At 71.1% G+C, this 113218-nt stretch carries 108 protein-coding genes, 1 tRNA gene and 1 riboswitch (2 of these 110 cut by a window edge); of the genes, 40 read left to right on the forward strand and 69 right to left on the reverse strand.

Going from position 1 to position 113218, the window contains the following annotated elements:
• Nucleotides 1-32, reverse strand: the 5' end (the start) of a protein-coding gene (locus tag K1X13_RS00575; protein ID WP_221023117.1) for a zinc-dependent alcohol dehydrogenase family protein. It extends 985 nt beyond the left edge of the window; only the first 32 of its 1017 coding nucleotides appear in the window; it begins with the start codon at nt 30-32; its stop codon lies beyond the left edge, outside the window.
• Between the two features lie 64 nt (nt 33-96).
• Between K1X13_RS00575 and K1X13_RS00580 the strand changes: the two genes are divergently transcribed.
• Both K1X13_RS00580 and K1X13_RS00585 read left to right on the forward strand, forming a co-directional pair.
• Entirely contained in the window at nt 97-582 is a 486-nt protein-coding gene (locus K1X13_RS00580; protein WP_221023118.1) for an HIT family protein, read from the forward strand.
• Between the two features lie 36 nt (nt 583-618).
• A complete protein-coding gene (locus tag K1X13_RS00585) occupies nt 619-2145 on the forward strand; it encodes a UDP-N-acetylglucosamine 1-carboxyvinyltransferase (RefSeq protein WP_221023119.1) in 1527 nt (508 codons plus the stop codon).
• An 83-nt stretch (nt 2146-2228) separates the two neighbouring features.
• Here K1X13_RS00585 and K1X13_RS00590 read toward each other — a convergent pair whose 3' ends face one another.
• Both K1X13_RS00590 and K1X13_RS00595 read right to left on the reverse strand, forming a co-directional pair.
• Nucleotides 2229-2582, reverse strand: a complete 354-nt coding sequence (locus tag K1X13_RS00590) for a hypothetical protein (protein WP_221023120.1) — start codon at nt 2580-2582, stop codon at nt 2229-2231.
• A gap of 93 nt (nt 2583-2675) precedes the next feature.
• Nucleotides 2676-2927 carry a TFIIB-type zinc ribbon-containing protein gene (locus tag K1X13_RS00595; RefSeq protein WP_225914592.1) on the reverse strand — a complete coding sequence of 84 codons (252 nt, stop codon included), beginning with the start codon at nt 2925-2927 and terminating at the stop codon, nt 2676-2678.
• A gap of 163 nt (nt 2928-3090) precedes the next feature.
• On the opposite strand from K1X13_RS00595, the gene K1X13_RS00600 reads away from it, so the two are divergent.
• The 3 genes from K1X13_RS00600 (at nt 3091) to K1X13_RS00610 (ending at nt 5958) form a co-directional block, all read left to right on the forward strand.
• Nucleotides 3091-3906 (forward strand): glycerophosphodiester phosphodiesterase family protein, encoded by an 816-nt coding sequence (locus K1X13_RS00600; RefSeq protein ID WP_308249310.1) that lies wholly within the window; start codon nt 3091-3093, stop codon nt 3904-3906.
• A 34-nt stretch (nt 3907-3940) separates the two neighbouring features.
• Nucleotides 3941-5329, forward strand: coding sequence for an MFS transporter (locus tag K1X13_RS00605; protein WP_221023123.1), 1389 nt, complete (start codon nt 3941-3943; stop codon nt 5327-5329).
• 242 nt (nt 5330-5571) lie between these two features.
• Nucleotides 5572-5958, forward strand: a complete 387-nt coding sequence (locus K1X13_RS00610) for an RNA polymerase-binding protein RbpA (RefSeq protein WP_221023124.1) — start codon at nt 5572-5574, stop codon at nt 5956-5958.
• A 27-nt stretch (nt 5959-5985) separates the two neighbouring features.
• Here the strand turns inward: K1X13_RS00610 and K1X13_RS00615 are convergent, their stop codons facing one another.
• From K1X13_RS00615 to kdd, 8 genes are all read right to left on the reverse strand, one after another.
• A complete protein-coding gene (locus K1X13_RS00615) occupies nt 5986-6498 on the reverse strand; it encodes an FxsA family protein (RefSeq protein ID WP_221023125.1) in 513 nt (170 codons plus the stop codon).
• Between the two features lie 5 nt (nt 6499-6503).
• The gene (locus tag K1X13_RS00620) at nt 6504-7283 is read right to left on the reverse strand and encodes a polyprenol monophosphomannose synthase (RefSeq protein WP_221023126.1); all 780 of its coding nucleotides are present in this window, start codon (nt 7281-7283) and stop codon (nt 6504-6506) included.
• On the reverse strand, nt 7280-8848 hold the full coding sequence (gene lnt / locus K1X13_RS00625) for an apolipoprotein N-acyltransferase (protein WP_221023127.1): 1569 nt from the start codon (nt 8846-8848) through the stop codon (nt 7280-7282). The genes K1X13_RS00620 and lnt overlap by 4 nt, the downstream gene beginning before the upstream one ends.
• A 401-nt stretch (nt 8849-9249) precedes the next feature.
• Nucleotides 9250-9681, reverse strand: a complete 432-nt coding sequence (gene kal, locus K1X13_RS00630; protein WP_221023128.1) for a 3-aminobutyryl-CoA ammonia lyase — start codon at nt 9679-9681, stop codon at nt 9250-9252.
• 1 nt (nt 9682) lies between these two features.
• Nucleotides 9683-10480 (reverse strand): lysine 5,6-aminomutase subunit beta, encoded by a 798-nt coding sequence (gene kamE, locus K1X13_RS19520; protein ID WP_308249311.1) that lies wholly within the window; start codon nt 10478-10480, stop codon nt 9683-9685.
• Complete coding sequence (kamD, locus tag K1X13_RS00640) at nt 10477-12054, reverse strand: lysine 5,6-aminomutase subunit alpha (RefSeq protein WP_221023129.1); 1578 nt, start codon at nt 12052-12054, stop codon at nt 10477-10479. The genes kamE and kamD overlap by 4 nt, the downstream gene beginning before the upstream one ends.
• Nucleotides 12051-13664, reverse strand: a complete 1614-nt coding sequence (locus K1X13_RS00645) for an amidohydrolase (protein ID WP_308249312.1) — start codon at nt 13662-13664, stop codon at nt 12051-12053. Before K1X13_RS00645 ends, kamD begins: the two co-directional genes overlap by 4 nt.
• Nucleotides 13665-13710: 46 nt before the next feature.
• Entirely contained in the window at nt 13711-14787 is a 1077-nt protein-coding gene (gene kdd / locus K1X13_RS00650) for an L-erythro-3,5-diaminohexanoate dehydrogenase (protein WP_221023130.1), read from the reverse strand.
• A gap of 137 nt (nt 14788-14924) precedes the next feature.
• On the opposite strand from kdd, the gene K1X13_RS00655 reads away from it, so the two are divergent.
• Nucleotides 14925-16385: a KamA family radical SAM protein gene (locus K1X13_RS00655; protein WP_221023131.1), complete on the forward strand. Its 1461-nt coding sequence runs from the start codon at nt 14925-14927 to the stop codon at nt 16383-16385.
• A 156-nt stretch (nt 16386-16541) separates the two neighbouring features.
• Here K1X13_RS00655 and K1X13_RS00660 read toward each other — a convergent pair whose 3' ends face one another.
• The gene (locus K1X13_RS00660) at nt 16542-17474 is read right to left on the reverse strand and encodes a 5'-3' exonuclease (protein ID WP_221023132.1); all 933 of its coding nucleotides are present in this window, start codon (nt 17472-17474) and stop codon (nt 16542-16544) included.
• Nucleotides 17475-17596: 122 nt separating this feature from the next.
• Between K1X13_RS00660 and K1X13_RS19525 the strand changes: the two genes are divergently transcribed.
• Nucleotides 17597-18034, forward strand: a complete 438-nt coding sequence (locus K1X13_RS19525) for an Lrp/AsnC family transcriptional regulator (RefSeq protein WP_221023133.1) — start codon at nt 17597-17599, stop codon at nt 18032-18034.
• Nucleotides 18035-18068: 34 nt separating this feature from the next.
• Here K1X13_RS19525 and K1X13_RS00670 read toward each other — a convergent pair whose 3' ends face one another.
• The 13 genes from K1X13_RS00670 to dop form a co-directional block, all read right to left on the reverse strand.
• Nucleotides 18069-20897: a DEAD/DEAH box helicase gene (locus K1X13_RS00670; protein WP_221023134.1), complete on the reverse strand. Its 2829-nt coding sequence runs from the start codon at nt 20895-20897 to the stop codon at nt 18069-18071.
• Nucleotides 20894-21772, reverse strand: coding sequence for a diacylglycerol/lipid kinase family protein (locus K1X13_RS00675; protein WP_221023135.1), 879 nt, complete (start codon nt 21770-21772; stop codon nt 20894-20896). The genes K1X13_RS00670 and K1X13_RS00675 overlap by 4 nt, the downstream gene beginning before the upstream one ends.
• Before the next feature lie 74 nt (nt 21773-21846).
• Nucleotides 21847-22242, reverse strand: coding sequence for a hypothetical protein (locus K1X13_RS00680; protein ID WP_221023136.1), 396 nt, complete (start codon nt 22240-22242; stop codon nt 21847-21849).
• Nucleotides 22243-23145, reverse strand: coding sequence for a twin-arginine translocase subunit TatC (gene tatC, locus K1X13_RS00685; protein ID WP_221023137.1), 903 nt, complete (start codon nt 23143-23145; stop codon nt 22243-22245).
• A 38-nt stretch (nt 23146-23183) separates the two neighbouring features.
• Nucleotides 23184-23480 (reverse strand): Sec-independent protein translocase subunit TatA, encoded by a 297-nt coding sequence (gene tatA, locus K1X13_RS00690; RefSeq protein WP_225914478.1) that lies wholly within the window; start codon nt 23478-23480, stop codon nt 23184-23186.
• Nucleotides 23481-23528: 48 nt separating this feature from the next.
• The gene (locus K1X13_RS00695) at nt 23529-24500 is read right to left on the reverse strand and encodes a helix-turn-helix transcriptional regulator (protein ID WP_221023138.1); all 972 of its coding nucleotides are present in this window, start codon (nt 24498-24500) and stop codon (nt 23529-23531) included.
• Nucleotides 24497-25504: a helix-turn-helix transcriptional regulator gene (locus K1X13_RS00700; protein ID WP_221023139.1), complete on the reverse strand. Its 1008-nt coding sequence runs from the start codon at nt 25502-25504 to the stop codon at nt 24497-24499. The genes K1X13_RS00695 and K1X13_RS00700 overlap by 4 nt, the downstream gene beginning before the upstream one ends.
• Before the next feature lie 36 nt (nt 25505-25540).
• Nucleotides 25541-26503, reverse strand: a complete 963-nt coding sequence (locus tag K1X13_RS00705; RefSeq protein WP_221023140.1) for an FKBP-type peptidyl-prolyl cis-trans isomerase — start codon at nt 26501-26503, stop codon at nt 25541-25543.
• A gap of 98 nt (nt 26504-26601) precedes the next feature.
• On the reverse strand, nt 26602-27963 hold the full coding sequence (gene pafA, locus K1X13_RS00710; RefSeq protein WP_221023141.1) for a Pup--protein ligase: 1362 nt from the start codon (nt 27961-27963) through the stop codon (nt 26602-26604).
• A gap of 63 nt (nt 27964-28026) precedes the next feature.
• The gene (gene prcA / locus K1X13_RS00715; RefSeq protein WP_225914479.1) at nt 28027-28944 is read right to left on the reverse strand and encodes a proteasome subunit alpha; all 918 of its coding nucleotides are present in this window, start codon (nt 28942-28944) and stop codon (nt 28027-28029) included.
• 14 nt (nt 28945-28958) lie between these two features.
• Entirely contained in the window at nt 28959-29789 is an 831-nt protein-coding gene (gene prcB / locus K1X13_RS00720) for a proteasome subunit beta (RefSeq protein ID WP_221023142.1), read from the reverse strand.
• Between the two features lie 6 nt (nt 29790-29795).
• Nucleotides 29796-30005: a ubiquitin-like protein Pup gene (locus K1X13_RS00725; RefSeq protein ID WP_221023143.1), complete on the reverse strand. Its 210-nt coding sequence runs from the start codon at nt 30003-30005 to the stop codon at nt 29796-29798.
• A gap of 83 nt (nt 30006-30088) precedes the next feature.
• The gene (gene dop, locus K1X13_RS00730; protein ID WP_221023144.1) at nt 30089-31597 is read right to left on the reverse strand and encodes a depupylase/deamidase Dop; all 1509 of its coding nucleotides are present in this window, start codon (nt 31595-31597) and stop codon (nt 30089-30091) included.
• A gap of 38 nt (nt 31598-31635) precedes the next feature.
• Between dop and K1X13_RS00735 the strand changes: the two genes are divergently transcribed.
• The 4 genes from K1X13_RS00735 (at nt 31636) to K1X13_RS00750 (ending at nt 33414) form a co-directional block, all read left to right on the forward strand.
• On the forward strand, nt 31636-32184 hold the full coding sequence (locus K1X13_RS00735) for an NUDIX hydrolase (RefSeq protein ID WP_221023145.1): 549 nt from the start codon (nt 31636-31638) through the stop codon (nt 32182-32184).
• Nucleotides 32181-32663, forward strand: a complete 483-nt coding sequence (locus K1X13_RS00740; protein ID WP_221023146.1) for an aminoacyl-tRNA deacylase — start codon at nt 32181-32183, stop codon at nt 32661-32663. Before K1X13_RS00735 ends, K1X13_RS00740 begins: the two co-directional genes overlap by 4 nt.
• Nucleotides 32664-32873: 210 nt before the next feature.
• Complete coding sequence (locus tag K1X13_RS00745; RefSeq protein ID WP_221023147.1) at nt 32874-33227, forward strand: ANTAR domain-containing protein; 354 nt, start codon at nt 32874-32876, stop codon at nt 33225-33227.
• Nucleotides 33220-33414 carry a hypothetical protein gene (locus tag K1X13_RS00750; RefSeq protein ID WP_221023148.1) on the forward strand — a complete coding sequence of 65 codons (195 nt, stop codon included), beginning with the start codon at nt 33220-33222 and terminating at the stop codon, nt 33412-33414. Before K1X13_RS00745 ends, K1X13_RS00750 begins: the two co-directional genes overlap by 8 nt.
• Before the next feature lie 235 nt (nt 33415-33649).
• On the opposite strand, the gene arc is transcribed toward K1X13_RS00750, so the two are convergent.
• The 3 genes from arc to K1X13_RS00765 all read right to left on the reverse strand — a co-directional run bounded on the left by arc (nt 33650) and on the right by K1X13_RS00765 (nt 37684).
• Nucleotides 33650-35401 carry a proteasome ATPase gene (arc, locus tag K1X13_RS00755; RefSeq protein ID WP_308249313.1) on the reverse strand — a complete coding sequence of 584 codons (1752 nt, stop codon included), beginning with the start codon at nt 35399-35401 and terminating at the stop codon, nt 33650-33652.
• 115 nt (nt 35402-35516) lie between these two features.
• Nucleotides 35517-36512, reverse strand: a complete 996-nt coding sequence (locus tag K1X13_RS00760) for a tRNA (adenine-N1)-methyltransferase (RefSeq protein WP_221023150.1) — start codon at nt 36510-36512, stop codon at nt 35517-35519.
• A 20-nt stretch (nt 36513-36532) separates the two neighbouring features.
• Complete coding sequence (locus tag K1X13_RS00765; protein WP_308249314.1) at nt 36533-37684, reverse strand: M50 family metallopeptidase; 1152 nt, start codon at nt 37682-37684, stop codon at nt 36533-36535.
• A gap of 84 nt (nt 37685-37768) precedes the next feature.
• Between K1X13_RS00765 and K1X13_RS00770 the strand changes: the two genes are divergently transcribed.
• Complete coding sequence (locus K1X13_RS00770; RefSeq protein WP_221023151.1) at nt 37769-38665, forward strand: RecB family exonuclease; 897 nt, start codon at nt 37769-37771, stop codon at nt 38663-38665.
• 40 nt (nt 38666-38705) lie between these two features.
• Here the strand turns inward: K1X13_RS00770 and K1X13_RS00775 are convergent, their stop codons facing one another.
• The 7 genes from K1X13_RS00775 to metH form a co-directional block, all read right to left on the reverse strand.
• The gene (locus K1X13_RS00775; RefSeq protein ID WP_225914480.1) at nt 38706-40043 is read right to left on the reverse strand and encodes an ABC transporter ATP-binding protein; all 1338 of its coding nucleotides are present in this window, start codon (nt 40041-40043) and stop codon (nt 38706-38708) included.
• Nucleotides 40027-41103 (reverse strand): ABC transporter ATP-binding protein, encoded by a 1077-nt coding sequence (locus K1X13_RS00780; protein ID WP_221023152.1) that lies wholly within the window; start codon nt 41101-41103, stop codon nt 40027-40029. The genes K1X13_RS00775 and K1X13_RS00780 overlap by 17 nt, the downstream gene beginning before the upstream one ends.
• Nucleotides 41100-42047, reverse strand: a complete 948-nt coding sequence (locus K1X13_RS00785; RefSeq protein ID WP_221023153.1) for an ABC transporter permease — start codon at nt 42045-42047, stop codon at nt 41100-41102. The genes K1X13_RS00780 and K1X13_RS00785 overlap by 4 nt, the downstream gene beginning before the upstream one ends.
• Complete coding sequence (locus K1X13_RS00790; protein WP_221023154.1) at nt 42047-43072, reverse strand: ABC transporter permease; 1026 nt, start codon at nt 43070-43072, stop codon at nt 42047-42049. Before K1X13_RS00790 ends, K1X13_RS00785 begins: the two co-directional genes overlap by 1 nt.
• Nucleotides 43073-43138: 66 nt before the next feature.
• Nucleotides 43139-44740, reverse strand: a complete 1602-nt coding sequence (locus K1X13_RS00795; RefSeq protein ID WP_221023155.1) for an ABC transporter substrate-binding protein — start codon at nt 44738-44740, stop codon at nt 43139-43141.
• 124 nt (nt 44741-44864) lie between these two features.
• A complete protein-coding gene (locus tag K1X13_RS00800; protein ID WP_308249315.1) occupies nt 44865-45530 on the reverse strand; it encodes an HAD family hydrolase in 666 nt (221 codons plus the stop codon).
• A gap of 1 nt (nt 45531) precedes the next feature.
• A complete protein-coding gene (metH, locus tag K1X13_RS00805; protein ID WP_308249316.1) occupies nt 45532-49281 on the reverse strand; it encodes a methionine synthase in 3750 nt (1249 codons plus the stop codon).
• Between the two features lie 168 nt (nt 49282-49449).
• On the opposite strand from metH, the gene K1X13_RS00810 reads away from it, so the two are divergent.
• Complete coding sequence (locus K1X13_RS00810; RefSeq protein WP_221023157.1) at nt 49450-50301, forward strand: PAC2 family protein; 852 nt, start codon at nt 49450-49452, stop codon at nt 50299-50301.
• A 61-nt stretch (nt 50302-50362) separates the two neighbouring features.
• On the opposite strand, the gene mshC is transcribed toward K1X13_RS00810, so the two are convergent.
• The 4 genes from mshC to K1X13_RS00830 are packed head-to-tail and all read right to left on the reverse strand — an operon-like array spanning nt 50363 to nt 53769.
• Entirely contained in the window at nt 50363-51586 is a 1224-nt protein-coding gene (gene mshC, locus K1X13_RS00815) for a cysteine--1-D-myo-inosityl 2-amino-2-deoxy-alpha-D-glucopyranoside ligase (RefSeq protein ID WP_221023158.1), read from the reverse strand.
• A gap of 23 nt (nt 51587-51609) precedes the next feature.
• Entirely contained in the window at nt 51610-52410 is an 801-nt protein-coding gene (locus K1X13_RS00820) for an SCO1664 family protein (RefSeq protein ID WP_308249317.1), read from the reverse strand.
• Nucleotides 52411-52433: 23 nt separating this feature from the next.
• On the reverse strand, nt 52434-53012 hold the full coding sequence (locus K1X13_RS00825; RefSeq protein WP_221023159.1) for a DUF3090 domain-containing protein: 579 nt from the start codon (nt 53010-53012) through the stop codon (nt 52434-52436).
• A 10-nt stretch (nt 53013-53022) separates the two neighbouring features.
• Nucleotides 53023-53769, reverse strand: a complete 747-nt coding sequence (locus K1X13_RS00830; protein WP_221023160.1) for a histidine phosphatase family protein — start codon at nt 53767-53769, stop codon at nt 53023-53025.
• 32 nt (nt 53770-53801) lie between these two features.
• On the opposite strand from K1X13_RS00830, the gene corA reads away from it, so the two are divergent.
• Nucleotides 53802-54782, forward strand: a complete 981-nt coding sequence (gene corA, locus K1X13_RS00835) for a magnesium/cobalt transporter CorA (protein ID WP_221023161.1) — start codon at nt 53802-53804, stop codon at nt 54780-54782.
• A gap of 42 nt (nt 54783-54824) precedes the next feature.
• On the opposite strand, the gene K1X13_RS00840 is transcribed toward corA, so the two are convergent.
• On the reverse strand, nt 54825-55676 hold the full coding sequence (locus tag K1X13_RS00840; protein ID WP_221023162.1) for an undecaprenyl-diphosphate phosphatase: 852 nt from the start codon (nt 55674-55676) through the stop codon (nt 54825-54827).
• Between the two features lie 177 nt (nt 55677-55853).
• On the opposite strand from K1X13_RS00840, the gene K1X13_RS00845 reads away from it, so the two are divergent.
• Together K1X13_RS00845 and K1X13_RS00850 are read left to right on the forward strand one after the other, a co-directional pair.
• Nucleotides 55854-56807, forward strand: a complete 954-nt coding sequence (locus K1X13_RS00845; RefSeq protein WP_221023163.1) for an aldo/keto reductase — start codon at nt 55854-55856, stop codon at nt 56805-56807.
• A 42-nt stretch (nt 56808-56849) separates the two neighbouring features.
• Nucleotides 56850-57098 (forward strand): DUF5703 family protein, encoded by a 249-nt coding sequence (locus K1X13_RS00850; RefSeq protein ID WP_221023164.1) that lies wholly within the window; start codon nt 56850-56852, stop codon nt 57096-57098.
• Between the two features lie 25 nt (nt 57099-57123).
• Here K1X13_RS00850 and K1X13_RS00855 read toward each other — a convergent pair whose 3' ends face one another.
• On the reverse strand, nt 57124-58443 hold the full coding sequence (locus K1X13_RS00855) for a M20/M25/M40 family metallo-hydrolase (protein ID WP_221023165.1): 1320 nt from the start codon (nt 58441-58443) through the stop codon (nt 57124-57126).
• 110 nt (nt 58444-58553) lie between these two features.
• Here K1X13_RS00855 and K1X13_RS00860 point away from each other — a divergent pair.
• A tRNA-Leu gene (locus K1X13_RS00860) sits at nt 58554-58642 on the forward strand.
• A gap of 139 nt (nt 58643-58781) precedes the next feature.
• Here K1X13_RS00860 and K1X13_RS00865 read toward each other — a convergent pair.
• Complete coding sequence (locus K1X13_RS00865; protein ID WP_221023166.1) at nt 58782-59768, reverse strand: sulfotransferase family protein; 987 nt, start codon at nt 59766-59768, stop codon at nt 58782-58784.
• Nucleotides 59765-61591, reverse strand: a complete 1827-nt coding sequence (locus K1X13_RS00870) for an ABC transporter ATP-binding protein (RefSeq protein ID WP_221023167.1) — start codon at nt 61589-61591, stop codon at nt 59765-59767. Before K1X13_RS00870 ends, K1X13_RS00865 begins: the two co-directional genes overlap by 4 nt.
• Nucleotides 61592-61902: 311 nt before the next feature.
• Here K1X13_RS00870 and K1X13_RS00875 point away from each other — a divergent pair, with 311 nt between their 5' ends.
• Together K1X13_RS00875 and K1X13_RS00880 are read left to right on the forward strand one after the other, a co-directional pair.
• Entirely contained in the window at nt 61903-62538 is a 636-nt protein-coding gene (locus tag K1X13_RS00875; protein ID WP_221023168.1) for a dihydrofolate reductase family protein, read from the forward strand.
• 163 nt (nt 62539-62701) lie between these two features.
• A complete protein-coding gene (locus K1X13_RS00880) occupies nt 62702-63184 on the forward strand; it encodes an NUDIX hydrolase (protein ID WP_221023169.1) in 483 nt (160 codons plus the stop codon).
• 114 nt (nt 63185-63298) lie between these two features.
• On the opposite strand, the gene mraY is transcribed toward K1X13_RS00880, so the two are convergent.
• Complete coding sequence (mraY, locus tag K1X13_RS00885) at nt 63299-64387, reverse strand: phospho-N-acetylmuramoyl-pentapeptide-transferase (protein WP_221023170.1); 1089 nt, start codon at nt 64385-64387, stop codon at nt 63299-63301.
• Nucleotides 64388-64689: 302 nt separating this feature from the next.
• Between mraY and K1X13_RS19785 the strand changes: the two genes are divergently transcribed.
• The 9 genes from K1X13_RS19785 (at nt 64690) to K1X13_RS00930 (ending at nt 71763) form a co-directional block, all read left to right on the forward strand.
• Nucleotides 64690-65178 (forward strand): GNAT family N-acetyltransferase, encoded by a 489-nt coding sequence (locus tag K1X13_RS19785; protein ID WP_225914482.1) that lies wholly within the window; start codon nt 64690-64692, stop codon nt 65176-65178.
• A gap of 374 nt (nt 65179-65552) precedes the next feature.
• Nucleotides 65553-66074 carry a hypothetical protein gene (locus K1X13_RS00895; protein WP_221023172.1) on the forward strand — a complete coding sequence of 174 codons (522 nt, stop codon included), beginning with the start codon at nt 65553-65555 and terminating at the stop codon, nt 66072-66074.
• 122 nt (nt 66075-66196) lie between these two features.
• On the forward strand, nt 66197-66769 hold the full coding sequence (locus K1X13_RS00900; protein ID WP_225914483.1) for a GNAT family N-acetyltransferase: 573 nt from the start codon (nt 66197-66199) through the stop codon (nt 66767-66769).
• 72 nt (nt 66770-66841) lie between these two features.
• Nucleotides 66842-67579 (forward strand): phosphotransferase, encoded by a 738-nt coding sequence (locus tag K1X13_RS00905; RefSeq protein ID WP_308249318.1) that lies wholly within the window; start codon nt 66842-66844, stop codon nt 67577-67579.
• Nucleotides 67580-67783: 204 nt separating this feature from the next.
• Nucleotides 67784-68446, forward strand: a complete 663-nt coding sequence (locus K1X13_RS00910; protein ID WP_221023174.1) for a Type 1 glutamine amidotransferase-like domain-containing protein — start codon at nt 67784-67786, stop codon at nt 68444-68446.
• A 103-nt stretch (nt 68447-68549) separates the two neighbouring features.
• Nucleotides 68550-68936, forward strand: a complete 387-nt coding sequence (locus tag K1X13_RS00915) for a YciI family protein (protein ID WP_221023175.1) — start codon at nt 68550-68552, stop codon at nt 68934-68936.
• Nucleotides 68937-69087: 151 nt separating this feature from the next.
• Nucleotides 69088-69984, forward strand: coding sequence for an RNA polymerase sigma factor (locus K1X13_RS00920; protein ID WP_308249319.1), 897 nt, complete (start codon nt 69088-69090; stop codon nt 69982-69984).
• 157 nt (nt 69985-70141) lie between these two features.
• Nucleotides 70142-70603, forward strand: coding sequence for a MerR family transcriptional regulator (locus K1X13_RS00925; protein ID WP_221023176.1), 462 nt, complete (start codon nt 70142-70144; stop codon nt 70601-70603).
• Nucleotides 70604-70722: 119 nt separating this feature from the next.
• On the forward strand, nt 70723-71763 hold the full coding sequence (locus K1X13_RS00930) for an NAD(P)-dependent alcohol dehydrogenase (RefSeq protein WP_221023177.1): 1041 nt from the start codon (nt 70723-70725) through the stop codon (nt 71761-71763).
• 87 nt (nt 71764-71850) lie between these two features.
• Here K1X13_RS00930 and K1X13_RS00935 read toward each other — a convergent pair whose 3' ends face one another.
• From K1X13_RS00935 to K1X13_RS00955, 5 genes are all read right to left on the reverse strand, one after another.
• Nucleotides 71851-72657: an isocitrate lyase/PEP mutase family protein gene (locus K1X13_RS00935; RefSeq protein WP_225914484.1), complete on the reverse strand. Its 807-nt coding sequence runs from the start codon at nt 72655-72657 to the stop codon at nt 71851-71853.
• Between the two features lie 89 nt (nt 72658-72746).
• A complete protein-coding gene (locus K1X13_RS00940; protein ID WP_221023178.1) occupies nt 72747-73670 on the reverse strand; it encodes an RNA polymerase sigma-70 factor in 924 nt (307 codons plus the stop codon).
• Nucleotides 73667-74587 carry an NAD-dependent epimerase/dehydratase family protein gene (locus K1X13_RS00945; protein WP_221023179.1) on the reverse strand — a complete coding sequence of 307 codons (921 nt, stop codon included), beginning with the start codon at nt 74585-74587 and terminating at the stop codon, nt 73667-73669. The genes K1X13_RS00940 and K1X13_RS00945 overlap by 4 nt, the downstream gene beginning before the upstream one ends.
• A 79-nt stretch (nt 74588-74666) precedes the next feature.
• The gene (locus K1X13_RS00950) at nt 74667-75107 is read right to left on the reverse strand and encodes a DUF8059 family membrane protein (RefSeq protein ID WP_221023180.1); all 441 of its coding nucleotides are present in this window, start codon (nt 75105-75107) and stop codon (nt 74667-74669) included.
• Nucleotides 75108-75316: 209 nt separating this feature from the next.
• Nucleotides 75317-75796: a C40 family peptidase gene (locus K1X13_RS00955; RefSeq protein WP_221023181.1), complete on the reverse strand. Its 480-nt coding sequence runs from the start codon at nt 75794-75796 to the stop codon at nt 75317-75319.
• 3 nt (nt 75797-75799) lie between these two features.
• A riboswitch (cyclic di-AMP (ydaO/yuaA leader) is annotated at nt 75800-75988 on the reverse strand.
• 390 nt (nt 75989-76378) lie between these two features.
• Between K1X13_RS00955 and K1X13_RS00960 the strand changes: the two genes are divergently transcribed.
• The 4 genes from K1X13_RS00960 to K1X13_RS00975 all read left to right on the forward strand — a co-directional run bounded on the left by K1X13_RS00960 (nt 76379) and on the right by K1X13_RS00975 (nt 80281).
• Nucleotides 76379-77455 (forward strand): alkene reductase, encoded by a 1077-nt coding sequence (locus K1X13_RS00960; RefSeq protein ID WP_308249320.1) that lies wholly within the window; start codon nt 76379-76381, stop codon nt 77453-77455.
• A gap of 239 nt (nt 77456-77694) precedes the next feature.
• Entirely contained in the window at nt 77695-78603 is a 909-nt protein-coding gene (locus K1X13_RS00965; protein WP_221023182.1) for an ABC transporter substrate-binding protein, read from the forward strand.
• Nucleotides 78600-79517 (forward strand): amino acid ABC transporter permease, encoded by a 918-nt coding sequence (locus K1X13_RS00970; RefSeq protein WP_308249321.1) that lies wholly within the window; start codon nt 78600-78602, stop codon nt 79515-79517. Before K1X13_RS00965 ends, K1X13_RS00970 begins: the two co-directional genes overlap by 4 nt.
• Entirely contained in the window at nt 79514-80281 is a 768-nt protein-coding gene (locus tag K1X13_RS00975) for an amino acid ABC transporter ATP-binding protein (RefSeq protein ID WP_308249322.1), read from the forward strand. Before K1X13_RS00970 ends, K1X13_RS00975 begins: the two co-directional genes overlap by 4 nt.
• Before the next feature lie 16 nt (nt 80282-80297).
• On the opposite strand, the gene K1X13_RS00980 is transcribed toward K1X13_RS00975, so the two are convergent.
• A complete protein-coding gene (locus K1X13_RS00980) occupies nt 80298-81428 on the reverse strand; it encodes a cysteine--tRNA ligase (protein ID WP_221023183.1) in 1131 nt (376 codons plus the stop codon).
• Nucleotides 81429-81541: 113 nt separating this feature from the next.
• Complete coding sequence (locus tag K1X13_RS00985; RefSeq protein WP_221023184.1) at nt 81542-87043, reverse strand: ATP-binding protein; 5502 nt, start codon at nt 87041-87043, stop codon at nt 81542-81544.
• Between the two features lie 216 nt (nt 87044-87259).
• Here K1X13_RS00985 and gad point away from each other — a divergent pair, with 216 nt between their 5' ends.
• Together gad and K1X13_RS00995 are read left to right on the forward strand one after the other, a co-directional pair.
• Nucleotides 87260-88648 (forward strand): glutamate decarboxylase, encoded by a 1389-nt coding sequence (gene gad, locus K1X13_RS00990; RefSeq protein WP_221023185.1) that lies wholly within the window; start codon nt 87260-87262, stop codon nt 88646-88648.
• A gap of 11 nt (nt 88649-88659) precedes the next feature.
• On the forward strand, nt 88660-89112 hold the full coding sequence (locus tag K1X13_RS00995; RefSeq protein ID WP_221023186.1) for a potassium channel family protein: 453 nt from the start codon (nt 88660-88662) through the stop codon (nt 89110-89112).
• Between the two features lie 23 nt (nt 89113-89135).
• Here the strand turns inward: K1X13_RS00995 and K1X13_RS01000 are convergent, their stop codons facing one another.
• Nucleotides 89136-90365: a GAF domain-containing protein gene (locus tag K1X13_RS01000; RefSeq protein ID WP_221023187.1), complete on the reverse strand. Its 1230-nt coding sequence runs from the start codon at nt 90363-90365 to the stop codon at nt 89136-89138.
• 103 nt (nt 90366-90468) lie between these two features.
• Here K1X13_RS01000 and K1X13_RS01005 point away from each other — a divergent pair, with 103 nt between their 5' ends.
• The gene (locus K1X13_RS01005; protein ID WP_221023188.1) at nt 90469-92301 is read left to right on the forward strand and encodes a flavin-containing monooxygenase; all 1833 of its coding nucleotides are present in this window, start codon (nt 90469-90471) and stop codon (nt 92299-92301) included.
• Between the two features lie 47 nt (nt 92302-92348).
• Nucleotides 92349-92600: a hypothetical protein gene (locus K1X13_RS01010; RefSeq protein ID WP_221023189.1), complete on the forward strand. Its 252-nt coding sequence runs from the start codon at nt 92349-92351 to the stop codon at nt 92598-92600.
• A 4-nt stretch (nt 92601-92604) separates the two neighbouring features.
• Here the strand turns inward: K1X13_RS01010 and K1X13_RS01015 are convergent, their stop codons facing one another.
• From K1X13_RS01015 to K1X13_RS01055, 9 genes are all read right to left on the reverse strand, one after another.
• Complete coding sequence (locus tag K1X13_RS01015; RefSeq protein ID WP_221023190.1) at nt 92605-94206, reverse strand: ABC transporter permease; 1602 nt, start codon at nt 94204-94206, stop codon at nt 92605-92607.
• Nucleotides 94207-94242: 36 nt separating this feature from the next.
• Nucleotides 94243-94461: a PLD nuclease N-terminal domain-containing protein gene (locus K1X13_RS01020; RefSeq protein WP_221023191.1), complete on the reverse strand. Its 219-nt coding sequence runs from the start codon at nt 94459-94461 to the stop codon at nt 94243-94245.
• A gap of 126 nt (nt 94462-94587) precedes the next feature.
• Nucleotides 94588-96105 (reverse strand): cobyric acid synthase, encoded by a 1518-nt coding sequence (locus K1X13_RS01025; protein ID WP_221023192.1) that lies wholly within the window; start codon nt 96103-96105, stop codon nt 94588-94590.
• A gap of 60 nt (nt 96106-96165) precedes the next feature.
• Nucleotides 96166-96753: a class I SAM-dependent methyltransferase gene (locus K1X13_RS01030; protein ID WP_221023193.1), complete on the reverse strand. Its 588-nt coding sequence runs from the start codon at nt 96751-96753 to the stop codon at nt 96166-96168.
• Entirely contained in the window at nt 96750-98063 is a 1314-nt protein-coding gene (locus K1X13_RS01035; RefSeq protein ID WP_221023194.1) for a radical SAM protein, read from the reverse strand. The genes K1X13_RS01030 and K1X13_RS01035 overlap by 4 nt, the downstream gene beginning before the upstream one ends.
• A 155-nt stretch (nt 98064-98218) precedes the next feature.
• Nucleotides 98219-98704, reverse strand: a complete 486-nt coding sequence (locus K1X13_RS01040; RefSeq protein ID WP_221023195.1) for a GAF domain-containing protein — start codon at nt 98702-98704, stop codon at nt 98219-98221.
• 82 nt (nt 98705-98786) lie between these two features.
• A complete protein-coding gene (locus K1X13_RS01045; protein ID WP_221023196.1) occupies nt 98787-100115 on the reverse strand; it encodes a choice-of-anchor B family protein in 1329 nt (442 codons plus the stop codon).
• Nucleotides 100116-100267: 152 nt separating this feature from the next.
• Nucleotides 100268-100828, reverse strand: a complete 561-nt coding sequence (locus K1X13_RS01050) for an HdeD family acid-resistance protein (protein ID WP_221023197.1) — start codon at nt 100826-100828, stop codon at nt 100268-100270.
• Between the two features lie 127 nt (nt 100829-100955).
• On the reverse strand, nt 100956-103622 hold the full coding sequence (locus tag K1X13_RS01055; protein ID WP_221023198.1) for a winged helix-turn-helix domain-containing protein: 2667 nt from the start codon (nt 103620-103622) through the stop codon (nt 100956-100958).
• A gap of 366 nt (nt 103623-103988) precedes the next feature.
• Here K1X13_RS01055 and K1X13_RS01060 point away from each other — a divergent pair, with 366 nt between their 5' ends.
• From K1X13_RS01060 to K1X13_RS01075, 4 genes are read left to right on the forward strand one after another with little or no spacing between them, the layout of a single operon-like run.
• Complete coding sequence (locus K1X13_RS01060; RefSeq protein ID WP_221023199.1) at nt 103989-104252, forward strand: DUF8691 family protein; 264 nt, start codon at nt 103989-103991, stop codon at nt 104250-104252.
• On the forward strand, nt 104245-104595 hold the full coding sequence (locus tag K1X13_RS01065) for a hypothetical protein (protein WP_221023200.1): 351 nt from the start codon (nt 104245-104247) through the stop codon (nt 104593-104595). The genes K1X13_RS01060 and K1X13_RS01065 overlap by 8 nt, the downstream gene beginning before the upstream one ends.
• Nucleotides 104592-105047 carry a DUF6325 family protein gene (locus K1X13_RS01070; protein WP_221023201.1) on the forward strand — a complete coding sequence of 152 codons (456 nt, stop codon included), beginning with the start codon at nt 104592-104594 and terminating at the stop codon, nt 105045-105047. Before K1X13_RS01065 ends, K1X13_RS01070 begins: the two co-directional genes overlap by 4 nt.
• A gap of 10 nt (nt 105048-105057) precedes the next feature.
• Nucleotides 105058-105360, forward strand: coding sequence for an SHOCT domain-containing protein (locus K1X13_RS01075; protein ID WP_221023202.1), 303 nt, complete (start codon nt 105058-105060; stop codon nt 105358-105360).
• A 53-nt stretch (nt 105361-105413) separates the two neighbouring features.
• Here the strand turns inward: K1X13_RS01075 and K1X13_RS19530 are convergent, their stop codons facing one another.
• The 8 genes from K1X13_RS19530 to K1X13_RS01115 all read right to left on the reverse strand — a co-directional run.
• Entirely contained in the window at nt 105414-106229 is an 816-nt protein-coding gene (locus K1X13_RS19530) for a YrhK family protein (protein WP_221023203.1), read from the reverse strand.
• Between the two features lie 64 nt (nt 106230-106293).
• Nucleotides 106294-108234 (reverse strand): glycoside hydrolase family 15 protein, encoded by a 1941-nt coding sequence (locus K1X13_RS01085; protein WP_221023204.1) that lies wholly within the window; start codon nt 108232-108234, stop codon nt 106294-106296.
• Nucleotides 108227-109756 carry a hypothetical protein gene (locus K1X13_RS01090; RefSeq protein ID WP_221023205.1) on the reverse strand — a complete coding sequence of 510 codons (1530 nt, stop codon included), beginning with the start codon at nt 109754-109756 and terminating at the stop codon, nt 108227-108229. The genes K1X13_RS01085 and K1X13_RS01090 overlap by 8 nt, the downstream gene beginning before the upstream one ends.
• Nucleotides 109757-109782: 26 nt before the next feature.
• A complete protein-coding gene (locus K1X13_RS01095; protein ID WP_221023206.1) occupies nt 109783-110310 on the reverse strand; it encodes a DUF7144 family membrane protein in 528 nt (175 codons plus the stop codon).
• Nucleotides 110311-110445: 135 nt separating this feature from the next.
• On the reverse strand, nt 110446-110943 hold the full coding sequence (locus K1X13_RS01100; RefSeq protein WP_221023207.1) for an RDD family protein: 498 nt from the start codon (nt 110941-110943) through the stop codon (nt 110446-110448).
• The gene (locus K1X13_RS01105; protein ID WP_221023208.1) at nt 110940-111887 is read right to left on the reverse strand and encodes a hypothetical protein; all 948 of its coding nucleotides are present in this window, start codon (nt 111885-111887) and stop codon (nt 110940-110942) included. The genes K1X13_RS01100 and K1X13_RS01105 overlap by 4 nt, the downstream gene beginning before the upstream one ends.
• A 35-nt stretch (nt 111888-111922) precedes the next feature.
• A complete protein-coding gene (locus K1X13_RS01110; RefSeq protein ID WP_221023209.1) occupies nt 111923-112867 on the reverse strand; it encodes a YhjD/YihY/BrkB family envelope integrity protein in 945 nt (314 codons plus the stop codon).
• Nucleotides 112868-112917: 50 nt separating this feature from the next.
• A protein-coding gene (locus K1X13_RS01115) for an SHOCT domain-containing protein (RefSeq protein ID WP_221023210.1) crosses the window boundary here: on the reverse strand, nt 112918-113218 show its 3' portion. The gene runs 77 nt beyond the window's last position; 301 of the gene's 378 nt are visible here — the last part of the coding sequence; its start codon lies beyond the right edge, outside the window; it ends in the stop codon at nt 112918-112920.

The following is a 113218-nucleotide window of genomic DNA, read 5'->3' on the forward strand; positions in this document are numbered from 1 at the left end:
TCACGGGTGCCGTGGATCGTGGTTACTCGCATGGTTCTCAATCGTGCCATGGGCCTGGTGAGCCCCCGGTACGGCGACCGGGCAGACTGTGCGCCCATGAGCGAGGACTGGAAGCGCGACCGCGTCGGCGCCGCCTTGCGTGACGAGAACCCCACCGTGCTCGCCCGGCTCGACGCCGGGTTCGCGGTGATCGGCGACGTGCAGTTCCTCCCCGGCTACTGCGTCTTCATCACCGACACCCCGGGGGTCGACCGGCTCACCGACCTGCCCCGCGAGCGCCGCCACGCCTTCCTGGCCGGCGCCGAGCTGCTCGCCGAGGCGGTGCAGAACGTCTGCGCGCGGCGCGACCCGGAGTTCCGCCGGATCAACCTGGAGATCCAGGGCAACTACGATGCGTTCCTGCACGCCCACGTCTGGCCGCGCTACGAGTGGGAGGGCCCCGACCACACCTGGCGGCCGGTGGCGCTGCACCCGATCGAGCGCTGGCGCGACCCGCTCCCCCGGACCGTGCTGGGTCCCCAGCACGACGACCTGCGCGCGGAGCTCACCTCCGAGATCGCGACACTCCGGACAACGGGGTGATTTGACGTATCTCATATTTGAGATACGTTTGCGCGCATGACTGAGGACTACCTGAGCCGGATCGGCAACCTGATCCGTGACGCCCGTAAGCACCGCGGTTGGACCCAGCAGCAGCTCGCCGACGTCCTGTCCACGAGCCAGAGCGCGGTGAACCGCATCGAGAAGGGGCACCAGAACCTCAGCCTCGAGATGCTCGCCCGCATCGGCGAGGCCCTCGACTCCGAGATCGTCTCCCTCGGCGCCGGGCCGACGCACCTGCGCGTGCAGGGCCCCACGGTGCTCTCCGGCAGCATCGAGGTCAAGTCGTCGAAGAACGCCGGCGTCGCGCTGCTCTGCGCCTCGCTGCTCAACCGCGGCCGCACCACGCTGCGTCGGGTCGCCCGCATCGAGGAGGTCAACCGGCTGCTCGAGGTGCTCACCAGCATCGGCGTGCAGGCCCGCTGGCTCAACTCCGACAACGACCTCGAACTGGTCCCGCCGGCCGAGCTCGACCTGTCCCGGATCGATGCCGAGGCGGCCCGTCGTACCCGGTCGATCATCATGTTCCTCGGCCCGCTGATGCACCGTGAGGACGTCTTCGACCTGCCGTACGCCGGCGGCTGCGACCTCGGCACCCGCACCGTCGAGCCGCACATGGCTGCGCTGCGCCCCTTCGGCCTGGACGTGAAGGCCACCGAGGGCAGCTACCACGCCACCGTGAACCGGGCGATCACGCCGATCCGGCCGATCGTGCTGACCGAGCGCGGCGACACCGTCACCGAGAACGCGCTGCTCGCCGCGGCCCGGCACGACGGCGTGACCGTGATCCGCAACGCCAGTCCCAACTACATGGTCCAGGACCTGTGCTTCTTCCTGGAGAAGCTCGGGGTCAAGATCGACGGTGTCGGCACCACCACGCTGACCGTGTACGGCGTCCGCGAGATCGACGTCGACGTCGACTACGCACCCTCGGAGGACCCGATCGAGGCCATGTCGCTGCTCGCCGCGGCGATCGTCACGGAGTCGGAGATCACCATCTGCCGGGTGCCGATCGAGTTCCTCGAGATCGAGCTGGCCCTGCTCGAGGAGATGGGCTTCACCTACCACCGCAGCGACGAGTACGTCGCGGCCAACGGGCACACCCGGCTCGTGGACATCACCACCAAGGTGTCCACGCTGCACTCCCCCATCGACAAGATCCACCCGATGCCGTTCCCCGGCCTCAACATCGACAACCTGCCGTTCTTCGCGGTGATCGCGGCGGTCGCCGAGGGGCAGACCCTGCTGCACGACTGGGTCTACGAGAACCGCGCGATCTACCTGACCGAGCTGACCAAGCTCGGCGCGCAGGTGAAGCTGCTGGACCCGCACCGGGTGATGATCGAGGGTCCCACCCGCTGGCGCGGCGCGGAGATCGTCTGCCCGCCGGCGCTGCGGCCGGCCGTGGTCATCCTGCTCGCGATGCTGGCGTCGAAGGGTACGTCGGTGCTCCGCTCGGTCTACGTGATCAACCGCGGCTACGAGGACCTTGCCACGCGGCTCAACTCGCTCGGCGCCCGGATCGAGACCTTCCGCGACATCTGACCGGGTGTCACTGTTCGTCCGGCTGAAGCAGTCCCGCCGCTCCGTGGATCTGCCGAGGTCGACGCGGATCGTGAGAGCTGACGTCAGGACGCCGTTGGGTCGAAACTGCCCGACTCAAAGGCGCTGACCAGTTCGGCGATCCGTGCACTGGGCCTGACGCCGGACGCGAGCTTCTCCTCGTGGACCACGCTCGTGGGCATCACCCTGTCGTCGTCGACGAAGCGCACGACTCCGACCTTCCACGACTTCTGAAAGCGCCACAGCAGGCGACCGGCGAGTCCGCAGAGAAGCCAGATCGCGACACCGAAAAGACTGCCGTCACCGAAGCCGATGCCCCCATCGAGGGGCTCACTTCGCTTGACTCCCCTCACGTAGTAGACCCATCCATCACGCGCGATACGCACGTCGTGGTCCTTCGCCGTGAAAGGAAGGCTCACGTCACGTCGTTTCATCACAGGCCTTCGAACGACTCCGGCGGGTAGCGCCCTTGCGCGAGCGACCTCGGGCCGGACCCGCGCGGGTGAGCCGCTCTAGTCGAACAGGGTCTCGATGTACGAGCGCGCCTTCGGCCTGCTCGGCGGCGGCGCGGTCATGTCCGCGGTGATCCGCGGCAGCGGCTCGGTCAGCGGGCCGGTGTGCCTGTGCCAGTCGTTCTCCGCCTCCACGAGGTCGGCGAGGTCGGCCCGGTCCAGGAAGACCCCGCTGCACGACGGGCAGCGGTTCACCGTCACGGCGCCGAGCGTCCGGCTGGTCATGCTCGATCCACACTTGGGGCAGGTCATCTCGTCCACGTCGCCGACGCTACTCCCCTGCCCCGTCGGTCGGACGGCGCCACGCAGCTGAGTACGAACACGGATGCCCCCGTCGTACCGGCTGCCCCACGCTGAGGGCATGTCGGGCGCGCAAATCACCCCTCCGGGGCCACCGTCGGTGGATACTCGCGGTGTGACGCGTCCCCGCACCGGGTTCCCCTTCCTGGACTCGGTCCTCGACCAGCCGGGCTCGGTCCTCGCGTTCGCCCACCGTGGCGGCGCCTACCACCCCGACCTCGAGGGGCTCGAGAACACGCTGACCGCCTTCCGGCACGCGGTCGACCTCGGCTACGCGTACCTCGAGACCGACGTCCACGTCACCCGTGACGGCACCCTGCTGGCCTTCCACGACGCCGCCCTGGACCGGGTGACCGCGCACACCGGCAAGGTCGCGGAGCTCTCCTACGCCGAGGTGGCGGAGGCCGTGGTCGGCGAGCGCGAGAAGGTCCCGACGATGGACTCGCTGCTCGAGGAGTTCCCCGGCGTCCGGTTCAACATCGACCTGAAGTCCGACGCGGCCGTCCCGGCGCTGGCCGAGCTGGTCCGCCGGCACGGCGCCTACGACCGGGTCTGCGTCGGGTCGTTCTCCGACCGCCGGACGACCCGGTTCCGCAGGCTCGTCGGCGACCGGGTCGCCACGGCTGCCGGCCCGGTGGACGTCGGCCTGTTCCGCTTCGTCCCCGCCCCCCGGGTCGTCGACGCGCTGACCCGCGGGCGCGGCGCGGCGCTCCAGGTGCCGCACCGCCGCGGCCGGGTGACCGTCGTCACCGAGGCACTCGTCGCCCGCGCCCACGCGCTGGGACGGCACGTGCACGTCTGGGTGGTCGACGAGCCGGACCACATGCACGAGCTCCTCGACCTCGGGATCGACGGCCTGATGACCGACCGCACCGACCTGCTCCGCGACGTCCTGGTCGCCCGCGGGCAGTGGAGCGGAGCCACCCGATGAACCCGACACCGACCCCGTGGAGCGGAGCCCCCCGATGACGATCGACAACCCCACGGGCCCCGTGGGCATCGCCGACCTCAGCCCGCTGAGCCGGCGCAAGGAGCAGCGGGCCTGGTACTGGTACGACTGGGCGAACTCCGCCTATGTCACCACCACCGCGGCGGTGCTGTTCTCGCCGTACCTGACGTCGGTGGCGGAGGTCGCCGCCTGTGGCGAGGCCGGCACCCCGGAGAACCCGTGCACGACGCACCTGTCGGTGCTCGGGCTCGGGATCTCCCCCGGCTCGCTGGTCTTCTACATCGTCACGGTCGCGACGATCCTGTCCGCGCTGGTGCTGCCCGTCGTCGGCGCCGCCGCCGACCGTTCCGCGCGCAAGAAGAACATGATGGGCGGCTTTGCCTGGGCCGGCAGCCTGAGCGCGGGGCTGATGTTCTTCGTCGCCGGGTCCAACTGGCAGCTCGGCGCCGTGCTGCTGCTGGTCGCCACTCTGTGCCTGGGTGCCTCGCTCGTGGTCTACGACGCGATCCTGTGCGAGATCGCCACGCCCGACGAGCGCGACCGGGTGTCGTCCCGCGGCTGGGCGCTGGGCTACCTCGGCGGCGGCCTGCTGCTCGCGCTCAACTTCGGCCTGCTCACCGTGATGGCGGACGACACGGGCCTCGCGGTCCGGATCTGCCTGCTCTCCGCGGGCCTGTGGTGGGCGGCGTTCACGCTGATCCCGTTCCTCGGGGTGCGCAACCGCGAACCGCGCAACGTCGTACCCGAGCCCGGGTCGCTGGTGCGGCAGAGCTTCGGCCAGCTCTGGCAGACCCTGCGCGACCTGCGCAGCTACCCGGTCACGCTCACGTTCCTGGTCGCCTACCTGTTCTACAACGACGGCATCCAGACCGTGATCTTCGCCTCGTCGGTGTACGGCGAGAAGCAGCTCGGCTTCGAGAAGGCCACCGTGCTGCAGGCCTTCCTCGTGGTGCAGTTCGTCGGCATCCTCGGGGCGCTGCTGTTCGGCAAGGTGGCCGAACGGGTCGGCAGCCGGAAGGTCATCCTGGGGGGCCTGCTGGTCTGGATGCTGGTCGTCGTCGCCGCCTACTTCACCCCCGAGCGGACCTTCGTGCTGTTCCTCGTGCTCGCGGTCGGGATCGGCCTCGTGCTCGGCGGCACCCAGGCGCTGTCCCGGTCGTTCTTCAGCCTGCTGATCCCGCGCGGCCGCGAGGCGGAGTACTTCAGCCTCTACCAGGCCTGTGAGCGGGGCACGAGCTGGTTGGGGACGCTGGTGTTCGGCCTGGTCCACCAGGTCACCGACTCCTACCGTCCGGCGATCTTCGCGCTGATCCTGTTCTTCGTGGTCGGCTTCCTGCTGCTCGCCCGGGTCGACCCCGAGCGCGGCATCCGCGAGGCGGGCAACACGCCTCCGGTCGTGGTCTGAGGCCCACCCGGAGGGCCCGCCGCCCGCCGAGGGGCCGGACCACGCCGCACCGCCGGCACGTGTGAAGGCACGCACCGGCGGGTACCAGGTGGTCGGGGACACAGCACGACCCGTCCCGGAGGGGAATCTCCGGGTGCTTCGGGACGTTGTGCCCTTTGGACGGCTGCGCTCCGAGGCTTATCGTGGAGGGCTGCCCGTCTGTGATTCGGTGACGGGGAAACCAAGACATCAGGAGGTGGCTCATGGGAGAGCGCACACTGCGTGGCGCCCGACTCGGGGGCCAGAGCTTTGAGGACGAGCGCGGTATCGAGTTCGCCGCGCGCCAGCAGGTCGGCTACGTGTGCCCGCAGGGCCACGAGTTCGAGATCCCCATGGCGGCCGAGGCCGACGTCCCGGCGGTCTGGGAGTGCCCGCGCTGCGGTGCCGAGGCGCTGAGCACCAGCGGCGCCAAGCCCGAGGCAAAGAACGAGAAGCCCGCGCGTACCCACTGGGACATGCTGCTCGAGCGCCGCTCCATCAAGGAGCTCGAGGACATCCTCGCCGAGCGGCTGGACCTCCTCCGCGGCGGCGAGATCGGGCCCGCGCACCTGCACCGCCCGCGGAAGTCGAAGTCGCAGAAGACGGCCTGACCCGGCGCGACGCCGCTGCGGCGGCGGTCAGTCGACGACCTCGCCCTGGACCACCGATGAGTCGGGTCCGGGGCGTCGTCGTGTCCGGGGGTCCTCGGCGCCGGACTGCTCGTGCCGGCGGCCGCCCGTCTGCGTGCCTCCGCGGCTCCCCGAGGGTCCCCCGAGGAAGCGACGGGTGATGAACGCCGTGAGCAGCCGCCGGGCCACCGGACGCGTGAACGGCAGGATGCAGAAGAAGCCGAACACGTCGGTGACGAACCCGGGGGTGAGCAGCAGCGTGCCGCCCACGAGGATCAGCGCGCCGTCCGCGAGCTCGCGAGCCGGCATCCGCCTGCTCTGGAGGGCGTCCTGCAGGGCCTCCCAGGCCCGGCCGCCCTCCCGCTTGACCAGGTAGGCGCCCAGGATGCTGTCGAGGACCAGCAGGCCGACCGTGGTCCAGCCGCCGATCGCCTGCCCCACCTGGATCAGCAGGTAGATCTCGACGATCGGCACCACCACGAACAGGACCGCCAGCACGCTCCACGGGAACCTGCGCCTCATCGCCCTCACCTCGTCACCGGTCGCTGCGCCCTACGTCTCGAGAGTACGTCGCGCAACTGCCGGCGCCGCTCGCGGAGCCCCCACAGGGTGATCCGCTTGAGCGACTCGACGGCCACGTCGGGGCTCATCTTCGACTCCCCGCGCACCCGCTCCACGAACTCGATGGGCACCTCGCGGACCCGCAGGCCCGCCTGCACGGCCCGCCACGCGAGGTCGGCCTGGAAGCAGTACCCCACCGACATCACCGTGGCCAGGTCCAGCTGTTCCAGCGCCGTACGCCGGAACAGCCGGAAGCCACCGGTGGCGTCGCGCACCGGGAGGCCGAGCAGCAGCCGGGTGTAGGCGTTGCCGCCACGCGACAGCGCCATCCGGTACGCCGGCCAGTTCACCACCGTCCCCCCGGGCACCCACCGGGACCCGAGCACCAGGTCGGCGTCCTCGAGCGCCGCGAGCAGCCGGGGCAGCTCCTCGGGCTGGTGCGAGCCGTCGGCGTCCATCTCCCCGATCACGTCGTAGCCGCGCGCGAGGGCGACCGCGAAGCCGTGCAGGTACGCCGCGCCGAGGCCCTCCTTCGCACGCCGGTGCACCACCTGGACCTGCGGGTCGGCCGCGGCGAGCTCGTCGGCGACCGCGCCCGTGCCGTCCGGGGAGCCGTCGTCGACGACCAGGACGTCGCAGGCCGGGACCGCGACCCGGAGCCGCTTGACGATCCAGGCGAGGTTGTCGGCCTCGTTGTAGGTGGGGACCACCATCACGGTGCGCCCGAGCGTGCTCTGCTGCGTCATCCCTCGCCTGTTCCCGCGGCCACCGGCTCCCTCGTGGACCCGGTCGTGCGTCGGTGACGATAGTGGAGACCGAGCGCGACCGAGACCGAACCCGCGGCGACCAGGCTCGTCAGCAGCTCGAGGAGCAGTCCCCACCGCACGCCCGGGGTGGTCCCGCCCGGGAAGGGCACCCAGGCGCTGAGCGTGGCCGGGCGGCGCACCGGGGCGCGCTCGACGACCTCGCCGTCGGGGGCGACGATGCCGCTCACCCCGTTCGTCGCGGCCACGACCACGGAGCGGTTGGTCTCGAGCGCGCGGAGCCGCGAGATCGCGAACTGCTGCTCGATCTGGCCGGTGCCCATGTAGGTGGCGTTGTTGGTCTGCACGACGAGCAGGTCCGCTCCCCCGGCGGCCACGTCGCGGACCACGTCGTCGTAGGCGACCTCGAAGCAGATCACGTCGCCCACGGTGGAGCCGGCGACCTCGAGGAGGCCGGGGGTGTCCCCCGGGACCATGTCACGGGGAACCTGGTCGAGCCGGCTGAAGAAGCGGGCCACCACGTCGCGGAAGGGGATGTACTCGCCGAACGGCACCGGGTGCGTCTTGGAGTAGCGCTGGGTGGGCCCGTTCCCGGGCTCCCACACGATCCCCTGGTTCAGGACGTCCTCAGGCTCGTCCCCGCTCACCATGGCGCCGACGAGCACGGGCACGCCCACCGCGTCCACGGCGCCCTGGATGTCGTCGTAGACGGTGGGGTCCTGGAACGGGTCGATGTCGGTGGAGTTCTCGGGCCAGACCACGAGGTCGGGCCGTGGCGCCGTACCGGTCAGGCCCTCGGCGTAGCGCTCGGTGGTCCGCACGTGGTTGTCCAGGACCGCGCGGCGCTCGGCGAAGGCGTCCATCCCCTCCCCCGGCACGTCGCCCTGGACGGCGGTGACCCGGAGCCCCGGGCCCTCACCGTTCGCTCCGGTGGTGGCCGCCGCTGCGGTGGTCGTCCCGGTGAGGGGTGCGAGCCAGGCGCCGGCCGTGGCCACGAGGCAGGCCACCAGGACCCCGGCCGCGGCACGCACCGGCGCCCGTCGTACGACGGTGACGGCCCAGGCCAGCGTCGAGCCGAGCAGCGCCACCGCGAAGGTCGCCCCGGCCGCGCCGGTGAGCGGGAACAGCTGCTGGACCGGGGTGTCCACGGTCGCGAAGGCCAGCCGGCCCCAGGGGAAGCCACCGAACGGCACGGAGCCGCGCAGCAGCTCGACCAGGACCCACAGGCAGCCGCTCCACACCGGCCACCAGGGCAGCCGGACCACGAGCGCGGTGCCGAGGCCCAGCAGGCCGTAGAAGAGCCCCTCGACGAGCGAGAGCAGGATCCACGCGTCGGTGCCGATCACCTGGAGCCAGGGCAGCAGGGTGAGCATGAAGGCGGTGCCGAAGACCGAGCCGACCAGGAAGCCGCCGCGTGGCGTGGCCCCGCGGCAGGAGAGGGCGAGGGCGGCGACGGCGAGGGGCAGCAGCGCGACGAGGCGGAGGGGCTCGAACGCGAGGCCGGCGGCGAGGCCCGCGACCGCAGCGCAGAGGAGACGGGCAGGCACGTCCACAACCTACCGCCGCCACAAACCGAGAAGAGCCCGGACCCTTCGGACCGAACCTGCTCCCGCTGGCTGCGGGACGCGGGTCCGTTGTCTACTGGGCACCGGGCTCTCGTCGTGTCCTCCCCCGTCTCCGCAGCACCGACCTCCGGGAACCGCGTGCCCCAGGTTCGTGGTACCCGACCTGGTCACGTGGCCACCTGGACGTCAGCGCGCGAAGGCGACCTGCTTGGTGGGACCAACGAAAGATTGGTCACCTTTGCCGGAGTTGTCAACTACCCGCTGACCTGCGCGTTCTGGCGAAGACGCAGGTCAGACAGGTTTCCCCTTCATCCCGATTTCATGCGGATTTTCCTCGGGTCCGGCGTGTCTGCGGACGACACGCCGGAGCGCAGGTTACCGGCTCAGGAGCGCTCGGGGACGACGACCGTGCCGGTGGCCGTGGTGGCCACGACCGGTTCGTCAAGGATCTCGGCGGCGGACTCCGACTTGTCCGGCCGGCCCCGGCCGACGACTACCGCGCGGAACGCCAGCGTCCGCGAGCGGGACCCGACCCGGACCACCTCGGCGGTGATCTCGAGCAGGTCGCCCGCCCGCACGGGGGCCCGGAACTGCACGTCCGCGTAGGAGGCGAACAAGCCCTCGTCCCCGTCGGTGCGGATGCACACCTCGGTCGCGACGTCGCCGAAGAGGCCGAGCGAGTAGGCCCCGTCGACCAGGTTGCCCGCGTAGTGCGCGTGCGAGTAGGGGACGTAGCGGCGGTGCGTCACCGTGAGCCCGACCCGCGGGTCGGGGGTGGTGGTGGTGGTAGTGGTGGAGCCGGTGGGCTCGGTCATGTCAGACCCCTGTCTTCCGGGTGGCGCGCCTGGTCACGATCTGGTCGACGAGGTAGCTGGCGACCTCGCCGGGCGTGGTCCCGCGGGCGAACACCCGGTCCACCCCGAGCTCGCCGGCCATCGCCTCGTCGAAGCGCGGCCCGCCGGCGATCAGCACCGGCCGCCTGTCGGCAGGGTAGGCCTCGCGGAACGCCGCCGACATCTCCTTGGTGTTGAGGATGTGCGCGTCGCGCTGGGTCACCACCTGGGAGACCAGCACGGCGTCGGCCTTCTCCGCCCGGGCGCGGGCGACGAGCTGGGGCACCGAGACCTGGGCGCCGAGGTTCACGACCTTGACCTCCCGGTAGTACTCCAGCCCCTTCTCCCCCGCGAACCCCTTGATGTTCATGATCGCGTCGATGCCGACCGTGTGCGCGTCGGTGCCGATGCAGGCGCCGACCACGACCAGGCGGCGGCGGAGGGCGCGCTTGACCGCGGCGTTGACCTCCTTGGGGGTGAGCAGCGGGAAGTCCCGCTCCACCACCTCGACCTTGGAGACGTCGATGAGGTGGTTCACCCGGCCGTAGACCACGAAGAAGGTGAAGTCCGGCCCCATCGCCTTGGCATGCACGACGAGCGCGGGGTCCATGCCCATCTTGTTCGCCAGCTGCGCCGCGGCGCCCTCGGCGACCTTGGAGTGAGGCATGGGGAGGGTGAACGACAGCTGCACCATGCCGTCCCCGGTGGTGTCGCCGTACGGCCGGAGGATCTGGGCAGCGCCCTGCGCCGCGGCCGGACCGGTCGTCGCCTCGGTGGTCACGTCGCCTCCAGGATGTCGGTTGCGGGGTTGAAGTAGCCGGGGGCCTTCTTCGCGACGCCGTCCTGGCCGCGACCGGCGTCGGCGGGGCGCTTCATCAGGCCGAAGGTGCCGTCGGCGATCGCCTCGAGCAGCCCGTGCTTGCCCTCGTGGGCCAGGATCTTCTCGAGCAGCTCGATGCTCTCGCCGAGCACCTGCCGCGCGCGCTGGGCGATGTACCCGTCCGGGGCGGGGTGGAAGTCCTCGTGCAGGTTGCCGGCGGCGTTCATCACGTAGCGGACGTTCTGCAGGGCCAGGTCGCGGTCGGAGAGCCACGGGGTGACCACGGCTTCGGTCATCATCCCGACCAGCAGGATGCTCTGCCCGGTCAGCGCCCCGGCGAGGTTGAAGAAGCCGTCGAGCAGGTAGCCGCGGAAGATGTCCCCGGTCATGTGCCGGGTCGGCGGCATCCACTTCAGCGGCGCGTTCGGGAACAGGTCGCGGGCGAGCAGCGCGTGCGCGAGCTCCATCCGGAAGCTGTCGGGCAGCTCCGGCGTGATCTCGAACGCGTGCCCGAGGCCGAGCTGCCAGTCCTCGAGCCCTGCCTCCTTGCCGAAGTACTCGTTGAGCAGCTGCGAGACGGTCACCGTGTGCGCGGCCTCGACCGCGTCGGCGGTGGTGAGGTAGTTGTCCTCGCCCGTGTTGATGATGATCCCGGCGCGGGCGTGCACCTGGCGGCTGAACCGCTGGTCGACGAAGGTGCGGATCGGGTTGATGTCGCGGAACAGGATCCCGTACATCGAGTCGTTGAGCATCATGTCGAGCCGCTCCAGGCCGGCCAGCGCCGCGATCTCGGGCATGCACAGCCCAGAGGCGTAGTTGGTCAGCCGCACATAGCGGCCGAGCTCGGCGCTCGACTCGTCCAGCGCGGCCCGCATCAGCCGGAAGTTCTCCTGGGTGGCGTAGGTGCCGGCGAAACCCTCCCGGGTCGCGCCCTCGGGCACGTAGTCCAGCAGGGACTGCCCGGTGGAGCGGATCACCGCGATCACGTCGGCGCCCTCGCGGGCGGCCTGCTGGGCCTGCGGGATGTCCTCGTAGATGTCGCCGGTGGCGACGATCAGGTAGATCCACGGCTTCTGCTTCGGGTCGCCCCAGCGCTTCACCAGCCGCTCGCGCTCCCGGCGCCGCGCGTCGACGCGCCTGACCCCGGCGCCGACCTGCTTCCGTGCCGCCGCCTGCGCCCGGGTCAGGTCGCGCCCCTCGGGCAGCCGGAAGCGCACCGACCCCGCGGATGCCTTCTGCGCCAGCGTGGACAGGTCGTCGGCCTCGCCCCGGACCAGCGCGTCCCACACCGGGGCGGCGACGCCGTGCTCGATCCCGACGTCGCCCCGGACGGCGTCCAGCAGCCGGTTCACCCACGGGATGCCGTCGGCGTCGGCGCCCTGGAGACCGGCCAGGCGCAGCGTCGCACGCTCCACCGACACGGTGGTGTGCTTCTTGGCCATGGTCACGATCGGCCGGCCGGCCTGCCGGGCGAGCGTGCGCGCCTTGCGCACGGTCACCGGGTCGAGGTCGAGCTTGCCCCGGGGTGGGGTCATGTCAGTGCTCCTGGTTCTTCGAAGGCGACCCGTCCGTGCACCACGGTCATCACGGCGGTGGGCAGGTCGAGGTCGGGGTGCAGGTCGGGAAGGTGGGGTACGCCGGCCCGCGGGTCGGTCGACCACGCGGCGACCCGCGTGTCGGGGGTCTGCACGAGCAGCTCGCCCGGGACGTCCCACACCGCGATGGACGCGGGCGCGCCGAGCGCGATCACGCCGCCCTCGTCGCGCCGGGCGGCCCGCCAGCCGCCGCGGGTGTGGGCGTTGAACGCCGCCCGCACGGTGACCCGCTCGCTCTCGGTGTGGTGGTGCGCGGCGGCCCGGACCGCGGCCCACGGGCCGAAGGCGGTGACCGGGGAGTCGGAGCCGAAGGCGAGCGCGACGCCGGCCCGGTTGAGGGAGGCGAACGCGTTCATCCGGCGGGCCCGGTCGGGGCCGAGCCGCTGGGCGTAGAGCGAGTCGTCCCCGCCCCAGGCCCCGTCGAACACCGGCTGCATGCTGGCGGTGACGCCGAGCTCGCCGAGCAGCGTCATCTCCTCGGGCGTGGCCATCTCGAGGTGCTCGAGGCGGTGCCGGCCCTGGACGACCGCCAGAACGCCGACGATCTCGGCGGCCTGGCGCAGCCCCTCGACCACCTCGGCCACGGCCCGGTCGCCGATGCAGTGGAAGCCGGCCTGGATGTCGGCCTTGGTGCAGGCCACCACGTGGTCGCGGACCTGGTCGGCGGTGAGGTACAGGTGCCCGATGGTGTCGGCGTCGGCGTAGGCGGCGTGCATGGCGGCGGTGCGGGAGCCGATGGCCCCGTCGACGCAGAGGTCCCCCGCCGCGCCGGCGCAGCCGAGCTCGACGGCGCGCTCGACCCCGTCGAGCTGGCCCCAGTAGCCGACCACCTCGGGCAGCGTGCCGGCGGCGGAGACCTCGGCGATCCGCGCGAAGTCCTCGGCCGGGGAGTCCCCGGGAGCGCCCATCTCGTGCACCATGCCGATCCCCTGCCGCGCCGCGTCGCCGAGCGCGCGGGCGATGGCCTCCCGGCGTACGGCGCCCGGCATCAGCCGGAACACCGCTTCGCGGGCGTGGATGTGCGCGTGCCGGGCGACGAGCCCGTCGCCGTCGAAGCCGTCGTGCCCGGTCAGCTCGGGGAACGCGTCGAGCAGGGCGGTGGAGACCACCGCGGAGTGCACGTCGACCCGGCACAGGTACGCCGGCCGCTCCCCCACGGCCCGGTCCACCTCGGCGCGGGTGAACGGCCGCCCCTCGGGCCAGCGCGAGTCGTCCCAGCCGAAGCCGAGCACCAGCGGGAACGAGCTGGTCGCGGCGTGCCGGGCCAGGGCGTCGAGCGCGGCGGTCATCGTCGGCGCCTCGCTGAGGTCGACGCTGTGCGCGCTCAGCCCGGTCTCGGCCAGGTGTGCGTGGGCGTCCACGAACGCGGGGGTCACCAACCGGCCGTCGAGCTCGACGACCCGGTCGGCGCCGTCGGCGAAGTGGGCGGAGGCGTCGTCGTCGCCGGTCCACACCACCTGGCCGCCCTCGAGGCACAGCGCCGTGGCGTGCGGGTCGGCGGGAGTGTGGACATAGCCACCGCGGAACAGGATGCGAGTCACGTCAGTCACGCAGCCATTCTCCGCGCACCGGGCGCCCCGACGTCGTACCGGGACCTCATAGCCGCCGTTCGAACAGCCCGCGCACTCCGTCGTGGCCGCGTAGCAGGGACATGGCGTAGTCCGCGTGGCCGGGCACGTAGCCGTTGCCGACCAGCATCGTGACGTCGGCGGCCAGGCCCTCGGCGCCGAGCGCGGCGGCGCTGAACGACGTGGCCATCGAGAAGAAGATCACCGTGCCCCGGTCGGCGGTGGACAGGATCGCACCGCCCTCGCAGCCGGGCACGTCGACGCAGACGACCGTGACGTCGGCCGGTCCCCCGGCCTCGCCGACCGCGCGGGAGAGGGCGACCGGGTCGCGGGCGTCGGCGAGCGCCACCGCGTCGGCGAGCCCCGCGGCCTCGAGCAGGTCCGCCTCCGCCCGGTGCGGCACCACGCCGATAGTGCGGGCGGCTCCGGCCTCGGCGGCGGCGGCCAGGGACAGCGACCCCGACTTGCCCGCCCCGCCGATGACCGCCACGACAGGCCGCGGGGTCCCGGCCGCATCGGCGCGGTCGACGTACTCCCGGACCACGCGGGAGGTCAGCGCGGGGGCGCCGCACACGTCCATGACGGAGAGGGAGAGCTCCGCGGGGAGGTCGTCGGGGATCCGCGCGGCGATCGAGCGGCCGAACAGGATGGCGTAGCCGTCGGCGGGCACCTGCTCGCTGCGGCCGTCCCATCGCTCGAGGTCGTCCTCGATGACGAGCGGGGTGAGGGTCAGGGAGACGAGCGTGGTGACCCGGTCGCCGACACGCAGGCCGAGCGGGGAGGACTCCCCCACCTCCTCGACGGTGCCGACGAGCATCCCGCCGGAGCCGGTCTCGGGGTTCTGCATCTTCCCGCGGGTGCGGACGATGTCGAGCACCTCCGCGCGGATCGCGTCGCCGTCGCCGGCGTGCTTGCGCTCGAGCTGGCGGAACGACGCCGCGTCGAGGTTGAGCCGCTCGACGCGGATGCGGACCTCGTCGGTCCACAGCTCGCGGCGGGTGTCCAGGCGCAGCGCCGCCTGCGGCAGGACCCCGGCCGGCTCGACCACCCGGTGGAGACCGGTCGGGTCACTCGCGACGGTCGTGGACGGGTTCGCGGCGGTCACGGGCTGTCCTCCATCAACAACAGACTCTGAGAGGAAATCTTACGGCGTGTGGTTGGACTCGCCGGAGATTCTTTGCGTACTCTGGCATGAGATCCACGCGCCGGACAAATGAACGCGCCGATGAACCAGGAGCCTTGATGAGCATCGAGACCGCCACCGGTCTGGAGACCGGTCAGCCCTACCCGTACCGCAGGGTGGAGCTCGTCGAGCCGGACTGGACCCGGTTCCCCGGCTGGAAGGACGTCACCGCCGCCGAGTGGGAGTCCGTGCAGTGGCAGCGCGCGCACTGCGTGAAGAACATCAAGCAGCTGCGCGACCTGCTCGGCGACCTCGTCGACGACCGGTTCTACGACGACCTCGAGCGTGACCAGCGCGAGCGCGCGACCATGTCGATGCTGGTGCCGCCGCAGATGATGAACACGATGGCGCCGCACGCGACGCCGGCCGGTCCGGGCTCGCTGACCGAGGCGATGTACGCCGACCCGGTCCGCCGCTACATGCTGCCGGCGTTCTCCGAGCGGCGCACCGACTGGCCCTCGCACCCGCACGCCACGCGCGACTCGCTGCACGAGCACGACATGTGGGTGGCCGAGGGGCTCACCCACCGGTACCCGACCAAGGTGCTCGCCGAGCTGCTGCCCACCTGCCCGCAGTACTGCGGCCACTGCACGCGGATGGACCTCGTCGGCAACTCCACGCCGGTCATCGACAAGCTCAAGTTCTCGATGAAGCCGGTCGACCGGCTCGGCGCGATGATGGACTACCTGCGTGGCAACCCGTCGGTGCGCGACGTGGTGGTCTCCGGCGGCGACGTGGCGAACCTGCCCTGGCCCCGGCTCGAGGACTTCCTGACCAAGCTCCTCGAGATCGAGAACATCCGCGACATCCGGCTCGCCACGAAGGCGCTGATGGGCCTTCCGCAGCACTGGCTGCAGGACGACGTACGCGCCGGCATGGAGCGGGTCGCGACCACCGCCCGCGCCCGGGGCGTGTCCGTGGCGATCCACACCCACGTGAACCACGCGAACTCCGTGACGCCGCTCGTGGCCAAGGCTGCGAAGGCGATGCTCGACACCGGGATCCGCGACGTGCGCAACCAGGGCGTGCTGCTCAACGGCGTCAACGCCGACCCGCACGCCCTGCTCGACCTGTGCTTCTCGCTGCTCGACGGCGCGCAGATCATGCCCTACTACTTCTACATGTGCGACATGATCCCGTTCAGCGAGCACTGGCGGGTCTCGGTCGCCGACGCGCAGCGGCTTCAGCACCACATCATGGGCTACCTCCCCGGCTTCGCGACGCCGCGGATCGTGTGCGACGTCCCGTTCGTCGGCAAGCGCTGGGTGCACCAGCTCGCGGACTACGACCGCGAGAAGGGCATCTCGTACTGGACGAAGAACTACCGGACGTCGATCGAGGCGAACGACCCCGAGGCGCTCGAGCGCACCTACGAGTACTACGACCCGATCCACACCCTGCCGGCCGAGGGCCAGGCGTGGTGGCGGGAGCACGCCGGTACGTCGCTGGCGGAGGCCGAGAAGCGGGCCGCTGCCTCACGGGAGACCGCCGAGGCGCAGGCCCTCCTCACCATCAGCTGACTCGTTGAGGCGTCAGTCGTGAGGCGTTGAGGCGTCAGTCGTTCCGGCTCGAGGCGTCACTCGTGCGGCAGCAACCGCTCGCGTGACGCCTCGTCGCCGATCATGTGACCTCTCAACGCCGACGGAGTGACCTCTCAACGCCGACGGAGTGACCTCTCAACGAGGGGTGAGGGTCTCCACGAGGCGGGTGACCGAGCCGCCGAGGCCCCACTTCTCCGACAGGGCGACCAGCCCCTCCGGGTCGGCCGGCGTGCGCGGCAGGGTCAGGTCCGGCGTGCCGAGGTCGATCTCGCGCGCCACCGCCACCACCTTCGGCGCGACCAGCAGGTAGTCCGCGGCGTCCTTGACCTTGCGGCGCGGGCCGGGGGCGAGGTCCGACGCCGGGTCCTCCGCGGCCGCGACGATCCCGGCGAGGTCGCCGAACCGCCCGAGCAGCGTCGCCGCCGTCTTCTCCCCCACGCCGGCCACCCCCGGTAGCCCGTCGGAGGCGTCCCCGCGCAGCGCCGCGAAGTCGGCGTACTGGTGCCCGTCGATGCCGTACTTCTCCCGGACCCAGTCGTTCGTCACCCTCTCGTGCTTCCCCACGCCACGGGCGGTGTAGAGCACACGGACCTGCGCCTCGTCGTCGACGAGCTGGAAGAGGTCGCGATCGCCGGTCACCACGTCCACCGGCATCCCCGCCCCGGTGGCGAGCGTGCCGATCACGTCGTCCGCCTCGTACCCGTCCGCGCCGACGACCGCGATGCCGAACGCCTCGAGCACCGCCTCGATCACCGGGATCTGCGCCTCGAGCGGGTCGGGCACCTCCTCGACGTCCGAGCCGCCGGGAACCACGAGCTCGACGCGGTGCGCCTTGTACGACGGGATCAGGTCCACCCGCCACTGCGGCCGCCAGTCGTTGTCCCAGCAGCACGCCAGATGGGTTGGCTGGTACTCCCCGACCAGGCGGGTGATGAAGTCCAGGAGTCCCCGGACCGCGTTCACCGGGGTGCCGTCGGGGGCCTTCACGGAGTCCGGGACCCCGAAGAAGGCACGGAAGTAGAGACTCGCCGTGTCGAGCAGTAGGAGCCGTTCGGAACGCTCAGCCATGCGGCGAGGGTAGCCGTTCCTCGACGGTGTGGCCTGGCTCGCGGGCACGAGTCGTGGCGGCCGCGGGTCTCCCATGCCGGGAACGTGCCGGGGCAGCACCGAACGTCGCTAGGGTGTCTGCCGTGGAAGACCTCGACCAGCGCATCCTGACGCTCCTCGCCTCCGACGGACGGATGTCCTTCACGGACCTGGGCAAGGCGACCGGGCTCTCCACCTCCGCGGTGCACCAGCGGGTGAAGCGCCTGGAGAGCCGAGGGCTGATCCAGGGGTACGTCGCCACCATCGACTACGACCAGGTCGGCCTGCCGCTCACCGCGTTCATCTCGATCCGGCCGATCGACCCCTCGCAGCCCGACGACTCCCCCGAACGCCTGCGCGGCATCAAGGAGATCGAGAGCTGCTGGTCGGTGGCCGGCGACGAGTCGTACATCCTCAAGACCCGGGTGGCCACGCCCGGCGACCTCGAGGACCTGCTCGCCCGGATCCGGTCCGCGGCAAACGTGTCGACCCGCACCACGATCGTGCTGTCGACGCCGTACGAGAACCGCCCGGTCGGCTGAGGGGTACGGCGCCCGCGCGGCTGCCCCGCCGAGGTCAGTCGGAGACCGACGAGTAGGCCACCACGCCCCGGCGCAGGGCCCCCGCCGCCTGCCGCGCGGTGGTGCGCAGGTCGGTGTCCCCGGCCGCGTCGGCCACCTGGTCGGCGAGGTCGAGCAGCTGCTTCATCCAGCGCACGAAGTCACCGGCCGCAAGGTCGGTCTCGGTCAGCACGTCGTCCAGCGAGGCCCCCTCGGCCCACCGGTAGGCGGCCCACGCGAAGCCCAGGTCCGGCTCGCGCAGGAAGTCCAGCCGGTTCTCCCGCTCCAGGCCGTCGAGGTCGGCCCACAGCGACACCATGTCCGCCAGCACCGCCTTCACGCGTCCCCCGGGCAGCCGGGGCGCGATCGCGTCGTCGGCGCGGCGGGACTCGAACACCAGCGCGGACAGCGCGGCGGCGAGCTCGCTCGGCGACAGCTCGTCCCACAGCCCGTTGCGCAGCGACTCCGCGGCGACGAGGTCCATGTCGGTGTAGATCCGCATCAGCCGCTCGCCGACCGGGGTGACCTGGTCGTTCTCGAGGTAGCCCAGCGTGGCGAGCACGTCGCAGACCCGGTCGAACTGCCGCGCGATGGTGTTCGTGCGTTGCTCGATCCGGCGCTTGAGCGTCCGGGAGTCGCGCTCGAGCTTGTGGTAACGCTCGGCCCAGCGGGCGTGGTCCTCGCGGTCGGAGCACCCGTGGCAGGGGTGCGCGCGCATCTCCGCGCGCAGCCGGGTGATCTCGCGCTCGCCCTCGACCTCGCGGCCGACCTCGCGGCCGTGTGCGCGCCCGCCTCGACGGCCGCCGCCGGCACCGGAGGGACCGGTCCCCGCACCGCCTCCGCGACGTCCGGGCGGGGGCGGCAGGAAGCCCTGCGTCTTCGCCCGGAGCGTCGAGGCGAGGTCACGACGCGACTGGGGGTTGCGCCCGTTGAAGTTGCGCGGGATCCGCATCCGGGTGAACGCCTCGACCGGCACGGGGAAGTCGACCATCGACAGTCGGCGCGCGTGCCGGTCCGCCGTCACCACGAACGGCCGCGGCCCCTCCCGGTCCGAGCCCATCCCCGGGTCCACGACGACCGCCAAGCCGGCGTACCGGCCGCTGGGCACCTCGATCACGTCGCCGGGCTTCAGCGCCTCCAGCGAGGCGACGACCTCGTCGCGCCGGTCGGCCTTGCGCGCCTTGGCCAGCGAGGCCTCGACGTCGCTGAGCCGGCGCCGCAACGCGGAGTACTCCATGAAGTCGCCGAGGTGGCACTGAGCGGCCTCGGCGTAGCCGGCCAGGGCCTCCTCGCTCTTGCGCAGCTGCCGCGCGAGCCCGACCACGGCCTTGTCGGCCTGGAACTGCGCGAACGACGACTCGAGCAGCTCTCGCGCGGTGTCGCGGCCGACCTGCTTCACGAGGTTGACCGCCATGTTGTACGACGGGCGGAAGGAGGACCGGAGCGGGTAGGTGCGGGTCGAGGCGAGGCCGGCCACCGCCTTCGGGTCGATCCCCGGCTGCCACAGCACCACCCCGTGCCCCTCGACGTCGATGCCGCGCCGGCCGGCACGCCCGGTGAGCTGGGTGTACTCCCCCGGCGTGATGTCGGCGTGGGTCTCGCCGTTCCACTTGCTGAGCTTCTCGATCACGACCGAGCGGGCCGGCATGTTGATGCCCAGCGCCAGGGTCTCGGTGGCGAAGACGACCTTGCACAAGCCGGCGGCGAACAGGTCCTCGACGCACTCCTTGAACGTCGGCAGCATCCCGGCGTGGTGGGCGGCGATGCCGCGGGAGAGGCCGTCGAGGAAGTCGTGGTAGCCGAGGACGTGCAGGTCCTCGTCGGGGATGCTCGCGCAGCGCCCCTCGACCAGCGCGACGATCTCGTCGCGCTCCGCCGGCGTGGTCAGCCGCAAGTTGGCGCTGAGGCACTGGGTGACCGCGGCGTCGCAGCCGACCCGGCTGAAGATGAACACGATCGCCGGGAGCAGGCCCTCGGAGTCGAGCCGGTCGACGACCTCGAAGCGGCTCGGCAGGTTCGGCCGCCGGTTGCCCTGGCCCCGGGCACCGGCCCGGCCGCGCGGCGCGCCCTGCTTGGAGCGCCGGTCGGAGGTGCGCGACGAGCGCCAGTCGTCACGGGCGACGCGCAGCAGCTCGGGGTTGACCCGCACGTCGTCGCGGGCGGAGCCCTCCTGGTCGGCGAAGAGGTCGAACATCTTCCGGCCGACCATCACGTGCTGGTACAGCGGCACCGGGCGCCGCTCCTCGACGATCGTCGTGGTGGCGCCGCGCACCGTGGACAGCCACTCGCCGAACTCCTCGGCGTTGGACACGGTCGCCGAGAGCGACACCAGCGCCACCGAGTCGGGGAGGTGGATGATGACCTCCTCCCACACCGCGCCGCGGAACCGGTCGGCGAGATAGTGCACCTCGTCCATCACGACGTAGCCGAGCCCGGCCAGGGTCCGCGAGCCGGCGTAGAGCATGTTGCGCAGCACCTCGGTGGTCATCACCACGATCGGCGCCTCGCCGTTGATGGTGTTGTCCCCGGTGAGCAGGCCGACGTTCTCGGCGCCGTAACGGCGGGTGAGGTCGTTGAACTTCTGGTTCGACAGCGCCTTGATCGGCGTGGTGTAGAAGCACTTGCGACCCTGCTGCAGCGCGAGGTGCACCGCGAACTCGCCGACCAGCGTCTTCCCCGACCCGGTCGGCGCCGCGAGCAGCACGCCGTTGCCGGCCTCGAGCTCGCGGCAGGCGCGGATCTGGAACTCGTCGATCGTGAAGTCGTAGAGGGACGCGAAGTCGGCGAAGACCGGGGACTGCTTGTCCCGCTGGAACTTCGCGTACTTCTCCGAGGGAGAGGTCATCGGGGTGCCAACACTCGCAATGCGTTCGGGGCCACGTCGACGGTCATCGGTAACGAGCCTAGGCGCTCCCCGTCTGCGTAGGCGACGACACCGGGCGCGGCGACGGTGACCTGTCTGACCCGGTGGTGCTCGTACTGCGGGTGCTTGGTGATCCCGCCGGTGTAGAGCCGTGGGTAGGTCTTCACCAGGTCGAGCCTGCTCATCGGCTTGATCACGACCACGTCGAGGAGCCCGTCGTCGATCTCGGCGCCGTGGGTGATCTTCAGGCCGCCGCCGAAGGAGGGGCCGTTGCCGACCGCGACCAGCATCGCGTCGAGGCGGTGCACCTCTCCGTCGAGCTCGAGGGTGTACGGCAGCGGCTCGAAGACCCGCAGCTCGGCCAGCGTGGCCAGCGTGTAGCGCATCTGCCCGCGCGGCCACACCATCGCGTTCGCCCGCTCGTTCACCTTGGAGTCGAACCCCGCGGCGAGGACGGTGACGAAGTACGACGCACCCGCACGGGCCAGGTCGATCGTGCGGACGTGGGAGCCGACCACCACGTCGGCCGCAGCCTGCGGGTCGTTGCGCGGGATGCCGAGGTAGCGGGCCACGTCGTTCCCGGTGCCGGCCGGGATGATGCCCAGGCTGGTCTCCGTACCGGCGAGCACCTGGGCCGCCAGGTGGACCATGCCGTCGCCGCCGCACACGACGAGGCTCTCCACCCCGTCGGTGACGGCGGACTTGGCGAGGTCGAGCGCCTCGTCGCCGTCGCGGCCCGCGAGCTGGCGGACGCGGAACCCGGCCTCGCGGAGGCGTGGGAGGGCGATGGCCGCGGAACGGGACCCCTTCCCCTTGCCGGCGCTCGGGTTGGTCAACAGCGCGATCTCTCTGGCCACGCCGCGAGAATACGCGCAGGGCACGCCAACTCCCCGCCCGGCGCGCACGACCGCGGTGAGCCGGATGCGACGGGTCAGAGGCGCAGGACGGCGACGAAGCGCGACGGCTTCACCCCGACGGCCTTGGCGAGCCGGTTCAGGGACTCCAGGACCTCGTCGGCGGTGAACTCCGTGCCGGGTACGGCGAGGGTCAGCCGCCCGTCGTACTCCACCAGCAGCACCTGGCCGTAGGTCCACAGCTGGTGCGCGGAACGGCGCCAGGTCTCGTCGAGGACCGGCTGCGGGTAGGCGTGGTCGGCGGCCAGCAGGTCACACCCGAGCGAGGTGGCGGCGCCGGCCTCGGACAGCTCCCCGGAGACCTGGTAGGCGCCGCGGGTGGTCGACAGCGCGGTCCAGGTGACCTCGCCGGACCCCAGCCACTCGGGCAGGTCGAACGCGTCGACCTCGGCGACGTGCGGAAGGCCGGGCACTCAGTCGTCCTCGGCGTCGAGCCGGGAGGGACGGAACTGCTCACGGTCGTGGTCGAGGGCGGAGGTCTCGTCGTCCCCGAGCCCGTGCAGGGGCCCCTCGGCGGACCGGCGCGCGCGCCTTCGGTCGACCAACCGGGCGATCAGCTCCGAGACGAAGAACAGCAACGTCATCGGCAGGGCCAGCATCAGCATCGAGAACGGGTCCGTGGACGGGGTCGCCACGGCCGCGAACACGAACGTGCCGACCACGATCCACGGCCGGTGCGCGCCCAGCTGCTTGCCGGAGACCACCCCGGCCAGGCTGAGCATCACCACGAACAGCGGGATCTCGAAGGCGATGCCGAAGACGAGCAGCATCCGGGTGAGGAAGCGGAAGTAGTCGCCGAACTCGACGAGGTTCTGCAGGTCCGCCGGGGTGAACCCGACGAGGACCTCGATGCCCTTGGGCAGCACGTAGTAGCCGAAGCCCACGCCGACCAGGAACAGCGGGCCGGCGACCACCGCGAACACCCGGGTCCACCGCTTCTCGTGCGGGTGCAGCCCGGGTACGACGAACGCCCAGATCTGGTAGAGCCAGAACGGGGAGCCGAGCACCACGGCGGCGAGCGCGCAGAGCTTGAGCTGGAGCAGCAGCGGGTTCGCGACGCCGGTCAGCACCGGGGTGGAGCTGACCCCCTCCTTCGTCAAGATCTCCTGGGCGCGCCGGTAGGGCTCGTAGATCAGTGCGAAGAGGGCGTCGTAGAAGAACAGCGCGATGACCGTCCCGACCACGAGGACCAGCGCGATCTTGAGCAGCCGCGCCCGCAGCTCACGCAGGTGGTCTGCGAGCGCCATCCGGCCGTCGTCCCCGATGGGGTGCTTGGGCTTGGCGCGAAAGAGGCCGATGACTCCGTTGAGGGACACGTCAGGCGTCGTCGATGATCCGAGTCGGGGTGGAACGGTCAGCGCTCACCGTCGGGCCGGGTCTGCGGCGCCGTGGTGTCGGTCACGTCGGTGGTACGGGCCTGGGTGTCCCAGGTCTGGGCGTCGATCTGCTTCTGCTCGGGCGTCTTGTGCTTGTCGTCGTCGTCGTCCATCAGGCCCTTGGTCTCGGCCTTGAAGATGCGCAGCGCACGACCGCTGCCGCGGGCGAGCTCGGGGAGCTTCTTGGCACCGAACAGCAGCACGAGCACCAGCAGGATGAGCAGGATCTCGGTCGGGCCGGGGGTCCCGATCATCGGAAAAACGGGGGAAGTCATCTCGTCCTCTTTCTGGTTGCGGTGCCGGTTCCATCGTACGCGCAGTACTCAGACATAGCCGTCCAACGCGGAGGTGGCCGCCCGGTGTACGGCGTGTGACAGGTCGGACGGCTGCTCGACCCGGGCCGCTCCCCCGAGCCGCAGCACGAGGCGGACCAGCCACTCCGGGTCGCCGACGCGCAGGGTGACCCGCAGGGCGCCGTCGCCGAGCTCCTCGGTGCTCTCCACCGGGTAGTACTCCGCCACCCAGCGGGCGGCCGGCTCGAGCAGTACGGTGGCCAGCAGGTCGTCGGCGGACGGCTGGAACAGCCCCTCCGACAGGTCGCGGGGGCGCACCCCGGCATGCTGGTCGACCGGCGCGTCGAGCACCTCGGCGCGAGAGACCCGGTCCAGCCGGAACAGCCGCTGGTCCTCGGCCAGGTGGCACCACGCCTCGAGGTAGGTGTGCCCCTGGGCGGTGACGATCCGGAACGGGTCCACGGTGCGCTCGGTGGCCTCGTCGCGGGCCGGGACGTAGTAGCCGAGGCGCACCTGCCGTCCGCGGGCGAGCGCGTCCTCCAGGGTGCCGCGCACGCGGTTCACCTCGGCGACGTCCTGGGGCAGCAGCACGTCCACCTGGGCGGCGAGCGCGGCCCCGTCGCCGGCGGCTGCCTCCAGCTTGGCCAGGGTGCGGTCCACCACCGGGCGGACCGACTCGTCGCCGCCGTCGCGCAGCGCCCGCAGGGCCACGATCAGCGCCGAGGCCTCGGTGCTGCCCAGCCGCAGCGGGCGGGTCAGGTAGTCGGCGTTGGAGAGCCGGATGACGCCCTCGCCCTCGAGGGCGTCCATGTCGACGTCGATCAGGTCGCCCATGCCCAGGCCGGGGAGCCCGCAGAACCACAGCACGTTGAGGTCCTTGACGATCTGGGCGGGCCGGACTCCGAAGTCGGCGGCGGCCTGCTCGAGCGAGACCTCGTCGCGGCTCTGGATGTAGGGGACCAGGGCGAGCAGTCGGCCCACCTGGTCGCGGGCGCCGCTCATCGGGGCGCCCCCGCGGTCGCTCCGGCGCCGGTGGCCATGACGGCGCGCAGCCGATCGACCACCAGCGCACGCAGGTCCTCGGGCGCCTCGACGACGACGTCGGCGCCGTAGCCGAGCACCTCGTCGGCCATCCCGCCGGTGCGACCGTAGGCGACCTCGAGCCGCTCCCAGCCCTCCGGTACGGCGTCCGCACCGGCGCCGGAGGCGCCGGCGGGCGTGGCGTGCCGGCGCAGGCCGTGCGCGGCGTCGCGCCGCACCAGCAGGCGGGCGGTGTGCGCGGCCGCCGGCGGCGCCAGCGACTCGGTCAGGGCGCGGATGTCGGTGCCCTCGGGGACCTCGAACGCGCCGGGCCTCCCGTCGTGGCGCACCGCGCCGCCGACCCGGGAGAGCCGGAACAGCCGCGGGGCCCCGCGGTCGGTGTCCTGTCCGACGACGTACCAGCGGCCGTTGTAGGAGACCACGCCCCACGGCTCGAGGTGGCGGGTGGTCGCGCTCGCGGCGCCCGCCGTCCGGTAGTCGAAGGCCACCGGCGTGCGGGACCGGGTCGCCTCCCAGAACGCCTCGAAGGTGGGCTCCTCGACGGCGAGCTGGGGCTGGGCCACGTTGAGGGCGCCGCGGTCCACGCTGACCCCGGCCGCCTTGAGCTTGACCAGGGCGTCGGAGGTGGCCGAGGCGAGGCCGGCGTGCTGCCAGACCCGGGCGGCGAGCCCGATGACCGCGGCCTCGTCGGCCTCGAGGTCGATCTGCGGCAGCTCGAAGGCGGCCCGCTCGACCCGGTAGCCGGGCTCGTCCTCGAAGGCGCGGTCGACGTAGCCGACCTCGACCGGGATGCCGAGGGAGCGCAGCTCCTCCTTGTCCCGCTCGAACATCTTCTCGAAGGCCTCGTCCCCCGCGTCGCGGTACTGCTCGACGACGCTGCGGATCCGCTCCTTGGTCACGTAGCTACGCGACACCAGCAGCGTGATCAGCAGGTTGAGCAGGCGCTCGCTCTTTCGTGCGGCCACGGCATTCCCCTTTCGCGGGGAACCTACCTCACCGGGTCACCCGACCCCGAGCACGTCCACCACGAACACCAGGGTGTCGGTGCCCTTGATCTTGGCCTGCGGGTTGCCGTTCTCGCCGTAGCCGTACTCCGGCGGCGCGATGATCATGACGCGGCTGCCGGCCTCGACCCCGACCAGGCCCTCGTCCCAGGCCTTGATCAGGCTGCCCTCGCCGACGGTGAAGGTCCGAGGCGCGGTGGTGTAGGACTCGTCGAAGATCGTCTCGGTGCCGTAGACCTGCCCGAGGTAGTCGAAGGTGACGGAGTCACCGGCCTGGACCGGCTCCCCCTCGCCCTCGATCAGCGGGACCACCTGGAGCTCGTCGGACGGCTTCGCGGGGGCGTTGTCGAAGGTGAACTTGCTGACGTCGCCCTCGGAGTCGACCACCGGGCTCGGCAGGTCCTCGGGGACGTCCGCCTTCTCGCCCTCGGGGCCGTCCAGGGGCACGGACATGATGTCGACGACGAACACCACGTCGTCCTGGGCGCCGATGCCGTACTGCTGCGCACCCTGCGCGCCGAACGCCTCGGCCGGCGGCGAGGCGATCGCGATCCGGCTGCCCACGGGCTTGCCGACGACCGCGTCGAGCACCGACGGGAAGATCTCGCCCTCGGCCATGTTCCCGGTGACCGGCTTGCCCTGCTCGTAGGTGCCCACGGTGGTCTTGCCGGTGGTGCCGTTGACGACGAGCAGGTGGAGGGAGGCGGGCGAACCCTCGACGACCTCGTTGCCCTCGCCGAGTGTGAGCACCTCGGACTGGGCCTCGTCGACCTTCAGCGGCCCGTCGACGGTCACCTTCGGCTGCCTGCCGAACTCACCGCTGACCTCGAGGCCCTTGATGGGCTCCCCCATGTCCACCGAGGAGGATGCGGAGCCCTGCGACCCGCTCTCGTCGCCGCACGCGGCGGCTCCGAACAGCAGGAACGGGACGATGGTCAGCGCTACAAGACGGCGGCGCACAGGGTTCACCTCAGCGTGGCAGGGGTACGGCGGTCAGGCACACGATAGCCGGGGAACCTGAGAGGACCCGACCTGCGGGACCGGGCCCGCGCGACGTCTCACATGCCGTCGATGAGTTTATGCACGCGCTCGTCGTACGCCCGGAACGGGTCCTTGCACAGCACGGTGCGCTGCGCCTGGTCGTTGAGCTTGAGGTGCACCCAGTCCACGGTGAAGTCGCGGCGCCGCTCCTGGGCCCGCTTGATGAACTCGCCGCGGAGCCGGGCCCGGGTGGTCTGCGGGGGCACCGACTTGGCCTCGAAGATCCTCAGGTCGTTGGTGACCCGGGTGACCGCGCCGCGCTTCTCGAGCAGGTAGTACAGACCGCGGCCGCGGTGGATGTCGTGGTAGGCCAGGTCGAGCTGCGCGACCCGGGGGTGGCTCAGCGGCAGCCCGTTCTGGGCGCGGTAGCGCTCGATCAGCTTCCACTTGATCACCCAGTCGATCTCCCGCTCGACCAGGCTCAGGTCGCCGGACTCGACGGCCTTGAGTCCCCGCTCCCACAGGTCGAGGGTGCGCTCGATGACGGGGGTGCTCAACTCGCGCCGGTCGACGAAGTCCCGCGCCCGGGTGAGGTACTCCTGCTGGATGTCGAGGGCGCTGGCCTCGCGGCCGTTGGCCAGCCGGACCTTGCGGCGCCCGGTCATGTCGTGCGAGATCTCCCGGATCGCCCGGATCGGGTTCTCCATGGTGAGGTCGCGCATCACCACGCCCTCCTCGATCATCCGGAGGACCAGGTCGCAGGAGGCCACCTTGAGCATGGTGGTGGTCTCGCTCATGTTGGAGTCGCCGACGATCACGTGCAGCCGCCGGTAGCGCTCGGCGTCGGCGTGCGGCTCGTCGCGGGTGTTGATGATCGGGCGGCTGCGGGTGGTGGCGCTCGAGACGCCCTCCCAGATGTGCTCGGCGCGCTGGGAGACCGAGAACATCGCGCCGCGCGGGGTCTGGGTGACCTTGCCCGCGCCGACGATGATCTGCCGGGTGACCAGGAACGGGATCAGCACGTCGGCGAGCTTGGCGAACTCGCCGTGCCGGCCGACCAGGTAGTTCTCGTGGCAGCCGTAGGAGTTGCCGGCCGAGTCGGTGTTGTTCTTGAAGAGGTAGACGTCGCCGGCGATGCCCTCGTCGTGGAGCCTGCGCTCGGCGTCGACCAGCAGGCCCTCGAGGATCCGCTCCCCCGCCTTGTCGTGGGTGACCAGGTCGACGATGTCGTCGCACTCGGGGGTGGCGTACTCGGGGTGGCTGCCGACGTCCAGGTAGAGCCGGGCGCCGTTGCGGAGGAAGACGTTGCTGCTGCGGCCCCACGAGACCACCTTGCGGAACAGGTAGCGGGCAACCTCGTCCGGCGAGAGGCGTCGCTGCCCGCGGAACGTGCAGGTGACGCCGTACTCGTTCTCGATCCCGAAGATCCGGCGGTCCACGTTCCCCACACTAGGTGCACGCACAAGGGCCGCGCAGCCGACTCGCGCAACCGGCGGGCCGGATCAGCGCAGCGGGTCGCCCGGGTCGACCGGCGGGTACACGTCGGGGTGCTCCGGCGGCGTCACCGGGTCGCTCGGCTGCGGCGGCTGCTGCGGCTGCGGGCTCACCGGAGGCGCCACCGGCGGCGCGACCGGCGGCTGCTCCTGGTCGCGGTTGCGGCTCTGGTCGGTGTTGGAGGGGTTGGTCGAGTCGCCGGCGGCGTGCCTGCCGGCCTCCTCCCCCACCCGCTCGCCCAGCAGCGACGCCAGGTGCTCGGCGGAGAGCCGCTTGAACTTGCGCTGCTGGGACCGGGTGCGGTCGAGCACCGCGACCTCGAGGTCCGCGGCCGCGATCACGCGCGACCCGGCGTCGCTCTGCCCGAGCGCACCCACCGCCAGCTGGAGCACCTCGCCGAGGGAGGACCCCGGCCGGTAGTTCTCGCGGAGGTGCCCGGTGACGGCCTCGGTGTTGCCACCCATCACCGCGAAGCCGTGCTCGTCGGCGACCTGGCCGTCGTAGGTGAGCCGGTAGATCTGGTCGTCCTCGACGGTGTCGCCGACCTCGGCCACGAAGATCTCCACCTCGTAGGGCTTCTCGCCGCCGCTGGAGAAGATGGTGCCGAGCGTCTGCGCGTAGGCGTTGGCGAGCCCGCGCCCGGTCACGTCGCGCCGGTCGTAGGCGTAGCCGCGCATGTCGGCGAGGCGGACGCCGGCGATGCGCAGGTTCTCGAACTCGTTGTAGCGGCCGACCGCGGCGAACGCGATCCGGTCGTAGATCTCGCTGACCTTGTGCAGCGCCTGGGACGGGTTCTCCGAGACGAAGACGATCCCGTCGGCGTACTGCAGGACGGCGACGCTACGACCGCGGGCGATCCCCTTGCGGGCGAAGTCCGCCCGGTCCTTCATCAGCTGCTCGGGCGAGACGTAGAACGGCATGCTCATGGGTGGAGGACTCCTCAGGTCAGGGACGCGGCCGGGCCGTCAGGACGGAGCATGCGGGCACCCACGACGAGGTCGGCGATCGCGGCCACCTCGTCGTCGGGCAGGCGGCGGTAGCCCTCCGCGGTGATCACGCCGACCACCGGGAAGATCCGCCGGGCCAGGTCGGGCCCGCCCGTGGCCGAGTCGTCGTCGGCGGCGTCGTACAGCGCCTGGATGGCCGCGGTGACGCAGCCCTGCGCGTCGAGGTCGTCCCGGTAGAGCTTCTTCAACGAGCCGCGGGCGAACAGCGCCCCCGAGCCGACCGCGTGGAAGGCGGTCTCCTCGTAGCGGCCACCGGTCACGTCGTAGGAGAAGATCCTGCCCTGCGACGTGGTGAGGTCGTAGCCGGCGAAGAGGGGCACGACGGCCAGGCCCTGCATCGCGAGACCGAGGTTGGAGCGGATCAGCGCCGCGAGCCGGTTCGCCTTGCCGTCCATGGACAGCGTCGTGCCCTCGATCTTCTCGTAGTGCTCGAGCTCGGTCTGGAACAGCCGGACCACCTCCACGGCCAGTCCGGCCGTGCCGGCGATGCCCACGCAGGAGTACTCGTCGGCGGGGAACACCTTCTCGATGTCCCGCTGGGCGATCACGTTGCCCATCGTGGCCCGCCGGTCACCGGCCATCACCACGCCGCCGTCGAAGGTCGCCGCCACGATCGTGGTGCCGTGCGGGGCCAGGTCGGCCGCCGACCCCGGGGGCAGGCTGCGGTGGCTGGGCAGCAGCTCGGGGGCCTGCTGGGAGAGGAACTCGGAGAACGACGAGGAGCCCGGGACGAGGTAGGCCGCCGGAAGTCGGGGGTCTGTCATGCCGGGTTACTCGCCGCCCTTCTGGATGAACGACTTCACGAAGTCCTCGGCGTTGGTCTCGAGCACGTCGTCGATCTCGTCGAGGATCGCGTCGATGTCCTCGTCGAGCTGCTCCTTGCGCTCGGCCACGTCCTCCTGGGGAGCGACCTCGGTCGCCTCCTCGGTCTCCGAGGACTTCTTGGGCTGCTTGTGCTGCTGTCCGCCGTCACGCGCCATGACCGCCTCCTCCTATGTCCCGGTGCCGCCGAGCGAGTCGGGGCGGGCCTTCGGTGGGCCTGCGACAGGCCCTCACTCAGACCCTACCGAGTCAACGCGGCAAACAGGCGCTCTGCGGTGTCACAACGGTCCAGCAGTTCGCCGACGTGGGCCTTCGTGCCCCGCAACGGGTCGATCGTCGGCACCCGCTGGAGCGACTCGTGGCCGGGCAGGTCGAAGATCACCGAGTCCCACGAGGCGGCCGCGATCTGGTCGGCGTACTGCTCGAGGCAGCGCCCGCGGAAGTACGCCCGGGTGTCGACCGGCGGCCGGTGCATCGCGTGGACGACCTCGTCGTCGTGGAGCAGCCGGTCGATCCGGCCCATCCGGACCAGGCGGTGGTACAGACCCCGGTCGGGCCGGATGTCGGAGTACTGCAGGTCGATGAGCTGGAGCTTGGGGTGCTCCCAGTCGAGCCCGTCGCGCTCGCGGTAGGACTCCAGCAGCTTGAGCTTGGCGACCCAGTCGAGCTCCTGGGCGCACAGCATCGGGTCGGTCTCCAGCCGGCTGAGCACGGACTCCCAGCGGGCGAGCACGTCGCGGGTCTGGTCGTCCGCGTCGGAGCCGAGCCGGTCCTCGACGTACTTCCTGGCGAGGTCGAGGTACTCCATCTGCAGCTGTACGGCGGTCAGCGTGCGCCCGTCGGTCATGGTCAGCAGGTGCTTGAGCGACGGGTCGTGCGACACCGCGCGCAGCGAGCGCACCGGCTGGTCGACGGTCAGGTCGCGGGAGATGAACCGGTCCTCGATCATCGCGAGCACGAGCGCGGTGGTGCCGACCTTGAGGTAGGTGGAGATCTCCGACAGGTTCGCGTCGCCGATGATGACGTGCAGCCGGCGGTACTTGTCGGGGTCGGCGTGCGGCTCGTCGCGGGTGTTGATGATCGGCCGCTTCAGCGTGGTCTCGAGGCCGACCTCCACCTCGAAGTAGTCCGCGCGCTGGCTGACCTGGAACCCGTGGTCGCGGCCGTCCTGGCCGATGCCGACCCGGCCGGCGCCCGTGACGACCTGGCGGCTGACGAAGAACGGGGTCAGGTGCCGGACGATCTCCCCGAACGGCGTGGAGCGCCGCATCAGGTAGTTCTCGTGGGCGCCGTACGACGCGCCCTTGTTGTCGGTGTTGTTCTTGTACAGCAGGATCGGCGGTGCCCCGGGGACCGCCCCGGCCAGCCGCGCGGCGTCGAGCATGACCAGCTCGCCCGCCTTGTCCCACTTCACCACGTCACGCGGGTTGGTGCACTCGGGCGTGGAGTACTCCGGGTGGGCGTGGTCGACGTACAGCCGGGCGCCGTTGGTGAGGATCACGTTGGCCAGGCCGAGGTCCTCGTCGGTCAGCTGCGAGGCGTCGGCGACCTCCCGGGACATGTCGAAGCCGCGGGCGTCGCGCAGCGGCGACTCCTCCTCGAAGTCCCACCGGGCGCGGCGGGCGCGCAGCGTCGAGCTGGCGTAGGCGTTGACGACCTGGGACGAGGCGACCATGGGGTTGGCCGTCGACTGCCCCTGCACCGAGATGCCGAACTCGGTCTCGGTGCCCATCACCCGTCGAACGCTCATGCTCCGAGACTACGCGTGGCCCCTGACAGAATCGGCGTGTGTCCGCGCAGGAACAGCCCGAGATCGTTGCCCTCGTCGACGAGGCCGGCACCGTGGTGGGCTCGGCCCCGCGGGACGTCGTACGCCGCGACAACCTCCTGCACGCCGCCACGGCGGTGCTGGTGCGCAACAGCCACGGGCTGGTCTACCTGCACCGCCGGGCGGCCGACAAGGACTGGGCGCCGTCCTGCCACGACGTGGCGGCGGGGGGCGTGCTCCGGGCCGGGGAGAGCCCCGAGGAGTCCGCGCGGCGCGAGCTCGCCGAGGAGCTCGGGATCGCCGGCGCCCGGCTCGTCCCCCTCGGCCTCAACCTCTACCAGGACGACCTCACCCGCTGCGTCGAGCACTGCTACGAGACGCACTGGGACGGACCCGTGGTCCACGCGGACGACGAGGTGGTCTGGGGCGACTGGATCACCCTCCGCGACCTGGACCGGCTGCTCCGCGACCCGGCGTTCCACTTCGTCCCGGACACCCGCCAGCTGCTCGCGCGGCTGGCCACGGCCGGGGTCCACGACTACGCCGCGCTCCGTACACTCGCGCCATGAGCGACGACACCGACCGCTCCGCGCGGGCGCTGGCCGCGGCCGACGCGCTGGGGCTGAGCTACGAGGTCACCCGGCACGGCCCGGTCCGGTCGCTCGAGGAGGCCGCCGCCGCCCGAGGGGTGGAGCCCGCCGCCGTCGTCAAGACGATGGTGGTCCGCCTCGCCGAGGACGACTACCGGTTCGTGCTGGTCCCCGGCGACCGCGAGATCGCCTGGCCGAAGCTGCGTGCCGAGCTCGGCGTCAACCGGATCTCGATGCCCGACGCCGACACCGCGCTGGCGGTGACCGGCTACGTGCGGGGCACGATCACCCCGCTCGGGAGCACGACGGTGTGGCCGGTGCTCGCCGACGAGCACCTCGCCGGGCCGGTCTCCATCGGTGGGGGCGCGCACGGCGTGGCCCTGACCGTCGACGCCACCGAGCTGGTGACCTCGCTCGACGCCACCGTCGTCGACGTCACCGACCCCGCGAAGGGCTGACCCGGAGCCGCTCACGACACATGGTGAGACGGACATAGTGCCTGGTCAGGAGTACTTCGGGCGACATCCCGGACAGCCTGCCGGTTCGCTTGTCGGCCCTCTCCGGCCGTTGCTAACTTGAGGCTCTCCACGCCCCTCCCCGTCGCCACGGCGCAGCGGGCAGCCACCCCAGAACCTGATGGCATTCGCGTGCATCCGGAGGTCCCCCGCATGAACCACACCTGCACAGTCCCCCGCCAGCGGGAGCCGGAAACGACCCCCCTGGAGCGGGTGCCCGGTCCGCACGTCCCCGAGGACCCCGAGAGCGCCGTCGTCGAACAGGCCAAGGGAGTCCTGATGCTGAGGTACGGCGTCGGGTCCTACGAGGCGTTCGCGGTCCTGGTGCGCTGGTCCCGCGAGGCGGGCGTCGTGCTGCAGGAGTCGGCACGCGCGCTGATGGAGGGGGTGTGCAAGGGACGGGTGGCCGCGGCCCACCTCGACCCCTGGCTCGTGCGCTGGCTCGAGCAGCGGCTGCGCACGGAAGTCAACGACCTCGTACCGGTAGGAGGGAGCACCCGTGGATGAGATGCGACGTGGACTGAACCGCCTGATGAGCCAGGACGTCTCCCGGGCCAACGCGGCCTCGGCGGCTGAGTCGCTGCGCGAGCGGCGCCGGCAGCAGGAGGACGCGGACGAGTTCGTGGCGCGCCGCCGCTGGCGGTACGCCTCCGCGGTGGAGGCGGCACGCGACCTCGGCTCCGGCGGGCCGTAGGAGCCGCCGGCCTCGGGCCGTCCGGGAAGCACAGCAGCCGCTGGACCCGACGGGGGCGGGTTCAGCGGCTGCTCCGTGCCGGCGGGCCGTCAGCGGCGGCCGGCCAGGAACTTCTGCGCCAGGAAGACGATGACGAGCACGACGGCGATGATCAGGATCCACTTCATGGGTTCTCCTCGTTGATGGTCCAGGGGTGGGAACGTACCCCGTCCCCGGCCCCCGAACCGTGCACCGGTCAGAGGTACTGACCGGTGTTCGACACGGTGTCGATCGAGCGGCCCGGCTCGGTGCCCTGCTTGCCGGTGATCAGCGTGCGGATGAACACGATCCGCTCGCCCTTCTTGCCGGAGATGCGGGCCCAGTCGTCGGGGTTCGTCGTGTTGGGCAGGTCCTCGTTCTCCTTGAACTCGTCCACGCACGCCTGGAGCAGGTGGGTCACCCGGAGTCCGCGCTGGTCGGTGTCGAGGAGGTCCTTGATGGCCATCTTCTTGGCCCGGTCGACGATGTTCTGGATCATCGCGCCGGAGTTGAAGTCCTTGAAGTACAGGACCTCCTTGTCGCCGTTCGCGTAGGTCACCTCGAGGAAGCGGTTCTCCTCGGTCTCGGTGTACATCCGCTCGACGGTGGCCCGGATCATCCCCGCGACGCAGGCGTCCCGGTCACCCCCGAACTCGGCGAGGTCGTCCGCGTGCAGGGGCAGCGCGGAGACGAGGTACTTGGAGAAGATGTCCCGGGCGGACTCGGCGTCGGGCCGCTCGATCTTGATCTTCACGTCGAGCCGGCCCGGGCGCAGGATCGCCGGGTCGATCATGTCCTCGCGGTTCGAGGCGCCGATCACGATGACGTTCTCGAGGCCCTCCACGCCGTCGATCTCCGACAGCAGCTGCGGGACGATGGTGTTCTCCACGTCGGAGGAGACGCCCGAGCCGCGGGTACGGAACAGGGAGTCCATCTCGTCGAAGAACACGATGACCGGCGTACCGCCGTTGGCCTTCTCCCGGGCACGCTGGAACACGAGCCGGATGTGCCGCTCGGTCTCGCCGACGTACTTGTTGAGCAGCTCGGGGCCCTTGATGTTGAGGAAGTAGCTCTTCCCCTCCTGCCCCGTCTTGGCGGCGACCTTCTTGGCCAGCGAGTTCGCGACCGCCTTCGCGATCAGCGTCTTCCCGCAGCCGGGCGGGCCGTACAGCAGCACGCCCTTCGGCGGCTTGAGCTGGTGCTCGGTGAACAGGTCGGGGTAGAGGTACGGAAGCTCCACCGCGTCGCGGATCGCGTCGATCTGCCCCTTGAGTCCGCCGATGTTCTCGTAGTCGATGTCGGGGACCTCTTCGAGGACGAGCTCCTCGACCTCCGACTTCGGAACCCGCTCGTAGACGTAGCCGGAGCGGCCGTCGAGCAGCAGCGAGTCACCGGCGCGCAGGGTCTCCCCGCGCAGGGGCTCGGCGATGCGTACGACGCGCTCCTCGTCGGCGTTCGCGATCACGAGGACCCGGTCGCCGTCGGCGAGGAACTCCTTGAGCATGACCACCTCGCCGACCTGCTCGAAGTCGAGCGCGGCGACGACGTTGAGGGCCTCGTTGAGCATGACCTCCTGGCCCCGCTGGAGCTCGTCGAGGTCCACCGACGGGCTGACGTTCACCCGCAGCTTGCGGCCCCCCGTGAAGACGTCGATCGAGTCGTCCTCGTTGCGGTGCAGGAAGGTGCCGAACCCGGCGGGCGGCTGGGCGAGGCGGTCGACCTCGTCCTTGAGCGTGAGGATCTGGTCGCGGGCGTCGCGCAGCGTCTGCGCGAGCCGTTCGTTCTGGGCGGTGACCGCGGCCAGGGACCGCTGGGTCTCGGCAAGCCGGGCCTCGACGGCGCGGGAGTGCACGGGGCTCTCGGCGAGCCGGCGCCGCAGCTCGGTGACCTCGTCCTCGAGGAACCCGAGCTGCGCGTGCAGCTCCTCGGGCGAACGCGAGCGGCCGGGACCGCTCTCTGATGCTGACACGTTCATCACCTCCGCAGCAGTGCTGTGGACTCGACCCTACCCGCGGCGACAAGGATGTGAGGGAGATATCTCGTGAGTGTCGGTTGCGGAATCGAAACGGTTCGAGAGGGGCGTCTCAGGCGTCGTACGGCTCCTCCGCGACCGCCGGCGGGAGCCCGGCGGGACGCGGCCCCTGGTAGTCCACGCCGTAGGCGCCCGGGGCAGGACGGCGCTTCTTCGCCGGGACGATCTCCCCCGGTGCCATCCGGCGCGCGGTGACCAGGAACCCGGTGTGCCCGACCATCTTGTGCCCGGGCCTGACCGCGAGGCCCTCGACGTGCCAGTCGCGGACCAGGGTCTCCCACGGCTGTGGCTCGGTGAAGCCTCCGTGGGCGCGGATCGTCTCGACCGTGCGGCCGAGCTGGGTGGTGGTGGCGACGTAGGCGCACACGAGGCCGCCGGGGGTGAGCGCGTCGGCCACCGCATCGACGCACTCCCAGGGGGCGAGCATGTCGAGGATGACCCGGTCGACCGTCCCGGCGGGGTCGCCCTGGGGAAGCGACTCGACGAGGTCGCCGACGGTGAGGTTCCAGGCCGGGTGCTCCCCGTCGAAGAACTGCGTGACGTTCCTGGTGGCCACCTCGGCGAACTCGGCGCGGCGTTCGTACGACGACACGCGGCCGTGCGGCCCCACCGCTCGCAGCAGGTAGCAGGTCAGCGCCCCGGACCCGACGCCCGCCTCGACCACCCGGGCGCCCGGGAAGATGTCGGCCATCGCGACGATCTGCGCGGCGTCCTTGGGGTAGACCACGGCGGCCCCGCGCGGCATGGAGACCACGAACTCGCTCAGCAGCGGGCGGAAGACCAGGTACTCGCCGCCCGCCGACGAGGTGACCGCGAAGCCCTCGGGGCGGCCGATCAGCTCGTCGTGGTCGATAGAGCCGCGGTTGGTGAAGAACTGCTTGCCGACGGTGAGGCAGATGTTGTGCCGCCGGCCCTTGGTGTCGGTGAGCCGCACCCACTCCCCTGCGCGCAGCGGACCCCGGTGCACGCCGGACCAGGTCTCGGGGGTGACGTCGTCCTCGTCCGTCACGACGGCAGGCTCGACCGGGGCGGGTTCAGGGGTGGGCATGCGCAGGAGGATAACCGTCGCTAGGGGGTGGCCGCGAAAGCGCGGTCGACGTCGGAGGTGGTGAGGACGCCGTACACCCCTCCGTCGGCCTCGAGGAGCAGGTACTCCGTCGCCGGGGTGCGCTGCATCGCCCGGACCAGGTCCTCACCGGCGATGTCGGCGGGGAGCATCAGCCCGGGCTCGATCGACCGGGCGACGGCCTCCGCCGGGAGCCACGGCCGGCGCTCCTCGGGGGTGGCGAGCAGAGCCGCCTCGTTGACGATGCCCGAGGGCCGGGCATGCTGGTCGAGGACGACGATGCTGCCCGCCTGCTCCTGCTGCGCGCGGCGGACGGCCTCGGACAGCGGCAGGTCGTGGGGGACGGCGAGGGTACGACGGGCCAGCGAACGGGCCCGCAGGGTCGGCAGCTTGCGCCGTAGCCTGGCCGACATGATCGCTGTGGACGCCCCGCCCCACAGGAACGTGGCGATCACGAACGCCAGCAGGTAGTCGACGAGGTCGGGCTGCCGGGAGGTGACGACCTCGATCAGCAGGGGGTAGGACAGCGCGAGGACGGCGGCCACCCGGCCTCCCCAGCCCGCCACGATGGTCCCGGTGTGCGGGCTGCCGGTGACCTTCCAGACCGCCGACCTGAGCACCCGGCCGCCGTCGAGGGGCAGCCCGGGGATCAGGTTGAGCACGCCGACGAGGAGGTTGGCGCCCGCCAGTCCCTCGACCGCCATCAGCAGCAGCCCGTCGGGGGTGACGAACCATAGGCCGGCGAAGACCGCGCCCACCGCGATCGAGGTCAGCGGTCCCACCACGGAGACGCCGAACTCCCGCCGCGGGGTGTCCGGCTCCCCCTCGATCTCGGTCACGCCGCCGAGGAAGTGCAGGGTGATCGACTTGACCGGGAGCCCGTAGCGCTTGGCCATCAGCGCGTGGGACATCTCGTGCAGGAGCACCGACAGGTAGAGCAGCACCGCGAAGGCCAGGCCGGCGAGGTACTTCCCGCCGCCCAGCCCCGGCTGCACCTGCTCCACCCGCGGCGCGAGCATGACCGCGATCAGCGCCGCCACGAGCAGCCAGGACGAGCGCACGAGCACGTCGACCCCGCCGATCTGTCCGATCCGCAGGGTGCCCGGCTCACGCCGGGGTGCCGGTCCGCCGGCCGGTGCCGTCCGTTGTTCCACGTCCCAACGCTATCCGGTGCGCCCGGGCGGACGCCCTCCGCGTCGCTGCCGGAACTGTCGGCGGGGTGACCTAGGGTTTCCGGCATGACCCAGGACCTCGCCTCCCGCACCGTCGTCGACGGCGTCGACGTGCTCGGGTCGCTGTCGCCGAGCCGCGCCAGCGACTTCATGTCCTGCCCTCTGCTGTTCCGGTTCCGCACCGTCGACAAGCTGCCCGAGCCCTACTCCCCCGACGCCGTCCGCGGCACGGTGGTGCACAAGGTGCTCGAGGACCTGTTCGACCTGCCGGCCGCGTCACGCACCTCCGACCAGGCTGCGCAGATGCTGGAGCCGGCCTGGGAGGCGATCGTCGAGGCCGAGCCCGAGGTCGCCGAGATGTTCGGCGAGGAGGGCCCGGAGATCGGCGCCTGGCTCGCCTCGTGCCGCGACTCGCTCGAGCGCTACTTCGCGCTCGAGGACCCCACCCGCCTCGAGCCCGCCGAGCGGGAGCTCTACGTCGAGACGCTGCTCGACTCCAAGCTGCTGCTGCGCGGCTTCATCGACCGCGTCGACGTCGCCCCGACCGGGGAGATCCGGGTGGTCGACTACAAGACCGGCAAGGCGCCCCGGGAGGCCTTCGAGGCGAAGGCGCTGTTCCAGATGAAGTTCTACGCGCTGGTCATCTGGCGCACCCGCGGCGTGGTCCCGGCGATGCTCCAGCTGGTCTACCTCGGCAGCGGCGAGCTGCTGCGCTACTCCCCCGACGAGGCAGACCTGCTCGCCACCGAGCGCAAGGTGGAGGCGCTGTGGAAGGCGATCTCGCACGCCCAGAGCACCGGCGACTGGCGGCCCCGGAAGAGCGCGCTGTGCGGCTGGTGCGCCCACCAGTCGTTCTGCCCCGAGTTCGGCGGCACGCCGCCGGAGCTGCCGGTGCTCCAGATCGGCGCGCCGCCGGAGCCGGAGGCGTCCCGCGAGAGCGTGCGCGAGGCCGGCCCGGCCTGACCGAGACGGCCTGACCGGACCCGCCCGCGGCGATCACACGTCACTCGGGGCGGAAGGGCTCCACGGTGACCGGCTTCGGGTGCAGCACGCAGGCCACCTCGACCCCGCCCGAGGGCCGGAGCTCCGGGTCGAAGCCCTGGTGGAAGCGCACCTCGACGCCGTCCCCGGTCTCGCTGATCTCGTCGACCCCGCTCCACAAGGGCTCCGACGGGTTCTCCTGCCGGATCCGGTCGAGCAGCCCGCGCACGCGCGCGGAGTCCGCCCCCGACCCGAGGGTCACCGTCTTCTGCGGGTCGTCGAGCCGGTCCAGGCTGCCGACGAGCGCCTGCTCCTCCTCGTACGACGTGGTCTCCTGCCGGGTCCAGTGCTCCTCGAGCAGCACTCGCAGGTCGCGCGACTCCCAGCCGCACTCCGCCACGGCCTCGGGGCAGCGCGGGTGGAACGAGCAGCCGAGCGGAGGCTTCGCCGCGTCGGGGATCTCCCCGCGGGGCAGGTCGCGCGGCACCATCTTGTTCGGGTCCGGCTCGGGGATCGCCTTCAGCAGCGCCTTGGTGTACGGGTGCTTGGGGTCGGCGAAGATCTCCTCGGTCGGCCCGATCTCCACCACCCGGCCGAGGTACATGATCGCGATCCGGTCGCAGAAGAACTTCGCGCTCGCCAGGTCGTGGGTGATGTAGACGTAGGTGAGCCCGAGGTCCTTCTTGAGGTCCACCATGAGCTGGAGGATCTTCGCGCGCACGCTCATGTCGAGCATCGACACCGGCTCGTCGGCCACCAGCACCTCGGGGTCGAGGATGATGGCGCGGGCGATCACGGCGCGCTGCTTCTGGCCGCCCGACAGGTCGGCGGGGTACTTCGACATGAACTGCTCGGCCGGGGCCAGGCCCACGCGCTCGAGCGCCGCGGCGACGCGGGGGCGCAGGTCCTCCCCCTTGGCGATGCCGTGGATCTTCAACGGGTGCCCGACCGCGGCCTCGATGGTCATCGAGGGGTTCAGGGCGGCGTTCGGGTCCTGGAAGACCATCTGCAGGTCGGTGCGCAGGGAACGCAGGTCGGCGCCCTTGAGCTGCGAGACGACGCGCTCCCGGGTCTGGCCTTCCCCGCCGCGCTCGTGGTAGGTGATCGAGCCCTTGGTGGACCGGGCCAGACCGAGCATGGCGCGGCCGAGCGTGGTCTTGCCGCTGCCCGACTCGCCGACGAGCCCGAGCACCTCGCCCCGCTTCAGGGAGATGTTCACCCCGTCGACGGCCTTCACGGTGCCGGTGTCCATGCCGAGCAGCCGCTTGAGCATGCCGCCGCGCAGCTCGAAGTGGACCTCGAGGTCCCTGATGTCGACGAGGCTCTCCCCCGTCGCGGTCACGTCACGCTTCGTCTGCAACGGAGATCTCCTCTCGGACCAGTGGCGCCGTGTCGTCCTCGGTCAGGTCGGGTGCCCGACCGTGGGCGAGGTCGGCCGCCCAGCACTGCACGCGGGTGCCGTTGGGCATCGCGTGCTGCACCGGGTGGCGGGTCGCGCAGATGTTCATGGCGTCGGGACAGCGGGGGTGGAAGTGGCAGCCGGTCGGCGGGTTCACCAGGTCCGGCGGGGCACCCGGGATGAAGTTCAGGCCGGTCGTCGAGAGCGAGATCGTCGACCGGAGCAGCTCCCTTGTGTACGGGTGCTGCGGGTCGGAGAACACCTCCCGGGCGTCGCCGATCTCGACGATCTCACCGGCGTACATCACCGCCACCCGGTCGCACGCCTCGGCGATGATGCCGAGGTTGTGGGTGATCAGCAATAGCGAGGTCTCGAACTCGCTGCGCAGGCTGTGCAGGATCCGGATGATCTGCGCCTCGACCAGCACGTCCAGAGCGGTGGTCGGCTCGTCCGCGACCACGAACGCCGGCCGCAGCACGAGCGCGAGCGCGATCATCAGCCGCTGCCGCATGCCGCCGGAGAACTCGTGCGGGTAGGAGCGGTACCGCGTGGGTGGGATACCCATGAGGCGGAGCACCTCGAGCGCGCGGCGCTGGATCTCCTCCTTGCCGATGCTCTTCTCGTGCGTGCGCAGCGTCTCCTCGAAGTGCTCGGAGATCCGCATGAGCGGGTTCAGCCGGGTCAGCGGCTCCTGGAAGATCATCCCGAGCTCGGCGCCGCGCTTGGCGAACATCTCCTTCTTCGGCAGCGCGAGCAGGTCCTCCCCCTTGAACCGGAGGGCGCCGTCCATCTCGGCACCGGGCGGCAGCAGGCCGAGCAGACCCCGGCCGATCGTGGACTTCCCGCAGCCGGACTCGCCGACCAGGCCGAGGATCTCGCCCTTGCGCAGGCTGAACGACACTCCGTCGACAGCCTTCACCGGGCCCCGCTCGGACCCGTACCAGATCCGGATGTCCTGGGCGTCGATGACCGGCGCGTTGTCGTCGCGGGCGGCCACGGGGGCGTCGTACAGCTCGGTCATCGGGTCCTTCCTTCGACCAGCGCGGTGGTGGGTTCGTTGGGGGGCATCTCGACCTTGCGGATCCGGCGCTTGCGCAGCGACGGGTTCACCGTCTCGTTGAGCCCCTCGCCGACCAGGGTCAGGCCGGTGATGAGGAAGACGATGGCCAGGCCGGGGAAGAGCGCGGTCCACCAGATTCCCGAGGACGCGTCGTCGAGAGCACGGTTCAGGTCGTAGCCCCACTCCGAGGCCTCGTTCGGCTGGATGCCGAAGCCGAGGAAGCCCAGGGCGGCGAGCGTCCCGATGGCGTCCGCGGCGTTCAGCGTGCCGATGACGGGCACCGACTGGATGACGTTGCCGAACAGGTAGCGGCCCATGATCGAGCTGTTCTTCGCACCGATGGCGCGAGCCGCCTCCACGTAGGTCGACTCCCGGGCCGAGACCGTGGTGTTGCGCACCACGCGGAAGTACTGCGGGATGTAGATCACCGTCAGCGACAGGGCGGCCGCGGTGACGCCGCCACCGAGTGCGTCGCGGAGAAGGAACGAGAAGACGATCGCGAGCAGCAGCGTCGGGAACGCGTAGAGCGCGTCCATCACGAACACCAGCATCCGGTCGGTCCACCCGCCGACGAACCCCGAGATCAGGCCGAGCGGGACGCCGATGAGGACCGAGAAGAGCACCGAGAGCGTGACGACGACCAGGGCGGTCCGCGCCCCCCAGATCACCCGGGAGAAGACGTCGTAGAACTGGTCGCTGGTGCCGAACCAGTAGTCGTCGCTGGGTGCGGCCAGCTTGGGCAGCTTGACGCCGTCCACCTTCTGCTGGTTGAAGTCCAGCGGCGCGAGCCACGGCGCGAAGACCGCCATCACCACGAACGCGATCGTGATCACGATGCCCGTGACCAGGATCCACCGGGCCAGGCCGGTCGTATTGCGGAAGGGAGCGAGCAGGCGGTTGAGCATCAGTACCTCACTCGGGGGTCGATAGCGGCGTTGATGACGTCGACGAGGAGGCTCACCACGACGACCACGACCGCGAAGAACGTCACCAGACCCTGCACCGCCGCGTAGTCACGTGCGGTCAGGTAGTCGATCAGCTGGGTCCCGAGCCCGGGCCAGTTGAACGTGCTCTCGGTGAGCAGCGCGCCGGACAGGGTCAGCGCGACCTGGAGGCCGAGCACGGTGATCACCGGCACCAGCGCGTTGCGGAAGGCGTGCCGGCGGATGACGTACCGCTCGGGGATGCCCCGTGCGCGCGCCGCCTCGACGTAGTCGCCCTTGAGCGTCATCAGGAGGTTGACGCGGACCAGCCGGATGAAGACACCGGACAGCAGCAGCCCGAGGGTGAAGCACGGCAGGACGTGGTGCTTGAGCACGTCGACGGTGGACTCCGTGTCTCCCGCGATGATCGCGTCGAGCAGCAGGATGTGGGTGACCGGCTCGACCTGGAACTTCGTGATCGGTGAGGCGATGTCCGAGGTGGGCAGCCCCAGCGGGCCCGCCACCCAGATCTGCATCAGCAGGCCGATGAAGAAGATCGGCGCCGCGTAGGAGACCACCCCGAAGATGCGGATCACCACGTCACCGGCGCTGTCGCGGTACCGGCCCGCGAGCAGGCCCAGCGGGATGCCCATCAGGAGCGCGAACGCGAACGCGCCGATCGTGAGGCTGAGCGTCGCTCCGCCGTTGTCCACGATGATGCTGGTGATCGGGCGGTTGTCGGAGATCGTCTTGCCGAAGTCCAGCGTCGCGATGTCACCGAGGTAGTCGAGGTACTGCACGATCAGCGGCCGGTCTAGGCCGAGGGCCGCCCGCCTGGCGTCGAGGGCCTCCTCGTTGAGCTTGCCGCCGACCGCCGCGGTGACCGGGTCGCCGGGTGCCACCCTCAGCAGGATGAACACCATCGTGACGATCAGCCAGATCATCGGGATCATCAAGAGCAGGCGCTGGGCGATGTAACGAGGCAGGGATCCTGATCCCGAGCTCATCTGGTTCCTTCCTGACAGGGGAAGAGGGAGGACGCGATCATGATCGCGCCCTCCCCCCTCGTCGCACTAGTTCTTGCTTATGCCCCAGAACCGGAAGATGTACGTCGGGTCCAGAGTGTCCTCGACGCCCTCCATCCCGTCCACGGCGACGGCGACGTTCTGGCCGTTCCACGACGGGACCAGCGGGACGTCCTCGGCCACGATGTCCTGGAGCTGGCCGATGATCTCGTTGCGCTTGGCCTCGTCGGTCTCCGCGAGCTCCTGGTCGAGCAGCTTGTTGACCTCGGGGTTGCTGTAGTTGTTGGCGTAGAAGCCACCGTCACGGATGAACGGCGACAGGTAGTTGTCGGCGTCCAGGATGTCGGGGTACCAGCCCAGGATGAAGAGGTCGTAGGCGCCCTCCTTGTACAGGGTCTGGTACTCCTCCCACTCCGCGGAGTCGGTGGTGACCTTGAACAGGCCGCTCTCGTTGAGCTGGGCGGCCAGCTCGGTGGCCTCGTCGACCGCGTTCGGGCCGTAGTGGGTCGGCGTGTAGCCGATCTTCAGCTCGACCGGGGTCTTCACGCCGGCGTCGGCCAGCAGCTTCTTCGCGGCGTCGGCGTTCGGCTCGCCGTACGCCTCCTCGAAGGAGTTCTTCTGGCCACCGAAGCCCGGCGGGACGATGGAGTACGCCGGCTCGACGGTGCCGTCGTAGGCGTCCTGGGCGATCGTCTCGCGGTCGATGACCTGCGCCACGGCCTGGCGGACGGCGACGTCCTTGACCGCGTCGTTGGCGAACTGGAACACCCAGTAGCGGAACTCCGAGCCCTCACCCTTGATGACCTCGACGCCGTCCTTCGTCTCCAGGTCGTTGAGGTCGGTCGGGCTCAGCGTGCGCCAGGCGATGTCGACCTCGCCGTTCTCGACGGCCTGCTTGAGCGGCGACGTCTCGCTGAAGTACTGGACGAAGATCTGCGGGCTCTGCGGGGTGCGCGGGCCGTCGTAGCCCTCGTTGGCCTCGAGCACGGCCTGCTCGCCGGGCTTGTACTGGCTGAGCTTGAACGGGCCGGAGCCGACGACCTGGTCGTCCGCGAGCAGCTTGTCGGCCGGGAAGGTGTCCTCGTCCACGATCGACGTGGTCGCGGTCGACAGCAGCTTGAGGAAGGTGGTGTCTGCGGCGTTGAGGTGGAAGACCACGGTGGTGTCGTCCGGGGTCTCGATGGCGCCCTCGGCGACCTTGCCGGTCTTCGCGTCGGTGATCTGGCCGAGCAGCACGGCGGAGCCGTTCGGGTCGGCGATCGCGATGTTGCGCTCGAGGGAGAACTTCACGTCCGAGGAGGTGAGGTCGTTGCCGTTGGAGAACTTCAGGCCCGGCCGCAGCGTGCAGGTGACGGTCTGCGGGTCGTCGTAGTCACACGACTCCGCGGCGTCGCCGACCGGCTCGGTCTCCCCCGCGGGGATCGTGAGGAGCTGCTCGAAGATGTTGTACTGCATGTTCCACGAGCCGAAGTCGTAGGAACCTGCCGGGTCCATCGCGGTGACGGACTCCGTCGTGCCGAGGATCCACGCCTCGCCGGACCCGCCGCTGCCGTTGTTTCCGTTGGACGATTCATCGCCGCCACATGCTGCAAGCGTGGCGACGAGGACGCCCGCACTGGCGAGCGCCAGTACCCCTCGTCTGCGGTTCAACTTTCCACCTCACGAATACGTGCTCCGACACGGGTGTCAGGAGCGGAGTCCCGGCGACCTTACTGCCACGGTTCGGGCACTGCCAGCGGAAAACACCCCGGAAACGGTCGCAATCTCGCAACGATCAGTGCTGGATCGGTCTCGGAAGGGTGGAAAACGAGAGGCCCGCCAGGGTCGGGGCGAAGATTCTCCGGTCACCCGGAAGCACCGGCACGTGGTTGGGGACCACCAGGACCGTGCAGCCGGCCGCCTCCGCGGACCTCGCCCCCGTGTTGGAGTCCTCGATCGCCAGCGTGTGCCCCGGGTCGACGCCGAGCACTGCGGCGGCCTTCTGGTAGGGCTCCGGGTGCGGCTTGCCCTGCGAGACCGCGTCCCCGGTGACGACCACCTCGAACGTCCCCTCGGGGAGGTGCCGCAGGATCGGGTCGGCGAACCGCCGGTAGGACATCGTCACCAGTGCGCACCGCACGCCGTGCGCGCGGAGCTCGGCGAGCAGCTCGAGGGCACCCGGCCGCCAGGGCACCTCCTTCTCCACGCGCGCGGTGACCCGGTCGAGCAGCTGCTCGACGATGTCGGCGGGCTCGAGGTCGATCCCGCCGTGCTCGCGGATGTAGCGTCCCGAGTCGAGCAGGTCGTTGCCGACCAGGTTCATCGCGTGCTCCTGGCTCCACGAGCCGCCGTACTCCTCGACCAGCGCGAACTCCGACTCCACCCAGTAGGGCTCGGTGTCGACCAGGGTGCCGTCCATGTCCCACAGCACGGCTGCGAGGTCGGACCTGTGCCTGCGCACGTCAGTCTTCGGGCTCGTAGCCGAGGTTGGGCGAGAGCCACTTCTCCGCCTCGCGCAGCGTCCAGCCCTTCCGCTCGGCATAGTCCTCGACCTGGTCCTGGAGGATCCGGCCCACGACGAAGTACTGCGAGTCCGGGTGGGAGAAGTACCAGCCGCTGACCGCTGCGCCCGGCCACATCGCCATGCTGTCGGTGAGCTCCAGCCCGGTGCGCGCCTCGACGTCGAGGAGGTCCCACAGCAGGGCCTTCTCGGTGTGGTCGGGGCATGCGGGGTAGCCCGGCGCGGGCCGGATCCCGCGGTAGCGCTCCTTGATCAGGGCGTCGTTGTCCAGGTCCTCGTCGTCCGCGTAGCCCCACAGCTCGCGACGGACCCGCTCGTGCATCCGCTCCGCGAACGCCTCCGCCAGCCGGTCGGCGAGCGACTCCAACAGGATCGCGTTGTAGTCGTCGTGCGCCGCCTTGAACTCCGCGACCCTCTCGGAGCTGCCCAGCCCCGCGGTCACCGCGAACCCGCCCACGTAGTCGGCCAGCCCGGTCTCCTTGGGTGCCACGTAGTCGGCCAGCGACCGGTTGGGGATCCCGTCGCGGTGCTCGCCCTGCTGGCGCAGGTGGTGCAGCGTGGTGCGCACCTCGCTGCGGGTCTCGTCGGTGTAGACCTCGATGTCGTCGTCGCCGAGCCGGTTGGCCGGGAACAGGCCGACGACCCCGTTCGCGGTGAGCCAGCCCTCGTCGACGACCCGGTCGAGCATCTCCTGCGCGTCCTCGTACAGCTTGCGGGCGGCCTCGCCGGATGCGGGGTTGTTGAGGATGTCGGGGAAGCGGCCCTTCATCTCCCAGGCGTTGAAGAACGGCTGCCAGTCGATGTACTCGCGCAGCTCCGCGAGCGGGTAGCCCTCGAAGGTGCGCAGGTACGACGGCTCGCCCTGCTCGAGCACCCGCGGCCGCGGCGGCTCGTAGTCGTCCCACGTGATCGGGGTCCGGTTGTCCCGGGCGCGCGCCAGCGTCAGCATCTTCCGGTCGTTGAGCTTGGCGGCGTGCCGCTCGCGGATCGAGTCGTAGTCGGCCTGCACGTCGGCGAGCAGCCGGGGCCGCAGCGTGTCGGAGAGCAGCGCGGCCGCCACCGGGACCGACCGGGAGGCGTCCTTCACCCAGACCACGGGCCCGTGGTACTTCGGCGTCACCTTCACCGCGGTGTGCGCCCGCGAGGTGGTGGCGCCGCCGATGAGCAGCGGGATGTCGAAGCCCTGCCGCTCCATCTCCGCGGCGAGGTTGACCATCTCGTCGAGCGAGGGCGTGATCAGCCCGGAGAGCCCGATGATGTCGGCGCCCTCCTGCTTGGCCGTGTCGAGGATCTTCTGCGCGGGCACCATCACGCCGAGGTCGACCACGTCGTAGTTGTTGCACTGGAGCACGACGCCGACGATGTTCTTGCCGATGTCGTGGACGTCGCCCTTGACGGTAGCCATCACGATCTTGCCGTTGCTGCGCTCGGCGTCGCCGGGCTGCCGCTCCGCCTCGATGAAGGGGATCAGGTACGCGACGGCCTTCTTCATCACCCGGGCCGACTTCACGACCTGCGGGAGGAACATCTTGCCCGAGCCGAAGAGGTCGCCGACGACGTTCATCCCGTCCATCAGCGGGCCTTCGATGACCTCGATCGGCCGACCGCCCCGCTCGGAGATCTCCTGACGCAGCGCCTCGGTGTCGTCCTCGACGTGGGCGTCGATCCCCTTCACCAGGGCGTGCGTGATCCGCTCGCCCAGCGGCAGCGACCGCCAGGCCTCGTCGGCGACCTGCTCGCGGGGCCCGTCGGCGTTGAACCGCTCGGCGACCTCGAGCAGGCGCTCGGTGCTGTCGGGCCGCCGGTTGAGCACGACGTCCTCGATCCGCTCCCGCAGCTCCGCGTCGATCTCGTCGTACACGACCAGGGCGCCGGCGTTGACGATCCCCATGTCCATGCCGGCCTGGATCGCGTGGTAGAGGAACACCGCGTGGATCGCCTCGCGGACCGGGTTGTTCCCGCGGAACGAGAAGGACACGTTGGACACGCCGCCGGAGACCAGGGCGCCGGGGAGGTTCTCCTTCACCCAGCGGGTCGCCTCGATGAAGTCGACGCCGTAGTTGGCGTGCTCCTCGATGCCGGTGGCCACCGCGAAGATGTTGGGGTCGAAGATGATGTCCTCGGCCGGCAGCCCTACCTCCTCGGTCAGGATCCGGTGGGCGCGGGCGCAGATCTCCTTGCGCCGCTCGAGGTCGTCGGCCTGGCCGTCCTCGTCGAAGGCCATCACGACCACCGCGGCGCCGTACTTGCGGCACAGCCGGGCGTGCTCGACGAACTTCTCCTCGCCCTCCTTGAGCGAGATGGAGTTGACGATCGCCTTGCCCTGGACGCACTTGAGCCCGGCCTCGACCACCTCGAACTTCGAGGAGTCCACCATCACCGGCACGCGGGAGATGTCGGGCTCGCTGGCGACGAGCTTGACGAAGCGGTCCATCGCCTCGACCCCGTCGATCATGCCCTCGTCCATGTTGATGTCGATGACCTGGGCGCCGGACTCGACCTGCTGGCGGGCGACGGTGAGGGCGGTGTTGTAGTCGCCCTCCTTGATCAGCCGCCGGAAGCGGGCCGACCCGGTGATGTTGGTCCGCTCCCCCACGTTGACGAACAGCGACTCGGCGGTCAGGTTGAGCGGCTCGAGCCCGGAGAGCCGGCACGCCGGGGCGACCTCGACCACCTCGCGCGGGGCCTTGTCGACCACCCGCGCGGCGATCTGCGCCACGTGCTCGGGGGTGGTGCCGCAGCAGCCGCCGAGCAGGTTGACCAGCCCGTCGGCGGCGAACTCCTCGACGACGCCCGCGGTCTCCTCCGGCGCCTCCTCGTACTCGCCGAACGCGTTGGGCAGGCCGGCGTTGGGGTAGCAGGAGACGAAGCAGTCGGCGATGCGGGACAGCTCGGCCACGTAGGGGCGCATGTCCTTGGCGCCGAGCGCACAGTTGAGCCCGACCGCGAGAGGACGGGCATGGCGCACGGAGTTCCAGAAGGCCTCCGTGACCTGGCCGGACAGGGTTCGCCCCGAGGCGTCGGTGATGGTGCCGGAGATGACCACCGGCCAGCGGCGCTCACGCTGCTCGAACAGCGTCTCCAGCGCGAAGATCGCCGCCTTGGCGTTGAGCGTGTCGAAGATCGTCTCGACCAGCAGCAGGTCCGCTCCCCCGTCGACCAGGCCGTCGGCCTGCTCGAGGTAGGCCTCGACCAGCGCGTCGAAGGTGATGTTCCGCTTGCCGGGGTCGTTCACGTCCGGGGAGATGGACGCGGTCCGGTTCGTGGGGCCGAGCGCCCCGGCGACGTAGCGGGGCCGGTCGGGCGTCTCCGCGGTGATCTCGTCGGCGGCCGCGCGCGCCAGCCGCGCGGACTCGCGGTTCAGCTCGTAGGCGAGCTCCTCCATGGCGTAGTCGGCCATCGAGATCCGCTGGGCGTTGAACGTGTTGGTCTCCACCACGTCGGCGCCGGCGCGAAGGTACTCGAGGTGGATCTCCCGGACCAGCTCCGGCTGGGTCAGGCTGAGCAGGTCGTTGTTGCCCTGCAGGTCGGTGGGCCAGTCCGCGAACCGCGCGCCGCGGTAGTCGGCCTCACCGAGCCGGTGCCGCTGGATCATCGTCCCCATCGCCCCGTCGAGGACCAGGATGCGGTCCCGCAGGGCGGCGGAGAGCTCGTCCGAGGCGTCCGGACGGATCAGCGGGGAGTCGGGCACGTGGGTTCCTCGGGGCAGGGGGCGACGGTGCGGGCGGTCGCACGTCCGATCCAGCGTAGGTCGGTGGCCCGGGCCGCTCCGACTGCATTCCGCATGCTGACACCGCCGTCTCATCCTCCCGGACACCACCAAGCGTGCGCCGGGGCAGGCAGACATTAGGCTGGCAGGGTGATCGAGATCGAAGAGGTGCCCGAGCTGGACTCCCCCGTGCTGATCGCCGCGTTCGAGGGCTGGAACGACGCGGCCGACGCCGCCTCCTCGGTCGTCGACCACCTGATCAAGGTCTGGGACGCCAAGGTGGTCGCCGCGATCGACCCCGAGGACTTCTACGACTTCCAGATGAACCGGCCCGTCGTCGGCACCACCGAGGCCGGGATGCGCAAGATCACCTGGCCCTCCACCCAGATCTCGGTCGCCCGTCCCCCGGGCGCCACCCGCGACGTGGTGCTGCTGCGCGGCATCGAGCCCAACATGCGCTGGCGGCAGTTCTGCGCGGAGCTGCTCGCGGCCTGCGAGGAGCTCGGCACCGAGCTCGTCGTGACCCTCGGCGCCCTGCTCGCCGACACGCCGCACACCCGGCCGATCCCGGTCACCGGCACCGCCACCGAGCCCGACCTCGCCGACCGGCTCAAGCTGGAGCAGTCCAACTACGAGGGCCCCACCGGCATCGTCGGGGTGTTCCAGGACGCCTGCACCCAGCTCGACATGCCTGCGGTCTCGTTCTGGGCGGCTGTCCCCCACTACGTCGCCCAGCCCCCCTGCCCCAAGGCGACGCTCGCCCTGCTCGGGCAGCTCGAGGACCTGCTCGAGATCTCGGTGCCGCTCGCGGACCTGCCCGAGGAGGCCCGGGCGTGGGAGCGCGGCGTCGACGAGCTCGCCGAGGAGGACGAGGAGATCGCCGACTACGTCCGGGCGCTCGAGGAGACCCGCGACACCGCGGAGCTGCCCGAGGCCAGCGGCGAGGCGATCGCGCGGGAGTTCGAGCGTTACCTCAAGCGCCGGGAGACCGACGAGCAGTAGCCGCTCGCGGCCGGCGGAGGCGCCTGGCGGCGCCTGGTCGGCGTCGGTCGGTCCGGTCCCCCTAGAGGAGGACGCCGAGCCGCGCGTCGAGCAGTGCGCGGACCGTGTCCGCGCCGGAGCCGTCGCCGTCTCGCGGCCCCGCGGCCCAGGCGTCGACCGCGTCCAGGGCGGCCGGGGCGTCCAGGTCACGGGCCAGGGACCGCCGTACGGCGTCCACCAGCCGCTCCGCGTCACCGGCCGAGGCCGTCACGACCGCGGCCCGCCACGCGGCCAGCCGGGACTCCGCGCGGGTCACGTCGTCCTCGGTCCACTCCCAGTCGCTGCGGTAGTGGTGGGCGAGCAGCGCGACGCGCACCGCCATCGGGTCCACACCGCTGCGGCGCAGCGCGGAGACGAGCACCAGGTTGCCCTTGGACTTCGACATCTTCTCGCCCTCGAAGGCGACCATCCCGGCGTGCACGTAGGACTTCGCGAAGGTCATCCCGTCGAACGCCGCCTGCGCCTCCGACGCGCTCATCTCGTGGTGCGGGAACACCAGGTCGCTCCCACCGCCCTGCACGTCGAAGGTCTCGCCGAGGAAGCGCAGGGCGATCGCCGAGCACTCGACGTGCCATCCCGGGCGACCGCGGCCCAGCGCGCTGTCCCAGGCCGGCTCGCCGGGACGCTCGGCCTGCCAGAGCAGGCAGTCGAGGGGGTCCTTCTTGCCCGGCCGGTCCGGGTCGCCGCCGCGCTCGCCGAAGAGCCGGGCCATCTCGGCGTCGTCGAGGTTGGACACCGAGCCGAAGCGCGGGTCGGAGCGCACCGAGAAGTACAGGTCGCCGTCCACGTCGTACACCGCGCCGCGGGTCTGCAGCTGCTGGACCACCTCGACCACCAGCGGAATGGACTCCACGGCGCCGACGTAGTGGTCGGGCGGGAGCACCCGCAGAGCGGTCATGTCCTCGCGGAACAGCTCGGTCTCGCGCTCCGCGAGCTCCTGCCAGTCCACGCCGGTGGCGGTGGCGCGCTCGAGCAGCGGGTCGTCGACGTCGGTGACGTTCTGGACGTAGGCGACGTCGTGCCCGGCGTCGAGCCACGCCCGGTACAGCAGGTCGAAGCCGACATAGGTGGCGGCGTGCCCGATGTGGGTGGCGTCGTACGGCGTGATCCCGCAGACGTACATGCGCGCCGCGCCCGCGGGGTCGCTCGTCTCGACCGCGCCGGTGGCGGTGTTGTGGATGCTGACGGGGGGTGCGGACCCGAAACCGTCGAGCTTCGGAACCTCCGGACGTGACCAGGCGCGCATGCCCGAAGCCTAACCAACCGGGGTCAGAACGCCGGCCACGGGATCGCGGGCCACCGCCCCGACGGCACGGGCATCCGGCCCCTGCCCAGGAGGCGCTCCATCCGGTGCAGCAGCGCGCGGACCTCGACCTCGTCGAGGAGCCCCGCGAGCCGCTTGCTCAGGTCGCTGACCGGGTCGGCGACCTGCTCCGCGAGCCCGGTCACCACGGCCGCGTCCTCGGGGTGCAGCGGCTCCCCGGCCCAGCCCCAGAGCACGGTGCGCAGCTTGGGGTCGACGTGGAAGCTGACCCCGTGGTCGACGCCGTACCGGTGGCCGCCCGGCATCGCGAGGACGTGCCCGCCCTTCCGGTCGGCGTTGTTCACCAGGGCGTCGAAGACCGCCATCCGTCGCAGCGGCGCGCTGTCCTCGTGCACCAGCGCGACGGGCCGGTCGTCGCCGTCGAGGGCGTCCAGCACGTGCAGGTAGCCCGCGGGCAGGTCGTCGGGGTCGACCAGGTCGACCGGCTCCTGGTCCGCGTCGGGCTCGCGCCACAGCTGCACCATCCCCGGCCCGAACGGCCCCTCGCGCAGCAGGGTCAGCGGGACGACGTCCCAGCCGGTGGCCTGGGAGACGACGTACGCCGCCACCTCCCGGGAGGCCAGCGTGCCGTCCGGGAAGTCCCACAGCGGCCGCTCGCCGGAGACCGGCTTGTACACACAGCGGACGGCGCGGCCGTCGACCGCGGCCTCGCCGAAGAAGGTGAGGTTCGACGCGGGCAGCACCCGTCCCCGGAGCTCGATCGCCCCGGAGCTGAGGATGGTGTGCTCCTCGGCGGGTGAGAGCACGCTGTCCACGCCGAACGGTCCCGTCACTCGGTGGTACGACGGAAGCCGTTCGCGCGCGGGCACAGGTGACCACCCGGGTCGACCGGTCCGCCGCAGAACGGGCAGGGCTGGCGGCCGGCGGAGACCACGCTCTGGGCGCGCTTGCTGAAGGCCCGGGCCAGGCCGGCGGGGATCCGCACGACGAAGACCTCCTCGGGCTCCGGCTCGTCGATCTCCTCCTCCGGCTGGTCGGGGCTGATCAGCGCCTCCTCGGTGAACGGGAAGACCTCGACCACGATCCGCTCGTCGGCGGCGTCCCACGACAGCGTCATGGTCCCGGCGCGGAACTCCTCCACGATCGGCTGCTCGAGCGGGTTGGGGTCCTCGAGGCCGACGGGCGCGACGGCCGGGACCGTGGTCTCGCCGTCGCCGGTGCGCATGACCTCGTCGAGGAGCTCGTCGATCCGCTCGGCGAGGACGGACACCTGCTGCTTCTCGAGGGAGACGCTGGTGACCCGGGCCCCGGACCGGGCCTGGAGGAAGAACGTCCGCTGTCCCGGCGGGCCGACGGTGCCGGCGACGAATCGCTCGGGCGGGTCGTAGGAGTGGATGACGGGAGACATGAGTCCGACCTTATGCGAGGGGTCCACGCCGCGCGCGGGCAGCGGCGGGCCGGACCGCACCGGCTCCCCCGCCGACCGCGGCGTCACTGGACAGCTTGCTCCGCCGGCGCTTCTTCACCGGCGGCTTGAGGCCGCTGAGGTCGCCGGCGACCGAGTTGAGGGAGATCACGAACGGACGCAGCGGCGTGTAGCGCACCACCGACAGCGACGCGGGGTCGACGTGGATCCGCTGGAAGAGGTCCAGGTGCATGCCGAGCGCGTCGGCCAGGATCGACTTGATGACGTCGGCGTGGCTCACCGCGACCCAGACCGCGTCGGCGCCGTGCTCGGCCTCCATCCGCGCGTCCCAGTCGCGGACCGCGGCCACCCCCCGGGCCATCATCTGTGCCATCGACTCCCCGCCCGGGAAGGTGACCGCCGCCGGGTGGGCCTGCACTGTCTTCCACAGCGGCTCCTTGGCCAGCGTGGCGAGCGGCTGGCCGGTCCAGGTGCCGTAGTCGCACTCGACCAGCCGGCGCTCGCTGCTCGGGGTCGGGCTGCCCGCCTGGAGCCGCGCGATCTCCCGGGCGGTCTCCTTGCACCGCTCGAGCGGGCTCGTGACGACCGCGGCCAGGGGCAGGCCGGCGAGCCGCTCCCCCGCCGCCCTGGCCTGCTCGAGACCATGGTCGTCGAGGTGCACGCCCTTGCTCCGGCCCGCGAGCACACCGGACGCGTTGGCCGTCGTACGGCCGTGTCGGGCCAGGATCACCGTTGCCATGGATCCGACTGTAGACGCCGTAGCCTGACCCCATGATCGTTGACTGCGCCCTCTACCGCGACGGTGTCCGGGTGCCCGTCGACGCCGACCGGCAGGACCTCGCCGCGGTCCGCGAGGCGAGCACGGGCCGTGACGACTTCGTCTGGGTCGGGCTCCACGAGCCGAGCCCCGAGGAGATGGACCGGGTCTCGTCGCTGTTCCAGCTCCACCCGCTCGCCGTCGAGGACGCGCTGCACGCCCACCAGCGGCCCAAGCTCGAGCGGTATGACGACGGCCTCTTCCTCGTCCTCAAGACCCTCTGGTACGTCGACGAGCTCGACGCCGTGGAGACCGGCGAGATCAACCTCTTCGTCGGCAGCGACTTCGTGGTGAGCGTGCGGCACGGCGAGGGCACCGAGCTGTCCTCGGCACGGCACGACCTCGAGCAGCAGACCGTCGTGCTCGGGCACGGCCCGTCGGCGGTGATCTACGCGATCTGCGACCGGGTGGTCGACAGCTACGAGGCCGTGGCCGCGTCCCTGGAGGTCGACGTGGACGAGGTCGAGGAGTCGGTCTTCTCCCCCGGACGCAGCGACGACTCCGCCCGGATCTACGTCCTCAAGCGCGAGCTCGCCGAGATGCGCCGGGCGCTGAACCCGCTCAAGGACCCGATGAAGCGGTTCGCCTCGGGCTCGGTGCCGGGGATCCCCAGCGACTCCGCGCCCTTCTTCCGCGACGTCGCCGACCACCTGGCCCGGGTGTCGGAGGTCGTCGACTCGCTCGACTCGCTGCTGTCCACCGCCTTCGACGCGCACCTGGCCCGGATCAGCGTGCAGCAGAACGACGACATGCGGAAGATCTCCGCCTGGGTGGCGATCGCCGGTTTCAGCACCCTGATCGCCGGGGTCTACGGGATGAACTTCCGGCACATGCCGGAGCTGGGCTGGCGCTACGGCTACTTCTTCGCGCTCGCGGTGATGGTGGCCTCGTCGGTGGCGCTGCACCGGCTGTTCAAGAAGTCCGGCTGGCTGTAGCCGGGCCGGTGCCGGCCGTCCTGGCGTCGCGCCGGGGGCGGTTCAGGCGTTGAGCACGCCCACGCCGGCCAGGGTGAGCGTGAAGACGCCGAGCGCGATCCGGTAGATCACGAACGGCAGGTAGGACCGGGTGCTCACGTAGCGCAGCAGCCAGGCGATCGCGGCGTACCCGACGACGAAGGACACGATCGTGGCCAGCAGCGTCGGCCACGGTCCGTAGGTGTTCACGCACTCGGCCGAGGCCGAGGCGGCGCCGCACTCGAGGACGTCCTTGAGCTCGAAGACGCCCGCGCCGATCACGGCCGGGATCGCGAGCAGGAACGCGAACCGGGTCGCCGCCTCCCGGTCGTAGCCGAGGAACCTGCCCATGCTGATGGTGGCGCCGGAGCGGGAGACCCCGGGGATCAGCGCCATCGCCTGGGCCAGTCCGAGGAACACCGAGTGCTTGGCGTTCATGCGCCGGATGGTGCGGTCGGTGGACCCGACCCGGTCGGCGATGCCGAGGATCACCCCCATCACGATCAACGTGGTGCCGATGATCCACAGGCTGCGGAAGTCGTCCTCGATGACGTCCTTGAGCAGGATGCCGAGGACCACGATCGGCAGTGAGCCGACGATGATGAACCAGCCCATCCGGGCGTCGAGGTTGCCGCGCCACGCAGGGTTGTACAGCGACCGGAGCCAGGCCGTCGCGATCCGCCAGATGTCCTTGCGGAAGTAGATCAGCACGGCCAGCTCGGTACCGATCTGGATGACCGCGGTGAAGGCGGCGCCCGGGTCGCCCCAGCCGAACAGCTCGGGGAAGATCCGCAGGTGCGCGCTGCTCGAGATCGGCAGGAACTCGGTGAGCCCCTGGATCAGGCCGAGGACGGCGGCCTTGAGGAAGTCGAGCACGGACGCTCCTTGTCACGGGGTGTGGTTCTGGCGGTCGTCCCGGAGGGCTTCGGACAACGCAGAACAGGGTACGCATCCGGGGGCCGGGCCCCCTCCCTGGCACACATCACAGGACCCGTGACGCTGACCACGGCGAGCCGGGCGCCCCGACACGCCCGGGCTCGATAGCGTTGCACCATGCAACAGAGGCACCTGGGTCGTACCGGTCTGAAGGTCTCCCGGCTCGGCCTGGGCACCCTCACCTGGGGGCGCGACACCGACGAGCACGAGGCCCGTGACCAGCTGATCGCGTTCACCGAGGCCGGAGGAACCCTCCTCGACACCGCCGCCGGCTACGGCGACGGGGCGTCGGAGGAGCTGATCGGCTCCCTGCTCGGCGACGTCGTGCACCGCGACGACGTGGTCCTGGCCACCAAGGCCGGGGTCAGCCGCGCGCGCGGGGCCCGCGAGACCAACGTGTCCCGCGGCTACCTGATGGCCACCCTGGACGCGTCGCTGCGCCGGCTCGGCGTCGACCACGTCGACCTGTGGCAGGTGCACGTCTGGTCCGACGACGTCCCGCTGGAGGAGACGCTCACCGCGCTGGACCTCGCGGTCACGTCGGGGCGGGCGTCGTACGTCGGGGTCTCCAACTACACCGGCTGGCAGAGCGCGCGCGCCGCGACCTGGCAGAGCGCGGTGCCCGGACGGGCCACGCTGGCCTCGACCCAGGTGGAGTACTCCCTGCTCAACCGGTCGGCCGAGTCCGAGGTGATCCCGGCCGCGGATCACCTGGGCCTGGGCGTGCTGCCGTGGTCGCCGCTCGGCCGGGGCGTGCTGACCGGGAAGTACCGCACCGGCACCCCCGCGGACTCCCGCGCCGCCTCGCCGCACTTCTCGAACTTCGTGGGCAGCTACCTCAACGAGCGCAGCGCCCGGGTCGTCGAGGCGGTCGCCCGCGCCGCCGACGGGCTCAGCTGGTCGCCGATCGAGGTGGCGCTGGCCTGGGTCCGCGACCGCCCGGGGGTGACCGCGCCGATCGTGGGCGCCCGGACCGCGGCGCAGCTGCGCGGCTCGCTGACCGTCGAGGAGTGCGAGCTGCCGCCGGAGATCGTCGCCGCGCTGGACGACGTCTCCTCGACCGAGTCCTGAGAGATCCCGCGCGGTGCTTGGGCGCCGTGCCACGATGTCGTCATGTCCCGCGCACCATCCGCCGCAGGCACCCGGCGCCGAGCGCTCGGCCCCGGGCTGGAGTACGAGTTCGAGCGGCTGACCCTGCCGCGTGACCTGTCCCGCAACGTGGTGACCCGGCTGCTCACCGACCGCGCCGAGCACGGCGGCTGGGAGCTCGACCGGCTCCGCCTCTCCCCCGACGGCACTCGCAAGGTGATCCTGCGGCGCAAGATCATCCGGCAGACCCGGGCGCCGTACCTGATGTTCTGAGGCCGGCCCCGCCCGGTCGAACGGGTCAGGCGCGGTCGAGGAACCGGTCGAACACCCGCGCACCGAACTCGAGCGCGTCCACCGGGACCCGCTCGTCGACGCCGTGGAAGAGCGCGGTGAAGTCAAGGTCGGCGGGAAGCCGCAGCGGCGCGAAGCCGAAGGACCGGATCCCGAGCTTCTTCCAGTGCTTGGCATCGGTGCCGCCGGACATCAGGTACGGCGCCACCTTCGCCTCGGGGTCCTCGGCGAGGATCGAGGAGGTGATCGCGTCGACCAGGTCGCCGTCGAAGGTCGTCTCGAGAGCGTGCTGCTTGCTCACGTAGTCGATCGAGATGTCGTCGCCGACCAGCTCGCCGAGCGTCGTGAAGAACTCGTCCTCGAAGCCGGGGAGGAACCGGCCGTCCACGTGGGCGGTGGCCTCGCCGGGCACCACGTTCACCTTGTAGCCGGCCTTCAGCATGGTCGGGTTCGTGCTGTGCCGGATCACCGCGCCGAGCATCCGCGCGGCCGAGCCGAACTCCTCGACGAGGTCCTCAGCGTTCTCCGGCGTCGCCTCGACCCCGGCGATCTCGCCCACCGCGGACAGCAGCACCTGCATGGACGGGGTGAGCCGTACCGGCCAGGTGTGCTGGCCGAGCCGGGTCACCGCCGCCGCGAGGCTGGTCACCGCGTTGTCCGGGTGACGCATCGAGCCGTGGCCGGCGTTGCCCTTGGCGGTGAGGCGCATCCAGGCCATCCCCTTCTCGGCGGCCTCGATCAGGTAGAGCCGCTGGCCGCGGACCGTGGTGCTGAACCCGCCGACCTCGCCGATCGCCTCGCTGCAGTCGGCGAGCAGGTCGGGGTGCTCCTTGATCAGGTACTCCGCGCCCTTGTGCCCGCCGGCCTCCTCGTCGGCGGTGAAGCAGAGCACCATCGGCCGCTCCGGGACCGCGCCCGCCTCCGCACGCGCGCGCACCACCGAGAGCAGCATGGCGTCGAAGTCCTTCATGTCCACCGCACCGCGGCCCCAGACGTAGCCGTCCTGGATCTCCCCCGAGAACGGGTGCACCTGCCAGTCGTCGGCGTCCGCGGGCACGACGTCGAGGTGCCCGTGCAGCAGCAGCGGGTCGCCCGTCGTACCTCCCCAGCGGGCCACGACACTGGTGCGCCCCGGCTCGGACTCGTAGAGCTCCGGCTCGATCCCGACGTCCGACAGCAGGCTCGCGACGTGCTCGGCCGCCTTGCGCTCCCCCGGGCCCGAGCCGTCCCCGAAGTTGGTGGTGTCCATCCGGATCAGGTCCCGGCAGATCTCCACGACCTCGGCGGCCGGGTCGTACGACGGTCGGCTCTGCGGTGTTGTGGTCATAGGCCCCATCTAAACAGGTTCAGGTGTCTGGGCCGATGCACGGTTTCGGATCGTTCTTTGCTACAGTTTCGGTCGCACTCACGGCCACTCGGCTGGGGGTGCGACACCTTGTCCGGGTGGCGGAATAGGTAGACGCGCTAGCTTGAGGTGCTAGTGCCCTTTATCGGGCGTGGGGGTTCAAGTCCCCCCTCGGACACCAACTCGTGGGACACACATCCCACCAACCAGGGAGCCCATGGTGCTCCCCCGGTCGACGCCGGCCTCTGGCCTCCTGAGCAGAGTGTCGTGAGCTGGAGTCGGCACCTCGGCAGACTGTGAAACGTGCTGCGACGCCCGTCTCAGCCTCGTCCATCTTCAGGACGGTGCCTGAGGGCTCGCGCCTCCCACCAGGTGCGACAGCGGTCCGCCACCTGAGCCAGCTCCTCTGTCACGGGGTCTCCGGACAGCTCATAGCCGAGCGCTGAGAGCTCTTCACCTGCGAGAAGCTCGAACAGGGCTCGATCTCTCGGCGCCATCGCCGAACGCCAGTCGCGGAGACCTGACGTGGGAGGCAGCCAAGCGCTCTTCGAGGAACGACCGGATCGTTGGTGGGTCTTGCCCACGTGATACGCCGCCATCGCCGGCGAATCTGGAAGGCAGAGGAACTCGGCCAGCTCCGTCAGGGTGGCAACCGGGGCCTCCACCAGCCGCTCGTACAAGACCTCGCGGTATGCCGAACATCCCAGCGGCGCCCCGTCGCGGAATCCAGTCGATACGAACCGACGCCACCAGAGAGCAGACACAGCGACGGGTTCCTCGTCCCACATGGCCCGCCTGCTGGGTCCCTTGCCGCCCTGCGCCCAGTCGCGGACCGAAAGCGCCACGTCGCGTCCGTCGCGGATGATGTGGATGAACCGGGCTGAGGGGAACAACGCGTGCAGCTGAGGGAGGTGCCTGACGTAGTCGGGTGTCTTCTCACCGGCCAGCCGCTTCCCGTGCGCCCGTGCGTAGGCGGCGTACAGGGCGCCGACGAATTCGCTGTAGGTCGCCGAGCAGGAGGCGGCCTCCGCGACATCCCCCTCGGATAGCTGGAGTCGGTGGAAGCGTCGGTACTCGGTCACCCAGGTGACGAGCTCCGGGGTGAGCTGCGGGTCGACGCCGACGGACTCGTTCTTGATCGCAAGGGGTATGAAGTGTGAGTCGTGGGCAACCGCCAGCTCGGGATGGTTGTCCAGCATGCGCTGCAGCAGGGTCGTGCCGGATCGGGGGCAGCCCACCACGAAGACGAACGGGTTCTGGCGCTCTGGAGTCTCGGCCCAGGGCAGCACGTCTGCGACTCGTGTCATCCTCGTCTCCCCGGACCGGTTCGGGCTGGCGACAGCGTGGACGGTGGCTCCCCACCCATCGGCTCGCCGGCCGCTCGCGCTTCAGGGGAGCTGCCGTCGACCGGTGCCTGGCGCACACCTCCTGCCATCGCCTGCAGCGCGGCGTACCGGCCGCCGGCGCGGAGCAGTTCGAGCTGAGTGCCTTGTTCCGCGATCCGCTGGTCCTCGAGGTACAGGATCTGGTCGGCGCTGGCCACCTGGCGCAGGTCGTGGGTGATCAGGAACGTGGTACGACCCCGCGCGAGGTGTGTCAGCGCATCGGTCACCAGCCGCGCGTTCTCGCCGTCAAGGCCGGTGGTTGGCTCGTCCAGGATCAAGATGGGCGCATCGCGGATGGCCGCACGGGCGATCGAGATGCGCTGCCGTTGTCCACCGGACAGAGTTACGCCACGTTCGCCCAGCACGGTGTCGTAACCGTTGGGCAGCGCCTCTATGAACTCGTGGGCGTTGGCCAGTCGTGCCGCGGCCTCGATCTCCTCGGGCGTCGCGTCGGCCGCGCCGTACCCGATGTTCTCCCGCACGGTGGCAGCGAACAGAAGCGTGTCCTGGAGGACCACGCCGATCTGGGACCGGAAGGACTCTAGGGTGTAATCGCGGATGTCGCGTCCGTCCACAAGGACGCGCCCGGACTGCGGGTTGTACAGGCGCAGTATGAGGTTGACCAGCGTGGATTTGCCATGACCCGATGCGCCGACAATCGCGACCCTCTGCCCAGCCTGGACCTCGAAGGAGATTTCGCGCAGGACCGGGTGTCCGGGTTCGTAGGAGAACGTCACGGACTCGAAGCGGACATCTCCTCGCAGTTGCGGGGCAGAGACCGCATCTGGGCTGTCCTCGATGTCGGGCTCTTGCTGGAACACGTCGAGCACACGCTCACCGGCCGCAACGCCCTTCGCCATCCGACCGGTGTACTTGGCGAAGTCCCGCACGGGCCTGAGGGCGTTCTTGAGGTAGGTCAGGAAGACGACGAGCGCGCCGGCGGTGAGCTCTCCGCCAAGCACAAGCAGGGACCCGAAGTACAGGACCAAGGCAGTGGAGACAGCCACGAGGAGGTCGACCGTCCGCTCGAGTCGCGCGGCGAGCCGGGCGCCCTTGACGCCCTGCTTGAGGCTCTTCTTGTTCTGGCCCGAGAAGGCGTCCAGGAACGATCGCTCCAAGGACAATGCTTGCACGATCTGCATGGATCCGAATGCCTCAGAGGCGCTCGACGCCATGGAGCCCTCACGTCGTCGCTGGTCGCCCGAGACCTTGTGGATCTTCTCGGTGAGGCTCACCGTCGACAGCCAGAACAGCGGGAGCGTGACCAGCGCCAGCAACGCGAGTTGCCAGTTCAGCAGGAAGAGGACAGCGACCATACCGACGAGAACCAAGGCGTTCCCGAACAAGGGGAGCATCGCCGTGACCACGACGTCTTTCAGTAGCCCGATATCGCCTATGACCCGTACGGTGAGGTCACCCTTCCGCGCCTTGTTGTGGTACGACATCGAGAGGCTGTGCAGATGCCGGTACAGGTCGCCGCGAACCTCGGTGAGCACCCTGTTGCCTATCAGCGCGAAGCTGACCTTGCTCGCGTAGACCGCGAGCGCCCGGAGCCCCACCGCGACCACCAACCCGACAGACGCCCATAACAGGATGGTCAACGGCTCCATAGAGCTGATGATCGGGAGCTGCTTCGTGCCGCTCCGCGGAGGCATCACGACGTAGTCCAGCACCAGAGCGAGCATCCAGGGCTCCAAGAGGCGCAGGAATACCTCCGCGATGATGGCGAGCAGCGATCCCGCCATCAGGGCACGGTAGCGACGGGTGTAGGGCCAGAAGTACCGCAGTACGTCTCGCAGGCGGGGGCTGAGCTCCCTCACTTTCTCAGGCCGGGCCACCGCCCCAACACCTCCTGGGTCGATCCAGGTACCTCGTGGGTCTGCTTGATGCAAGGGAACGGGGCTGCGTCAAGGACAAGCACCCACGTCATCACTGTGCCTGCCGGCGGACGGAGAGGGAAGAGGTCCGACGGGCCGTCCTCGTCGTCCAGGAGGGCACCCTGGTCCGTCTTCCCAGAACGATTGCAAGGCGCGATCATCAATCGAGGAGCGCGCGAATGTCACTCACCCGGATCCACAACTTGTCCATCTCCCTCGACGGCTTCGCCACCGGCGAGCCGCAGTCCGCCGATGCACCGTTCGGCCATGCGGGCGAGCGCCTGCACGAGTGGATGTTCCGTACCCGGTTCTGGGACGCGGGCGGAACCACCGGAGTCGACGACGCCTTCGCTGAACGCCACGGGTACGGCATCGGCGCCGAGATCATGGGCGCCAACAAGTTCGGCCCGCCCGGCTGGCAGGACGACCCGGACTGGCAGGGCTGGTGGGGCCCGAACCCGCCGTTCCACACACCGACCTTCGTGCTCACGCACCGCCCGCGGCCGTCGATCGAGATGGCGGGCGGCACCACGTTCCACTTCCTCGATGTCTCCCCCGCCGAGGCGCTGGAGACCGCCCGCGAAGCAGCCGATGGTCAGGACGTCCGGATCGGCGGCGGCCCCACCGTCGTACGCGACTTTCTCGCCGCCGGGCTCGTCGACCACATGCACCTGGTCCAGGTACCCATCGTGCTCGGCCGCGGCGTCCGCATCTGGGACGGCCTGGAGGGCCTCGAGGGTGCCTACGACGTGGAGGCGGTCTCGTCCCCCAGCGGCGTCACCCACCTCACATTCACGCGCAAGATCGCCTCGTGAATGCCGACGCCGAACCGCAGGTCGGAGCCGCGGGGCGGCTGGACGAGCGTTCGCGGACCAGCTCGGTCGAGGTTGATCGCGTAGGAGTTCACCAATCATGTCGTGACCAACGGTCCCGCCCACGGGAGGTTCACGTAGCGCGTGGTCGGCTACGTTGTCGCTCGTGACTTGGAACACCCGGGCAACCGCGTTCGCGTGGACCGTTCACGAAGGTCGGCTGCTCGCTGTGCTGCACGAGCGCCTGGGAGCCGAGGTATGGGAGGTGCCGGGCGGGCACCTGGATCACGGGGAGACGTTCGAGCAGGCCGCTGCACGGGAGACCCGTGAAGAGACGGGGATCGCCGTCCACGTACAAGATCTCATGGCCACCTGCGTGCACGAGTGGGCGGAGCGTCGTCAGCGGCGCCTGATCATGTTCTTCAGGGCCGTCCCTGTGGAGGTGGAGGAGCCTCGCGCTTGTGACGTCGGCATCGTGCGCGCCGAGTGGGTCGATCCGGGTGGGATGACGGCCGAGTCGACCTCTGCATTCCTGCACCCGCTACTGGGCCTGGCCGCCGGCGACGCCGACGCACCTTCGCATCCGATCATGTTTCGAGCCGAACATCGAAAGGACGCATCGGGAAGGTGGCGTCCGTACATACTCTGAGACATCCCGCCTCCTGCCACCCGGAGCAACAAGGTCACCCGCTGCGGCCGATGCGAAGCCAAAGTCCAGTGCGTCTGAGTGCGGCGAATGAGGTCCGCGTGCCCAGCCAACAATTCAACTTGGGCTCACCACCCAGTCGCCGTAGAAGATCCCGAGCGCAGCCGCGACGCAGACTCCCGCGATGATCCAGAAGCGGATCACCACCGTCACCTGCTCCCAACCGAGCAGCTCGAAATGATGGTGGAGCGGAGTCATGCGGAAGATTCTCTTGCCCACGCCGGTGGTGCGCCTGGTCAGCTTGAACCAGGACACCTGGAGCATCACCGAGCCGGTGACGGCCACGTACAAGCCCCCGAGGACGATCAACAGCAGCTCGGTCCGCGTCAGCAATGCGAGGCCGGCCATGGCTGCCCCTAGGGCGAGGGAGCCTGTGTCCCCCATGATGATCTTGGCCGGAGATGCGTTCCACCACAGGAACCCGAAGCAGGCGCCGGTCAGGGCGGCTGCGACGGTAGCCACGTCCAGCGGGGAAGCCACCTGGTAGCACAAGCCGTTCGCCTCGCTGGCGGATCCGCATAAGTGATTGTTCTGCCAGATGCCGATGATGGTGTACGCGGCGAAGACCATCGTGGCACTGCCGGTGAGCAGCCCGTCGAGTCCGTCGATGAGATTCGTGGCGTTACTGGTCCCGCTCACCATGAACCAGATCAGCGCCATGACGACAACCCAAGGCAACACCGGGCCGAAGTCACGCACGAAGGACAGCCTGTGAGAGACAGCGGCTACCGCCCCGTCTCCAAGGACGGGCTGAAGCGCCAGGAATCCGAACGTGAGACTGACAACGGTCTGCCCCACCAGTTTGGCCTTGCTCCGGAGCCCTAGGCTGCGCTGCTTCCTGACCTTGATGAAGTCGTCGAGGAACCCCACCCCGGCCATGCCCACCAGGAGAAAGAGCACCAGGAGCGCGGACCGCGAAGGTAGGTCCCACGTCAACAACTTGGCGGACGCATAGCCGATCACCACCGAGACCACGACGGCGGCGCCGCCCATCGTGGGGGTACCCCGCTTCACGTGATGCGTCCTTGGGCCATCTTCGCGGATCAACTGCCCAAGGCCCCAGGAGGCAAATTGCGAGATCGCCCAGCGAGTAATGAACAACGACACCATGAGCGCGCACGTGCCGCTCAGCAGGATGGCCTTCAACCCGGGTCCGTACCGATCGTGTCTGAGCGTTCCATCAAGACCGTCACGGTCTCGGCGGTTTGCCTTGGTCAGAACCACAAACGAGAGCACATTCACAGGTGTGCGCCAAACCTATCGACGCGTGTCGGCGCATCTTCGTTCGGGTCCGCTCGGCAAGAACGTCGAGCTCGTCGACCCCGCACTCCCGCTTTCAGAAGGACACAGCCACGGAGACGATGACGTCGCACTCGCGGCTGAGAAGGAGAGGCACTGACCTGGTTCCCGAGCGAGCCGATCCGACCCATGGTGTGACTGTCCCCGGGATGCTCGGCCGCTCAGCAGCGCTCGTCGACCAAGGTACGGACCTGCCGCTGTCCGCTCGTGCCGATGAGCCGGTGGTTCCTCCCGCCTACCGGGTGTCAATCCCACACCGTCGTTCCGTCTCTGACAGGCTGGTTCGGGTGGCCCTACACCTGCTTGAAGGCGTGCGACTTCGGCTGAAGCCCGCAGCGGCAGATCACATCGACTTCTTCACCGAACTCAACGCCGATCCAACCGTCATGGAGCACATCACTGGCGAACCGATGAGCCGCAGCCAGACCGAGAGTGAGTGGACACGTCGGCTAGCAGCCAGGTCCGCCACGGATCGTGGCTTGGGCTATTGGACGGGCTACCTTGATGGGGAGCCTGTCGGGTGGTGGGGCCTCGGGTTTCAAGCCTCGCAGCCGGACGCGGGGGAACTGGGATTCCGGCTCAAGCGTAGGCATTGGCGACAGGGCCTGGGCCCTCGAAGGCGGTCGGCTGCTGGTTGAGCATGGCTTCGGCACGGTCGGGGTCACTCGAATCTGGGCCGGAACGGTCGAGAGGAACGCGGCCTCCCGAGCCACCCTTTCCCGACTCGGATTGCGATGTACTGATGAGCCCGTTCCAGGAGTCCTCACCTATGAGATCACCTATGAGCAGTGGCTGGAGCGGCCGGATGCTCACGCCAGGATGGCGCGACCTAGCGGTCACTGACCTACCTCCGACGGACCGTTCGTGCCGTGCTCCGAGTGGCCGTCCGGTCATGCCGCAGACAGCGAAAGCGCGATCATGCCGATGAGCGGTCTACGTGGCTCGAAGCGCCAGCGCACCGGGTTTCTCGAATCGAGGGCCGTGCCGCACGCTTCGGCGGCAGAATCTTCAGGTGACTGACACTCCGATGATCGCTCGCTGGGTTGCAACCGGTGACTCGGCCAAGCAGGCGGCGGGCGCCTTCCTCAAGCTGACCCTTCGTCGGCCGCGCTGGTGGGTGTTCGTCGCCCTCGTCGAGTTGCTGTTTGCTGTCCTGGTCGCGCTCTCCTTCGACGAACGCTACGCCGCCGTGACGCGCGTGCTGTGGGCTCCCGTATACGCACTCGTACCCACGCTCGGAATCGCTGGCCTCGTTCTGGGGGTGGGCTATCTCCTGAATCGACGGCTCTTCGGTCAGCGGCTGCGCGAGGGAGTAGTGCTCGAGTCAGGCATCGGTGAGCGCCTCCTGGTGTTGCGCGGCCCCTTGGCTGAGACCACGTTGTCGTTCGACGGAATCGCATCGCTTCGATCAAGTGGCAATTGGGTTTTTCTACAGCAGACAGGGTCGCCGGTCCTGGGCGTCTGGCCCGCGGAGTTGTTCCCACCTGCCGACCTGGCCCGAATGGCCCGTAGCATCGAAACACGCAAGTCGTAGCCGCTCGGACACCGGATGTGCGCCATCGCTTGCGGACGCCCGTCTGAGGAGCCCGGTTGTGAGTGACCGGCATCGCGTGTGCGGTTGTCCGGCCACCCTCATGACGAGGCAATATGGCACGCATGTCCCTGCCCACCCCCACGCTGCACACCGCTCGCCTGCGACTGCGTGTCTTCGACGACGCGGACGCGGACGCCCTCTTCGCGCTGCACAGCAGCGCCTACGTGCTGCGCTACTGGGACGCGCCGCCCTGGAGCGAACGCGTGCGCGCCGAGCGGTTCATAACGGCTTGCCGGCAGATGGCAGAGGAAGGCACCGGGACGCGGCTGGCGGTGGACCGTGTTTCCGACCGGGCGTTCATCGGCTGGTGCAGTCTGACCCGGTGGAACCCGGACTATCGCAGCGCGTCGATGGGCTACTGCCTCGACGATGCAGCATGGGGCCACGGCTACGCGACGGAGGCCGCGCGCGCCTTGCTGCAGTGGGCATTCGACACGCTGGACCTGAATCGAGTCCAAGCCGAGACCGATACGCGCAACGCGGCATCTGCCCGCGTCCTGGAGAAGCTCGGATTCGTGCGTGAAGGGACGTTGCGGGAAGACTGCGTCGTGAACGGCGAGGTGTCGGACTCGTGGGTGTACGGGCTGATCAGGCGGGAGTGGCGGCCGTCGTTCGAGCCGGTTCCCGCCCGCTGACTCCTCCTCGCTCGCGAGACGGCGCCCGAAAACCGGTGGGGACATCGTGGTCGTTCCGCGACACTGACCGACGTGGAGGAGGTCGAGGTCGTCGTGGCCCATCACGAGCGCGCGACTCTTCGCGTCGGCGAGGTGTTCTTGAAGATCGACGCTGACCAGACGCGCACCGACGTCGAGGTCAAGGCGATGGCCATGGCACCGATCCCGACTCCGGAGTTGCTGTGGCGGAAGCCGCCTGTGCTTGCGCTCGCCGCTCTCCCGGGGTCGGCACTGGGCCGCCTGGGCGAGCCGTCGACCGCGTCGTCGGCGGCGTGGGCCGCAGCTGGTGCCGCCGTACGGGTGCTGCACGAGGCGACACTGCCGCCCTGGCCCGGACGGAGCCTCGACGAGAAAGCATCGAGCCTTGACAGCGAATGCACGTGGCTCGTGGCGAACGACGTCCTTCCTGCTGACCTGGTCACGCGCAACCGCGAGGTTGCCGAGGCTGCGCTCCGACCGTGGAAACCGGTGTTCATGCACGGCGACCTGCAGATCGCCCACGTGTTCGTTGACGGTGGCGAGATCACTGGCGTGGTCGACTGGTCCGAGGCGGGTCAGGGCGATGCCATGTACGACCTCGCCAGCCTGACGCTCGGGCACCCGGAGCACCTCGGCGACGTCATCGTCGGCTACGGCGCCGACGTCAACCACGACGTGATCCGCGCCTGGTGGTCGCTGCGAAGTCTGACGTCGATCCGCTGGCTGGTCGAGCACGGCTTCGACCCGTCCTCGCCGGGTTGCGAGATCGACGTGCTGAAATCTCAGCTGTGAGGGTGCACAAACCGCGACATGCGCCTCCTGCGTGTGTCGGTCGGTTGCACGTGTGGTGTGCGGTAGGACCGGGTGGAGGATCAGTGGGCAATCCCGCCCGGTGATTTGGGGTTTTTGAAGAGGTTGCCCGAACTACGATGAGTTTCGGCGCGGTCCCGGGTCTTCAGGTACATCTACCTTCCGCGCGGGAATCTTGGAGGCACCTTGAAGCTCTTGCTGACGTCAGGCGGCGTCACGAACTCGAGCATCCACTCGGCGCTCGTGCAGCTTCTCGGCAAGCCGATCGCCGAGTGCCACGCCCTGGTCGTCCCGACGGCGCAGTGGGGTCACCCGATGTGCGGTCCGACCTCGGTGCGGGGCCTGGTGGCCGCCGAACCGACGTGGCAGCACTTCTCCGGCCTGGGCTGGGCGTCGCTCGGTGTCCTCGAGCTCACCGCACTGCCCACCATCGGCGCGGAGCGATGGGTCCCCTGGGTCCGGGAGGCCGACGTGCTCCTGGTCGACGGCGGCGACGCGACCTACCTGTACCACTGGATGCGGGAGTCCGGCCTGGCCGACCTGCTGCCGTCGCTGCCCGACACGGTCTGGGTGGGAGTGAGTGCCGGAAGCATGGTGATGACGCCCCGGATCGGGGACTACTTCGTCGAGTGGCCGTCCGCGCCGGACGACCGCACCCTGGGGGTCGTGGACTTCTCGATCTTCCCCCACCTGGACCTTTTCCCGACGAACACCCTGACCCACGCAGAGCGGTGGGCCGCCGACATCGGCGTCCCGGCCTACGCCATCGACGAACAGACGGCCATCAAGGTCGTCGACGGCTCCGTCGAGGTGGTCTCCGAAGGGCAATGGACGAAGTTCGGGTCATAGCCGCCCGGCATTCGTGACGTCGCGTGTCGAGTTCTGTGCCCCGGTTCCGACGTTCGGGTATGAAGGTGGCCGATCGGCCGCCGCCAGGAGAAGGAGAACCCCGATGAAGTACGTCATTCTGATCCACTCCAACCCGCAGCCGTGGGGTCACCCCACGAGCGACTACACCAGCGAGTACCAGGCGTTGCCGGCCCAGCAGCAGAAGGATCTCGGGGCTCGGTGGGAGAAGGTGTTCGGCGACGCCGATGCCAAGGGCGAGATCATCTACGGGTGTGCGCTGGGCGACCCGACATCCTCGCGGGTGTTCCACTTCCAGGGCGAGCCGCTTCCGATCGACGGTCCCTATGCCGAGAGCAAGGAGCACCTGGCCGGCTTCTTCCTGATCGACGTGGAGTCCCAGGAGCGTGCCGAGGAGATCGCCGCTGCGTTCTCGTGCCCGGGCGACACGATCGAGCTCCGACCGACGATGCGACCGGGCTGCGAGTCCTGACTCCTGTGCCCACCGAGATCGGGGACGTGTGGCGCCGCGAGGCGCCACACGTCCTCGCGGCGCTGCTGCGACGCGGATCCGTCCTGGAGGACTGCGAGGACGCAGCTCAGGAAGCGTTGCTCGCCGCCGCCGAGCAGTGGCCTCCCTCCAGATGCTCGTGCTGTGCTGCCACCCCAGCCTCAGCACCGCCTCGGCCGTCGCACTCACCCTGCGAGCAGTCGCCGGATTGACCACCCGAGAGATCGCGGCAGGGCTTCTGGTGCCCGAGACCACGGCCGCCCAGCGGATCAGCCGTGCCAAGGCCACCCTTCGCGCGCGAGGTGCCCGGTTCGGCACCGTCGAGGCAGCAGAACTGCCCCAACGCCTGCACGCCGTCCGACACGTGCTGCACCTGATCTTCACCACCGGAGCCGCTCCACCCTCCGGCGGTGACGTCATCAACCATGACCTGGTTACCGAGGCCATACGGCTCACCGAACGGCTACACCGGGCGCTTCCTCGCGACCCCGAGACCATGGGACTGCTCGCTCTGATGGTGCTGGTGGAAGCGCGCGCCGCGGCGCGCACGCGAGACGGGATCCTGATCCCCCTGGCCGAGCAGGACCGGGAGGTGTGGGACCAGCACAAGATCGCGCGCGGGGTCTCCCTGCTCGAGGCAGCGCTCCCGCACGGCCCGGTCGGACCCTTCCAGATCCAGGCCGCGATCGCGGCCGTGCACGCCACAGCCGAAACGTTGCAATCCACCGACTGGGCCCAGATCCACGAGCTCTACCGAATGCTGCTCACCGTGGCACCCGGTCCCGCCGCTGCGCTCGGCGCTGCCATCGCCCTCAGCGAGCTGGACGGACCCGCTGCCGGACTGGAGGCGCTGCAGCCCCTCCTGACGGCACGCCCGCGAGACCACCGCATCCTCGCCGCTCAGGCGCACCTGCTCGACGCCCTGGGAAGCCCGGAAGCCGCAGACGCGTACCAGCGGGCAGCCACACTCACCGACTCCATCCCCGAACAGCGCTACCTCAACGCCAAAGCCCGACACGCTCGAAGCTGACCCCGCAGCCGGCCCTACGCGCCCATGCCGCAGCTAGCGTGCGCCGCGGCCAGCGTTCTGTGCCGCGATCCACGCCGTCGTGCGGCGATCTCTGTGAGTCCGATGTGATCCACACGACCTTTGACTTCAAGTACTTGAAGTTCCTAACGTCGATGACGTGAGTACACGAACCGCCCAGCACACCTACACGATCAAGGAAGCCGCCGTGTTGACCGGGCTGCCGGCCAGCACGCTGCGCTACTACGAATCCATCGGCGTGATCGCGCCCATCAGCCGCGGTGCAAGCAGCAAGCACCGGGTCTACGACGAGGACGACCTGGATCAGCTCATGTGGGTGGCTTGCCTCGCTGCTACCGGCATGTCGGTCAGTGACATGCGGCAGTACGTGACGAACGGGGAGCTGGGTCCGTCGGCTGCCGGGGCCCAGATCGAGCTGCTCGAGGCGCAGCAGCAGCGGCTCGCACTCGAGGCCGAGTACATCGCCCTGCGCCAGCGGTACGTGCGGCTGAAGATCGACTACTGGCACGCAGTCGACGCAGGCGACACCGCACGCGCCGAGCTCTTGTCCAGCGAAGCCCGCAAGCTCGCCGACGAGCTCAAGCGAGCCAAGCAGCAGTAACCAGCACTACCCACGGGCGGATCCGCTCGGTCCGCGGGCCGGGCGCCCCCTGCACACCGTCCCTCGCCAGCCCGAGCACCTCCGGCCAACACGACACCAACACGAAGGAGCATTTCTCCATGCACGTCAACGCCTACGCAGCCCCCGCCGCCGGCAAACCGCTGGCCCCGACCGTCATCGAGCGCCGCGACGTCGGACCCAACGACGTCCTCATCGAGATCCAGTACGCCGGCATCTGCCACTCCGACATCCACACCGTCAACGGCGACTGGGGACCGCAGCCGTTCCCCGTCGTGCCCGGGCACGAGATCGTTGGCATCGTCACCGAGGTCGGCTCGGGAGTCACCAAGCACCAGGTCGGCGACCGGGTCGGTGTCGGCTGCATGGTGAACTCCTGCGGCGAGTGCGCCAACTGCCGCAACGGCGACGAGCAGTACTGCCTAGCCGGCATGGTCCCCACCTACGCCGGGACCGACCGGGACGGCACCACGACCCAGGGCGGCTACTCCACCCACGTCGTGGTCGACGCCGACTACGTTCTCTCCGTCCCGGACGGACTCGACGCCGCCGCCGCCGCGCCGCTGCTGTGCGCGGGCATCACCACCTACGCCCCGCTGCGCCGCTGGGGCGCCGGCCCCGGCACGAAGGTCGCCATCGTCGGGCTCGGCGGACTGGGCCACATGGCCGTCAAGATCGCCCACGCCCTCGGCGCCGAGGTCACCGTGCTGTCGCAGTCGCTGAAGAAGCAGGAGGACGGGCTGCGGCTCGGCGCGGACCACTACTACGCCACCTCCGACCCCGACACGTTCCAGCAGCTCGCCGGCCGGTTCGACCTCATCGTCAACACGGTCAGCGCCCGCATCGACCTCGACGCCTACCTCGGCCTGCTCGCCGTCGACGGCACCCTGGTCAACGTCGGCGCCCCGGCTGACCCGCTCGCCGTCAACGTGTTCTCGCTCATCGGCGCGCGCCGATCGTTCGCCGGGTCGATGATCGGCGGGATCGCCTTGACCCAGGAGATGCTCGACTTCTGCGCCGAGCACGACATCAGCGCCGAGGTCGAGGTCATCTCAGCCGACCAGGTAAACGAGGCCTACGAGCGCGTCCTCGCCTCCGACGTCCGCTACCGCTTCGTCATCGACACCGGGACGCTCGCCTGAGCAATCCGCCAGGAGCGCCCGTCCATCACGTGCCGGACGGGCGCTCCTCGCATCCTTCGAAGAGCGCAGTGCGCTCCTCACGGCTCCTCAGCGGCCGAGCAGGGCATCGACGTCGGGTAGGTGCTCGAACCGTGAGAACGTTCCCTCGCCCGCGATCTCCCGGGCGGCCTTCAGGAATCCATCCCATGCGGTCCGCGCCAGCGTGCCCCCCACGCTGATCCGCCGTACTCCCAGCTGCGCGGCCTCCGCAACGGTGGTGAACGGAGCATTGATCAAGAGGTTCACCGGTTTCGGGGACACCGCGGCCACAATGGCGGACACGTGCGCGAGGTTGTCGATCCGGGGAGCGTAGAGGCAGTCAGCGCCGGCTTCGGCGTACGCGCGGAGCCTGCGAATCGTCTCATCGATGTCGGGACGCCCACACACGAAACCCTCGGATCGACCGGTGAGAACGATCCCCGTGCCGCTCTCATCGATCGCTGCCCGCGCGGCGGCAACCCGTTCCACGGCCAGCTCGAACTCATACAACGGACGGGCCTCGTCGCCCGAAGCGTCCTCGATCGAAAGCCCGGCGATCCCCGTGTCCGCGGCCAGCTTCACGTTCGCCGCGACGTCGGCAGGAGCCACCGCATAACCGCCCTCGAAGTCAGCGTTCACCGGAAGCGTCACAGCGCCGGCGATGAGACGTAGATGGTCGAGTACCTGATCACGTGTGGCGTGCGTGTCCGCGCGACCCAGCGTCCAGGCGAATCCAGCACTTGTCGTGGCCAACGCCTTGAATCCCAGCTGTTCCAGAGCCCGAGCGCTCCCCACGTCCCATGGGTTCGGCATCACGAAGCAACCCGAGGAGTGCAACCGATGGAACTGGGCGGTTCGATCCTCATGCATGTCCATGCCACACCTCGTCAACGTGCCGGGAGTCTGCACTGTAGTCCGACCCAGCTCACTCTCGTATGGGTCTGGAGGGCGGTCGGCTCTTCCGGTCAGTCCGTGGGTCGGCGAGCCTGGTTCGCCTCGCGGATGACCGCCCAGGCGTCGGCCACCGGGCCCACGTGCCCGAGCTTGTCGGGGTTCATCACCGAGCGGATCGCCTGGATCCGCCCGTCGAGTACGTCGAGCGTCCAGGTGTTGATCACCTTGCCGTCCCGATCGCGGAAGATCGCGCCCGGCTGGCCGTTCACCTCGCGCGGCTCCACCACGGCCCCGATCCGGACGAGCCGTGGGGAGGTCGCGGCGAGCACCCGGGCCACGTTCTCGGCGCCGATGATGCCCCTGGCCCACTGCGGGGCCTTGCCGCCGCCGTCCCCGACCAACTGGACGTCAGCGGCGAGGAGCTCCCGCAGCCCGTCGACGTCCCCTTCCCTGAAGGCGTCGAAGAATCGCTCCGCGAGCTCCTCGCGCTCCCTCCGGTCGGCCTCGAACCGAGGCCGGCCCGCGTCCATGTGGCGGCGCGCCCGTACCGCGAGCTGGCGGCACGCCGTCTCCGACCTGCCCACCGCGGAGGCGACCTCCGGGAAGCCGAAGCCGAACACCTCACGCAGCACGAAGACCGCGCGCTCGAGCGGGGTCAGCCGCTCGAGCAGGAGCAGCGCCGCCATCGACACCGAGTCGGCCAGCTCCGCCGACCGCGCCGGATCCTCATAGGGGTCCGTCAGCAGCGGCTCGGGGAACCACTGACCGACGTACTCCTCCCGCCGGAGGCGGGCCGAGCGCAGGACGTCGATCGAGATCCGGGTCACCACGGCCGAGAGGAACGCCTTGGTCGACGTGGGCTGCGTCGGGGAGGCCTCGTAGCGCAGCCAGGTCTCCTGGACCGCGTCCTCGGCCTCGCTCACACTGCCCAGGATCCGGTAGGCGATCGCGAACAGCAGCGGCCGCAGCCCCTCGAACTCCTCGGCCCGGGTCACGTCAACCCTTCCCTGAAGCCCTGGCGCCACGAGGGGTAGCGCGGCTCCCACCCGAGCTCCCGCCTGGCCTTGGCGTTGGAGAACCCGCGCCCCTCGGTCATCATCGTCACCGCCACTTCCCCGGCCAGCAGCCGGGCCAGCCACGTGGGGACCCGCAACGGTGGCTTGGCGCCGGCGCACGCGGCCAGGTAAGGCAGCCATTCGCTGGCCGGAGCAGGCTCGTCGTCGACGATGTTGAACACGCCCTTCGCCTGCTGCTCCACGGCCAGGACGGCGGCGCTCGCCGCGTCGTCGACATGCACCCACGAGCTGTAGCCGGTGCCGTCCCCGACGAGCGGGAACTGCCGCTTGCGCACGAGCTCGACCTGGTCGTCGGTGGCGCCCGGCCCGTAGAGCCAGCCGTAGCGCAGGGCCGCACCGCCGGCCTTGACGACCATGTCCTCGAGGTGGCGGATCGCCTCCATCACCGGGCGCGCCGTGGTCCCCTCGGCCGGGTCCAGCGGGTCCTCCTCCGTCTTCACCCATCCGCCCCTGCGGATTCCGTTCCAGCCGGCGTAGCTCTGCGCGACGACGTTGGACACTCCGGTCGCCTCGGCGGCGGCCAGCAGGTGATCCGTCCCCTCGGTGCGCAGCCGGTTGGTGGTCGCGAACCACCGGTCCATGTGCCTCATGTCGGGCTTGCCGGCGATCGCGGTCATCTGGTGCACGATCGCGTCCGGCCGGGCCGCGGCCACTGCTTCACCGACCGACACCGCGTCCAGCCCGTCCATCACGACCGCCTCGGCGCCCAGCTCCTCCACCAAGCCCAGCTTGCCCGGGCTCGTCGTCGTAGCCGTCACCTGGTGGCCGCGGCCCACGAGCAGCGGCACCAGCCGCCGCCCGATGACCCCGGTCCCGCCTGCCACGAACACCCGCATGACCATCACCTTCCCGATTCCAGAGTCTGCCTCTGTGACCTGGGACGAGACAGCCCGGCCGTCTGTGACATCGGGCCGATCAGCGCGCCGCGCTGCGCTCCTGCGCGGGGGTCGTTGCGCGGAGAAGCCCGACGCCCAGCGTCACGGTCGCGGCGATGAGTACGACTCCACCGAGGTACGCCAGGTAGATCAGAGCATTGGGTTCCGTGGCGCCGGGGTCCAGTACGGAAAGGAAGAACGCCAGCGGCATCAACACGGCAGCGACAGGGAAAGCCCAGCGCACCGTCGCACGAGTGCGCTCGGTCAGCTTTGCCTCGTCGACGTAACGCAGCGCGACCAGCGACAAGACGAGCAAGACACCGGCATGGGCGTGGCCGGCGCGCCACAGGTCCTGACGCAACGGATTGTCCAGGTACGCCGGATCGTGGACCAGCAACGTCAGGACGCTGACACCGCCGAGCACAACCGCAGGCACGAGGATCAGGGACAACCCAGCGACTCGGCGAGATTCGATGGTCATCGTGCCTCCCGCACATCCACGGCACTCGTGTGCTGACCACGCTAGAAGTACCCCGGCAGCGCGTCCATCGCCGAACGGAAGCCATGAAGAGCACGGCCGAGCAGGTGCGGGCCGACGAAGTCTCGTGCCGTCGACGGACGACGAAGGGCTCCGAGAGAATCCTCGGAGCCCTTCGCGGTGCTAGCTGCAGGACCAGCCTGTCCCGCGGGTCAGCGCAGGGTGCCGGCGAACCAGGAGCCGGTCCAGATCGGGTCCTTCTTGACCGGGGTACCGGGGCGCGACGCGTGGATGATCATCCGGTCGCCGTGCTTGCGGCCGGCGTAGACGCCGACGTGGTAGACGGAGCCGCCGCTGTGGAAGAAGACAAGGTCACCCTTGCGCATGTTGCTGCGCTTGATGTGCCGGCTGGCGGCGGCCAGCTCCCCGGAGGTGCGGGGCACGTTGACGCCCGCCTTGCGGTAGCTGTAGTAGATGAGCCCGGAGCAGTCGAAGGCGCTCGGGCCGTCCGCGCCGTACACGTAGGGGTCGCCCTTCTGGGCGCGGACGATGTCGAAGGCCTGGGCGATGCGCTGGGTGCGCTTCGTGGCAGCCTCGGCGTGCGGGGTGAAGGTGAACAGGGTGCTGACCAGGACGGCGGCCAGGAGGAGGGGCAGCACGGCAACGTGCCGCATGCGAAGGGTCGCAGGCATGAAGATGGATCCTTTCCACGCCTGTGAGGTGAGCTGTCGGGTTAGGGCTGAAAGGTGCCCCGCCGTACGGCCGGTCTGGTACCGGCACGGACGACTTCACCCCAAGCGGCTGCCTCCGGTCGTGATGACGGATGCAGCCGCGTACTGAGTGGGTCCCCCACTCCTGCCCTCGGTCTCGGTCGACGGATGGGACCAGGTCGCGGTGGGCAGGACTCGGCGTACCCGCGCCTGGGTATGGAGTTGTCGCGGCTGCCGCTGCCGAAAACCGAAGGACCTTTGGGGCGATCGGGGCAGGTGCCGCTCATACACCATAGGTGGCCAAGCCGGTTCCGCCGAATGTCCGAGGTGACCGGTTCAGTCCTCTCTAGCCCGGTACGGAATGAAGGTTTAGATCGCGCCGTCCGGGGCCAGAGAGCGGTGGACCGGCGGCGGGAAGCGGCCCCGGTACGGCCGCCGTGACGATGCCCACGTCGCGATCCGGACTCTTCACGATGCACGCGGCGTTGGGCACGGTTGAACGCTCATTCATCCCGTCGCGGGCCCCCCGGGGGCCCCCGCGGCCACATCCGAAGGAGATGCCCTGTGCGCCTCTTGGAGTCCTACCAGCTCGGACCGCTGACCCTGAAGAACCGCGTCGTGATGGCGCCGATGACCCGTTCGCGTGCTCCTGAGCAGGTCCCCGGCGACCTCAACGCGACCTACTACGCGCAGCGGGCGGGAGCAGGCCTGATCATCTCCGAGGGCACCCAGGTGAGCGCACTGGGGGCCGGCTACCCCTGGACCCCGGGCATCCACACCGACGAGCAGGCGGCCGGGTGGCGCACCGTCACCGACGCGGTGCACGCCGCCGACGGCCTCATCTTCGCGCAGCTGTGGCACGTCGGCCGGATGGGCCACCCCACCGTCCACGGCGGCACCCCCGTGGCGCCCTCGGCCATCGCGCCGGGTGAGGAGATCTTCACCTCCGAGGGCATGCAGCCGATCCCCACCCCGCACGAGCTCACCCTGGACGAGATCGCCGGAGTCATCGAGGACTTCCGTCACGCGGCCCGCCAGGCCCAGGCCGCCGGTTTCGATGGACTCGAGGTGCACGGTGCCAACGGCTACCTCCTCGACCAGTTCCTGCAGACCGGCTCGAACGAGCGCACCGACGGCTACGGCGGCTCGGTCGCGGGCCGCGCCCGCCTGCTGCTCGAGGTCACCGAGGCCGTGGCCGAGACCTGGGGGGCCGACCGCGTCGGTGTCCGGCTGTCCCCCGGCGGCACGTTCAGCGGCATGAGCGACGACGACCCGGCCGAGACCTTCAGCTACGCCATGAAGTCGCTGGACGCCTACGGCCTGGCCTACCTCCACGTCGTCGAGACCTCCCAGACCCTCCCGCCGGTCGGGCTGGACGACGTCGGCGGCCCCACGGCGCTGGCCCGCTCGGTGTACTCGGGCACGATCATCACCGCCGGTGAGTACGACCGCGACAGTGCCGAGCGGGCGGTCACGGAGAACCGTGCGGACCTCGTGGCCTTCGCCCGGCAGTACCTGGCCAACCCCGACCTGCCGGAGCGGTTCCGCGTGGGTGCGGAGCTCAACGACGGCGACCAGGCGACCTTCTACGGCGGCGGCGCGGAGGGGTACACCGACTACCCCACGCTCGACGCGTCCTGAGGTGCTCGGGGGTGGGGCCACCGTGCCCCACCCCCGGCTCCGCCGCTCCGAGCTCGACGGTCGCGCCTCCGCAGCCTGCACTCCGTTGGCAAACCCGACCACGGACCACGAAGGCACCAGAGCAGGCACAACGCCGAAACCGGGGCCCTTTTCCTTTCGGGGAGCGTCCACCCACGGTGCGTGCTTCACTGGGACGTGAGCCCCACACCGGGAGCCCGTGAGTTCTCCGGAGGTCTCTCATGAGGAGACGTCACACCCCGCACATCGTGAGTGTCGGCATCGCCGTCGCGCTCCTGGCCGCCGGCTGTGGAGGCGACGACACGGGCTCGTCGCCCCAGACTCCGTCGTCCCCGACCGCTCAGGTGACCGAGGACCCCGACCTGGCGAAGATGGTGCCCTCGGGCATCGCCGAGGATGGCGTCGTGACGGTCGGCATCGACGCGACCTATGCGCCCAACGAGTTCCTGGCAGCCGACGGCAAGACCGTGCAGGGCTTCGACGTCGACCTGTTCAACGCCGTGGCGGCCACGCTGGGCCTGAAGACGAAGTACTCTCCGGCGCCGTTCGACAACATCATCCCGAGCGTGCAGTCGGGGAAGTACGAGATCGGCGTCTCGTCCTTCACGATCAACCCCGAACGCCTGGAGGTCGTGGACATGGTCAGCTACTACGCGGCCGGCACCGCCTGGGCGACCCAGAAGGGCAACCCGTCCGGCATCAGCCCTGACGACGCCTGCGGGAAACGGGTCGCCGTCCAGAGGGGAACCGTGCAGATCGAGGACGTCACCGGACGCTCCGAGGAGTGCACCAACGCCGGCAAGCCCGCCATCGCCATCGACCAGTACCAGGGACAGGACCAGGCGACCTCGGCCGTGGTCTCCGGCAAGGACGACGCGATGCTCGCCGACTCCCCCATCATCGCCTACGCCGTCAAGCAGACGGGCGGCAAGATGGAGCAGCTGGGGGACATCTACGACTCGGCCCCCTACGGGTATGTCATCAAGCAGGAACAGGGCGAGTTCGCCCTGGCCGTGTCGAATGCCGTGAACACCCTGATCGAGGACGGCACCTACGTCGAGGTGCTGGACACGTGGGGTGTCGGACAGGGCGCCGTCGCGCGCTCCGAGGTCAACCCGAGCTCCCCGTGACCGTCCAGCCCCGCACCGCCCTGCCACAGCCCGAGGAGATCAAGGCGGTTCCGGTCCGCCACCCCGGCCGATGGGTCGCGACCGGGTGCGTCGCGGTCGCCCTCGCGATGTTCGTCAACATGCTGCTCACCAACCCCGCCTTCCAGTGGGAGTTCATGGTGAACAACATGTTCACCCCTCCGGTGCTCACGGGAGTCCGGACGAGCCTGCTGCTGACCGTGCTGGCGATGGTGATCGGCGTGGGGCTGGGGGTCGTGTTCGCGGTGATGCGGCTGTCTCCCAGCCCGATCGTCGCCGGCGCGGCCTGGGCGTACACGTGGTTCTTCCGCGCCGTCCCCCGCATCGTCCTGGCGATCCTGTTCGGCAACCTGGGCATCCTGTACGCGACGTTCTCGGTCGGCTTCCCGTTCGACCAGCAGCTGCTGGGTCTCCTGGGCTTCCCGGACGCCGACGCCCGGATCTTCGGCGTCGACGCCCGGACGATCGGCGCCGGCTTCATCGCCGGTCTCCTGGCCCTGGCGCTGTCCGAGGCGGCCTACATGGCCGAGATCGTGCGCGCCGGGATCACGTCGATCGACCCCGGTCAGACCGAGGCGGCACAGGCGCTGGGGATGAGCCGGCTGCTCACCCTGCGCCGCATCGTCCTCCCCCAGGCGATGCGCGTGATCGTCCCTCCCACCGGCAACGAGACCATCGCGATGCTCAAGGACACCGCGCTGGTCGCCTTCGTCCCGGTGACGAACGAGCTCTTCTTCCAGCTGCAGGCGATCGGCAACCGCACCTTCCAGGTGTTCCCCATGCTGGTCGCCGCGTGCATCTGGTACCTGGCGATGACCAGCGTGCTGATGGTCGTCCAGCACTTCGTGGAGCGGCGCTTCTCCCGAGGCGTGGCGGGCGCCGGAGGGGCAGGATGAACGACGTCCCGATGGTCCAGGCCGAGCGGGTGAGCAAGCGCTTCGGCCACGTCGAGGTGCTCAAGGGTCTCGACCTCGAGGTCGCGCGACGCGAGGTGCTCTGCGTCATCGGGCCGTCGGGATCGGGGAAGTCCACCTTCCTGCGCTGCGTGAACCACCTCGAGCAGATCGACTCCGGACGGCTCTGGGTCGACGGCGAGCTCGTCGGCTACCGGCAGAAGGGGGACCGGATCTACGAGCTGAAGGAGTCGGAGATCGCCGCTCAGCGGCGCGACATCGGCATGGTGTTCCAGCGCTTCAACCTGTTCCCGCACATGACCGCCACCCAGAACGTGATGGAGGCGCCCTGCCGGGTCAAGGGCCTGAGCCGCCGGGAGTCGGAGCGGCAGGCGCGCGAGCAGCTGGAGCGGGTGGGGCTGGCCCACAAGGCCGACAACTACCCCGTGCAGCTGTCGGGTGGGCAGCAGCAGCGCGTCGCCATCGCGCGGGCGCTGGCCATGGAGCCCAAGCTCATGCTCTTCGACGAGCCCACCTCCGCCTTGGACCCCGAGCTCGTGGGCGAGGTGCTGGACGTGATGAAGCAGCTCGCGCTCGACGGGATGACCATGATCGTGGTCACCCACGAGATGGGGTTCGCGCGCGAGGTGGGTGACACGCTCGTCTTCATGGACGACGGGGCCGTCGTCGAGAGCGGCCCGCCGACCGAGGTCATCGCCCACCCGCAGCACGAGCGCACCCAGTCGTTCCTGTCCAAGGTCCTCTGAGCGACCGGCTCCGCCGTCAGGCCGGCGGCAGCTCCCGCAGCTTCAGTACGTCGAGCAGGAACCGTGCCGCCTCCCCACCCTCGCTCACGGCGAGGGCGACCGCGCCGGGCACGTCCAAGTCGTCGGCCAGCACCCGAAGCACCTCGCCCCGCCCGGACTCGCTCGGCGCCGAGGTGCCGGCCGCGGCGTGCAACCTCTCGAGGTCTCGCGCCGCGCGGGCGAACTCCTCGTCGTCGCAGTCCCACGGCTGGGCCCACGGCCGGTTCAGCAGCGCCAACCGGACCGCAGGTCCGGGGTACCGCTGGAGCAGGTCGCCGACCAGCACGAGGTTCTGCGTCGACTTCGCCATCTTCTGACCCGCGAGACGCACCTCCCCGACGTGCACCACGGCCCGGGCGAACGGGGTGACGCCGGTGGCGGCCTCGACCATGGCGGACTGGTAGGCGTGGTGCGGGAACGTCAGGTCGCTGCCGCCCAGCAGCACGTCCACCGAGCTGCCCAGAGCGGTCACGGCCATCGCCGCGCACTCGGCGTGCCAGCCGGGTCGGCCCCAGCCCCACGGGCTGGGCCACGCGGGATGCTCCTCGAGCGAGGGACGCCACACCGGGACGTCGAACGGAGACTCCCGGCCCGGCAGGTCGTGCTGGTCGCCGAACGCCCGGGACGCAGCGATCGCGGCCTCCTCGGTCAGCCCCGCGGCCGCGGGCACGGCGTCCCCGCGGAAGTACACGTGTCCCTCGCGCTCGTAGGCCGCGTCGGCCTGGATCAGGGCCGCGGCGAGGCGCTGCACCGACCTGATGTGCCCGCGGGCATGGGGAGTGAGGCGGGGCTGCGCGACACCGAGCGCCCGCATGTCCCGGTCGAACAGGAACTCGTGGGTCAGCGCGTACTCGTCGTAGTGCCAGCCCGTCCGGCTCGCGGCCGCGGTGAGCACGTCGTCGACGTCCGTGACGTTGCGGCAGGTCAGCGCCTCCGCGCCGGTGGCGTGGGCCAGGGACGCGACGAGGTCAGCCCACACGAACGTGGAGGCGTGACCGACGTGGGTCACGTCGTACGGCGTGATGCCACAGGTGTAGATGCGCAGCGGACCCACCGGGAGCAGCCTTCGCCCGGCCAGGGTCAGCGGCATCGCGACGGGGGCCTCCACGGGGTAACGGCCCGCGACTCCCGTCACGGCGGAGGGGTCCGGATCAGCGGAGCGAGATGGTGGCGTCGACACTCCCCCGATGATGCCGCATCACGCGGCGTCGGACGAGCACCTCAGCCCCGGTCGCCCTCGATCGCCGCGATGATCCGGGGCCGCATCTCGCGGGCCTCGATCACGGCGTCCACCGAGCCGACCCGGACCGCGCGATGGATGTCGTGCACCGTGTCGAACTCGGAGGCGACCTCGCCGATCTTCTCGGCCCGCACCGTCGACCTGACCTCGGCGAGCTCACGGACCAGCCTCGCGCGCTCCACCCCGGTCGCCTCGGCGACCCGGGACTCCAGCTCCCGCACGCGGGGGTCGGCCGCCGTACGGGCGTCCACGTCCCGGGTGAACACCACAGCGGCCGCCGGGGCGCCGCCGATCACGGACGCGAAGGAGCCCTCGACGGCGAGCACCGTCATGCGGGGGTTGAGCGCCTTCGAGAAGACGACGAACGCCCCGCCGTGGTAGCGCGAGATGACGCAGAACACGATCGGACCGTCGAAGTTCACGATCGCCCGCCCGATCTCGGCGCCGAACTCCAGCTGCAGGTGCCGCATCGAGTCCGGGGAGCCGTCGAACCCGGAGAGGTTCGCCAGGACCACCAGCGGGCGGTTCCCGCTGGCGGCGTTGATCGCCCGTGCGGCCTTCTTCGACGACCGCGGGAACAGCGTCCCCGCCGTGTACACGTCCGGACCGTCGGTGGGTGGGAAGCCCTGGCGCCGTACCGACCGCGACTCGATCCCGAGCAGGCAGACGGGCCACCCGCCGAGGTGCGCGTCCTGCACGACAGCGGTCTCCGCGTCGGCCATGTCCGCCCAGCGCTCGAGCGTGGGGTGGTCCTGGTCGGCCAGGGCCCGCATCACCGTGCGGATGTCGAAGGCCTTCTTCCGGTCGGGGTTGGTGGCCGGGGAGAAGATGTCGCCCACCGTGCGGAAGTCGCTGTCGGCCAGGTCGTGGGGGTACGTCGTCACGTCCCGGTCCGAGGGGTCGGACGTCGCGGCCCGTCGTGGGCCCTGCTCCCCGGGTACGACGTACGTGTGGTCGTAGTGCGCCATCAGCACGTCACGCGCCCCGGCCAGGTCGGGCGCCCAGTACTGCGCCTGCCCGTTCGGGCCCATCACCCGGGCGTACCCGCCGATGCCGAAGTTGTCCTCGGCCGAGACCCCGCCGGAGAAGTCCAGGGACTGCTTCCCGGTGAGCACCATGGCGCTGTCCGGGGTCATCACGAGGACACCCTTGGTGTGCATCAGCATGGTCGCCTCGGCGTTCCAGTACGGCTGCGCACCCACGTTGATGCCGGCGACCACGATGTTGACCTCGCCGCCGGCCTGGGTGAACTCGATGATCCGCTTGAGCGCGCGCGCCACCCAGTCCATGTTCTCCGTCCCGGAGTCCATGGAGATGCGGGCTCCCGCGGACAGCGCGTACCACTCCACCGGCACCCTCATCTGCTCCGCGAGGTCGAGGGCGGCGATGATCCGGGCGCACTCCGGCTCCGAGACGGCCCCCAGCGCCTTGAGCGGGTCGCCGCTCAGCACGACCCGGGTCACGCCCTCGGGATGGCGCTCGGTGGGGGTGCTCACCACGCCCGCGATGACGCCGGCCTTGTTGAGCCCGTGGGGCCGGTCCACCGCCACCAGCGCACCGGTGTCGTCGAGGTCGTGCTCCACGAACGTCCCGCCCTCGCCGGCCACCATGCCCTGCAGCTCGTAGGGGTAGACCGTGCCGCGGCGGCGGGCGCGGAGCACCTTCTGGGCGTACTCGTCGAGCGGCTTGAGCCGCTCCGTCGGGGGCTCCTCGATCGAGGTCACCACGCCGGACCCGGGGAGGCTGTGGAAGCGGGCGGCGATCGGGACGGGGCTGCCGTCCGGTCCGGCCACCAGACCCTGCGCCCGCACCTCCTCGATCCCTGCCCCCGCGGTCAGCGGGGTGATCTTCTGCTGCAGCGCCGTCAGCTGGTCCAGCTCCGCGTCGATGACCGGCCAGATCCGCACCCAGACGTGGTTCATGTCGAGCTTGGTGCCGGCCGCCCCGCGCTCGGTGCGAGCCCGCCGGATCGCCTCGAGGCAGTTGGCCACGGCCCGCTCCGCGTGCGGCAGCGCGGTGACCTTGCCCTGCTCGTCGCGGACTACCGCGAGCTGCCGGACCTGGGCCAGCGCGACCAGCCGCCGGTCGGCGGGGTTGCCCTTGGCCACGCAGTCGTAGAGCAGGACGTCCTCGGGCGCCTCCAGCCGCGTGATGTCGAAGTCGCGCAGGCGCCACAGGTCGAGCCGCCGGCCGACCATCGGGTGCATGCCGCGCACCAGGTCGTCCTCGACGACGTCACCGTCGACCGGGCGGAACGTGAAGTAGGAGACCGGCCGGCCGGCCCCGGGGCAGACCGCCACCGCGACCCGTCGTACCTCGTGCGTGAAGGACAGCCGGCCCAGCAGCCGGCTGAGCTCCGCGGCCGTCTCCTCGGCTGACTCCGGGGCGTCGGACCATCCCAGGTAGAGGTCGAGAACGGCCTCCTGACCGGTCTCGCGGGCAGCCAGCTGCCCGGCCACCGCGGTGGCGAGCCCCTGCTCGGCACCGAGCTCCTCCACTGTCCCTACCGTGGACACCAGGCGTGTCGGACGCTCGTCGAGGGTGTAGTCGGCGACCACGAACGGCCGGTCGTCCACCTGCACCGAGCGCAGGCCGTGCAGCTCGTGCTCCCGGTAGTGCCGCTTGACGAGCACCTCGAGCATCGGCTCGTGCCGGGGTACGCCGTGCTCCAGCCGCTCGGCCAGGAAGGACACGATCTGCTCGGGGATCGCGGCGAGGGCGTCGATCCGCTCCGCCCGGTCCGGCGCCTGCGGGTCCGCCGCGAGGGCGGCGACCTCGTCGCGGACACCGGCGAGGACACCGGCCCGCTCCTCGTCGACCAGGGGCTGGTCGAACCACCGGAACCGCACGCTGCGGGCCAGGTCGCCGACCACGGGGAAGCGCAGCTGGGTGGCGAGGGCCAGCCGGTCGAGGAGGTCGCGGGCGGCGACGTCCAGCGGCCTGTCCGGTCGCGGCTCGGAGATCCACTGCTGCAGCAGGGAGGCGGCGAGGGCCACGTCCGGAGCCGACCGCTGCTGGGCGAGGAAGATCCGGAAGACGGCGTCCTCCAGCTCGTCGGTCCGGTCCAGGTCGTCGACGCCGTAGTGGCGGAGGACCCGGGTGAGCTTGACGCGGAACTCCTCGGGGAGACCGGCTCGGTCGACGTCGAGGCTCTGCAGGTAGGTGTGGAAGTGCTCCTTCGGGCTGTGCACCCGGTTCTCCGTGTGCAGCTCCTCGTCGGCCGGCCGGTTCCGGCTCAGCTCCACGAAGTCGGCGAAGGCGCCCAGCAGCTCGATCTCGTCCGCCACCGCCTCGGCACGTGCCGAGGAGAGCCGCTCGCGGGCGTCCAGGTAGTCCGCCAGGGCCCGATCCGCGTCACGGGAGTCGATGTCGAACCCGAGCAGGATGCCGCGCAGGTCGGCGAGCCCGCGGGCAGCCTGCACCGCCGGGGACGCCTCGGCCGCGGCCTCCGGCAGGTCCAGTGCGGCGCCGCTCGGACCCGTCGCACCTGCCGTCTCCTCGTCCCCGTCGGCCACCGGCTCCAGCCGGATCAGCGGCGCGCCGGTCTCCACCTGGCTGCCGACCGAGACCAGGACCTCGCGCACCTTGGCCGCGAACGGCGCATGCAGGGCGGTCTCCATCTTCATGGACTCGAGGACCAGCACCTGCGATCCCGCGGCGACCTCGTCACCGGCCTGGACCGGGGTGGCGACCACCAGCGCCGGCGCCGGGGAGCGGAGCACGCCACCCTCGTCCCGGCTGACCCGGTGGGTGACGCCGTCCACCTCGACGAGGTGGACCGGACCGTGGGTCGCGGTGAGGAGCCGGTAACGCTGGTCGCCGATGAACAGCCTGCTGTCGTACTCGTCGAGCCGCTCCACCACGGCGTCCACGACCTGCGCGGCGTCGTCCGCACCGACCCGGACCCGGAAGCGGTGCGGATCCGTCCGCGCGACGGTCACCCGGTACGTCGTACCGCGCAGCTTCAGGTCCATCGCACGACCCACCTTGTGCTGCACCTGGGGCCGCCCGCCGTGCGCGCTCTCGAGAAGCCGGGCGACCTCGACCTGCTCCTCGTCCACGTACGCCTCGATGGCCGCCGCGACCAGGGCGACTCCCGCGTGCTTGTGCGGGACCAGGCGACCCTCCCGGCGGACCCGGTCGATCCAGCCGGTGTCGACGCTGCCGTCGACGACCTCCGGCTGGTCGAGCAGGTCGAGGATGAAGCTCTTGTTCGTGGCCCCGCCCTCGATGACCACGGTGGTCTCGGTGACCGCTCGGCGCAGCCTGGCCAGCGCCTCCTCGCGGGTGCGGCCGTAGGCGATGATCTTGGCGATCATCGAGTCGAAGTCGGCCGGGATCCGGTCTCCCTGGCTGACCCCGGTGTCGACCCGGACACCGGGTCCCGCGGGCAGGTCCAGCAGCGCGATCCGGCCGGGTGAGGGGGCGAAGTCGCGGTCCGGGTCCTCGGCGTTCAGCCGCGCCTCCACCGCGTGGCCGGTCTCGCCGGGGGCCGGTCCGGTCAGCCTGCCGCCGGCCGCGACGTGCAGCTGGGCCTTGACCAGGTCCACGTCGGTGGTCATCTCGGTGATCGGGTGCTCGACCTGCAGCCGGGTGTTGACCTCGAGGAAGGCGAAGAACTTCTCGCCCGGGTGGTACAGAAACTCCACGGTGCCGGCCCCGCGGTAGTCCACGGCCAGGGCCAGCCGCTCGGCCGCCGCCTTGAGCTCGGCCGACTGCTCGGCGGACAGCACCGGGCTGGCGGACTCCTCCACCACCTTCTGGTTCCGCCGCTGCACCGAGCAGTCCCGCACCCCCAGGGACCAGGCCGTGCCCTGCCCGTCCGCGATCACCTGCACCTCGACGTGCCGGGCATCGGTGACCAGGCGCTCCAGGAAGACGACGCCGCTCCCGAAGGCCCGGGCCGCCTCGTCGCGGGTGCGCGAGTAGGCGTCCTCGAGCTCGGCGTCGGAGGTGACCACACGGATGCCGCGGCCACCTCCGCCGGCGGTCGCCTTCAGCATCAGCGGGTACCCGATCTCCTTGCCCGCGGCCAGCGCGGCCTCCAAGGTGTCGACGGCTCCCCGGCTCCAGGGGGCGACCGGGATGCCGACGTCCTCCGCGATCAGCTTGGAGCCGATCTTGTCCCCCAGCCTGCGCATCGCCTCGGCACTCGGGCCGATGAACGTCACCCCGATCCGCTCGCAGAGCTCGGCGAAGGCCGGGTCCTCCGCGACGAACCCCCAGCCGACCCACGCCGCGTCGGCGCCGGTCTCCCGCAGCGCCTTCTCCAGGACCGCCAGATCCAGGTAGGGGCGTGCGGAGGCGGGACCCAGCGAGTAGCCGTGGTCGGCCTCCCGCACGAACATGGCGGTGCGCTCGGCCTCGGTGTAGAGCGCGACGGTCTCGATCCGCTCGCCGCCCTCGGCGTTGAGGTCGCGGACCGCGTGGATGAGCCGCATCGCGGCCTCCCCACGATTGACGATGGCGATACGCGAGAACATCGACGAAGCCTCCCTTGGGGTCCCCTCCTCCGCCGGCGGGCGGAGACGGCCTGTGACCGAGGGTTCCACGACGAGCCAGTTACTAGCGAGTCAGCACCGAAGTCCGCCGCGTCGTCACCGGGCAGGAGACGCTCGCCGCATCGTCCCCGGGGGATGAGGAACCGTGCCCGGACCTGGGTTTGCCTTGAAGGTGGACCCGAGAACCCGGAGGCCGTCATGGGTGTGTGGAGGAAGCGCGAGAGCACAGCGGAGGACCTGAACCTCCTCCCCCGTTTCACGCGGGCGGGCATGGTCGAGGTGCCCAGGCACCGTCTCCCCGACCACGAGATGCTCCCCCAGACGGCGTACCAGATCGTCCTGGACGAGGTCATGCTGGACGGGAACGCCCGCTTCAACCTGGCCACGTTCGTCACGACGTGGATGGACGAGGAGGCGGACCGGCTCTACGCGGCGACGTTCGACAAGAACATGATCGACAAGGACGAGTACCCGCAGACCGCCGAGATCGAGTCCCGCTGCGTGCGGATGCTCGCCGACCTGTGGCACGCGCCGAAGGCGTCGGAGTCGGTGGGGACGTCCACCACGGGAAGCTCCGAGGGTTGCATGCTCGCCGGGCTCGCCCTCAAGCGGCGCTGGCAGCAGGCCCGTCGGGAGGCCGGGAAGCCGACCGACCGCCCGAACATCGTGATGGGCGCGAACGTCCAGGTGGTGTGGGAGAAGTTCGCGAACTACTGGGAGGTCGAGCCGCGCTACGTCCCGCTCGAGGGGAACGTCTTCCACCTGACCGCCGACCGGCTGCTCGACCACGTCGACGAGAACACCATCGGCGTGGTGGCCGTCCTGGGCTCGACGATGGACGGCAGCTACGAGCCGGTGCAGGAGATCTGCGCGGCCCTCGACGAGTTCGAGACCACCAGCGGGATCTCGGTCCCGGTGCACGTCGACGCGGCGTCGGGTGGCTTCGTCGCGCCGTTCGTGCAGCCCGACCTGGTCTGGGACTTCCGGCTCCCCCGGGTGGTCTCGATCCAGGCGTCCGGGCACAAGTTCGGCCTGGTCTACCCCGGGGTCGGCTGGGTGCTCTGGCGCGACACCGTCCACCTGCCCGAGGACCTCGTGTTCCACGTGAACTACCTGGGCGGTGACATGCCCACGTTCGCCCTGAACTTCTCGCGGCCCGGAGCGCAGGTGGTCCTGCAGTACTTCCAGTTCCTCCGGTTGGGCAGGGAGGGGTTCCGCCTCGTCCAGCAGACCTGCCAGGACGTCGCCGTCCACGTCGCCCAGGACCTCGAGGCGATGCCGGAGTTCGACGTGGTGTCCGACGGACGGGAGCTCCCGGTGGTCACCTTCTCGGTGAGCGACGCGGTCACGAAGTTCGACGTGTACGACGTCTCCCGGAAGCTGCGCGAACGCGGCTGGCTCGTGCCGGCGTACACGATGCCTCCGAAGCGGGACGACCTGGCGGTCCTCCGGGTCGTGGTCCGCAACGGCTTCAGCCACGACATGGCCGAGCTGTTCCTGAGGGACCTGCACGAGGCGGTCGACTGGCTCGACAACCTCGCCGGGCCGATGCCGCGCGAGGAGCAGCCCAGCAGCTTCCATCACTGAGAGGGTCGCTCATGGTCGCCGCAGTCTTCCCGTCACGGAAGCTCCTCGTGGACATCCGTCGCAGGCTCGTCTACTTCCTGGCCGCGGGCGCGTTCGTGGTGCTCCTGGCCGGTAGCGGTTTCGCGGCGCTCGAGGACCGTGCGGTGGCCAACTACTGGGAGGGGATCTGGTGGGCGCTCTCCCTGATGACGACCGTCGGCTTCATCGGGGAGGCCCCGGAGACCGTCGGCGGCCAGGTCCTCTCTTCGATCCTCATGGTGTCCGGCTTCGCCCTGATGGCGCTCGTCACCGCCGGCATCTCGTCCCTGTTCGTCCGGGAGGAGCAGCTGCCGGACGTCGAGGCGGAGGAGGCCTTCGAGACCCAGGCGCTGCGCCTGCTCGCGGACCTCTCCGGGCGCCTCGCGCGCCTCGAGGAGGCCGTGGCGGACGCCGGGACGAACGACCCCGAGGATCCGCAGTCCTGACCCCGAGCGGGCTCGGCGTGAGCTCAGCCGCGCAGGGTGGTCACCACCGGGGCGCTCGACCCCGGCAGCGTGGCCCTGGGGTCGCCCGGAAGGACGACCCTCGCGCGCACCGCCGGGGACAGCCTGTAGGGCTGGGTCAGCAGGAGGCTGCCCAGCGCCTTGCGCAGCCGGGACACTTCGGCCCGCACCGTGACCACCCGCGTGGCGTCGTCGAAGAGGTCCTCCGCGAGGTCCGCGGCGCGTCGCCCGGTCGGCCCCGCGAGCACGAGCGCGGCCAGGATCTCCGCGTGCCGAGGGGTCAACGTCTGCGTCCAGCTCCCGTGCGACCCGGTCACGGTCACCCGGGGCGTACCGCCGAGGTCCAGGGTCAGTGTCGTCGTGGCGTCCGGGTCGTCGCGGCCGGCGCCGGCCAGGCGCAGCAGCCACCCGCCGGGAAGGGGCTCCGCGGTGGCCGCACCGAGCCGTGGCAGCCACACCGTGCCGCCGCTGAGGTCGGCCGGGAGTCGCACCCGCTCCGGTGCCTGCAGCCCGACCGCGGCGGCGATGTGGCCCGCGGGGTCGACGGCGAGCGCCTCGCCGCGCATCCCCGCCATAAGCGGGGCCGCGTGTGCCCGAAGGCGGTCCAGCGCCGCACGACGCTCCTCCAGGATCTCCATCGACGTGAGCCGCGCAGCCATCTCGACGAGCGCGAGCTCGGCCGGGTGCATGCCCCGCGACGGTCCGCTGACGTCGACGACGCCGATGGTGCGGCCCTCCCACGGGTCGACGAGCGGCGCGGCGGCGCAGCCCCACCGGGTGTGTGACTCCACGAAGTGCTCGGGTCCCCGGATCTGCACGCCCTCCCCCATCACCAGGCTCGTGCCGATGGCGTTGGTGCCGACGTTGCCCTCGGTCCACGCGGAGCCGCCCACGAAGCCGAGTGAGTCCGCCAGCCGGCGTACACCGGGGCTTCCGACCCGCCACAGCACCCGCCCGTCGGTGTCGGCGACCACCACCAGCTGGCCGGCGTCCACGACCGAGGAGAGCGCGGCCACCAACCGGGGCACCATCGGCGCCAGCCCGCTCGTCGCACGGCGGCGCTCCAGCTCGTCCTCCGCCAGCGGGGCGACCGCGGGCTCCGCACCCGGGTCGAGACCGCAGGCGGCGACCCGGCGCCAGGAGGCGGCCACCTCGCGGCGGGGCACGGACCCGCCCGTCCTACCGCCCAGGACCCGCTCCCGGACCCGGTGAAGGTCGCTCTCGGCCTCGCCCACGGCGCTCCCTCCCGTGCACGCGCGTTGCAACGTCCTGCAACCCTTCCGCCGAGGCGGCCCGACGGTGTGTGCTCCGTCACACAGCGTAATGAAGGAGGCAACCATGACCCAGACCGTGGACCCAGGGGTCGACACCGGCAACACACCCCAGCATCGCGTCGACGCCTGGCTGGCCGAGCTCGAGTCCGCCCTGCAGGCCCGGGACGTCGAGCGGGCGGCAGGACTGTTCGCGACCCGGAGCTTCTGGCGGGACCTGGTCAGCTTCTCGTGGAACATCACCACCGTCGAGAACCCCGACGGGGTCGCCGACCTGCTCACGCAGACCCTCGACCGCACCGATCCCCGCGGGTTCGCCACCGAGGAGCCGCCCGTCGAGGCGGACGGCGTGACGACCGCCTGGTTCACCTTCGAGACCGCGGTCGGCCGCGGCCGAGGGCTGCTGCGGCTCGTCGAGGAGGACGGTCAGCAGCGGGCCTGGACCTTCCTCACCACGATGTACGAGCTCAAGGGCCACGAGGAGCCCCACGGCGACGCGCGCCCGATGGGTGCCGAGCACGGCGCCCGGAAGGACCGCGAGACCTGGCTCGAGCGCCGGGAGCGAGAGAGCGCCGAGCTCGGCGTGTCCACGCAGCCGTACGTGCTGGTGATCGGCGGCGGCCAGGGCGGCATCGCCCTCGGCGCGCGCCTGCGCCAGCTCGGCGTGCCGAGCGTGGTCATCGACAAGCACGCCCGGCCCGGCGACCAGTGGCGCGGGCGCTACAAGTCGCTGTGCCTGCACGACCCGGTCTGGTACGACCACCTGCCGTACCTGAAGTTCCCGCCCAACTGGCCGGTGTTCTCCCCGAAGGACAAGATCGGGGACTGGCTGGAGTTCTACACGTCGGTGATGGAGGTGCCGTACTGGACCTCCACCGTCGCCATGAGCGCGTCGTACTCGGAGGAGGCCGGTGAGTGGACGGTGCAGGTCGAGCGCGAGGGCAAGGCGCTGACGCTGCGGCCGAAGCACGTCGTCCTCGCGACCGGGATGTCCGGCAAGCCGAACGTCCCGGACTTCCCGGGGTCCGACGTCTTCCGGGGCGACCAGCACCACTCGTCGGCGCACCCCGGCCCGGACGCGTACGCCGGCAAGAGGTGCGTGGTGATCGGCTCGAACAACTCCGCCTTCGACATCTGCGGCGCGCTGTGGGAGCACGGCGCCGACGTCACGATGGTGCAGCGCTCCTCGACCCACATCGTGAAGAGCGACACCCTGATGGACATCGGCCTCGGCGACCTGTACTCGGAGCGCGCGCTGAGGGCGGGAGTGACCACGGAGAAGGCGGACCTGATCTTCGCCTCCCTCCCCTACCGGATCATGCACGAGTTCCAGATCCCGCTCTACGACCAGATGCGCGAGCGGGACAAGGACTTCTACGACCGGATGGAGCAGGCCGGCTTCGACCTCGACTGGGGTGACGACGGGTCCGGGCTGTTCATGAAGTACCTCCGCCGCGGCTCGGGCTACTACATCGACGTGGGCGCGGCCGACCTGGTGGCGGACGGCGAGGTCACGCTGGTCCGGGGGCAGGTCGACCACCTCACCGAGGAGTCCGTGGTCCTCACCGACGGCACGGAGCTGCCCGCGGACCTCGTCGTCTACGCCACCGGCTACGGGTCCATGAACGGATGGGCGGCCGACCTGATCAGCCAGGACGTGGCCGACAAGGTCGGCAAGGTGTGGGGGCTCGGCTCCGACACCACCAAGGACCCCGGCCCCTGGGAGGGCGAGCAGCGCAACATGTGGAAGCCCACCCAGCAGGAGGCACTGTGGTTCCACGGCGGCAACCTGCACCAGTCACGGCACTACTCGCTGTACCTGGCGCTCCAGCTCAAGGCCCGCTACGAGGACATCCCGACCCCGGTCTACGGCCTCCAGGAGGTCCACCACCTCGGCTAGGAGGGGTGAACTAGCCTGGGCGTCAGGAACGTCGAGGGAGGCATCCCATGACCGCGGTGATCGGTTTCCTGATCCTCCTGGCGGTGCTGTGGGCCACGGTGTCCGTCGTCGCTACGCTCCGGGCCCCGTCGTCGATGGAAGCCCGCGAGCGCCACGAGCTGGAGCGGCTGCGGATCCTCGTGGACGACCTCAAGCAGACTGCCTGGGACCACCGTGAGCTCGACTCGCCGCTGGCCACGATCGTGATCGACAAGATCCGTGCGCACGAGCGCCGGAACCGCCCCGAGCTCGGACCCTGACCCCTCAGCGCTCGCTGACGTCGCGCCGGCGGAAGCCGACGAGGCCAGCGACGACGAGAGCCGCGGCCAGGCCGGTCAGCCACAGCAGCGGCGCCAGGCGGAGGTCGCCTCCGGGCAGGTGCGGCACGTGGGTGAACGGGGAGAGGTCCATCGCCCACGCGGGCAGCCCGAGCAACGGGCCGAGCTCGCCGACCAGCAGGAACAGCACCAGGGCGGCCCAGCCGGCCGGGACCAGCCGTGGCACGAGGCCGTACGCCGCCACGACCAGCCCGACGACCACCCAGGCCGCCGGCACCTGCACGAGCGCGGCGAGCACCACGCGGCCGACGTCGGCGGGGTCGCCGGTCTGGGTGGCGTGCGCGGCGCCGATCGCGAGCCCTGCGAGGGCCATCAGGAGCAGCGGTCCGAGCAGGGCGAGGCTCGTGTGGCTCACCGCCCACCGGGTGCGGCCCGTTCCCGTCGCGAGCACCGCCTCGAGCCGCAAGGAGGTCTCCTCCGTGTGCATCCGCAGGGCCGCCTGCACGCCGAAGGCGGCACAGCCGAGGCCCATGAACCCCAGCTCGGCGGCGATGAACGCGTCGGTGAGGCCCTGCACGCCTCCGAGGCTGATGATGAGCTCCCGGGACTCCGGGTTGTCGAGCATGTCCCCGACGGTGGACGCCACGCTGCCGAGGATGAACCCCATCACCGCGAAGCCGACCGCCCAGGCCAGAAGCACCCCGCGCTGCAGCCGCCAGGCGAGCCCGGCCGATGACCCGAGGCTCGCCGCGGCGGTCGCGGGCCCGGGACGGTCGGGGAGTACCCCGGCGCCGAGGTCGCGGCGCCGGCTGATCGCGAACGCCACCGCGGTGGACGCCGCCGCGAAGAGCACGAGCACCACGAAGACCGGCCAGCGGTCACCCGCGTAGGGGCGGACCTGCTGCCCCCAGCCGATCGGCGAGGACCACGAGAGCCACGAGGGCTCGTCCCCGGTGGTGTCGCCGACGGCCCGCAACAGGTAGGCCACCCCGAGGACGGTGGTCGCCAGCCCCCGGGCGGCCCGCGCGCTGGTGGTGAGCTGGGCGGCGACGGCGCCGACGCCGGCGAACGCCGTGCCCGTGGCGGTCCACGCCAGGCCGAAGGCGAGCGAACCGGTCGGCGGCAGCCCGGTCCCGGTCAGCGCCGCCGCGGTGAGCAGGCCCGTCGCCAGTGCGGCGCCGGTCGCACACGCCAGGCCGGCGGTGAGCGGGGCGTAGGCCCCGACCACTCCCCCCGCGAGCAGCTCGAGCCGGCCGAGCTCCTCCTCGGCGCGGGTGTGCCGGATCACCAGCATGAACGCCAGCACGGCGAGCAGCGCGGACCCGACGCCGCCCATCTTGATCATCGCGATCGCGCCGAGCGAGGTGACGTCGTAGATCCGGCCGTAGAGCGCCACGAGCGAGGGCGTCCCGTTGATGGTCTCCGCCGCCTGGACCCGCGACGCGCTGTCGGGGTAGAGACCGACGGTCGCGTCGGCGGAGAAGCTCGCCATCACCACGAACAGCGCCACCCACAGCGGCAGCATCACGCGGTCCCGACGCAGCGCGAGACGGAGCAGGGACCCGGTGCCCGCGAGGCCCTCGGTCATGCCTCCACGATAGGCCCGCGCGGTCCCCGGCGGAGGTCAGTCGCGACGGTGCCCGAGGAGCAGGTAGGCGACCGGACCGACCGGCTGGACGAAGCAGGCCACCGCCCACAGCCTCTTGGAGCCGCGCACCTGCGAGACGGGCCTCCGGGCCAGGTCGGTGAGGGCGGCCGTGGTGAGCGCCACCTCGGCCGACACCAGCGCGACCAGCAGCTTCTGCTGTACCTGGGTGAGCTCGCCCCATCGCTTCGTCGCCATGGTCAGACGCTAGCCCAGCGCGACCGGCTCGGCGGCCGGAACCGGCCTTCCGGGCAGGTGGCTGTCCCTGACCCAGCCGCGGCGCGCGCCCCAGCTCGCGCGGCCGGCGGACGTCGACGAGCACGGTCAGGCCAGGCCGCCCCGCACCACCGGCAGGTCGCGCGGGGCGCCGTGCTCGAGGAGGCCCACGACCGCCTCCAGGTCGAGGTGCTCCTCGACGGCGTCGGCCAGGTCGTCGATCCGCCTCTCCCGGGCGGCACCGAAGCTCGCCGTACCGGACGTGAAGTCCTGCCGTCCGACCAGCGCCGCCGCCTCGGCCAGCCAGGCCCGGCGTAGCGCGTCGCCCTCGAGGCTGCCGTGCCACATGGTGCCGAACACCGAGCCCGCCCGGGCACCGCCGAGGAAGGGTACGGCGTCGCCGACCGTCACCCGGCCGTGGTGGATCTCGTAGCCGGTCGCCTCGGCCCCGAGCGCCTCCCCCCGGGGCAGCCGGAGCACCTTGGCCGGGTCGAAGCGGGTGCACACGTCGAGCAGCCCGAGGCCGTCCGCGGACGCGCCGGGTGCTCCCTCGACACCGTCGGGGTCGTGCACGGACCTGCCGAGCATCTGGAAGCCGCCGCAGATCCCGAGCACCACCCCGCCACGCGCGGCGTGCGCGCACACCGCCCGGTCGAGCCCGTGCTCCCGCAGCCAACGCAGGTCGTCGAGGGTGGCGCGGGTGCCGGGGAGGACGACGACGTCGGTGTCCGCGAGCGCGCGGGGGTCGCGGACGAAGGCGACCTCGACGTCGGGCTCGAGGCACAGCGCGTCGACGTCGGTGACGTTGCTGATCCGGGGCAGCATCACCACCGCGACCCGCAGCCGCGGCCGTCCGCCCACCGGGTCGTGGTGGGGCCGGGACTCCAGGGCGAGCGTGTCCTCGGAGTCGAGCCAGAGCCCGCTCTGCCAGGGCAGCACGCCGAGGACCGGGCGGCCGGTCAGCCGTTCCACGGTGCGCAGGCCGGGCTCGAGCAGCCCCACGTCGCCGCGGAACTTGTTCACGACGTGGCCCGCGACCAGCGCCTGGTCGGACGCGTCGAGCAGGGCCAACGTGCCGTACAGGGCCGCGAACACTCCGCCGCGGTCGATGTCCCCGACGAGCAGCGTCGGGATCCGCCCGTGCTGCGCGAGTCCCATGTTCACGTAGTCGTGCTGCCGCAGGTTGATCTCCGCCGGGCTGCCCGCGCCCTCGCACACCACGACGTCGTACCGGGTGGCGAGGTCGTCGAACGCGGCGAAGGCGGCCCGGGCCAGCGCCTTCCGGCCTCCCGCGAACTCACCCGCCTCGAGGTACCCGTGCGGGCGGCCCATCACCACCACGTGGCTGCGTCGGTCGCTGCCGGGCTTGAGCAGGACCGGGTTCATCGCCGCCTCCGGCTCCGCCCCGGCCGCGACCGCCTGCACCCACTGGGCCCGGCCGATCTCGGCACCCTCGGCGGTCACCATGGAGTTGTTCGACATGTTCTGCGCCTTGTACGGCGCCACCCGGAGCCCGCGCCGGCGCAACGCCCGGCAGAGCCCCGTGGTCACGACGCTCTTGCCGGCGTCGGAGGTGGTCCCCGCCACCAGCAGGGCGTGGGGGCGTGGCCGGTCCGCGGTGCTCATCCGACGATCCTCCCCGATGGCGTCCTCGGCCCCGGCCCGGGCCGGCCCCGTCGTCGTGCATCAGGCCCTGGTCGCGCGCACCACGGAGTAGACGCCCAGCACGGCCGGGCCGCGCACCTCGGGCCGGAGTCCGGCCCCGGCCAGCTCGGCGAGCTCCAGCGGCCGCTCCCGGACCAGCGCCACCAGCCGGGACCGCCGTGCCCGGGTGGGCTCCCCCAGGCGGTGCACCGGCTCGAGGAGGCGGACCTCGCTGCGCGCCACCCGCGCCATCTCGCACAGCGCTGCCCGCCGGGTCCGGAGGTCGAGCAGGCCGAGCACGGCCGACGCCACGACCACGTCGAAGGACGCGTCACGGAAGGGCAGTGCGGTCACGTCCGCCCGGACGAGCACGCCCCGCTCGGGCAGGCCACCGGTCCCCGCGAGGCTCCGCGCCGCCCTGGTGAGCATCGCCCCGTCCCGGTCCAGGCCGACGTACTCCGTGCCGCGGGCGAGGAGCCCCGGAGCGAGGTGGCCGGGCCCGCAGCCGACGTCGAGCAGCCGCCCGCCCGACACGTCGGCGACCAGGGCGTCGAGGGCCCGGTGCCAGCCGACGAGCGCGACGCCCCGGTCGTAGCCGGGAGCCACGAGGCTCCACCAGCGGTCGGTCACGGTGGCCGCTCGAACAGCCGGCTGGCCAGCGACCAGGCCCGTCCGGTGCGCGCCCGGTCCGGCGCCGCCCACTGCGCGCGGCTGTCGGCGGCGCAGGCCGGTGCCGTGTGCTCGGTGAGCATCTCCGCCCACAGGGGCTCGATCAGCTGGTAGGTCACCCACCGCTCCAGGTCGTGGTAGGCGTCGAAGCCGCGCGCGGTGAGCCGGAAGCCGCCCGGGGTCCGGTCCACCAGACCGGCGGGGACGAGCGGGGCCAGCGCGGCGTGGACCGCGCCCGCGACGGCCGGACCGTAGGACTCGCGCAGCGCGTCCACGTCCGCCCCGCCGGCGTACGCCTGCCAGAACGCGTCGTACGCGGCACCGCCCCAGCGGCCAAGGTGCAGCCAGCGGGCGACCGGAAGCCGCCCGGACTCGACCGCGTCGGCGTAGGCGGCCACCCCGAAGTGGTTGACGTAGAAGTCGCGCCCGGAGAACGACGAGCTGCCCGCGCCCATCCCGAGGAACCGGCGTCGCGTGATCGAGGTGTACGGCGCCGCCCCTCGCCGGTTGAACGTCCAGACCGACCGTCGTTCGTAGCCCATCGCCTCCGCGAGCTCGGTCGCCCGGGCCAGCACCGCGTGCTCGCGCCGCGGGTCGTGCCGGGCGGTGCCGAACGGCGTGTAGCCGAACCGCATCAGCGGGTACGTCGACACCTGGTCCACGCCGAGCGCGAAGCAGGTCCGCACGTCCTCGAGGAACGCCCCCGGGAACGCGTCCTCGTCCTCCCACTCGACGTCGACGATCAGGTCGACGTCCACGCAGTCGAACCGGCCGAGCGCGTGCTCGACCGCCGTGCGGGCCGCGGCGGCGTCGTGCGGCCGGACGAGCCGGCGCAGGATCTGGTCGTGGAAGGACTGCGCGCCGATGCTGACCGCGGTGAACCCGATGTCCGCCAACCGGCCCAGCCGCTCCGGGGTGCCGTGGGTCGGCAGCACCTCCACCGCCCGCTCCCCCGTCACCGGGATCCGGGCGACGACGTCGGCGAGCTCGTCGGGGTAGAGCGTGGGCGTGCCGCCGCCGACGTACAGCGAGGTGAACGGGGCGCCCAGCTCCGCGACGTACCCGTCCAGCTCACGGCGCAGCGCCGCGAAGTACCGGCGGGCCAGCCCCTCCTCCGCGACCACCTTGTCGTACGGGCAGAACGGGCAGATCCGCTCGCAGAACGGCACGTGCACGTAGGCGCCGACCGGGCCGTCGAACGACGCGACGACGTCCGCGGCACGCAGCCGGCCGGTGGTGGCCACGGCGACGGGTTCCACGGCACGGCTCACGGCCATCCCCTCCCTCCCCTCCACCGAACCACCGCGCGCCGGCCAGGGGCGAGGGCCCAAAGCCCCGCCGGCGCCCCCACACGTCCCGGCTGCGCGTCGAGGCCGGAACCACGTGGTCTCGCCGGTGGTCGTGTGATGAGCAGCCGATCAGCCGATCAGGGTGGTGGAGCCCCCTCCCACAGCGCGGCCGAGTCGGCGCCGACCGTCGCGTCGTGGGTCTGCTGGAAGTTCCGTCCGCCGCGGGCGAAGGTCGCGAGCGTCGCCGCGGGCACCCGCTCCGGCGGGACCGGCCTCGCGAGCCAGTCGCAGGCGCGCACGTGCACCAGGTCGGTCGCGAGGGCGTCCGGCGAGCCGTCGTACCGCCACTCCCCCATGAGCCTTCCGAGGAAGTACAGGCCGTCGGGGTCCCGGGTCCACACGAAGGAGCCGGTCGGCGCCGCGGCGAACCGCTCCAGCCGCCGGGCGGTGCGCTCGTCGTACTCGTCGTCGGTCCGGGCGAGCGCCTCCGCGAGCGTCGACGGCGGCGTGCTGAGCCTGCCGCCGACACCGCAGACCCCCGACGCGAGCGCGCGTTCCACGGCGAGACCGGGGTCCACGTCGTCGTGCCGCGAGCGCATCGGGGCGCGGTACACCTGGTGCATGTGCAGCAGTCTGGCAGTCGGCCGTGGGCCCGCCGGCTGCCAGACATCTTCCTGCCCGGTCAGCGCCGGGTCAGCGCCCCGCTCAGCGGGCGGCGCCGGTGGGCCGGACCAGGAACAGCCCGTCGTAGCCGTGCACCACGACCATGCCGTTCTCGAAGAACGGGTAGTTGCTCCACGTGCCGTGGCTGAACGCGGTCGCGTCGTCCTCGGGCCAGGTGTCGAGGTAGCCGACCTCGGTCAGCCGGCCCTCGCCGACCCCGGAGGCGTCGAGGATCCGCAGGCCGGACCGGTAGTTGGACTGGTAGACCCGGTCGCCCTTCACGTACAGGTTGTGGTCGATCGCGGTGGTGTCGTTGGTGAAGGTCGCGAACCGCACCGGCGCGGTGAGGTCCTCCACGTCCCAGATCAGCGTCGAGGTCCTGCCGCCCGTCGTCAGCTCGTCGAGCTCGTCGCCCATGAGGAAGTGGCTGCCGTCCTCGGTGAGCCAGCCCTGGTGGGAGTACGCCGAGCCGTCGTAGCCGACCCGCGACAGCATCGTCGGGTCGGACTTGTCGGTGACGTCGACGATGGTGAGCGTGTCCTCGTTGGAGTTGAAGCAGATCTCGCGGCCGGTGAACCGGTTGTCCGGGCCGTCGTACACCACGCACTGCGCGTCGTGGGTGTAGCCGTCGTCGGCGAAGCAGCCGGCGAACGCCGGGGCGGCGGGGTCGTTCAGGTCCACCATGTGCAGGCCGCCGGCGCACGCGCGCAGGTCCTCGCGCGCGCCTACGGCGAAGGCGATGCCGCTCTTCTCGTTGACCACCAGGTTGTGCGCCCGACCGAAGCCGGTGTAGCGGGCGGTCGCCTCGAAGGTCACCGGCGCCGCCGTACGGTCGACGTCCCGCAGCGCGGTGAGGTCGAAGACCTGCATGCCGTGCTCGCGCGCCTCGGCGACGATGAACGCGTGGTCGTCGTAGACCTTGATGTCGCGCCAGATCACGTTGTTGGTGCCCGAGGTCGGCAGGTTGCCGAGATAGACGGGGCGGCGCTCGTTGGTGACGTCGACGAAGGCGGTGCCGTTGTCCCGGCCGGCGATCGCGTAGCGGCGGTCGGTCTCGGGGTCGGTCCAGCCCCAGACGTCGGAGCCGCGGCCGCCGCCGATGGCCGACATAGGCAGGTAGCTCGCGAGGTTGACGTTCTCGCAGGGGAAGTAGGCGGCCTGCCCGTCGACACAGGCCGCGCCGGGACCGGCGCTGTCGCCGAGGATCGACGTGGTGGGGAAGTTCGGGTCCACCTCCCCGATCGCGTCCTTGCCCTCCCCTTCCTGCTCGCCTTCATGGGCGAGCGCGGGAAGGGTGGACAGGACGAGCGCGGTGAGGGCGCCGACGAGACCCGCTGTGGCGGCTCCGGCGGTGAGGTGGCGTAGGGCCATGGGTGCTCCTGGTGGGAGTCGTGGGGGGAGAGCCACAGACCACCAGAGACCCGAACCGGACACAACAGGTCACAGGGTGCAGACCTGTGCACTGCGCAGACCTGCATCGGTCCGGCAGTGCCCAGGCGTGCTCAGGCGTGCTCAGGCCGGCGTCAGGGCGCGACCACCCCCGGGTGCCCCATGCCCGCCGGGGAGACACGGACCCGCCCGACGAGCATCATCGCGATGCCGTCGAAGAGGGTCTCGATCCCGAGGATCACACCCAGCAGCACGTACGACGCGCTGACCAGGTTGAACAGCACCACCAGGCCAAGGAGGGTGGAGACCACGCCGGCGATGAGCAGCGGCCAGCGGTACTCCGGCTCCTGCGCCGAGGCGGCCAGACGGACGATGCCGGTGGCCAGGAACAACGCCCCGGCGACCAGGGTCAGGGTCACCGCCGCGACCTCGGGGTTGCGCAGGCACACGCCACCGAGCACGAGCAGCAGGCCGCCGCTGAGCGCCGAGACCCAGAAGCCGCCCTTGCCGATGCGGAAGAACGCACCGACCAGGCCGACCACGCCGACGAGCAGCAGGATCCAGCCGAGGAACAGCACCGACACCGCGGTGGCCCACACGGCGTGGCCCAGGATCACCAGGCCGCCGATGACGAGCAGCGCGCCCAGGACGAGGTCCCAGCCGGTACGGCGCCGCTCCAGAAGTGACGAAGACATTGCGAACCTCTCTTCGGTTACCGGGCCGACCGTCCGGAACGACCCGTCGACTCCACGCTTCTCCGCCCTGGCCGGACCCGCATCATCCGGTCGGGATGGTCTGTGCCATCCCGGTGCGGCCGGACCTTCAGGCTGCGTCCCGCGGGGGGAGGAGCTGCAGCTCCCACGCCCGTCGTACCGCCTGGTTGCGCCGGGTCACGCCGAGCTTGCGCAGGATGCTGCGGACGTGGCTGCGGACCGTGTTCACCGAGACGAACATGGTCGCCGCGATCTCGTCGGTGGTGAGCAGCTGCGCCAGGTAGCCGAGCACCTCCTGCTCCTTCGCGGTCAGCGGGGGCACCGCCGGCGCGGGCCCCGCCCGGCTCCCGCCGGTGACGGGTGAGCGCTGGGCTCCGACGAGGGCGGGTTCGTCGGCGGTCGGGGCGGGCTCGGTGGTGCGCAGCCAGCCGTGCCGTGTCGCCGCGGCGCCGTGGCCGAGCAGCTCGCGGACCTCCTCGGGCGCCTCGAGGAAGGGGCGGCGGAGCCGCTCGGGCGCAGCGGTCTCGAGGGCACGGGCGAGGAACGCCTCGGCCCGGGCCCGGTCGGGCCGGCGCGCGGCCCGGCGGGTCAGCACCAGCCACCCAGCCACCTGGGTCGCCAGCGGCTCCCCCGCCAGGGCGCCCGCCGGGCGCCGCGTCTGCTCCGGCACCGGTCCGGGGAGCGTGGCCGGTTCGAGCAGGAGCTCGGCCTCCACCGCGCCGTCGGCATCCGTGGTCCGCAGCGTCTCGACGGCCTCCTGGGGACGGTGCTCCTGCACCAGGCACGCCGCCTCCTCGAGCACGAGGGAACGCGCGACCCGGCCGCTCACCGCGGTGGACCGGTCGGGGGCGGACACGGCCCGGATTCCGGCCCGTGCCAGCTCGGGCCTCCCCTGGGCGCGCAGCAGGCGCGCGCGGAGCAGGGTGCCGAGGGCGCCGAGCAGCCGGGCGTCGTACGGCGAGCACGCGGCGGGCTCCGAGAGCGCCAGCAGGTCCTGGACCGCACCGAGGTCGTACTGGTCCATGCGGGCCCAGGCCAGCGCCAGCACGGCGGCCCTCGAGGAGTACGACGGGCCACTTCCGGTGTCGTCCTGGGCACCCCACTCGGCCGCTATCTCGGCGGCCTTCCGGAGCCTGCCCGTCATGGCCTCCACGAGCGCGGCCATGCCCTGCAGCTGCGCCGCGGCCTCCTCGAGCCGGGCCGTCTCGGCCAGTCGTACGCCCCGGGTCAGCGCCGCCAGTGCCGCGCCGAGGTCGCCGCGTTGCAGCAGCACCCTCCCCCGGCAGCCGGCCAGCACGATCTCGAGCTCAGGCCTGGCGACCCGGTCATCCGCGGGCGCCAGCGACAGGGCGTTCTCCGCGCGGAGCACCGCGTCCAGGCCGGCGTCGAGGTCGGGATCCATGCTGCCCGCGACCGCCTCGAGCACGAGCACCGTGAGCGCGAGCGCGGGCGAGCGGGGTGACTCCTCCCGCGACGGCAGGCTCCGCACCTCGACGAGAGCCGCCTCGGCCAGGTCGAGGTCCACGTCGGCGACCGCGAGAGCGGCCCGGGTGACGGCGGCGTCCGCTCCCTCGACGTCGTCGGGAAGTCCTCCGAGCAGGTCGTGCAGGACCGCGCGACGCGGTCCGATCAGCAGCCGGCCGACACCGAGCCCCTCGACGAAGCATCGGGTGGCGATCGGCCACGCCTGCGCGGACGCGGCGGGACGGATCGCGACGAGCGGCCGGCCGTCACGCGCGAGCCACTCGGCCGCCGTGCGGTGCAGCTCGGGCACGAGCCCCGGCCACTCGTACTCGACCTGGCTGCGCAGGAACTCACGGAACAGCGACTGGTAGCGGTAGTGGCCGGGGCGGCCGGGCACCTGCTCGATGAACGAGTTGCCGTGCGCCATGAACTGCAGGGTGCGGGGGTCGCAGTGCCGTCCGGTGAGAGCCGTGACCAGTCCCGGGTCCAGCTCGTCCACGAGACAGGTGCGCAGCAGCAGCTCCCGCGTCTCGGGTGGCTGCTTGGCCAGCACCTCGCTCATCAGGAACGCCGCGACGTTGCCGGTGTCCCCGCGGAACTCCTGGGCCGCCCGGTGCGGGTCGGCGCGACCCGCCAGCGCCATCGCCGCGAACTTGAGACCGGCGGGCCAGCCGCCCGTGCGGGCATGCAGCGCGGCGATGTCGACGGGCTCGAGGTCGAGACCGGCGCGGCGCATGAGCACGGCGACCTCGGAGAGCGTGAAGGAGAGGTCGTCGGCGCGGATCTCGGTGACCTCGTCCCGGAGCCGGTACCGGTGCAGCGGCAGCGGCGGGTCGGTCCGCGTGAGGAAGACCAGGCGGAGCCTGCCGGCGCATGCGGCGAGGAGCCGGTTCAGCCCGTCGCCGACGACCGGCGGGAGCGGGAGCTCTCCGCAGTCGAGGACGAGGACCACGGGCCGCTCGTGCTCCTCGATCCGCCCGGCCAGCCGCGTCAGCATGCGCCCGTCGACCACCTCCGACGTGCCGGAAGGGTGCACGTCGGTGACGTCGACGCCGCGCCGCCGCAGACCTTCCAGCACCGAGCCCCAGAACTCCGCGGGCGCCGTGTCGCCGTCGTCCATTGTCAGGTACAGCGCCGTACCGACCCTGTCGAGGCTGCTGCCCAGGGTGGACACGAGCACGGTTTTCCCGTAGCCGGCCGGGGCGCTCACCAGGGTCAGCGGCCGGCGCACGCCGTCACGCAGGACGTCGAGGAGACGGCGCCGGACGAGGGCGTCCGGGGGCGTCGGCAGCGCGCCGAACTTGGCGCTCACGCGGGGTTCGGCCGGCCGCGTCGGCGTCGGAGACGGGCTCGCCGCCGCCCCGGAGTCGGATGTGGTGCCGGTGGTGGGTGGCATAGGTCCTCCAGGCGACAGGGGGGTCGCCATCGGTTCCCCCAGCCTCCAGCGGAGCACGAGTAAAGGAGGGTCTGAAGGGGCGAAGGTCCCGTCGGCGGTGGCCCTTACGGAACTCGACGGGGCAGGAAGTCGGGGCAGGTCCGGTTCGCGCGGTTCGACCCGCGGAGTCGGTGACGGCCGCGGTTCGGTTCGGACGGCGGCACCGGTTCACCCCGCAGGGATGACGCCCTGACGGCCGTGGTTTGCGAACGTCACAGGGACCGGTCGAGAACGGAGTGCCTCATGGTCCAGACGATGTACGAGGTCCGCGTCGCGGGCGCCGTACCCGAGAAGGACCTCCAGGACATGGGCGCGGTCACGCTGCCGCCGGAGCAGGTCAACACCGTGCTGTACGGCATCTCGGACCAGGCCGCGCTCTACGGGCTGCTGGCCCGGCTGCGGGCGCTGGGGATCGAGGTGGTCGAGGTACGCCGCGTCCCGACCATGACCGAGACCGAGGCCGACACACCGGAGGAGCCCGGTGGCAAGGAGGCAGTCGATGACTAGTACCGCAGCCGTCCTCGCGGGGTCCTACCAGGTGACCCTCCCGGGCCAGTTCGGGCCCGCCTTCCTGGCCAGCTTCGCCGCGATGGGCGTCGGCCACGCGGCGACCTCCAGCGTCTTCCTCCTGCCGGAGCGTGCAGGACAGGGACTCGCGGACATCGCGGCGATGCTGCAGGCCCGCGGACTCGTGATCCTCGGGATCCGCCGCGTCGTCGAGCCCGACGCCGGTCCGTTCACCGGGCCTCCCGCGACGACGTTGCACCGGTTGACCCCGCCGCGCACGGCGGGCACGGCCACCAGACGTGAGGCACATCGTCCTCGCACGAAGGAGAGTGAAGAGCGATGACAGAGGTTGACGTCCACGGCCCCGTGGACTTCGTGCTCATCGAGTTCAGCGGGGACCGGCTCACCGGTCGGGCCGCCCAGGAGCTGGTGAGCCTCGTCGAGCGCGGCATCGTCGCCGTGTACGACGTCACGGTGGTCGGCAAGACCACGGCGGGTGAGGTCTACGCGGCCGACCTCGCGTCCGGTGAGGTAGACGTCGGCGACTTCGCCGATCTCGCCTGGGCCCGGACGGGCCTGCTCGGTGACGAGGACGTGCGCGAGGCGGCCGGCGCGATGGAGCCCGGCAAGCTCGCGGTCCTGATCGTCTACGAGAACACCTGGGCCATCCCCTTCGTCGCCGCGGCCCGGGAGTCGGGTGGCGAGCTGATCGCGGGAGCCCGGATCCCGGCGCAGGACGTGATGGACGCGCTGGAGGCTCTCGAGGCGACGGAACCCCTGCAAGCGACGACCTGAGGAGACGGGCATGCCAGGACTAGTGCGCGGAGTCGCGAGGACTGCCGCGATCGCCGGGACGGCCTCCGCCGTCAGCGGGCGCGTGCAGCGCCGTCAGGCCGCCAAGTTCGCCGAGAAGGACGCGCAGACCGCCGCCCAGCGACAGCAGGCGTACCAGCAGCAGGTCGCTCCTCCCGAGGTGCCGACCCAGCGGGGAGCCACGTCTGGTGGGGACACCCTGCAGCAGCTCAAGACCCTGGGCGAGCTCAGGGCACAGGGTGTGCTCACCGAGGAGGAGTTCGCCACCCAGAAGGCGAAGATCCTCGGAGGCTGAGCGCGAGGCGGCCGCTCCCGGCCGCGCAGGCACGGTGGCCGCTCCCCGGCTGCCTAGCCCGCGGTCGCGACCGGCGCCCGGGCGCCCTCCGGCAGCAGGAGGAGGGCACCGACGAGGAACGCGAGCGCACCGGCCGAGGTGGCGGCGTTGGCCACGGCCACGTTGGCCTCGGTGCCGGTGGCGGGCACGACGTACGCGGCCAGCGCCGAGAGCCCGAAGGCCAGGCAGCCGAGCAGGTTCACCGCGACGATCCCGCCCTCCACCGTGCGCGGCGGCCTGCGCAGCAGACCGCCGGTGACCTCGACGTACGCGAGGTAGCCGGCCACGAGGAAGCAGATCGACCCGAGCGCGTCCGGCCGCCAGACCAGCCTGTCGTAGGACGGCGAGTCGACGGCCGTGCTCAAGGCCCGGAACGTCGTGACGTTGAAGAACAGCGTGCCCACGAGCTGCACACCGCTGCTCCACCAGTCGATCCGGCGCGGCTCCCACGCGAAGGCACGCAGCGGCCCGCGAGGGCGCGGACCCGGCCCGCGGTCGGCGTTCACGGTCTCCAGCCACTGCAGCGTGGCCGCCGAGGTGAAGAGGAGCGAGCCCACGAAGAACACCGCGCCGTCCGCCCGGGGCCCGACCGCCTGGAGGAAGGCGGGGAGCGGCGCGACGAGGAAGCACGTCGAGCCGGCGACGAAGAGCACGGCTATCCACCACGAGCCCCGGTGCGGCGCCCAGACGACGCCCTCGCGTGCGGCCCGCACGCGCGACAGGCGCGACGCGTGCTTGCGGTGCGACCGTGAGGACCACTGGACCGTGCGGCCGTCGGGGTGGGTGTAGGTGACCGCGGTGGTGAAGGGCCCCGCGGACCGGCGTCCCACGACGGTCCACCCCCCCGGGGCCTGCGGATACTCGCTCACCGCACCGTCCCGCGGGACGGCGGGCTCAGTCGGCCCCGACCGCGGCCGTCCTGGGCGCGGCGGCCTCGGCCGGCTCCTGGCCGGGGGTGCGCTGGGTGGGGATCGAGACCCGTGGCAGCGGCGCCGCCGCCGGCGCACGCAGGTCCAGCTGCGAGTCCAGCGTGATCGCCGCGTCGATCAGCGCCAGGTGCGTGAAGGCCTGCGGGAAGTTGCCGATCTGCTCCCCCGTGAGCGCAATCTCCTCGGAGTAGAGCCCGAGGTGGTTGGCGTAGGTCAGCATCTTCTCGAAGACCAGCCGCGCGTCGTCCACACGACCGGCCCGCGCCAGCGCGTCGACGTAGGTGAAGGTGCACAGCGAGAACGTCCCCTCCGAGCCCCGCAGGCCGTCCGGCGACGCCTCAGGGTCGTAGCGGTAGACGAGGCTGTCGGTGACGAGCTCCTCGTCCATCGCCCGCAGCGTGGACGCCCACATCGGGTCGTGCGGCGACACGAACCCGACGCTCGACATCCGCAGCAGGGAGGAGTCCAGCACCCGGTCGTCGTACTGCTGCACGAACGCCTGTCGCTCGGAGTTCCAGCCTCGCGCCATGATCTGGTCGTAGATCGCGTCGCGCTGGGCGACCCACCGCTCCAGCGGGGCGGGGCGCCCGTGCGCGGTGGCGAGCCGGACGCCGCGGTCCAGCGCGACCCAGCTCATGAGCCGGCCGTAGGTGAAGTCCCTCCGACCGCCGCGGGTCTCCCAGATCCCCTCCTCGGGCTGGTCCCAGTTGTCGGTGAGCCAGTCCAACAGCTCACAGACCGACAGCCAGCCCTGGTGTCCCCCCTGGATCCCGCGGCGGTCGGCGTAGTAGATGCTGTCCATCGCCTCGCCGTAGATGTCGAGCTGGAGCTGACCCGCGGCACCGTTCCCGATCCGCACGGGGCTCGACCCCCGGTAGCCCTCCCAGTGCTCGAGGACCTCCTCGCCGAGGTCGGGCGACCCGTCCACCCGGTACATGATGTTGAGCGGTCCCTCGGCCTCGCTCACCTGGGCGTGCACGCGGGCGCGCAGCCACCCGGCGAACGCGGCCGCCTCCTCGGTGAAGCCCATGCCCAGCAGCGAGTAGACCGAGAACGACGCGTCCCTGACCCACGTGTAGCGGTAGTCCCAGTTGCGCTCACCGCCCACCTGCTCGGGCAGCCCGGCCGTCGGAGCCGCGACCAGACCGCCCGTGGGCGCGTAGGTCATCAGCTTCAGCGTGATCGCCGAGCGGCCCAGCATCTCCCGCCACCGTCCGGTGTACGTCGACCGGCTCAGCCAGCTCTTCCAGAAGGCGGCCGTGTCGTCGAAGAGCTGCTGGACCTCGGCCACCCGGATGTCACGCGGCGGCCCCACGGAGTCGGTCTCGAGCACCAGGCCGCGCTGCTGTCCCGCGCGCAGGGTGAGGGTGGCGTGCACGGCTCCCTCCCCGTCCGCCTCGGGGCGTACGAGGCGCTCGTCACCCGGCTCGCGCACGATGTGGACCGTGCACGAGGTCCGCGGGCCCTGGAAGACCATGCCACTCTCGGTGAGCTGCGTCTCGTGGCGCTCGCGCCCGTAGTCGAACCGGGGCGCGATGTCGAGGTCGAACGTCATCTGCCCGCGGACACAGCGCGCCAGCCGGACGAGCCGGTGCCGCGTCGTGGCCGTGGTCGCCGAGGCGATCGGCATGAAGTCCATGACCTCCCCCACGCCGCCCTCGGTCATGAAGCGGGTGATCAGGATGGCCGTGTCCGGGAAGTAGAGCTGCTTGCTCGTGACCTCCTGGTCGACCGGCCGGAAGCGGAGGTGACCGCCACGCCGGTGGTCCAGCAGCGCGGCGAACATGCTCGGAGAGTCGAAGCGTGGCGCGCAGAACCAGTCGATCGACCCGTCCGTGCTCACCAGCGCGCTGGTCTGGAGGTCGCCGATCAGGCCATGGTCGGCGATCAGGGGGTAGTCAGCCATGCGGGGATGCCTCTTTCTCTACCTGGGTCTCGGATCCCTCACCGGAGGGTGTGGCGGGCGACGGCGCGCCCGGAGTCACCGGCTCGCGCTGCCGCGGCAGTGGTGCGGTCGGCGCCTCGGCCGCGGGCTCCCCCGGTGCCGGGTACGGCGTGGTGGCGGGCGCGCCCGCCGCCCCCTCACCGGCGACCGCCGCGCGAGGCTCGGGCGTCCCGGTGCGGGCGAGGAACTCGACGACGCCGATGCCGACGAGCACCGCGACCGCGGTCCACAGCACCACCCCGACGGTGGGCCGCGACCAGAAGGTCAGCACCAGGGCTCCCGCGATGACCAGTCCTATGCGCAGCGGACGGCGGTGGGCGGCCGTCCAGGTGCCCACGCCGCCGGTCCTCACGCCGGCCGCCTCGGCCCGCCCGCCGAGCACGCCGACCGTCTCGGCCAGACCCCGGCGGGTGCGTGCCGCGGTCGTCGACGGCCCGGTGAAGAAGGCGCCGAGCGCCACGACCAGCGCGAGCACGGCGGTGACCCGCAGGCCGTTGCGCAGGAAGCGCACGAGCGTGTCGAAGATGTTGCCCGCCGCCTCCCGCGGGAGCACGTCCGAGGGGATCGCGTCGAGGTACAGGGGTCGGGCGACCGCCAGGGCGACACCCAGCAGCAGCATCGAGCCGGCCACGCCGAGGGACCCGAGGAGCAGCGCCCTCCGGTGCCCGGTGGCGACGTAGACGCCGACGGCGAACAGCGCCAGCGCGATCACGGGGAGCCACCGACCCAGACCGTCCAACAGCCGGTAGACCCCCTGGGCCTTGGTCACCGCGTCCGAGCTGACCAGCACGATCGACCGGTCCACGGCGGGGATGTTGTTCGCGATCGTGTAGCCCTCGGCGATCAGCTGCTGCTTCACCGCGGCGACGATCGGTCCGAGGTTGAGCGTGACGGTGCCGTTCTGCGCGCTGACCGCGCCGCCCTGCTCCCCCGAGAGCAGGTTGACGAGCTCGGTGTGCGCGGCCCGGTTGGCCTGCTCCCACACGGTCGCGAACTGCGGGCTGGCCAGGACCTTGCCGACCTCGGTCCGGGTGAACCCCTCGATCCCGTTGACGATCGGCACCTGGAGCGCCTCGAGTCCCGCGGCCGCCCGCGGCGCGATGTCCTGCGCGGCGAGCGCCGCCAGCGCCTCCGACGTGATCGCCTCGACGTCGACGTAGGTGAAGATCTCCTCCGTCACGGCGTCGGCGACCGCGTTCTGGATCGCCGGGTCCTCCGCGAGCGGGGCCACGGTCTCGACGTACCGGTCGGTGTCGGACACCTCGTCGCTGGCCCAGACCGCGGTCACCGACAGCGGGGCGAGGACACAGGCCAGGCCGATGCACGTCGCCGCGACGACCGACCGCCACCGGGTCCGTTCAAGCGCTCGAGGACCGGGCTCCGACGGCGTGGCGACCGACGGTGCGGTCCGCGCCTGCTGGAGCTCGGTCTCGAGCTCGGTCACGCGTTGCCGGAGCTGCTGCAGCTCCTCGCTCTCGTCCATGGCGGGCACGACGCGTGACCCGGGGGTCAGGCGTTCGTCCCCTGACCGGTGTCACGGTTGCGGATCTCGCTCCCGTGGACCGTGACCGCCCAGATCACCAGGATGTCGACCGCGATCATCAGGGCCGACCAGAGCGGGTAGGCCGCGAGGAAGGCAGCGTTGACCAGGGCGCTGCCGAAGGCGAACACGACAGCGACCACGCGGGCCCACATCTGCCCGGCGAGAAGGCCGACACCGGCGCCCGCGACGAGGGCACCGACCACGATGTGCGCCCAGCCCCAGGCGGTGTAGTCGACGTGGATGGTCAGGCCGTTCTGCCCGACCAGGTAGTAGTCCTCCTGGACGAGCGCGATGATGCCCTGGAACGCGTGGAACATTCCGAGCAGCACCATCATCATCCCGGCGAACGCGACCCAGCCGACCCAGCCGGTCTGCGGCGATTCGGCGGGAGCGGCCATGGTCGGGGTCGACGGGGTGGTGCCGGCAGTGGGCGCCGTGGTCGATGACGTAGGCGACGCCTGCTGGGGGATGGATGCGCCTTTGGTTTCCGACATGATGAGCTCCTCATCGGGTGGATGTCTCCGCCAGACTCCGCCGCCCGCCGCCGTACGTAATCATCCGCAGGGGGTGATCACGTGAGATTCATCCACCCGGACGCCCGCCGGCTCCGCGCGGGCCGCAGCGATGCGTCAGGCCCGGCGGAACCCCGTCTCCCCTCGCGGCTGCCAGTCGTAGACGACCGCGGTCCGCAGGACGACGTCCTGGACCGAGCGACGCGAGCCGTCCACCGCGCACCACAGGAGACCGAGGGGGAACAGCACGCAGAACAGGCTGCGGAGCAGCGCCGCGAACGGTCCGAGCCGTCCGCCGTCCCGGCCCACCACGCGCAGGCCCATGAGGTGGCAGCCGTACGACCGCCCGGTCGTCGCCCAGGTGGCGGTGAGGTACCCGGCAAGGACGACCAGCGCGGCGGCCACGCTCGGCAGCGGCGACAGGTCGGTGAAGGAGAAGCTGCGGGGAGACACCAGGAACCGGAGCCCGTTGAGACCGGCGTACGCCGCCAGCAGGATCGCCACCGCGACGAGCACGTCCACGACGTTCGCGGTTACCCGGGTGACCAGCCCGGCTCGTCGTCCCTGGTAGGGCCGGGCCTCGCGAGGGATGGGCGAGAAGCCCCCCTCGGTCACGGGCCCTCCGTCACTCCCGGCCCGGGCTGCCGCGGGATGCCGTCACCGTGCCCGGTGGTGACGGCGGGCGGCTCCGCCTCGGGTCTACGGCGTCTCAGCCGGAGCCGGTCCACCGCCCGGCCGACCGCCTCGTCGCCGGAGATCCCCTGCATCCGGACGCCGCGCACGGTGTCCGACGCGACGGCGCCGGTCGACTCGCGGATGATCTCGGGCAGGTCGACCTCGGCGATGACGGTCTCGGCGATCCCGACCAGGTCGATCCGGTCGATCACGGCGTCCACGTCCAGCCGGCGGGCGGCGGCGTCGAGGTCGACGGTCGCGACCAGCGCGTCGAGGTCCACCCGCTCCCGCACGATCCGCATGAGGTCGAGCCGGCGTACCACCGCGTCCAGGTCCAGCCGCCGGGCTATCGCGTCGACGTCCACCCGGGAGACCAGCCGGTCGAGGTCGACGTACCGCTCGACGATGCCGGTCAGGTCGAGGCGTTGCACCACCGCGTCCAGGTCCAGCCGCTGCGCCACCGCGTCCACGTCCAGCCGCCGCGCCACCGCGTCCACGTCCACCCGGGAGACCAGCCGGTCGAGGTCGACGTACCGCTCGACGATGCCGGTCAGGTCGAGCCGGCGCAGCAGCTCCGTCGTGACCAGCGGGACCAGGACGTCGAGCAGCGCCGTCGCCTCGCGCAGTGCCTGCGCGCGACGCCGCGCCCCCCGGCGGGCCACGCCGGCGAGCACGGAGCCTGGCTGGTAGCGCGGGGCCAGCAGCGGCGGCCGGAGCGCGACCCGGACCGCCGGCCGGGCGACCGTGCCCACCCCTCGCCCGACGGCCACTGCCGCGGCGACGGCCGACGTGGACGCACCGACGGCCACGTCGACGAGCGAGAGCGACCCCGGACGCACGTGCCGGGCACCGGAGATGTCGTGTACCTGCTCTGAGCTCTCCACGCAGCCCATCATCGAGCCGCACGCCCCGCCCGGCATCATCCCTGCGGAGGGAGTCCGAGCCGGTCCCCGGGCTCGCCACCGGCCGGTACCGCCGACGCGCCGGGACGGCCGCCGCCGTCATCGATGCCGAACCGGCTCCGCACCCGCCGGGCCCAGGGTTCCTCGGCCCGGTCGAGCTCGGCGGCGACGACGGTCGAGGCGACGATGATCATCGACACGGTCAGGAGCCACCCGACCAGCGCCAGGGTGACCCCGAAGAGGCCGTACCGCTCGCTGTAGCTCTCCATCAACCTCGGCATGGAGACCGTCGAGACCACCCCGTACACGCTGGCGCAGACGCTGGTGAGCAGCCCGGCCGGGAGCAGTCGCCGCCACGCGACCCGGCGGTCAAGCAGCAGCCACGGGATCGACGTCCACAGCAGGATGCCCGCCAACGCGGACAGCACGGGGCCGAACAGGCTGTCGAACGGCAGCCCGCGCACGAGGGTGCGCGCGAGGGACAGCAGCAGGACCTCGAGCAGCAGGGCGGCCAGACCGAGCGCCGCGTTCAGCGAGCCCCGCACCCCCTGCAGCGGGTCGAGCCGCCACGCGTCGAGGTACATCCGCTGCATCCGCCGGGCGAGTGAGAGCCCCGAGAAGACGAGCAGCACCACGCTCAGCACCCCGGTGGTGCTGTCGGTGGAGTGCGCGAACAGGGTCCGGACCGCGGTCGCGGCGTCGCCCGCCAGGTCGAAGCGGCTGATCAGGCCCTCGGCGACGGTGTCCTCGTCCCCCGTCGGAGCGAACGCCGAGGTCAGGATGAACAGGGGGATCAGTGCGGTGAAGGCCTGCGAGGCGATCACCATCGCCCGGTCGATCCCGGCAAGGTCGACGAAGGACGCGGCACACCGGCCGACGAAGGTCCTCTCGAGCCGGCGGACGACGGCCGCGAGGTGGGGAACGGTCAGCGTTCTGCCCTCCGGGTGCGCCGTTGTGAGCATGCCCCGGGGCCGGGCGGGCGTGCCGCCTCGGCCGCGGGCGCCAGGGAGCGTCAGACCAGAGCCTTGTCCTTGAGCCGCTCGAACTCGGTCTGGTTGATGACGCCGGCGTCGAGCATCGCCCGGGCCTGCGCGATCTGGTCGGCCGGCGTGGCCTTGCCCGCGACCTCGCGAATGTAGGCGTCCTGCTGCTGCTTCACCGCCTGCGCGGTCTGCGCGGACCGCTCGGACATGCCCTTGCCCCGGACGATCAGGTAGACGAGCGAGGTGATCAGCGGCAGGAAGATCAGGGCGACGATCCAGACCGCCTTCATGACTCCGGACTCCTCCCGGTCACGGAAGAGGTCGGTGATG

It is taken from the genome of Nocardioides jiangsuensis, from assembly GCF_019679455.1.
Taxonomy (GTDB): Bacteria; Actinomycetota; Actinomycetes; order Propionibacteriales; family Nocardioidaceae; genus Nocardioides_C; species Nocardioides_C jiangsuensis.

Excerpts from the sequence above, each read along its gene's own strand:
- K1X13_RS00580 (WP_221023118.1), top strand. The coding sequence starts at position 97 with ATGAGCGAGGACTGGAAGCGCGACCGCGTCGGCGCCGCCTTGCGTGAC.
- K1X13_RS00585 (WP_221023119.1), top strand. The coding sequence starts at position 619 with ATGACTGAGGACTACCTGAGCCGGATCGGCAACCTGATCCGTGACGCC.
- K1X13_RS00595 (WP_225914592.1), bottom strand. The coding sequence starts at position 2,927 with ATGACCTGCCCCAAGTGTGGATCGAGCATGACCAGCCGGACGCTCGGC.
- K1X13_RS00605 (WP_221023123.1), top strand. The coding sequence starts at position 3,941 with ATGACGATCGACAACCCCACGGGCCCCGTGGGCATCGCCGACCTCAGC.
- K1X13_RS00610 (WP_221023124.1), top strand. The coding sequence starts at position 5,572 with ATGGGAGAGCGCACACTGCGTGGCGCCCGACTCGGGGGCCAGAGCTTT.
- K1X13_RS00615 (WP_221023125.1), bottom strand. The coding sequence starts at position 6,498 with ATGAGGCGCAGGTTCCCGTGGAGCGTGCTGGCGGTCCTGTTCGTGGTG.
- K1X13_RS00620 (WP_221023126.1), bottom strand. The coding sequence starts at position 7,283 with ATGACGCAGCAGAGCACGCTCGGGCGCACCGTGATGGTGGTCCCCACC.
- kal (WP_221023128.1), bottom strand. The coding sequence starts at position 9,681 with ATGACCGAGCCCACCGGCTCCACCACTACCACCACCACCACCCCCGAC.
- kamD (WP_221023129.1), bottom strand. The coding sequence starts at position 12,054 with ATGACCCCACCCCGGGGCAAGCTCGACCTCGACCCGGTGACCGTGCGC.
- K1X13_RS00655 (WP_221023131.1), top strand. The coding sequence starts at position 14,925 with ATGAGCATCGAGACCGCCACCGGTCTGGAGACCGGTCAGCCCTACCCG.
- K1X13_RS00660 (WP_221023132.1), bottom strand. The coding sequence starts at position 17,474 with ATGGCTGAGCGTTCCGAACGGCTCCTACTGCTCGACACGGCGAGTCTC.
- K1X13_RS00670 (WP_221023134.1), bottom strand. The coding sequence starts at position 20,897 with ATGACCTCTCCCTCGGAGAAGTACGCGAAGTTCCAGCGGGACAAGCAG.
- tatA (WP_225914478.1), bottom strand. The coding sequence starts at position 23,480 with ATGACTTCCCCCGTTTTTCCGATGATCGGGACCCCCGGCCCGACCGAG.
- K1X13_RS00695 (WP_221023138.1), bottom strand. The coding sequence starts at position 24,500 with ATGAGCGGCGCCCGCGACCAGGTGGGCCGACTGCTCGCCCTGGTCCCC.
- prcA (WP_225914479.1), bottom strand. The coding sequence starts at position 28,944 with ATGAGCATGCCGTTCTACGTCTCGCCCGAGCAGCTGATGAAGGACCGG.
- prcB (WP_221023142.1), bottom strand. The coding sequence starts at position 29,789 with ATGACAGACCCCCGACTTCCGGCGGCCTACCTCGTCCCGGGCTCCTCG.
- K1X13_RS00725 (WP_221023143.1), bottom strand. The coding sequence starts at position 30,005 with ATGGCGCGTGACGGCGGACAGCAGCACAAGCAGCCCAAGAAGTCCTCG.
- dop (WP_221023144.1), bottom strand. The coding sequence starts at position 31,597 with ATGAGCGTTCGACGGGTGATGGGCACCGAGACCGAGTTCGGCATCTCG.
- K1X13_RS00740 (WP_221023146.1), top strand. The coding sequence starts at position 32,181 with ATGAGCGACGACACCGACCGCTCCGCGCGGGCGCTGGCCGCGGCCGAC.
- K1X13_RS00745 (WP_221023147.1), top strand. The coding sequence starts at position 32,874 with ATGAACCACACCTGCACAGTCCCCCGCCAGCGGGAGCCGGAAACGACC.
- K1X13_RS00760 (WP_221023150.1), bottom strand. The coding sequence starts at position 36,512 with ATGCCCACCCCTGAACCCGCCCCGGTCGAGCCTGCCGTCGTGACGGAC.
- K1X13_RS00770 (WP_221023151.1), top strand. The coding sequence starts at position 37,769 with ATGACCCAGGACCTCGCCTCCCGCACCGTCGTCGACGGCGTCGACGTG.
- K1X13_RS00780 (WP_221023152.1), bottom strand. The coding sequence starts at position 41,103 with ATGACCGAGCTGTACGACGCCCCCGTGGCCGCCCGCGACGACAACGCG.
- K1X13_RS00785 (WP_221023153.1), bottom strand. The coding sequence starts at position 42,047 with ATGCTCAACCGCCTGCTCGCTCCCTTCCGCAATACGACCGGCCTGGCC.
- K1X13_RS00790 (WP_221023154.1), bottom strand. The coding sequence starts at position 43,072 with ATGAGCTCGGGATCAGGATCCCTGCCTCGTTACATCGCCCAGCGCCTG.
- mshC (WP_221023158.1), bottom strand. The coding sequence starts at position 51,586 with ATGCGCGCCTGGTCACGTCCGGAGGTTCCGAAGCTCGACGGTTTCGGG.
- K1X13_RS00825 (WP_221023159.1), bottom strand. The coding sequence starts at position 53,012 with ATGTCTCCCGTCATCCACTCCTACGACCCGCCCGAGCGATTCGTCGCC.
- K1X13_RS00830 (WP_221023160.1), bottom strand. The coding sequence starts at position 53,769 with ATGGCAACGGTGATCCTGGCCCGACACGGCCGTACGACGGCCAACGCG.
- corA (WP_221023161.1), top strand. The coding sequence starts at position 53,802 with ATGATCGTTGACTGCGCCCTCTACCGCGACGGTGTCCGGGTGCCCGTC.
- K1X13_RS00845 (WP_221023163.1), top strand. The coding sequence starts at position 55,854 with ATGCAACAGAGGCACCTGGGTCGTACCGGTCTGAAGGTCTCCCGGCTC.
- K1X13_RS00850 (WP_221023164.1), top strand. The coding sequence starts at position 56,850 with ATGTCCCGCGCACCATCCGCCGCAGGCACCCGGCGCCGAGCGCTCGGC.
- K1X13_RS00855 (WP_221023165.1), bottom strand. The coding sequence starts at position 58,443 with ATGACCACAACACCGCAGAGCCGACCGTCGTACGACCCGGCCGCCGAG.
- K1X13_RS00865 (WP_221023166.1), bottom strand. The coding sequence starts at position 59,768 with ATGACACGAGTCGCAGACGTGCTGCCCTGGGCCGAGACTCCAGAGCGC.
- K1X13_RS00870 (WP_221023167.1), bottom strand. The coding sequence starts at position 61,591 with ATGGCGGGATCGCTGCTCGCCATCATCGCGGAGGTATTCCTGCGCCTC.
- K1X13_RS00875 (WP_221023168.1), top strand. The coding sequence starts at position 61,903 with ATGTCACTCACCCGGATCCACAACTTGTCCATCTCCCTCGACGGCTTC.
- K1X13_RS19785 (WP_225914482.1), top strand. The coding sequence starts at position 64,690 with ATGCTCGGCCGCTCAGCAGCGCTCGTCGACCAAGGTACGGACCTGCCG.
- K1X13_RS00900 (WP_225914483.1), top strand. The coding sequence starts at position 66,197 with ATGTCCCTGCCCACCCCCACGCTGCACACCGCTCGCCTGCGACTGCGT.
- K1X13_RS00915 (WP_221023175.1), top strand. The coding sequence starts at position 68,550 with ATGAAGTACGTCATTCTGATCCACTCCAACCCGCAGCCGTGGGGTCAC.
- K1X13_RS00920 (WP_308249319.1), top strand. The coding sequence starts at position 69,088 with ATGCTCGTGCTGTGCTGCCACCCCAGCCTCAGCACCGCCTCGGCCGTC.
- K1X13_RS00930 (WP_221023177.1), top strand. The coding sequence starts at position 70,723 with ATGCACGTCAACGCCTACGCAGCCCCCGCCGCCGGCAAACCGCTGGCC.
- K1X13_RS00935 (WP_225914484.1), bottom strand. The coding sequence starts at position 72,657 with ATGGACATGCATGAGGATCGAACCGCCCAGTTCCATCGGTTGCACTCC.
- K1X13_RS00945 (WP_221023179.1), bottom strand. The coding sequence starts at position 74,587 with ATGCGGGTGTTCGTGGCAGGCGGGACCGGGGTCATCGGGCGGCGGCTG.
- K1X13_RS00950 (WP_221023180.1), bottom strand. The coding sequence starts at position 75,107 with ATGACCATCGAATCTCGCCGAGTCGCTGGGTTGTCCCTGATCCTCGTG.
- K1X13_RS00955 (WP_221023181.1), bottom strand. The coding sequence starts at position 75,796 with ATGCCTGCGACCCTTCGCATGCGGCACGTTGCCGTGCTGCCCCTCCTC.
- K1X13_RS00965 (WP_221023182.1), top strand. The coding sequence starts at position 77,695 with ATGAGGAGACGTCACACCCCGCACATCGTGAGTGTCGGCATCGCCGTC.
- K1X13_RS00975 (WP_308249322.1), top strand. The coding sequence starts at position 79,514 with ATGAACGACGTCCCGATGGTCCAGGCCGAGCGGGTGAGCAAGCGCTTC.
- K1X13_RS00985 (WP_221023184.1), bottom strand. The coding sequence starts at position 87,043 with ATGTTCTCGCGTATCGCCATCGTCAATCGTGGGGAGGCCGCGATGCGG.
- gad (WP_221023185.1), top strand. The coding sequence starts at position 87,260 with ATGGGTGTGTGGAGGAAGCGCGAGAGCACAGCGGAGGACCTGAACCTC.
- K1X13_RS00995 (WP_221023186.1), top strand. The coding sequence starts at position 88,660 with ATGGTCGCCGCAGTCTTCCCGTCACGGAAGCTCCTCGTGGACATCCGT.
- K1X13_RS01005 (WP_221023188.1), top strand. The coding sequence starts at position 90,469 with ATGACCCAGACCGTGGACCCAGGGGTCGACACCGGCAACACACCCCAG.
- K1X13_RS01010 (WP_221023189.1), top strand. The coding sequence starts at position 92,349 with ATGACCGCGGTGATCGGTTTCCTGATCCTCCTGGCGGTGCTGTGGGCC.
- K1X13_RS01015 (WP_221023190.1), bottom strand. The coding sequence starts at position 94,206 with ATGACCGAGGGCCTCGCGGGCACCGGGTCCCTGCTCCGTCTCGCGCTG.
- K1X13_RS01020 (WP_221023191.1), bottom strand. The coding sequence starts at position 94,461 with ATGGCGACGAAGCGATGGGGCGAGCTCACCCAGGTACAGCAGAAGCTG.
- K1X13_RS01025 (WP_221023192.1), bottom strand. The coding sequence starts at position 96,105 with ATGAGCACCGCGGACCGGCCACGCCCCCACGCCCTGCTGGTGGCGGGG.
- K1X13_RS01040 (WP_221023195.1), bottom strand. The coding sequence starts at position 98,704 with ATGCACCAGGTGTACCGCGCCCCGATGCGCTCGCGGCACGACGACGTG.
- K1X13_RS01045 (WP_221023196.1), bottom strand. The coding sequence starts at position 100,115 with ATGGCCCTACGCCACCTCACCGCCGGAGCCGCCACAGCGGGTCTCGTC.
- K1X13_RS01050 (WP_221023197.1), bottom strand. The coding sequence starts at position 100,828 with ATGTCTTCGTCACTTCTGGAGCGGCGCCGTACCGGCTGGGACCTCGTC.
- K1X13_RS01060 (WP_221023199.1), top strand. The coding sequence starts at position 103,989 with ATGGTCCAGACGATGTACGAGGTCCGCGTCGCGGGCGCCGTACCCGAG.
- K1X13_RS01065 (WP_221023200.1), top strand. The coding sequence starts at position 104,245 with ATGACTAGTACCGCAGCCGTCCTCGCGGGGTCCTACCAGGTGACCCTC.
- K1X13_RS01070 (WP_221023201.1), top strand. The coding sequence starts at position 104,592 with ATGACAGAGGTTGACGTCCACGGCCCCGTGGACTTCGTGCTCATCGAG.
- K1X13_RS01075 (WP_221023202.1), top strand. The coding sequence starts at position 105,058 with ATGCCAGGACTAGTGCGCGGAGTCGCGAGGACTGCCGCGATCGCCGGG.
- K1X13_RS01085 (WP_221023204.1), bottom strand. The coding sequence starts at position 108,234 with ATGGCTGACTACCCCCTGATCGCCGACCATGGCCTGATCGGCGACCTC.
- K1X13_RS01090 (WP_221023205.1), bottom strand. The coding sequence starts at position 109,756 with ATGGACGAGAGCGAGGAGCTGCAGCAGCTCCGGCAACGCGTGACCGAG.
- K1X13_RS01095 (WP_221023206.1), bottom strand. The coding sequence starts at position 110,310 with ATGTCGGAAACCAAAGGCGCATCCATCCCCCAGCAGGCGTCGCCTACG.
- K1X13_RS01110 (WP_221023209.1), bottom strand. The coding sequence starts at position 112,867 with ATGCTCACAACGGCGCACCCGGAGGGCAGAACGCTGACCGTTCCCCAC.